Origin of the sequence: Actinomyces sp. oral taxon 169 (assembly GCF_013394715.1) — a bacterium.
GTDB lineage: Bacteria > Actinomycetota > Actinomycetes > Actinomycetales > Actinomycetaceae > Actinomyces.
Map to the genome: position 1 here is coordinate 1613752 of NZ_CP058259.1, position 115343 is coordinate 1729094.

The 115343-nt window shown below is 65.5% G+C and carries 98 protein-coding genes, 6 tRNA genes and 1 other RNA gene (2 of these 105 only partly in view); 53 read left to right on the top strand and 52 right to left on the bottom strand.

Translation table 11 applies throughout. The annotated features are described in order from the left end of the window. The 11 genes from HW274_RS06905 to HW274_RS06955 form a co-directional block, all read right to left on the bottom strand. Positions 1–457, bottom strand: partial view of a PrsW family intramembrane metalloprotease gene (locus HW274_RS06905; protein WP_185988453.1) — the 5' end (the start) only. Its footprint begins 845 nt before the window's first position; 457 of the gene's 1302 nt are visible here — the first part of the coding sequence; its start codon is at positions 455–457; the stop codon falls past the left edge of the window. A 4-nt stretch (positions 458–461) separates the two neighbouring features. Further along, positions 462–1229, bottom strand: a complete 768-nt coding sequence (locus HW274_RS06910; RefSeq protein WP_185988454.1) for a hypothetical protein — start codon at positions 1227–1229, stop codon at positions 462–464. Between the two features lie 32 nt (positions 1230–1261). Continuing rightward, a complete protein-coding gene (locus HW274_RS06915) occupies positions 1262–2443 on the bottom strand; it encodes a glycosyltransferase family 4 protein (RefSeq protein WP_185988455.1) in 1182 nt (393 codons plus the stop codon). Beyond that, complete coding sequence (locus HW274_RS06920) at positions 2440–3438, bottom strand: phosphatidylinositol mannoside acyltransferase (protein ID WP_185988456.1); 999 nt, start codon at positions 3436–3438, stop codon at positions 2440–2442. The genes HW274_RS06915 and HW274_RS06920 overlap by 4 nt, the downstream gene beginning before the upstream one ends. Then, positions 3435–4067, bottom strand: coding sequence for a phosphatidylinositol phosphate synthase (pgsA, locus tag HW274_RS06925; protein WP_185988457.1), 633 nt, complete (start codon positions 4065–4067; stop codon positions 3435–3437). Before pgsA ends, HW274_RS06920 begins: the two co-directional genes overlap by 4 nt. 117 nt (positions 4068–4184) lie before the next feature. Continuing rightward, the gene (locus HW274_RS06930) at positions 4185–4799 is read right to left on the bottom strand and encodes an HIT domain-containing protein (RefSeq protein WP_185988458.1); all 615 of its coding nucleotides are present in this window, start codon (positions 4797–4799) and stop codon (positions 4185–4187) included. Further along, positions 4792–6843, bottom strand: coding sequence for a threonine--tRNA ligase (thrS, locus tag HW274_RS06935; RefSeq protein WP_144020814.1), 2052 nt, complete (start codon positions 6841–6843; stop codon positions 4792–4794). Before thrS ends, HW274_RS06930 begins: the two co-directional genes overlap by 8 nt. Before the next feature lie 87 nt (positions 6844–6930). Then, positions 6931–8265, bottom strand: a complete 1335-nt coding sequence (locus HW274_RS06940) for a peptidoglycan bridge formation glycyltransferase FemA/FemB family protein (protein WP_185988459.1) — start codon at positions 8263–8265, stop codon at positions 6931–6933. Further along, complete coding sequence (locus HW274_RS06945; RefSeq protein ID WP_185988460.1) at positions 8266–9507, bottom strand: carboxylate--amine ligase; 1242 nt, start codon at positions 9505–9507, stop codon at positions 8266–8268. It lies immediately after the preceding gene. A 286-nt stretch (positions 9508–9793) separates the two neighbouring features. Further along, positions 9794–9868: transfer RNA gene (locus tag HW274_RS06950), tRNA-Val, on the bottom strand. Between the two features lies 1 nt (position 9869). After that, positions 9870–9942, bottom strand: a tRNA-Gly gene (locus tag HW274_RS06955). Between the two features lie 215 nt (positions 9943–10157). Between HW274_RS06955 and glgX the strand changes: the two genes are divergently transcribed. The 5 genes from glgX (at position 10158) to HW274_RS06980 (ending at position 19023) form a co-directional block, all read left to right on the top strand. After that, positions 10158–12365 carry a glycogen debranching protein GlgX gene (gene glgX / locus HW274_RS06960; protein ID WP_185988461.1) on the top strand — a complete coding sequence of 736 codons (2208 nt, stop codon included), beginning with the start codon at positions 10158–10160 and terminating at the stop codon, positions 12363–12365. A 93-nt stretch (positions 12366–12458) separates the two neighbouring features. Next, positions 12459–15092 carry a malto-oligosyltrehalose synthase gene (treY, locus tag HW274_RS06965; RefSeq protein ID WP_185988462.1) on the top strand — a complete coding sequence of 878 codons (2634 nt, stop codon included), beginning with the start codon at positions 12459–12461 and terminating at the stop codon, positions 15090–15092. Then, positions 15089–16888: a malto-oligosyltrehalose trehalohydrolase gene (gene treZ / locus HW274_RS06970; RefSeq protein ID WP_185988463.1), complete on the top strand. Its 1800-nt coding sequence runs from the start codon at positions 15089–15091 to the stop codon at positions 16886–16888. The genes treY and treZ overlap by 4 nt, the downstream gene beginning before the upstream one ends. A gap of 156 nt (positions 16889–17044) precedes the next feature. Beyond that, positions 17045–17650 (top strand): DUF3000 domain-containing protein, encoded by a 606-nt coding sequence (locus HW274_RS06975; RefSeq protein WP_075405413.1) that lies wholly within the window; start codon positions 17045–17047, stop codon positions 17648–17650. A 98-nt stretch (positions 17651–17748) separates the two neighbouring features. Further along, a complete protein-coding gene (locus HW274_RS06980; RefSeq protein ID WP_081376224.1) occupies positions 17749–19023 on the top strand; it encodes an HRDC domain-containing protein in 1275 nt (424 codons plus the stop codon). 111 nt (positions 19024–19134) lie between these two features. On the opposite strand, the gene pflA is transcribed toward HW274_RS06980, so the two are convergent. The 4 genes from pflA to dxs all read right to left on the bottom strand — a co-directional run bounded on the left by pflA (position 19135) and on the right by dxs (position 24902). After that, a complete protein-coding gene (gene pflA, locus HW274_RS06985) occupies positions 19135–20010 on the bottom strand; it encodes a pyruvate formate-lyase-activating protein (RefSeq protein ID WP_075254244.1) in 876 nt (291 codons plus the stop codon). A 23-nt stretch (positions 20011–20033) separates the two neighbouring features. Beyond that, positions 20034–20279 carry an autonomous glycyl radical cofactor GrcA2 gene (gene grcA2, locus HW274_RS06990; protein ID WP_009406209.1) on the bottom strand — a complete coding sequence of 82 codons (246 nt, stop codon included), beginning with the start codon at positions 20277–20279 and terminating at the stop codon, positions 20034–20036. Positions 20280–20355: 76 nt separating this feature from the next. Then, the gene (gene pflB, locus HW274_RS06995) at positions 20356–22470 is read right to left on the bottom strand and encodes a formate C-acetyltransferase (protein ID WP_101587458.1); all 2115 of its coding nucleotides are present in this window, start codon (positions 22468–22470) and stop codon (positions 20356–20358) included. 374 nt (positions 22471–22844) lie between these two features. Continuing rightward, entirely contained in the window at positions 22845–24902 is a 2058-nt protein-coding gene (gene dxs / locus HW274_RS07000; RefSeq protein ID WP_185988464.1) for a 1-deoxy-D-xylulose-5-phosphate synthase, read from the bottom strand. A gap of 350 nt (positions 24903–25252) precedes the next feature. Here dxs and HW274_RS07005 point away from each other — a divergent pair, with 350 nt between their 5' ends. Next, positions 25253–27283: a S9 family peptidase gene (locus tag HW274_RS07005; RefSeq protein ID WP_185988465.1), complete on the top strand. Its 2031-nt coding sequence runs from the start codon at positions 25253–25255 to the stop codon at positions 27281–27283. After that, complete coding sequence (locus HW274_RS07010; RefSeq protein ID WP_185988466.1) at positions 27283–29232, top strand: chloride channel protein; 1950 nt, start codon at positions 27283–27285, stop codon at positions 29230–29232. Before HW274_RS07005 ends, HW274_RS07010 begins: the two co-directional genes overlap by 1 nt. 52 nt (positions 29233–29284) lie before the next feature. On the opposite strand, the gene HW274_RS07015 is transcribed toward HW274_RS07010, so the two are convergent. Further along, positions 29285–29839: a hypothetical protein gene (locus HW274_RS07015; RefSeq protein ID WP_070510719.1), complete on the bottom strand. Its 555-nt coding sequence runs from the start codon at positions 29837–29839 to the stop codon at positions 29285–29287. 21 nt (positions 29840–29860) lie between these two features. On the opposite strand from HW274_RS07015, the gene HW274_RS07020 reads away from it, so the two are divergent. The 3 genes from HW274_RS07020 (at position 29861) to sucB (ending at position 35234) form a co-directional block, all read left to right on the top strand. Further along, positions 29861–31879 (top strand): leucyl aminopeptidase, encoded by a 2019-nt coding sequence (locus HW274_RS07020; protein WP_185989584.1) that lies wholly within the window; start codon positions 29861–29863, stop codon positions 31877–31879. A 238-nt stretch (positions 31880–32117) separates the two neighbouring features. Then, positions 32118–33491 carry a dihydrolipoyl dehydrogenase gene (gene lpdA / locus HW274_RS07025; RefSeq protein WP_185988467.1) on the top strand — a complete coding sequence of 458 codons (1374 nt, stop codon included), beginning with the start codon at positions 32118–32120 and terminating at the stop codon, positions 33489–33491. A gap of 30 nt (positions 33492–33521) precedes the next feature. Beyond that, positions 33522–35234: a 2-oxoglutarate dehydrogenase, E2 component, dihydrolipoamide succinyltransferase gene (sucB, locus tag HW274_RS07030; protein WP_185988468.1), complete on the top strand. Its 1713-nt coding sequence runs from the start codon at positions 33522–33524 to the stop codon at positions 35232–35234. 140 nt (positions 35235–35374) lie between these two features. Here sucB and HW274_RS07035 read toward each other — a convergent pair whose 3' ends face one another. From HW274_RS07035 to HW274_RS07045, 3 genes are all read right to left on the bottom strand, one after another. After that, positions 35375–36349, bottom strand: a complete 975-nt coding sequence (locus HW274_RS07035; RefSeq protein WP_185988469.1) for a Clp protease N-terminal domain-containing protein — start codon at positions 36347–36349, stop codon at positions 35375–35377. 2 nt (positions 36350–36351) lie between these two features. Beyond that, positions 36352–36594 (bottom strand): hypothetical protein, encoded by a 243-nt coding sequence (locus HW274_RS07040; protein ID WP_185988470.1) that lies wholly within the window; start codon positions 36592–36594, stop codon positions 36352–36354. Between the two features lie 134 nt (positions 36595–36728). Then, the gene (locus HW274_RS07045) at positions 36729–37349 is read right to left on the bottom strand and encodes a TetR/AcrR family transcriptional regulator (protein WP_185988471.1); all 621 of its coding nucleotides are present in this window, start codon (positions 37347–37349) and stop codon (positions 36729–36731) included. 87 nt (positions 37350–37436) lie between these two features. On the opposite strand from HW274_RS07045, the gene HW274_RS07050 reads away from it, so the two are divergent. Continuing rightward, positions 37437–39704: an FAD-dependent oxidoreductase gene (locus tag HW274_RS07050; protein WP_185988472.1), complete on the top strand. Its 2268-nt coding sequence runs from the start codon at positions 37437–37439 to the stop codon at positions 39702–39704. A gap of 75 nt (positions 39705–39779) precedes the next feature. Here the strand turns inward: HW274_RS07050 and HW274_RS07055 are convergent, their stop codons facing one another. Further along, on the bottom strand, positions 39780–41510 hold the full coding sequence (locus tag HW274_RS07055) for a serine/threonine-protein kinase (protein ID WP_256692511.1): 1731 nt from the start codon (positions 41508–41510) through the stop codon (positions 39780–39782). Between the two features lie 102 nt (positions 41511–41612). Here HW274_RS07055 and lipB point away from each other — a divergent pair, with 102 nt between their 5' ends. From lipB to HW274_RS07090, 7 genes are all read left to right on the top strand, one after another. Next, a complete protein-coding gene (lipB, locus tag HW274_RS07060) occupies positions 41613–42314 on the top strand; it encodes a lipoyl(octanoyl) transferase LipB (protein WP_185988473.1) in 702 nt (233 codons plus the stop codon). A 91-nt stretch (positions 42315–42405) separates the two neighbouring features. Continuing rightward, a complete protein-coding gene (locus tag HW274_RS07065; RefSeq protein WP_004564776.1) occupies positions 42406–43437 on the top strand; it encodes a lipoyl synthase in 1032 nt (343 codons plus the stop codon). Positions 43438–43511: 74 nt separating this feature from the next. Next, positions 43512–44267 (top strand): DUF4191 domain-containing protein, encoded by a 756-nt coding sequence (locus HW274_RS07070; RefSeq protein WP_081376269.1) that lies wholly within the window; start codon positions 43512–43514, stop codon positions 44265–44267. A 191-nt stretch (positions 44268–44458) separates the two neighbouring features. Continuing rightward, positions 44459–45883, top strand: a complete 1425-nt coding sequence (gene glnA, locus HW274_RS07075; RefSeq protein ID WP_075403957.1) for a type I glutamate--ammonia ligase — start codon at positions 44459–44461, stop codon at positions 45881–45883. A gap of 155 nt (positions 45884–46038) precedes the next feature. Continuing rightward, on the top strand, positions 46039–46959 hold the full coding sequence (locus HW274_RS07080) for an ABC transporter substrate-binding protein (RefSeq protein WP_185988474.1): 921 nt from the start codon (positions 46039–46041) through the stop codon (positions 46957–46959). Positions 46960–46962: 3 nt separating this feature from the next. Next, complete coding sequence (locus tag HW274_RS07085; RefSeq protein WP_185988475.1) at positions 46963–47928, top strand: amino acid ABC transporter permease; 966 nt, start codon at positions 46963–46965, stop codon at positions 47926–47928. Beyond that, entirely contained in the window at positions 47925–48725 is an 801-nt protein-coding gene (locus tag HW274_RS07090; RefSeq protein ID WP_075254648.1) for an amino acid ABC transporter ATP-binding protein, read from the top strand. Before HW274_RS07085 ends, HW274_RS07090 begins: the two co-directional genes overlap by 4 nt. Positions 48726–48737: 12 nt before the next feature. Here HW274_RS07090 and HW274_RS07095 read toward each other — a convergent pair whose 3' ends face one another. The 3 genes from HW274_RS07095 to HW274_RS07105 form a co-directional block, all read right to left on the bottom strand. Further along, positions 48738–49391 (bottom strand): histidine phosphatase family protein, encoded by a 654-nt coding sequence (locus HW274_RS07095; RefSeq protein ID WP_075254649.1) that lies wholly within the window; start codon positions 49389–49391, stop codon positions 48738–48740. Positions 49392–49486: 95 nt separating this feature from the next. Beyond that, entirely contained in the window at positions 49487–53086 is a 3600-nt protein-coding gene (locus tag HW274_RS07100; protein WP_185988476.1) for a bifunctional [glutamine synthetase] adenylyltransferase/[glutamine synthetase]-adenylyl-L-tyrosine phosphorylase, read from the bottom strand. An 18-nt stretch (positions 53087–53104) separates the two neighbouring features. Further along, positions 53105–54436, bottom strand: coding sequence for a glutamine synthetase family protein (locus HW274_RS07105; protein WP_075254651.1), 1332 nt, complete (start codon positions 54434–54436; stop codon positions 53105–53107). Positions 54437–54640: 204 nt separating this feature from the next. Between HW274_RS07105 and panB the strand changes: the two genes are divergently transcribed. The 3 genes from panB to HW274_RS07120 all read left to right on the top strand — a co-directional run bounded on the left by panB (position 54641) and on the right by HW274_RS07120 (position 57855). Next, positions 54641–55489, top strand: coding sequence for a 3-methyl-2-oxobutanoate hydroxymethyltransferase (gene panB, locus HW274_RS07110; RefSeq protein WP_185988477.1), 849 nt, complete (start codon positions 54641–54643; stop codon positions 55487–55489). 105 nt (positions 55490–55594) lie between these two features. Continuing rightward, the gene (gene map, locus HW274_RS07115) at positions 55595–56500 is read left to right on the top strand and encodes a type I methionyl aminopeptidase (protein WP_075403970.1); all 906 of its coding nucleotides are present in this window, start codon (positions 55595–55597) and stop codon (positions 56498–56500) included. 161 nt (positions 56501–56661) lie between these two features. After that, a complete protein-coding gene (locus HW274_RS07120) occupies positions 56662–57855 on the top strand; it encodes a hypothetical protein (protein ID WP_075254653.1) in 1194 nt (397 codons plus the stop codon). 88 nt (positions 57856–57943) lie between these two features. Here HW274_RS07120 and rnpB read toward each other — a convergent pair. Continuing rightward, positions 57944–58335, bottom strand: an RNA gene (gene rnpB / locus HW274_RS07125) — RNase P RNA component class A. A gap of 89 nt (positions 58336–58424) precedes the next feature. On the opposite strand from rnpB, the gene HW274_RS07130 reads away from it, so the two are divergent. Then, positions 58425–59240, top strand: a complete 816-nt coding sequence (locus HW274_RS07130; protein ID WP_075254654.1) for a YaaA family protein — start codon at positions 58425–58427, stop codon at positions 59238–59240. Positions 59241–59269: 29 nt separating this feature from the next. On the opposite strand, the gene HW274_RS07135 is transcribed toward HW274_RS07130, so the two are convergent. Both HW274_RS07135 and HW274_RS07140 read right to left on the bottom strand, forming a co-directional pair. After that, positions 59270–60004 carry a zinc ribbon domain-containing protein gene (locus HW274_RS07135; protein ID WP_075254655.1) on the bottom strand — a complete coding sequence of 245 codons (735 nt, stop codon included), beginning with the start codon at positions 60002–60004 and terminating at the stop codon, positions 59270–59272. Between the two features lie 46 nt (positions 60005–60050). Then, positions 60051–60953 carry a Nif3-like dinuclear metal center hexameric protein gene (locus HW274_RS07140; protein WP_185988478.1) on the bottom strand — a complete coding sequence of 301 codons (903 nt, stop codon included), beginning with the start codon at positions 60951–60953 and terminating at the stop codon, positions 60051–60053. A 203-nt stretch (positions 60954–61156) separates the two neighbouring features. Here HW274_RS07140 and HW274_RS07145 point away from each other — a divergent pair. Then, positions 61157–61248, top strand: a tRNA-Ile gene (locus HW274_RS07145). 37 nt (positions 61249–61285) lie between these two features. Then, a tRNA-Leu gene (locus tag HW274_RS07150) sits at positions 61286–61370 on the top strand. Here the strand turns inward: HW274_RS07150 and HW274_RS07155 are convergent. The 4 genes from HW274_RS07155 to HW274_RS07170 form a co-directional block, all read right to left on the bottom strand. After that, the gene (locus HW274_RS07155; RefSeq protein WP_185988479.1) at positions 61333–63285 is read right to left on the bottom strand and encodes a recombinase family protein; all 1953 of its coding nucleotides are present in this window, start codon (positions 63283–63285) and stop codon (positions 61333–61335) included. The genes HW274_RS07150 and HW274_RS07155 overlap by 38 nt on opposite strands. Beyond that, positions 63278–63868 (bottom strand): hypothetical protein, encoded by a 591-nt coding sequence (locus tag HW274_RS07160; protein WP_260679012.1) that lies wholly within the window; start codon positions 63866–63868, stop codon positions 63278–63280. Before HW274_RS07160 ends, HW274_RS07155 begins: the two co-directional genes overlap by 8 nt. A 258-nt stretch (positions 63869–64126) precedes the next feature. After that, entirely contained in the window at positions 64127–64930 is an 804-nt protein-coding gene (locus HW274_RS07165; RefSeq protein WP_260679013.1) for a replication-relaxation family protein, read from the bottom strand. Positions 64931–65216: 286 nt separating this feature from the next. Further along, the gene (locus tag HW274_RS07170) at positions 65217–67502 is read right to left on the bottom strand and encodes a type IV secretory system conjugative DNA transfer family protein (protein ID WP_260679015.1); all 2286 of its coding nucleotides are present in this window, start codon (positions 67500–67502) and stop codon (positions 65217–65219) included. A gap of 165 nt (positions 67503–67667) precedes the next feature. On the opposite strand from HW274_RS07170, the gene HW274_RS07175 reads away from it, so the two are divergent. After that, a complete protein-coding gene (locus HW274_RS07175) occupies positions 67668–67811 on the top strand; it encodes a hypothetical protein (protein WP_185988480.1) in 144 nt (47 codons plus the stop codon). Between the two features lie 213 nt (positions 67812–68024). Here the strand turns inward: HW274_RS07175 and HW274_RS07180 are convergent, their stop codons facing one another. From HW274_RS07180 to HW274_RS07190, 3 genes are all read right to left on the bottom strand, one after another. Continuing rightward, a complete protein-coding gene (locus HW274_RS07180) occupies positions 68025–68216 on the bottom strand; it encodes a hypothetical protein (protein WP_260679016.1) in 192 nt (63 codons plus the stop codon). 54 nt (positions 68217–68270) lie between these two features. After that, positions 68271–68912 carry an MT-A70 family methyltransferase gene (locus HW274_RS07185; protein WP_260679017.1) on the bottom strand — a complete coding sequence of 214 codons (642 nt, stop codon included), beginning with the start codon at positions 68910–68912 and terminating at the stop codon, positions 68271–68273. Positions 68913–70198: 1286 nt separating this feature from the next. Beyond that, a complete protein-coding gene (locus HW274_RS07190) occupies positions 70199–70498 on the bottom strand; it encodes a hypothetical protein (protein WP_009233120.1) in 300 nt (99 codons plus the stop codon). 300 nt (positions 70499–70798) lie between these two features. Here HW274_RS07190 and HW274_RS07195 point away from each other — a divergent pair, with 300 nt between their 5' ends. Both HW274_RS07195 and HW274_RS07200 read left to right on the top strand, forming a co-directional pair. Then, a complete protein-coding gene (locus HW274_RS07195; protein ID WP_185988482.1) occupies positions 70799–71662 on the top strand; it encodes a hypothetical protein in 864 nt (287 codons plus the stop codon). A 224-nt stretch (positions 71663–71886) separates the two neighbouring features. Next, positions 71887–72714: a DUF4839 domain-containing protein gene (locus HW274_RS07200; RefSeq protein ID WP_185988483.1), complete on the top strand. Its 828-nt coding sequence runs from the start codon at positions 71887–71889 to the stop codon at positions 72712–72714. 36 nt (positions 72715–72750) lie between these two features. Here HW274_RS07200 and HW274_RS07205 read toward each other — a convergent pair whose 3' ends face one another. Next, the gene (locus tag HW274_RS07205; protein ID WP_185988484.1) at positions 72751–75087 is read right to left on the bottom strand and encodes a sensor histidine kinase; all 2337 of its coding nucleotides are present in this window, start codon (positions 75085–75087) and stop codon (positions 72751–72753) included. Then, positions 75080–75718: a LuxR C-terminal-related transcriptional regulator gene (locus HW274_RS07210; RefSeq protein WP_260679018.1), complete on the bottom strand. Its 639-nt coding sequence runs from the start codon at positions 75716–75718 to the stop codon at positions 75080–75082. Before HW274_RS07210 ends, HW274_RS07205 begins: the two co-directional genes overlap by 8 nt. Before the next feature lie 621 nt (positions 75719–76339). On the opposite strand from HW274_RS07210, the gene HW274_RS07215 reads away from it, so the two are divergent. The 10 genes from HW274_RS07215 (at position 76340) to HW274_RS07260 (ending at position 85694) form a co-directional block, all read left to right on the top strand. Further along, complete coding sequence (locus tag HW274_RS07215; protein WP_185988486.1) at positions 76340–77704, top strand: hypothetical protein; 1365 nt, start codon at positions 76340–76342, stop codon at positions 77702–77704. Positions 77705–77726: 22 nt separating this feature from the next. Then, a complete protein-coding gene (locus tag HW274_RS07220) occupies positions 77727–80045 on the top strand; it encodes an FtsK/SpoIIIE domain-containing protein (protein ID WP_185988487.1) in 2319 nt (772 codons plus the stop codon). A gap of 69 nt (positions 80046–80114) precedes the next feature. Continuing rightward, positions 80115–80369 (top strand): hypothetical protein, encoded by a 255-nt coding sequence (locus HW274_RS07225; protein ID WP_185988488.1) that lies wholly within the window; start codon positions 80115–80117, stop codon positions 80367–80369. A gap of 22 nt (positions 80370–80391) precedes the next feature. After that, entirely contained in the window at positions 80392–80652 is a 261-nt protein-coding gene (locus HW274_RS07230) for a hypothetical protein (RefSeq protein ID WP_017178227.1), read from the top strand. Between the two features lie 6 nt (positions 80653–80658). Then, a complete protein-coding gene (locus tag HW274_RS07235; protein ID WP_185988489.1) occupies positions 80659–80922 on the top strand; it encodes a hypothetical protein in 264 nt (87 codons plus the stop codon). Positions 80923–80943: 21 nt separating this feature from the next. Next, positions 80944–82029 carry a hypothetical protein gene (locus tag HW274_RS07240; RefSeq protein ID WP_185988490.1) on the top strand — a complete coding sequence of 362 codons (1086 nt, stop codon included), beginning with the start codon at positions 80944–80946 and terminating at the stop codon, positions 82027–82029. 26 nt (positions 82030–82055) lie between these two features. Continuing rightward, positions 82056–82670, top strand: a complete 615-nt coding sequence (locus tag HW274_RS07245; RefSeq protein ID WP_185988491.1) for an Imm5 family immunity protein — start codon at positions 82056–82058, stop codon at positions 82668–82670. A 245-nt stretch (positions 82671–82915) separates the two neighbouring features. Beyond that, the gene (locus tag HW274_RS07250; protein ID WP_185988492.1) at positions 82916–84292 is read left to right on the top strand and encodes a hypothetical protein; all 1377 of its coding nucleotides are present in this window, start codon (positions 82916–82918) and stop codon (positions 84290–84292) included. A gap of 126 nt (positions 84293–84418) precedes the next feature. Continuing rightward, complete coding sequence (locus HW274_RS07255) at positions 84419–84964, top strand: hypothetical protein (RefSeq protein ID WP_185988493.1); 546 nt, start codon at positions 84419–84421, stop codon at positions 84962–84964. A gap of 103 nt (positions 84965–85067) precedes the next feature. Further along, the gene (locus HW274_RS07260; RefSeq protein ID WP_185988494.1) at positions 85068–85694 is read left to right on the top strand and encodes a nucleotidyl transferase AbiEii/AbiGii toxin family protein; all 627 of its coding nucleotides are present in this window, start codon (positions 85068–85070) and stop codon (positions 85692–85694) included. Positions 85695–85752: 58 nt separating this feature from the next. On the opposite strand, the gene HW274_RS07265 is transcribed toward HW274_RS07260, so the two are convergent. Next, positions 85753–86562 (bottom strand): hypothetical protein, encoded by an 810-nt coding sequence (locus tag HW274_RS07265; RefSeq protein ID WP_185988495.1) that lies wholly within the window; start codon positions 86560–86562, stop codon positions 85753–85755. 832 nt (positions 86563–87394) lie between these two features. On the opposite strand from HW274_RS07265, the gene HW274_RS07270 reads away from it, so the two are divergent. Both HW274_RS07270 and HW274_RS07275 read left to right on the top strand, forming a co-directional pair. Then, positions 87395–88177 carry a hypothetical protein gene (locus tag HW274_RS07270; protein WP_185988496.1) on the top strand — a complete coding sequence of 261 codons (783 nt, stop codon included), beginning with the start codon at positions 87395–87397 and terminating at the stop codon, positions 88175–88177. Continuing rightward, the gene (locus HW274_RS07275; RefSeq protein WP_185988497.1) at positions 88174–89175 is read left to right on the top strand and encodes an ImmA/IrrE family metallo-endopeptidase; all 1002 of its coding nucleotides are present in this window, start codon (positions 88174–88176) and stop codon (positions 89173–89175) included. The genes HW274_RS07270 and HW274_RS07275 overlap by 4 nt, the downstream gene beginning before the upstream one ends. 42 nt (positions 89176–89217) lie before the next feature. Here the strand turns inward: HW274_RS07275 and HW274_RS07280 are convergent, their stop codons facing one another. The 4 genes from HW274_RS07280 to HW274_RS12910 form a co-directional block, all read right to left on the bottom strand. Then, a complete protein-coding gene (locus HW274_RS07280) occupies positions 89218–89871 on the bottom strand; it encodes a DUF6037 family protein (protein ID WP_185988498.1) in 654 nt (217 codons plus the stop codon). 129 nt (positions 89872–90000) lie between these two features. Continuing rightward, positions 90001–90216, bottom strand: a complete 216-nt coding sequence (locus tag HW274_RS07285) for a helix-turn-helix domain-containing protein (RefSeq protein ID WP_017178222.1) — start codon at positions 90214–90216, stop codon at positions 90001–90003. Positions 90217–90339: 123 nt separating this feature from the next. After that, complete coding sequence (locus HW274_RS12905) at positions 90340–90927, bottom strand: hypothetical protein (RefSeq protein ID WP_313902151.1); 588 nt, start codon at positions 90925–90927, stop codon at positions 90340–90342. Next, positions 90890–91492, bottom strand: a complete 603-nt coding sequence (locus tag HW274_RS12910) for a hypothetical protein (protein ID WP_313902152.1) — start codon at positions 91490–91492, stop codon at positions 90890–90892. Before HW274_RS12910 ends, HW274_RS12905 begins: the two co-directional genes overlap by 38 nt. Positions 91493–91749: 257 nt before the next feature. Between HW274_RS12910 and HW274_RS07295 the strand changes: the two genes are divergently transcribed. Further along, positions 91750–92190: a hypothetical protein gene (locus HW274_RS07295; RefSeq protein WP_185988499.1), complete on the top strand. Its 441-nt coding sequence runs from the start codon at positions 91750–91752 to the stop codon at positions 92188–92190. A gap of 17 nt (positions 92191–92207) precedes the next feature. Here HW274_RS07295 and HW274_RS07300 read toward each other — a convergent pair whose 3' ends face one another. Together HW274_RS07300 and HW274_RS07305 are read right to left on the bottom strand one after the other, a co-directional pair. Next, on the bottom strand, positions 92208–92549 hold the full coding sequence (locus HW274_RS07300) for a hypothetical protein (RefSeq protein ID WP_185988500.1): 342 nt from the start codon (positions 92547–92549) through the stop codon (positions 92208–92210). Positions 92550–92728: 179 nt separating this feature from the next. Beyond that, complete coding sequence (locus tag HW274_RS07305; protein ID WP_185988501.1) at positions 92729–93241, bottom strand: GNAT family N-acetyltransferase; 513 nt, start codon at positions 93239–93241, stop codon at positions 92729–92731. Positions 93242–93345: 104 nt separating this feature from the next. On the opposite strand from HW274_RS07305, the gene HW274_RS07310 reads away from it, so the two are divergent. The 4 genes from HW274_RS07310 to HW274_RS07325 all read left to right on the top strand — a co-directional run bounded on the left by HW274_RS07310 (position 93346) and on the right by HW274_RS07325 (position 96387). Continuing rightward, positions 93346–93561, top strand: coding sequence for a helix-turn-helix domain-containing protein (locus tag HW274_RS07310; protein WP_017178222.1), 216 nt, complete (start codon positions 93346–93348; stop codon positions 93559–93561). A gap of 248 nt (positions 93562–93809) precedes the next feature. Then, on the top strand, positions 93810–94526 hold the full coding sequence (locus HW274_RS07315) for an HNH endonuclease (RefSeq protein WP_396027394.1): 717 nt from the start codon (positions 93810–93812) through the stop codon (positions 94524–94526). Beyond that, on the top strand, positions 94523–95443 hold the full coding sequence (locus tag HW274_RS07320; RefSeq protein WP_185988502.1) for a hypothetical protein: 921 nt from the start codon (positions 94523–94525) through the stop codon (positions 95441–95443). Before HW274_RS07315 ends, HW274_RS07320 begins: the two co-directional genes overlap by 4 nt. A 65-nt stretch (positions 95444–95508) precedes the next feature. Continuing rightward, positions 95509–96387: a hypothetical protein gene (locus HW274_RS07325; RefSeq protein WP_185988503.1), complete on the top strand. Its 879-nt coding sequence runs from the start codon at positions 95509–95511 to the stop codon at positions 96385–96387. A 443-nt stretch (positions 96388–96830) separates the two neighbouring features. Here the strand turns inward: HW274_RS07325 and HW274_RS07330 are convergent, their stop codons facing one another. The 3 genes from HW274_RS07330 to HW274_RS12805 form a co-directional block, all read right to left on the bottom strand. Then, positions 96831–97625: a hypothetical protein gene (locus HW274_RS07330; RefSeq protein WP_185988504.1), complete on the bottom strand. Its 795-nt coding sequence runs from the start codon at positions 97623–97625 to the stop codon at positions 96831–96833. Further along, the gene (locus HW274_RS07335) at positions 97622–98248 is read right to left on the bottom strand and encodes a CDP-alcohol phosphatidyltransferase family protein (RefSeq protein WP_185988505.1); all 627 of its coding nucleotides are present in this window, start codon (positions 98246–98248) and stop codon (positions 97622–97624) included. The genes HW274_RS07330 and HW274_RS07335 overlap by 4 nt, the downstream gene beginning before the upstream one ends. A gap of 1388 nt (positions 98249–99636) precedes the next feature. Continuing rightward, a complete protein-coding gene (locus HW274_RS12805; RefSeq protein ID WP_260679019.1) occupies positions 99637–100098 on the bottom strand; it encodes a DNA-binding protein in 462 nt (153 codons plus the stop codon). Between the two features lie 110 nt (positions 100099–100208). On the opposite strand from HW274_RS12805, the gene HW274_RS07345 reads away from it, so the two are divergent. Beyond that, on the top strand, positions 100209–101381 hold the full coding sequence (locus HW274_RS07345) for an aminotransferase class I/II-fold pyridoxal phosphate-dependent enzyme (RefSeq protein ID WP_185988506.1): 1173 nt from the start codon (positions 100209–100211) through the stop codon (positions 101379–101381). An 88-nt stretch (positions 101382–101469) separates the two neighbouring features. After that, entirely contained in the window at positions 101470–102510 is a 1041-nt protein-coding gene (locus tag HW274_RS07350; RefSeq protein WP_075254674.1) for a DUF1266 domain-containing protein, read from the top strand. Between the two features lie 98 nt (positions 102511–102608). Here HW274_RS07350 and HW274_RS07355 read toward each other — a convergent pair whose 3' ends face one another. After that, positions 102609–102809, bottom strand: a complete 201-nt coding sequence (locus tag HW274_RS07355; RefSeq protein ID WP_075254675.1) for a YdeI/OmpD-associated family protein — start codon at positions 102807–102809, stop codon at positions 102609–102611. 132 nt (positions 102810–102941) lie between these two features. On the opposite strand from HW274_RS07355, the gene HW274_RS07360 reads away from it, so the two are divergent. Then, positions 102942–103856, top strand: coding sequence for an alpha/beta hydrolase (locus HW274_RS07360; RefSeq protein ID WP_185988507.1), 915 nt, complete (start codon positions 102942–102944; stop codon positions 103854–103856). Positions 103857–103891: 35 nt separating this feature from the next. Here the strand turns inward: HW274_RS07360 and HW274_RS07365 are convergent. Together HW274_RS07365 and HW274_RS07370 are read right to left on the bottom strand one after the other, a co-directional pair. After that, positions 103892–103967, bottom strand: a tRNA-Val gene (locus HW274_RS07365). 174 nt (positions 103968–104141) lie between these two features. After that, on the bottom strand, positions 104142–104546 hold the full coding sequence (locus HW274_RS07370; RefSeq protein ID WP_075254677.1) for a DUF3052 domain-containing protein: 405 nt from the start codon (positions 104544–104546) through the stop codon (positions 104142–104144). Between the two features lie 397 nt (positions 104547–104943). On the opposite strand from HW274_RS07370, the gene aceE reads away from it, so the two are divergent. Continuing rightward, positions 104944–107697, top strand: coding sequence for a pyruvate dehydrogenase (acetyl-transferring), homodimeric type (aceE, locus tag HW274_RS07375; protein WP_075254678.1), 2754 nt, complete (start codon positions 104944–104946; stop codon positions 107695–107697). A gap of 108 nt (positions 107698–107805) precedes the next feature. Then, positions 107806–108447 carry a DUF3060 domain-containing protein gene (locus HW274_RS07380; RefSeq protein ID WP_185988508.1) on the top strand — a complete coding sequence of 214 codons (642 nt, stop codon included), beginning with the start codon at positions 107806–107808 and terminating at the stop codon, positions 108445–108447. Between the two features lie 97 nt (positions 108448–108544). Here HW274_RS07380 and aspA read toward each other — a convergent pair whose 3' ends face one another. Then, the gene (aspA, locus tag HW274_RS07385; protein WP_185988509.1) at positions 108545–110023 is read right to left on the bottom strand and encodes an aspartate ammonia-lyase; all 1479 of its coding nucleotides are present in this window, start codon (positions 110021–110023) and stop codon (positions 108545–108547) included. Positions 110024–110287: 264 nt separating this feature from the next. On the opposite strand from aspA, the gene HW274_RS07390 reads away from it, so the two are divergent. The 4 genes from HW274_RS07390 (at position 110288) to HW274_RS07405 (ending at position 113938) form a co-directional block, all read left to right on the top strand. Then, positions 110288–111487 (top strand): CdaR family transcriptional regulator, encoded by a 1200-nt coding sequence (locus HW274_RS07390; protein ID WP_178385026.1) that lies wholly within the window; start codon positions 110288–110290, stop codon positions 111485–111487. Positions 111488–111749: 262 nt separating this feature from the next. Then, on the top strand, positions 111750–112001 hold the full coding sequence (locus HW274_RS07395; RefSeq protein WP_075254682.1) for an acyl carrier protein: 252 nt from the start codon (positions 111750–111752) through the stop codon (positions 111999–112001). 8 nt (positions 112002–112009) lie between these two features. Beyond that, positions 112010–113263, top strand: a complete 1254-nt coding sequence (locus HW274_RS07400; protein ID WP_075254683.1) for a beta-ketoacyl synthase — start codon at positions 112010–112012, stop codon at positions 113261–113263. A gap of 174 nt (positions 113264–113437) precedes the next feature. Then, a complete protein-coding gene (locus HW274_RS07405; protein ID WP_004564722.1) occupies positions 113438–113938 on the top strand; it encodes a DUF3145 domain-containing protein in 501 nt (166 codons plus the stop codon). 97 nt (positions 113939–114035) lie between these two features. Here HW274_RS07405 and def read toward each other — a convergent pair whose 3' ends face one another. The 3 genes from def to HW274_RS07420 all read right to left on the bottom strand — a co-directional run. Beyond that, positions 114036–114527 carry a peptide deformylase gene (gene def, locus HW274_RS07410; protein WP_004564721.1) on the bottom strand — a complete coding sequence of 164 codons (492 nt, stop codon included), beginning with the start codon at positions 114525–114527 and terminating at the stop codon, positions 114036–114038. A 167-nt stretch (positions 114528–114694) separates the two neighbouring features. Beyond that, positions 114695–114766: transfer RNA gene (locus HW274_RS07415), tRNA-Asn, on the bottom strand. Between the two features lie 90 nt (positions 114767–114856). Then, a protein-coding gene (locus HW274_RS07420; protein ID WP_075254684.1) for a hypothetical protein crosses the window boundary here: on the bottom strand, positions 114857–115343 show its 3' portion. The gene runs 80 nt beyond the window's last position; the window shows 487 of its 567 coding nt (coding positions 81–567); its start codon lies off the right edge, out of view — the gene reads right to left on this strand; it ends in the stop codon at positions 114857–114859.

Consider the following 115343-nt stretch of genomic DNA (forward strand, 5'->3'; position numbering starts at 1 on the left):
CCACCAGGAGCGTGACCACCGTGAACACGCCGGGAGGCCTGGGCTCCCAGCGGACGTACCAGAACACCCCCGCGAGCAGCATCGTGACCACCAGCACCCCGCCCAAGGGGATGAGCGCCAGCAGAAACGACGGAAGCACGACCGGACCGAAATCGTCCCGAAGCCCTGAGAAGAAGTACACGGTGAGCATTGAGAACAGAACGATCGCGGTCAGCATGACGATCGCCCCGACCCTCGCCGGAATACCCGGCGGGATGAGGGAGGCCACCTGCTCGTGCTGCTGCCGGCCATCCTCAGGATCCGTGGCCCGCGACGGAGGCGTGCCCTGAGAGTCACGATGAACCTGATACCGCTGCCCGACTCCGGGGAGGGGGCCGGAGTCGGCTGGGGTCTGCGGCAGGGCGCTGGAGCGCCGGTATCCGGGCCGGGGAGCCCAGGGACTGGGGGGCATGCTCATGGAATCACCTCGGTTGCACCTCGTCGTCGCGCTTGGACGGCGCCTCAGGGGTGGTGTCGTCGTCGGCATCGAAGGTCTGGGGCATGGGCGCGTGCCCAGCCAGGTGGCACATCCGGACGAGCGGCCGTGCCCTGAGGGCCTGGGCCTCGCTGACGTGGGTGTTGTGGAACCTGCGGGCCAGGACCAGGCGGGAGCAGGCCCGGTCCAGGCGGTTGAGCGCGGGCAAGCTCAGCGGGTCGGCGGACAGCTCGCGGCGTGCGGGCTCGCTGACCACCGTTCGCAGGACCCGGCTGAGATCGGACTCGATCAGGGCCCGACTGCGGGCGGTCGGAGTCGGGAGCGCCGCGCCGCTGGAAGCAGGATGGGAGAAGGGGGTGCCCTCAAGAGGCGTGGAGGTGTCCAGGCCGTCATCGACAAGAGGCCCCTCGGCGTCCAGCGCCTCGCGAGCGGCACGGCTGAGCAGCAGTCCGGAAGCCGGATCCAGGGAGGGGACGGTGGCCAGCTCCGCCGCGGCCTCGGCCCGGTGAACGAGCTGGGCCTCAAGCGTGGCCCGAGCGCCCAGCACCTGCCGGTGCAGCCGGTCCACCCGCACTGCCCTGGCGTAGAGCGCCCACCCTGCGGTCACGGCCAACCCGACCAGCAGCACGACGATGCTCCACATCGGCGCCGTCATCACACCGGACCCTGTGGCGGACAGTGCCGGTAGGGCCGTGGCCGCACCGGCCGGGGTATCAACGGCCTGCGTCACGGCCGTCGTCATGCTTGCTGCCATGGTCGGTTCCTCATCACTCCTGAGATCAGCTGCTAGTCGTCCAGGGCATCGCGCAACCGGCCCAGCATGGTGCGCGAACCGGGGGCGGGCTCGACCCGGGTGTGGGCGGTGGACAGAGCCATGTCGTAGACGTCGAGCACCTCGTCGGTGACCGCGGACCAGTCGTAGCGGCCGACCACCTGACTGGCCGCCTGGACGCGGGCCTGGGCGGCTGCGGCGTCCTGCAGGGTGTCGATGATGACTCGGGCCAGGTCGCCGCCGTCCTCGTTGCGGAACAGGGCCCCGTAACGGCCCTCGCCGAGCACGTCGGAGAAGGCCTTGAGGTCGGAGGCAATGACCCGGGTGCCGGCGGCCATGGCCTCCACCAGGACGATGCCGAAGGACTCCCCTCCGGTCTGCGGGGCCACGTAGCAGCTGGCCGAGGCCAGCATGGCGGCCTTGTCCTCGTCGCTGACGCCCCCCAGGAAGACCACGGAGTCACCGAAGCGGGTCAGCTCCTCCCGGATCTCCTGGGCCTGCCCGCGCCCTGCGATGAGGAAACGCGCCCTGGGCACCGACTCCAGCACCGTCGGGATGGCGTCGGCCAGGATCCGCAGCCCCTTACGGGGCTCGTCCAGGCGCCCCAGGAAGGAGATGGTGGGGGCCTCGTCCGTGCCCCGGAACCGGGGGTCGTACTTGGGGGCGTCGGCAAAGGGCCCGACATTGACGCCGTTGGGGATGACGACGGCGTCGCCGCCGTGGTACTGGATGAGGGTGCGGCGGGCCTCCTCGGAGACGGCGATGCGGGCCGAGAGCTTCTCCATGAGCGGCACCGTCGCCGGGCTCAGCAGCTCACGGGCCAGCGAGCGGTCCATGGCGGCGTGGAAGGTGCCCACCACCGGTCCGGTGGCGGCCTGCAGGGCCAGCATCCCGACGCTGGGGGTGATGGGCTCATGGATGTGCAGGATGTCGAAGTCGCCGGCATCCAGCCAGCGTCGGGCCCGTCTGGCCACGAGGGCGCCGAAGTTCAGCCGTGCCACCGAGCCGTTGTAGGGGATGGCGATGGAGTCACCGGCGCTGGTGACCCAGTCGGGCAGCTCGGTGTCCTGGGAGGCCGGCGCGAGGACCTGTACCTCGTGGCCGCGGCGGAAGAGCTCACCGGCCAGGTCCATGACGTGGACCTGAACGCCTCCGTGAGCGTCGAAGGAGTAGGGACAGACGATACCGATCCTCACGCATACTCCTCGTGGGCGCCCTGCTGGTCGCGGGCGTGGCTGCGAGCCAGGCGCTCCTGGTCCAGGTCGGCGTCGAAGACGGGCTGGAGCATGTGCCAGTCCTCGGCGTGCTCGGCGAGCAGGGGCTCCAGCGCAGCGACCCAGGCACGCGTGTGCGCCACGACCTGCTCGCGTCCCTCCATCTGCTGGGGCGCCGGGACCCTGCGGGCGGTCAGCACGATTCCCCAGGGCGATCCGGCCCGACGGCGCCTCTGGCCGGTGAGCGACTCGTAGTGGATCGAGGCGGCGTACAGGGGGCGTCCCAGGCGCTGGGCGATCGCCGCGGGCCCTGCGGCCACCCGTGCGGTGGCGCTGCCCAGCCGCGCGGTGATGCCGGCCGAGGACAGGTCCCGGTCCGCCAGGAGTGCGACGACGTAGTGCCCCTGGCTCGCCGCCTCGAGGAGGCGGTCGAAGACCTTCTCCCCGTGGGACTGGCCGATGATGCGCATGCCCAGTGACTGGCGGAAGGAGACGAACTGCTCGAAGAGGTCCTCGGGCTCCAGGCGTTCGGCGACGGTCAGGACGGTGGCGAGCTCACGGCAGGCCCAGGCTCCGATGAGGTCCCAGTTGCCCATGTGCGGCAGGGCCATGACGACGCTGCCCGCGCGCACGTCCTCGCGCAGCTGGGGATCGATGTCGGTGCGCACGCGCGCCAGGATCTGCTCCGGTGTGATTCCGGGCAAGGCGAAGGCCTCGTAGAAGTAGCGCATGTAGGAACGCATGCCGGCTCGGGTGGCCCGGTGCAGCGCGGGCGCTGGTGTTCCCGCCGGGAGGATGCGTGAGAGGTTGCGCTCGAGCTGTCCTACTCCGGCGGTGGAGCGCCGCAGGCGCTGCCAGGCCCACAGCGCGTCGGCCACGGTGTGCGCCAGGCTGTATCCCACCGGCGCGGGCAGGTGTCGGGTACCGCGCCAGGCCAGGCGGTAGGCGTCGGAGACGGCTGGCAGGCGCATCCTCATTGCTTCTCACCCTCCTGGTGGACCTGCTGATGGACGGCGCGCACACGCTGAATCACGGTGATGAAGGAGGCGACCGCCACGTAGAGGAGCCCGACGGTGAGCACCCACTGGGGTGCCCCGAGCCCCACGAGGAAGGTGGAGCCGAGCGCGACCAGGAGCCGATCGGTGCGCTCGGCGATCCCCACGGAAGCACTGGCGCCGATGGACTCAGCCCGGGCGCGGGCGTAAGGAACAGTGGCCGCCATGACGACGGCGACTAAGGCAGCCGCGACGGTCACGGTGCGCAGCACGCCGACCGGCATGGACAGGGCCGCCCAGGCCGCGAGGGATCCCAGGACGGCGCCGTCGGCAAGACGGTCCATGGTGGAGTCCAGGAATGCCCCGAACACCGAGCTCTTGCCAGTGGCCCGGGCCAGAATGCCGTCGAAGGAGTCGGCCACCAGCACCACGAGCAGGACCAAGGGCCCGGCCATGAAGTGTCCCTTCGGCAGCAGGGTGACCGCCGCCGTCACGGACAGGGCCGTTCCGGTGACGGTAAGCATGTTGGGGGTCACCCCGAGCCGCCCGAGCGCGAGGGCGGGTCGGGTGAACAGGGCCTTGGTCAGGCCGCGGCCGTGGTTGCCGAGCATGAGGTCCTTATCACTGGGGTGGAACTGTCTAGGAGACGGGCCGTGATGGCACGGGACGGACTGGGACGCTGAGGCTGCTCTCAGCCTGCCGGAGCGCGTCGAGCGGGGCCAGGGGGATCAGTCCCCGCTCTGCCCCGTCCCGGAGGGCCAGGCGGCCGCGAGCATGTCCCGCTGCTGGCCGAGCAGCTGGGGGACGGGCTTGGTCCGTCCGATGATGGGCATGAAGTTCGCGTCCCCCTTCCAGCGCGGCACGATGTGCTGGTGGAGGTGGGCGGCGATCCCCGCACCGGCGACCTCGCCCTGGTTCATCCCCAGGTTGAACCCGTGGGGGTGGCTCACCGAGCGCACGACGCTCATGGCCGTGGCGGTCAGCTCACCGATCTCCTGGCGCTCGGCCGCGGTGGCCTCGGTCCAGTCGGAGATATGCCGATAGGGGCACACCAGCAGGTGACCGGTGTTGTACGGGTACAGGTTCATGATGACGTAGCTGGTCTCGCCCCGGTGGACGATGAGGGCCTCCTCGTCACCGCGTTGCGGCCCGGTGCAGAACGGGCACTGTGCGGGGGTGTCATCGGAGGGCTTGTTCTGCCCCCCGATGTAGACCATGCGGTGCGGGGTCCACAGCCGCTGAAAGGCCTGCGGGGCGCCCTCGTGGTAGAAGGGCGCCTCCACCTCGACGCCGTCACCGGCCCCGGGGCCGGTGATCGTCTCTCCGGTCACTTCCTCAGTCACTGTGCAGCTTCTCCCCCGCCGGGTCGTTGATACGGGCGTCGATGACGCTGACGATGTGGGCCACGGCCTCCTTGACGGGCACGCCGTTGGTCTGCTGGCCGTCACGGAACCGGAAGGAGACGGCGCCGGCCTCGGCGTCTTCTCCCCCGGCAATGAGGGTGAAGGGGATCTTGTCCTTGGAGGCGTTGCGGATCTTCTTGCCGAAGCGGTCGTCGGAGTGGTCCACCTCGACGCGAACCCCCTGGGCGCGCAGCTGGGCGGCGACGTCGTCGACGTAGGCGTCGAAGGCCTCCGCCACGGGGATGAGCCGGACCTGCACCGGGGAGAGCCAGGCGGGGAAGGCGCCCGCGTAGTGCTCGGTGAGCACCCCGATGAAGCGCTCCACGCTGCCCAGCTTGGCCGAGTGGATCATGATGGGGCGCTGGTGGGTGCCGTCGGCGGCCGTGTACTCCAGGTCGAAGCGCTCGGGCTGGTTGAAGTCGTACTGGATGGTGGACATCTGCCAGGTCCGGCCGATGGCGTCCTTGACCTGGACCGAGACCTTGGGGCCGTAGAAGGCGGCGCCGCCCGGGTCGGGAACGACTTCCAGCCCGGAGGCGTCGCAGGCGTTCTGGAGGGCCTGTGTGGCGGCTTCCCAGTCAGCGTCGGAGCCGATGAACTTGTCCTTCTTGGCTCCGTCCTCGTCGCGGGTGGACAGCTCGAGGTAGAAGTCGGTCAGTCCGAAGGCCTTGAGGATGGACAGGAAGAAGTCGATCTGGGCACGGATCTCCTCACCGGCCTGTTCCGGGGTGCAGTAGGTGTGGGAGTCGTCCTGGGTGAAGCCGCGCATGCGGGTGAGCCCGTGGACGACGCCGGACTTCTCGTAGCGGTAGTCGTGCCCCATCTCGAAGAAGCGCAGCGGCAGCTCGCGGTAGGAGCGTCCGCGGGAGCGGAAGATGAGGTTGTGCATCGGGCAGTTCATGGCCTTGAGGTAGTACTCCTGGCCGGCCTTGGTGATGTTGCCCTCGGCGTCGCGCTCCTCGTCGGCGAGCATGGGCGGGAACATGGTGTCGGCGTAGTAGGGCAGGTGCCCGGAGGTGTGGAAGAGCCCGCCCTTGGAGATCTCGGGAGTGTGGACGAAGTCGAAGCCGTAGTCCAGGTGGCGGTCGACGACGTACTGCTCGATCTGGTGGCGCAGCATGGCGCCCTTGGGGTGGAAGACCACCAGGCCGGGGCCGATCTCCTCGGGGAAGGAGTAGAGGTCGAGCTCGGCGCCGAGCTTGCGGTGGTCGCGCTTGGCGGCCTCGGCCAGGCGGGTCTGGTAGGCCTTGAGGTCATCCTTGCTGGCCCAGGCGGTGCCGTAGATGCGCTGGAGGGAGTCGCCGGACTGGTCGCCCTTCCAGTAGGCCGACGAGGACTTGGTCAGCGCGAAGCCCTGCCCGATGAGGCGGGTCGAGGGCAGGTGGGGGCCACGGCACAGGTCGGTCCAGGCGACGGTGCCGTCACGTCGAACGTTGTCGTACATGGTCAGCCCGCCGGCGCCGACCTCGACCGAGGCGCCCTCGGCGCCCGCTCCCTTGGTGGTGATGAGCTCGAGCTTGTAGGGCTGGTCGGCCAGCTCCTCACGCCCCTGGTCCTCGGTGATGTCGCGGCGCACGAAGCGCTGCCCCTCCTTGACGATCCGCTTCATGCGCTTCTCGATCTCGCGCAGCATCTCGGGAGTGACGGCGTCGATGGCTCCGAAGTCGTAGTAGAAGCCGTCGGTGATGAAGGGGCCGATGCCGAGGTTGACGTCCGGGAACATCTCCTGGACGGCCTGCGCCATGACGTGGGTGGCGCTGTGGCGCAGGATGTTGAGGCCGTCCTCGCTGGACAGGGTGATGGGCTCGACGACGGCGCCGGCCGGGATCTGGCGCTCCAGGTCCCAGGGCTCGCCGTTGACGCGCATCGCGACGACGCCGTCCTTCTTGACGGCGTCCTGCAGGAGGAGCGCCCCCGTGCTGCCCGCCTCAATGGTGCGGGGCGCGCCGTCGAGGGTGATTTCAATCATGGGCTGGTCTGACACGGGCTCGTCTCCTCTGCTGCATCGGTGCGGGGCGCTGTACTGGTGCACCCCGGTTCGACCGCGAGTCTACGTCGTGGTCGCGCGGGCTCAGTCCTCCCGTGAGCCACGCCGCGCGCGCAGTGCGTCACGCAGGCGCTTGGCCGCGGACATCCCGGAGTAGATGACGCGGGAGACCGGGACGTCCCAGGCCCCGTCCACCTCGGTGACGTGCTGGGCGTAGCGCTTCTTGTACTGGCCCACCGTGTAGAGCGAGGGGACACGGGTGGAGCCGGCGCCCATGAGATCCAGGCCGCGGTAGCCCTCCTGAGCCAGGGTGCAGGCGGCCCACCAGTCCAGGGCCTCGGCCCCACGGAAGGTGCGCGACTCGTTGGAGGAGGCGCCGTAGTAGGCCACGGCGTCCTTGCCTGAGGTGAGGATGAGGTCCCAGGCGTGGGGGACGCCGTCCTTGCGCAGGACGAACAGGCGGGCGTTCTTCTCCCCCAGGGAGGTCAGCATGGTCCAGTAGACCTCGGCGTCGTGGGGCTTGAAGCCGTCGCGCTCGGCGGTCTCGCGCAGGACCTCGTAGACCTGGTCGAACTCCTCGCGGCTCAGGCCGGTCTCGTCGCTGATGGTGCACCCGGCCTCCCGGGCGACGCGCTCGGCGCGCTTGACCGCACGGCGGCCGTCCTTGGGCATGACCGCGGCCATCTTCTCCGGCGTCTTGGGCACCAGGTCGATGACGTAAGTGCGGTCGTAGGTGATGGTGGACAGCAGCTCTCGCAGGTCGGCAGCGCCGTAGCGCGCGTGCATGCGGATGAAGCGCACGGAGCGGTCACGCTCCTTGACCACGGAGCGCAGCAGGCGACGCAGGTGGGCCTCTCGCTCGGGAGACTGCTCCTTGAGCCAGACCGGGCCGTGCTTGGCCCACAGGAAGGTCTGGCCGCCCATCTCGTAGCGGTACAGGGCGATGGCGGCCACGGGCTTGCCCTCGTCCTCATAGAGGTAGCGGCCCCACAGGGGGCGGCCCATGGCCTCCTCGAAGCGCTCCCATGCCTCGGTCTGCTCAACTGGGAAATGGCTGTTGCCCACGGCCAGCCGCATCTCGCGCCCGTCGACCCGACGCAGGGTCTCGGAGCGGTCCGGGGTGGAGTGCACCGGCTCGGGGTGCGTGAGCCGAGGCGCCTTGGGCTTGTCTGCCTTGTCGGCCCTGGCGGGCTGGGCGGGCTTGTCGGTCGGGTCAGCCTTCTGCTCGGACTGCTTGGGCTGCTCAGACTCGCCGCCCTTGCGCCCCTTGTCCTTGGGCGGGTTCGCCTGAGCCTTCTGGGGGGCCGGTGCACCGGCCTCGACCTTGGCCTCAGGGTTGGAGTCAGTCATGGAGTCAGTCGCGGAATCAGTCGTGGCGTCGGGGGTGGTGCTGTCGGGCATGTTCTCGTTCTCGGGCATTCAGCGGGACCTGTCGACTCGTTGCGGATAGTTGCGGGCGAACTTGCGGTAGTGGTTGAGGCGCTGGAGCTCGATCGTCACGCGACGGCGCAGCGAGCGCTCGGCCGGGTCGCGCAGCGGGTCGATGCCCCGCCCCAGGCCCTTGGCCTTGCGGCGCAGCGCCTCATCGGACACGTAGCGTGCGATGACGCCGTCGGGGACCAGGGAGTAGAGGACCTGTCGGGTGACCTCGATGGGCTCGTCACGCTGGTCCAGGACCAGGTCCTTGAGCATGACGGCCATGGGGTTGGCGCCGGCGGCGGTCAGGTAGAAGGAGTTGCGGCCGATGCGGGGGTTGACCTCGAAGAAGAGCTCCCGTCCGTCGCGGGGGTCCACCTTGATGTCGAGGTTGGCGAAGCCGCGGTAGCCGGCATGACGCAGCAGGCGGCCGGTGGCCTCCCACAGGTCGGGGAAGGCCTCGGTAATCATGGCCACCGGGTTGCCGATCATGGTGGGGGCGTGGTCCTGCAGCAGGACACGCGCCGAGCCGATGAGACGCAGCTCGCCGGTGGAGTCCATGTAGGCGGTCACCGAGCGCATGGCGGTGTCGTCACCGGGGATGCACTCCTGAACCAGGAAGGTGGAGCGGTAGCCGGCCTCCTTCAGGCTCCTCCACATGCCTGCCAGCTCGGCGGCGTCGTCGATGAACCAGATCTTGCGCTTTCCGGGGAAGGAGATGCGGTCGTAGTCAGCGCCGATGGCTGCCTTGGCCACGAGCGGGAACCCCATGCCGAGCTCGTCGGCGCTGGTCGGCGGCACACAGTCGGGGTCGGCCAGGTCGACGACGACCTCCCGGGGCGTGAGCACCCCGACCTCTGCGCACAGACGGGAGAAGGAGGCCTTGTCGCTGACGGCGTCGAGCACGTCGATGTTCGGGAAGGGCAGGACATAGGTGGGCTCGAGCTCGCTGCGGTGGGCGGAGATCATGGCGGCCGCGGCGTCGGTGTTGGCCATGAGCACAGCGCTGCGGGGTCCTCTGCCCTGAGCCAGCTTTTGCAGCAGCGCGATGGTCCGCTCCGGCGGGGCCCCAGCCTCCTGGTGGACCACGGTGATGTAGGCCGACTCGGAGATCGCGACGATCGGATCCGAGGCCACGACCGTCACCGAGGTGCCGGTGACCTCATGAAGCTGCCGCGCCAGGGCGTAGGCGCCGATATCACCGCCGAGGACCACGGGCAGCAGGTGCCTGAAGCGTTGCGTCATAACCATCCGTTTCTTGCCGCAGGGGCCAACTCCTCCCCAGATGGTAGAGCACGCCGGGACGCCCCGTTCCCGGCCACTCCAGGAACATCACGATCCGGACACGGTACCGTCCCCGGCCACCACCGCCCCACACCCTCAACCCATTGGAATGTCGGGCGATTGTCCGCACCTCGGAGACGACATCACGGCCTGACGGTGACACATGCCACCCGGCGCGAGGCGACCGTCCCGGAGAACGACAAGAGCCCGGAGCACTGGGCTCCGGGCTCAATTCGACCATCGATTCTGGTGGGCGATACTGGGATCGAACCAGTGACCTCTTCCGTGTCAGGGAAGCGCGCTCCCGCTGCGCCAATCGCCCGAGCGGATGACGGGACTCGAACCCGCGACCCTCACCTTGGCAAGGTGATGCTCTACCAACTGAGCCACATCCGCGTGACACCCTTGTGGGGTGCGGGAAGAAAGTTAGCAGAGGTATCCGTCGGAGGCAAAACGCAGTCGAGCCCGTGTCCTCATGAGGTGTCTCACGCCCCGCCGACCCGCCTCGATCACCGGGCAGCACCCGGGGACTTGCCGGGAGACGCTCCGACGTGACATGTCTTTCTCCCACTCTCCTGCCTTCGCACCTCAGTCGTGGCAGGGTAGTCCCCATGACCACGCCGACAACAACGACGCCTCAGGCCGCACCGGAACCTCAGGAGGGCCCCCAGCGCCAGATCTGGCCGGGCCACCCCTACCCGCTCGGGGCGACCTATGACGGCTCGGGAACGAACTTCGCCCTCTACTCCTCGGCCGCCACCGGTGTCGACCTGTGCCTGTTCGACGACGAGGGCCACGAGGAGCGGGTGGCGCTCAAGGAGGTCGACGGCGACGTCTGGCACGCCTACCTGCCCGGGATCTTTCCGGGTCAGAAGTACGGCTACCGGGTGGCGGGCCCCTACGACCCGGCCTCCGGTCACCGCTGCGACCCCTCCAAGCTGCTGCTGGACCCTTACGCCAAGGCGATCTCCGGCGAGGTGACTCCGTCCCAGACTCTGTACTCCTACTCCTTCGACAACCCGGAGGTGCGCAACGAGGAGGACTCGGCGGGCCACACCATGCGCTCGGTGGTCATCAACCCCTACTTCGACTGGGGTCACGACCGTCCCCCGAACCACGAGTACCACGAGACGATCATCTACGAGGCCCACGTCAAGGGCATGACCAAGCTGCACCCGATGGTTCCCGAGGAACTGCGGGGCACCTACGCCGGTCTGGCTCAGCCCGCCGTCATCGACCACCTCAAGAACCTGGGCGCGACGGCCATCGAGCTCATGCCGGTCCATCAGTTCGTCAACGACACCCACCTGCAGGAAAAGGGCCTGTCGAACTACTGGGGCTACAACACGATCGGTTTCTTCGCCCCGCACAACACCTACGCCGCCTACGGCACCGAGGGTGAGCAGGTCCAGGAGTTCAAGTCCATGGTCAAGGCCTTCCACGAGGCCGACATCGAGGTCATCCTGGACGTGGTCTACAACCACACGGCAGAGGGCAACCACCTGGGCCCCACCCTGTCCTTCCGCGGCATCGACAACAGCTCGTACTACCGCCTCGTCGATGGCTCGGCCAGCCACTACTTCGACACCACCGGCACCGGCAACTCGCTGCTCATGCGCTCACCGGCGGTCCTCCAGCTCATCATGGACTCGCTGCGCTACTGGGTCACCGAGATGCACGTCGACGGGTTCCGCTTCGACCTGGCCTCCACCCTGGCCCGCCAGTTCCATGAGGTGGACAAGCTCAGCGCCTTCTTCGACATCATCCACCAGGACCCGGTGCTCTCCCAGGTCAAGCTCATCGCCGAGCCCTGGGACGTGGGCGACGGCGGCTACAACGTGGGCGGCTTCCCGGCTCTATGGAGCGAGTGGAACGGCAAGTACCGCGACACCGTGCGCGACTTCTGGCGCGGGGAGCCCTCCACCCTGGGCGAGTTCGCCTCCCGTATCACCGGCTCCTCCGACCTCTACCAGCACGCCGGACGCACCCCGGTGGCCAGCATCAACTTCGTCACCGCCCACGACGGCTTCACGCTGCATGACCTGGTCTCCTACAACGAAAAGCACAACGAGGCCAACCTCGAGGGCAACGCCGACGGCGACAACAACAACCGCTCCTGGAACTGCGGCGCCGAGGGACCCACCGACGATCCGGCGATCATCGAGCTGCGTCAGCGCCAGACCCGCAACTTCCTGGCCACTGTCCTGTTCAGTCAGGGCGTGCCCATGATCTGCCACGGCGACGAGATGGGACGAACCCAGGGGGGCAACAACAACGTCTACTGCCAGGACAACGAGATCTCCTGGGTCAACTGGGACCTCAGTGAGCAGGACAACGACCTGCTGGAGTTCACCCGCACCATGATGTGGCTGCGTCGCGACCACCCGGTGCTGCGTCGTCGGCGCTTCTTCACCGGGGACGCCGGCCACGGCGGGGAGAGCGAGCTCGGCGAGATCGAGTGGCTCACTCCGGCCGGTGAGTCCATGACCGACCAGGACTGGACCACCTGGTACGCCCGGGCCATGATGGTCTTCCTCAACGGGGAGGCGATCGCCGAGCCCGATGAGCGGGGCCAGAGGATCGTGGACGACTCCTTCCTCGTGCTCATCAACGCCTCCGACGAGGACATCACCTTCACTCTGCCCGGCGAGGGCTACGCCCCCACCTGGAAGGTCGCGCTGGACACGGCTCCCGCAGTGGACGGGGACTCCGACCCGGTTCTCGCCGCTGACGACACCGTCGTGGTCGAGGCCCGCTCCATGCTCTTCCTCATCGACGCCCCCGAGTCCGCCGCCACCACGGAGCGCCACCAGAGATAGCGACTCTCCGCGGCCTTCCGGCGCCCCGCCGAACACACATCACCCATCAAGCAGCACCACCCGACGCAGACCAGACGAGCTTCAGGAAGTGACATGACCGACGCAGTGGACGCAGCAGTGGATCAGGCCGGTTCGGCGGGTTCTGCGGAGACACCCGCCTACGCGCCGTGGTCGGGGCACGTGCCGGCTCCGGAGCACCGCACGCCGGTGACCACCTACCGTCTCCAGCTCGGTGAGGACCTGACTTTCGCAGACGCCAAGGCCCTGGTCCCCTACCTGGCCGATCTGGGAGTCACCGACCTCTACCTCTCCCCGATCCTCACCGCCGCGCCGGGCTCCACCCACGGCTACGACGTCGTCGATCACCGCCGGGTCTCGGCCGTCATGGGCGGACGGGAGCAGCTCGAGGCCCTGGCCGCTGAGGCCGACGCCCACGGCATGGGCGTCGTGGTGGACATCGTCCCCAACCACATGGCCGTGCCCACCCCCGGCTGGCACAACCTGCCCCTGTGGTCGGTGCTGCGTGAGGGACCGGATTCCCCCTACGCCGCCTGGTTCGACCTCTCCCTGGACGAGCCCATCCTCATGCCGATCCTGGGCAAGCGCATCGGCGCCGTCCTGGCCGATGAGGAGCTCACCCTCGAGCAGATGGTGGTTCCGGGGCAGGAGGATCTGGGCGAGCAGTGGGTCCTGCGCTACTACGACCACGCCTTTCCCGTCGCCCAGGGCACCGAGGCGCTGCCGATGCACGTCCTCGTCGAGCGCCAGCACTACCGCCTGGCCTACTGGAAGGTCGGCGACGAGGAGATCAACTACCGACGGTTCTTCGACGTCGGTACCCTGGCCGCGATCCGCGTCGAGGAGCCCAACGTCTTCGCCGGAAGCCACGGTCTCATCCTCGAGCTCATGAGAGACGGAGTCATCAACGCCCTGCGGGTCGACCACCCCGACGGCCTGGCCGACCCCGGCGGCTACCTCACCCAGCTGGCCGAGGCCACCGACGGTGCGTGGATCGCCGCAGAAAAGATTCTGGCGCCCGACGAGTCCCTGCCCACCTCCTGGCCAGTGGCCGGAACCACCGGCTACGACGCCGCCTGGCGGATCGACCAGCTCCAGGTGGACCCCGCCGGCGCTGCCCATCTGGGCGCGCTCATGCAGGAGATCGCCGGGGACGCTCCCGTGGACTACCACCGCATCGTCGAGGAGGCCAAGCGCGAGGTCATCGCCGGCTCACTGGCCGCGGAGGTCGACCGTCTGGCCCGCATCCTGGACTCCTTGACCTCGCAGGACGTGCGTCTGCGCGACCACACCCTGCGCGACCTGCGGGCCTGCGTCGTCGAGCTGCTCGTGGCCGCGGACCAGTACCGGGTCTACGTCGTTCCGGGTACGCCCCCCGGTCCGGAGACGGCCGCCGTCCTCCAGGCGGACGCCGAACGGGCGCGCCAGCGCCTCGAGCCGGACCAGGGAGAGACCCTCGACCTCGTGGTCGCCATCCTCCTGGGTGAACCGGTCGGCTCCGAGGGCCTGTCGGAGTCCCCCGAGCGCACCGAGGCCATCATCCGCTTCCAGCAGGTGTGCGGGGCTGTCACCGCCAAGGGAGTGGAGGACACGGCCTTCTACCGCTGGACCCACCTGACCAGCCTCACCGAGGTCGGCGGCAACCCGGCCGGCTTCGCGCTGAGTGCCGATGAGGCCCACGCCTGGGCCGACCGGGTTCAGAACACCTGGCCCGACACGATGGTCACCTCCACCACCCACGACACCAAGCGCGGTGAGGACGTGCGCGCCCGCCTGGACGTGCTGGCCTCCTACGCCGAGGAGTGGAGCGAACTCATCCACCGTCTGCGCGCCATGACCGCGCAGGTCCGCCCCCTGGACCTCGACGGGCGCAGCGAGAACCTGCTGTGGCAGACCCTGTGGGGCACCTGGGCGCCCGACAGCGACGACCCCATGACCCCCGAGCGCCTGAGCGCCTACCTCGTCAAAGCCTCCCGGGAGCAGAAGATCTGGACCACCTGGACCGCCCCGGACCTGGCTCGGGAGCAGGCCCTGACCGACTACGCCACCCACCTGCTCACCAGCGAGGAGGTCCGCGCCGAGCTCGAGGCCTTCGCGGCCCTGACGGCCAGGTCCGTGCGCACTGCGATCCTCGCCGGCAAGGCGCTCGCCCTGACCTGGATGGGTGTGAGCGACATCTATCAGGGCAGCGAGACCACCCGCACCTCACTGGTGGACCCCGACAACCGCCGCGCGGTCGACTACACCGGACCCTCAGGTCTCATCAGCACCCTGGAGCGCCTCGACACCGGAGCCGCACCGCGCAACCTGGATGAGGACAAGCTCTTCCTCACCTCCCGCCTGGCGCGCCTGCGCGCCGCCCGCCCCCACACCTTCGTCGGTCCCCGCTCGGGCTACCGCACGATCCCGGTGACCACCTCCTTCGCCTTCGCCTACGCCCGCCTGCTCGATGAGATCCCCGACGTCGTCGTCATCGTCAGACGCCTGTCCCGGCGGCTCGAGCAGCTGGGGGGATGGCGCGAGGAGAGCATCGTCCTGCCGGAGGGGACCTGGGAGCACGTCCTGCGCACCGGCACCGTGGAGGGAGGCACCCAGCCTCTGGCCGAGGTAGTCGGGGACGATGCCGTCGTCGTCCTGGCCAGAGCCGACTCCCCCGACTCCCAGACCGACTCGGACCACGCCGCCCAGGAACAGGAGGCCACCCGATGAGCCCGACGCCCCGGACCTGGCAATCCCCGGCCCTGCCCGTGAGCCCCCGCGTTCCCGTGTGGGCCCCCACGGCGAGGCGGGTCGAGCTGCACCTGCCCGGCGATGAGGGGCTGGATGACCGGCTGGTCGACATGGTCCCGGCCCCCGACGGCTGGTGGACTGCCCCCTTCGACCTGGAGCCGGGCACCGACTACGCCTTCCGGGTCGACGGCTCCCCCGACCGCCCCGACCCCCGCAGCGCCCTGCAGCCCCACGGCGTCCACGGCCCCTCACGAACCGTGGACCCGACCGCCTGGCAGTGGACCGATCAGGACTGGACGGGCAAGGACCTGCTCGGCTCAGTCATCTACGAGCTCCACGTGGGCACCTTCACCCCCGAGGGCACCCTGGACGGCGCCATCTCCCGGCTCGATCACCTGGCCGAGCTGGGCGTCGACATCGTCGAGCTCATGCCCCTGGCCGCCTTCCCCGGCCGAGCCGGGTGGGGCTACGACGGGGTGGGCCTCTGGGCCGTCCACGCGGCCTACGGGGGCCCCGAGGCCCTCATGCGCTTCGTCGACGCCGCCCACCGCGCCGGCATCGGCGTGTGCCTCGACGTCGTCTACAACCACCTGGGCCCGTCGGGCAACTACCTCAGCGTCTTCGGCCCCTACTTCACTCCCGCCCATCACACGCCCTGGGGCGAGGCCGTCAACTACGACCACGACGGCAGTCATCAGGTGCGCGCCTTCGTCATCGACTCGGCCCTGCGCTGGCTGCGCGACTTCCACATCGACGCCCTACGCCTGGACGCCATCCACGAGATCAAGGACGACGCCGCAGCCGCCGACCCTCCACAGGCGCACGTCCTGGCCGAGCTCTCCAACGCCGTGGCCGCGCTGTCCGCCGAGCTGGGCCGCCCCCTGAGCCTGGTGGCCGAGGCAGACCTCAACGACGTCGGAGTCATCACCCCCATCGATCAGGAGCCCCCTGCCGCAACTCCCAGCCTGGGTATGACCGCCCAGTGGGCCGACGACGTCCACCACGCCCTGCACTCACGGATCACCGGGGAGGCGCAGGGCTACTACGCCGACTTCGCCGAGCCCGGGGCATGGACCAAGGCCTACAGCGGCGCCTTCCTCCACAACGGCACCTGGTCCACCTTCCGGGACCGGGTCTGGGGCGCCCCCGTCCCCGAGGACACCGACCCCAGGCGCTTCGTCGTCTTCGGATCCAACCACGACCAGATCGGCAACCGAGCCGTCGGGGACCGTCCCTCGGCCGGTCTCGACGACGCCGCCCTGGCCGCCACTGCCGCCCTGGTGCTCCTGTCGCCCTACACGCCCATGCTCTTCATGGGCGAGGAGTGGGGAACCCGCACCCCCTTCCAGTTCTTCACCGACCACGAGGAGGAGGACCTGGCCCGCAGCGTCAGCCAGGGGCGCGCCCGGGAGTTCGCCGGCTTCGGCTGGGACGCCAACGAGATCCCCGACCCCCAGGACGCCGCGACCGTCGAGACCTCGCGCCTGGACTGGTCCGAGCTTGAGCAGACCGAGCACACCCGCATGCTGGCCTGGTACCGGGCACTGACCGCCCTGCGCCGCGAGCTGGCCTGGTCCCAGCGCACCGCGTGGCCGCAGATCGATGAGGCCGACGACGTTGTCACCGTGACCTACGAGGACATCGTCGTGGTCACCAACCTCTCCGGGAGGCCACGGCCCGCTCCCGAGCTGGGCGAGGTGCTCCTGTCCTGGGCCCCGGTCGGATCCGACCCGTCCTGCCTGCCGGCCGGACAGACGCTCATCGCCCGACGCTGACCAGTCCCGCCAGGCGGCTTCCCCAGCCGGCCGACCAGATACCGGCGAACCGGAGGCGGCCGATGCACATTCGTTCAGAAAGGCAGGCACCTCGTTGACACAATGCAACCCTCCCAGCGGCGTGGCTTCATGTGCCCACTGCGGTAGCGCACTAGCGTGGCATCCGTGACTGTCAACGGTAGGCCGCGTCAGAACGAGGCAGGTGGCATCCCCGAACGATTCGAGGAAGCACTCCTGTCCCTTCGCGACGCGCCCCGCCCCCGAGGGCTCCTCATGGAGGAGGTGCCCGCCCCCAAGAAGCTGGCCCCCTTCTCCGCCGCCCTGAGCGCTGAGACGGTGGAGACAGTAGGAGCCACCCCCGTGGCCACCGGACGCTTCGTCGTCCTCCACGACCCCGACGGCCAAGAGGCCTGGGACGGGGACTTCCGCATCGTGGTGCAGGCGCGCGCCCGCATCGACAACGAGATCGGCATGGACCCCGTCTTCGAGTCCGCCGCCTGGAGCTGGCTCACCGACGGCCTGGAGGACTCCCGTGCCGGATACCACGCACTGGTCGGAACCGTCACCAGGGTCCTGTCCGAGACCTTCGGCGGGCTGATCCTCACCGACTCCTGCGCCCATGCCGAGATCCGGGCGTCCTGGTCCCCCACGACCCCCCAGCTCGGCCCACACCTCACCGCCTGGCACGAGCTGCTGCTGGTCGCCTCCGGCCATGAACCGGCCGCGGTCCACCCCCTCACCCTCGCCGGAGCCGGAAGGTGACGCCCCGCCGCACCGGCGTGCCCCGCCCAGCTGCATCCTCGGCCGTGCCCCGCCCAGCTGCATCCTCGGCCGTGCCCCGCCCAGCCGCATCCTCGGCCGTGCCCCGCCCAGCCGTCCCCCCTGGCACAACAGACCATCCCATCAACCCGCACGACATCGTCGACTACCCCCGCCCCAAGGACGGGCTCCCCGAGATCACCGCCACCCCCACCCAGCTGAACCGAGCCGCTCAGCTCCTGGCGGCCGGTCGAGGCCCCATCGCCGTCGATGCCGAACGCGCCTCCGGCTTCCGCTACGGACAGGACGCCTACCTCATCCAGCTGCGCCGGGACGGCGTCGGCACCCTGCTCATCGATCCGGTCACCACCGGGCCCCTGACCGAGCTGGCTGCAGCCCTCGACGGACCCGAGTGGATCCTCCACGCAGCCGACCAGGACATCCCCTGCCTGACCGCGCGCGGCCTGAAGGCCGCCTCCCTGTTCGACACCGAGCTGGCAGCCCGCCTCCTGGGCCGACAGCACGTCGGGCTCGGCGCCGTCATTGAGGAGACCCTGGGCCTGCGCCTGGCCAAGGACCACGCGGCCGCGGACTGGTCCACCCGTCCCCTGCCCGCCTCCTGGCTCGCCTACGCCGCCCTCGACGTCGAGCTGCTCATCGACCTGCGCGACGCCCTGGCCACCGAGCTCGACGCAGCCGGCAAGGACCAGTGGGCCGCCCAAGAGTTCGAGCACGTGCGCACCAAACCGGCCAGACCGGCCAAGGTCGACCCATGGCGCAAGACCCCCCGAGCAGGAAGCTCCGTGCGCTCCCCCCGCTCACTGGCCATCCTGCGCGAGCTGTGGAACTCGCGCGAGCAGCTGGCCGCAGAGCTGGACCGCACCCCCTCCAAGGTCCTGCCCCACCAAGCACTCGTCGCCGCCGCCGTCGCCCGCCCCCGGTCACGACGCAAGATGAGCGCCCTCAAGGAGTTCTCCTCCCGCCAGGCCCGCCAGAACCAGGAGCGCTGGTGGAGGGCCATCGAACGCGCCCTGGAGCTGCCCGACGACGAGCTTCCCCCCACCCGCGCACCACTGGCGCCCGGCGAGCTCCCCCATCCGCGCTCCTGGCAGCGCCACCACGCCGCGGCCGCCGAGCGGCTCACCGAGGTACGCGCGGCCATCAGGCGGCACGCTGAGGAGATCCGCGTGCCCCAGGAGCTCCTTCTGACCCCGGAGTGCCAACGTCATCTGGCCTGGGACCTCGGCGCGGAGATCGAAGCCGGACGTACCAGCAGGATCACTGCTCAGGAGATCAGTGAGCGCCTCGCCGCCATGGGAGCTAGGCCGTGGCAGATCGAGCAGGCCTCCCCCGCCCTCGCCACAGCACTGGGCTGACACGCCGTCACCGCGCGTACCGCAGTGCGCCGCCCACGGCGACGTGGACGGCGCACAACGTGATTCTCGCCAGAGGAGCTCGGCTCGAGAAACCAGTGACCTTCGCAGGCGTTAGTGAACCTCGAAGCCGTAGGAGCGGAAGATCGCGCGAGTGGACTCCACCAGCTCCGGTTCCGGGGGCCTGGTGTCACGAAGCTGATAGGTCAGTCCCAGGGCGTCCCACTTGTCGGTACCCATCTGGTGGAAGGGCAGCACCTCGACGCGGCTGACCGAGCCCCAGCGCTCAATGATCCGGGCCACGTTGTGGACGTTCTCAGGGTTATCCGTCAGGTCCGGGACCAGCACGAACCGGGCCCAGATCTCGATCCCCTTGGCCGCCAGACGGTCACCGAAGGTGATGGTCGGGGCCAAGGAGCGCCCCGTCACCTTCTTGTAGGTCTCCTCGTCACCGCTCTTGACGTCGAGCAGGACCAGGTCGATGTTGTCGAGCATCTCATCGCTGGCATTGGCACCCAGGAACCCTGAGGTGTCGATGCAGGTGTGGATGCCCATCTTCTTGGCCCCGGCCAAGAGCCTGCCCGCGAAGGCCGGCTGCATGAGGACCTCACCGCCCGACAGCGTGATCCCGCCCTTGGACGCGCGGAACACCCCCCGGTAGCGGCGCATGCGGCGGAGAAGCTCCGAGGCCTCCACCGGTTCCCCGTCCTTCATGAGGAAGGTGTCAGGATTGTGGCAGTACTGGCACCGCAGAGGGCATCCGTTGAGGAAGACCGTCATCCGGGTGCCGGGACCGTCCACCGCGGTCACGAGCTCCCAGGAGTGGATCGAGCCCAGCTCGCCATCGCGCATCCGAGCCAGGCGCTCCGAGCGTTGAAGATCCGTCAGCTCCTCGAGCCCGCCGATACCCGCACCGCGCAAGCGGGCGGCCGGGGCCAGGAAGTCCTGGTCCCGACCGCCATCGCGCACGGTCGTCGTGGTCTGCGTCATGACCGCTCGCCGTGCTCCAGGGCTCAGGCCTGGGAGTGGAAGGTGCGGTGAAGAACGTCAAGCTGCTGCTCACGAGTCAGCTTGACGAAGTTGACGGCGTAGCCGGAGACGCGAACCGTGAGGTTCGGGTAGTTCTCCGGGTGCTCCATCGCGTCCTCGAGGGTGTTGCGGTCCAGGACGTTGATGTTGGCGTGGTACAGGCCCTTGACGCCGCCGTTGTCCTGACGCTGTGCCTTCATGGAGGCGAGGCGCTCTTCGTACGTGGCCATGGTGGCCCCTTTCTGAGGTGATGTGATCGATGTGTGAGAAATTGCTGCGGGGTGATCGGCCGGGTGAGCGGCTCGATCAGATCTCGGCGCAGTCGTCGGGGACGAAGCCGGCGTCGAGAATGCCCACGAGGTTGGCGACGCGCTCGTCAAGAGTGCGGCCCAGCCCCTGCGGGGTGATCGTGTTGGTCAGCGAGATGCCGTCGAGGGCGTCGTTGTAGTCGAGCTTGCCGACACTGAGCATCGAGGCGACCATGCCGTGGGTGTCCATCCCGTTCTCCGGGTTGGCCCCGGGCGAGAAGGGGGTGCCCTTCTGGTGCCCCGAGGGGAAGGAGCCGGTCGCCTTGCCGTAGACCACGTTGGAGGTGATCGTCAGCACCGACTGGGTCGGGATGGCGTCCCGGTAGAAGGGCTGGGCCTTGATCTTGGACATGATCGTGTGGACCACGGTGGCGGCGATGTCGTCGGCGCGGTCGTCGTCATTGCCGTAGATCGGGAAGTCACCCTCGGTGACGTAGTCGACCACCAGGCCGGTCTCGTCGCGAACCGGGGTGACCTTGGCGTACTTGATGGCCGCCAGGGAGTCGGCCACGATCGACAGACCGGCGATACCGCAGCCCATGGTGCGCACGATGTCGGAGTCGTGCAGCGCCATCTCGATGGACTCGTAGGCGTAGCGGTCGTGGCAGTAGTGGATGATGTTGAGGGCCTCGACGTAGGTGGCCACCACCCAGTCGAGCATCTTCTCGTACTTGTCCCAGACCTCGTCGAAGTCGAGGGGGCCGTCGCCCTCGACGCCGGGCAGACCGGTGACGACCTGCTTGCCGGTCATCTCGTCGCGGCCACCGTTGATGGCGTAGAGCAGGGCCTTGGCGGAGTTGACGCGGGCGCCGAAGAACTGCATCTGCTTGCCCACGCGCATCGGGGACACGCAGCAGGCGATCGCGGCGTCATCGCCCCAGTGCTCACGGATCTGCTCGTCGGCCTCGTACTGGATGGAGGAGGTCGTGATCGAGATGAGGGCGCAGAAGTCCTTGTAACCCTGCGGCAGGTTCTCGTCCCAGAAGATCGTGATGTTCGGCTCCGGGGCCGGACCGAGGTTGCGCAGGGTCTGCAGCAGACGGAAGGAGGTCTTGGTGACCAGGGCACGACCGTCCTCACCGAAACCGGCGTCGGACCAGGTGGCCCAGTAGGGGTCGCCGGAGAAGATCTGGTCGTAGTCGATGGTGCGCAGGAAGCGGGTGATGCGCAGCTTCATGACGATGTTGTCGATGAGCTCCTGGGCGCGGGTCTCGTCGATGACCCCGTTGCGCAGGTCCCGCTCGAAGTAGATGTCCAGGAAGGCCGAGAGACGGCCGATGCTCATGGCGGCGCCGTCCTGGGACTTCACGGAGGCCAAGTAGGCGAAGTAGGTCCACTGGACCGCCTCGTGGGCGTTCTTGGCCGGCCCGGAGATGTCGTAACCGTAGGAGGCGGCCATGACCTTGAGCTTCTTGAGCGCCTTGATCTGCTCGGAGTGCTCCTCGCGGTAGCGGGCCCAGTGCTCGGAGAAGGGCTCGTCCGCTACGGCGTCCTTGGCCTTCTGCTTCTGCTCGATGAGGAAGTCGACGCCGTAGAGCGCCACGCGGCGGTAGTCACCGATGATGCGACCACGGCCGTAGGCGTCGGGCAGACCGGTGATGATGTGGCTGGAGCGCGCCGCGCGGATGCGCGGGGTGTAGATGTCGAAGACGGCGTCGTTGTGGGTCTTGCGGTAGCGGGTGAAGATCTTCTTGACCTCGGGGTCGACCTCCTTGCCCGCCTCCTTGATGGCGGTCTCCACCATGCGCCAGCCGCCGTTGGGCATCATGGCGCGACGCAGCGGGGAGTCCGTCTGCAGACCAACGATGACGTCATCGTCCTCGCTGATGTAGCCGGCCGGGAATGCGTCGATGTCGGCGGGGGTATGGGTGTCGACGTCGAGGATGCGGACCTTGCGCTCCTCGGAGAGGTAGTCCTTCTCCAGGGTGTCCCACAGACGCAGGGTCTTGTCCGTGGCGTCGGCGAGGAACGAAGCGTCACCGTCGTAGGGGGTGTAGTTGCGCTGGATGAAGTCGCGGACGTCAATGTCCTCGGTCCACGGTCCGGTAACGAAGCCTTCCCAGGCGTCATTGCCGCTCGCCGTGGTGGCAGATGTTGTGACCTCAGTGGTCATCCGTGCCCTCCTCATGTGGGTGACCGGAGAGCCACCCGGTTGTGATCGCCCTTATGAGGCGAGGCGGCACATCGGCGCGCCGTCGATCTCAGACTAGAACTCAGAGGAAGGCTTGTGGGTCGCTGGTCCCAAGAAGAGCCGGTTAGATGACTCACAGGTCGATCACCGCCGCCGCAATCCAGGACATAAGTCCCTATATCGACTCGTTGGGCGGATATCCGGCATCGGCCGCCACTTCCTCCTAGCCTTCGACAACGAAGACGAATGGGGTCGCGTTCCTAACGCGTCAACCTATCAGAACGATTAGGACAGGTGTCCCAGCGGATTCCGCCTACTGCGCGACGAGCTGGAGCCGAGGCGCCTCCTGCGTTGCCCTACTCGGCCCTAAGGTCCTGGTCGGTGCGGGCGCCTGCGGCGCCGTCGGCCGCCCTGCGGGCCGCCTGAGCGATATCAGCCGCTCGCATGCCGAAGTCCTCCATCAGCTGAGCGCGGGTGGCCGTGTCGACGAACTGGCGCGGCACGCCGATGCGACGGAAGACCGGCGAACACCCGGTAGCGCCGTGGGCGGCCTGGTACTCCTCGACCGCGTCACGCAGCTGGGAACCGATACCGCCGTCGACCAGACCGTCCTCGACCACGACGACGACGTCCACATCAGCCGCGGCAGTCACGAGAGGAGCCGGGGCAGGAATCACCCAGTGCGGATGCACCACGGTGACGGCGTGCCCATCCTGCTCAAGGAGCCTACCGGCCTCGTAGGCCTGGGAGGCCATGGCACCCACGCCTACCAGCAGGATCCGCGCACCACCGGCAGGCGGGCGGCTCTCGAGCAGGACATCGACGACGTCGAAGGCACTCACGTGCGGCGTCTCCTCGTGCACCGACTCCTTGCCTGCCCTCGGTTCCTCCGCTCCCCGGGCGAGGCGTCGCAACGCAGTCAGGGGTTCGGGCAGCGCGCCCTTGGGGTAGCGCACGACCGTGGGGGCATCACCTGTGCTCACGGCCGTGCGCAGGCTCTCGCGCAGCGTCGCCTCATCGCGGGGGGCCGCCAGGTGCAGACCAGGAACGTGCGCCAGCAGCGCCATGTCCCACATGCCGTTGTGGCTGGCCCCGTCAGTTCCCGTGATTCCGGCCCGGTCCAGGACGATCGTCACTCCCGCCCGGTGCAGGGCGACATCCATGAGCACCTGGTCGAAGGCGCGGTTGAGGAAGGTCGCGTAGAGGGCCACCACCGGGTGCATGCCGGCGAAGGCGAGGCCGGCGGAGAAGGTCAGCGCGTGCTGCTCGGCGATGCCGACGTCGATGACCCGAGTAGGCATCTCATCGGCCAGGGGCTGGAGGCCCACCGGGGCCTGCATGGCGGCGGTGACCCCGACGATCCGTTCATCGCCGCGGGCCAGGGAGACGATCTCCTCGGCGAAGACGGCGGTCCAGCCGAAACGCTCGGCCACCACCGGCAAACCGGTCTCGGGATGAATCTGGCCCACCGCGTGGAAGCGGTCGGGGACGTGCTCCTCGGCCGGGGTGTAGCCCCGCCCCTTCTCGGTGATGACGTGGACGATGACCGGTTCGGCGTACTCGCGGGCGCGAGTGAGGGCGAACTCGACGGCCGTGATGTCGTGGCCGTCGACCGGTCCGGTGTACTTGATCCCCAGGTCCTCGAAGAAGGCCGAGGGAACTAGGACGTCCTTGAGCCCCCGTTTGAGTCCGTGCAGGGCGTCGAAGGCGGCCCGACCGGGGGCGCCCTGCGACAGGAGCGTCCGCTTGACCCCGGACAGGACACGCTCGTAACCGGGATTGGTGCGCAGCGCGTCGAGGTGGTGGGCCAGTCCCCCGATGGTGGGGGCGTAGGAGCGGCCGTTGTCGTTGACGACGATGACCAGATGGCGGTCCGAGGAGTCGGCGATGTTGTCCAGAGCCTCCCAGGCCATTCCCCCGGTCATGGCCCCGTCCCCGATGACGGCGACGACGTGGCGCTCGTCGTGACCCTGCAGGTGGTTGGCCCGGGCGATGCCGTCGGCCCAGGACAGGGAGGTCGAGGCGTGGGAGTTCTCCACGACGTCGTGGACGGACTCGGCCCGTGAGGGGTATCCGGACAGGCCGCCGCGCTCGCGCAGATGAGAGAAGTCCTGACGGCCGGTGAGCAGCTTGTGGACGTAGGCCTGGTGGCCGGTGTCGAACACGATGGTGTCCCGCGGTGAGCGGAAGGTGCGGTGCAGCGCGATCGTCAGCTCGACGACCCCGAGGTTGGGGCCGAGGTGGCCGCCGGTGCGCGCCACCGAGGCGACAAGATGCTGGCGGATCTCCGAGGCGAGCGTCACCAGCTGCTCGCTGGTGAGCCGATCGAGGTCGGCGGGCTTGCGCACGCACGGCAGGAGCGCCTTGCCGGTCCGTCCGGCGGGCCCTCCCGGGCGCTCAGCAGCTGCTGGCACGGTGCGCCTCCTTGTCGAAGGTGGTGACGAGTTGTTCGAGTCGCTCAAGAGCGAGCCGCGGCGGGTCGCTGAAGCGGCACTCGGGACAGGGTAGCCGTTGACGCGGCGAAGGGTTCTTCTCAGGAGTCCCCTTCCCGGGCCCGGGGACCCAACGGCTGCCCGGAACGACGCTCCTGAGCGGACCGAGGGTGCTCAGCATAGAGCCGCCCCGACCACTGTACGGCCACGTGTCACGCGGGTCACGGCTGAGCACGTACTGTATGCCTTGGGTGTCGAACCGTCCGCGCCCGCCGGTCAACGGCGTTCCTGATCGCCCGACCGCCCCTCAGGACTGCCCTCCAGGAGGAACCATGAGCACCACAGCCCCTTTCGGTACCTGGCCCTCGCCCATCACCCCGGGCACCATCACGACCCGGACGGTCCTGCTCTCCCAGGTCCGCGTTGACGGCGCAGACACCTACTGGGTGGAGCAGCGCGCCTCACAGGCGGGCCGCAACGTGCTGCTCCGCCGCAACGGTGACGGACAGATCGGTGAGGTGCTTCCGCTGACACCCGCCGACGAGCTGGTCGATGTGCGCACCCGGGTGCACGAGTACGGAGGGAGGGCCTACGCCGTCGACAGCGGGATCATCGTGGTCTCGCACGCCGGGGACGGGCGCCTCTACCGGTACGACGTGGCGCACCGCATGCGGGGCCTGGTCCCGCTCACGATCTACGGGGACGTGCGACACGGCGACCTGGAGATCGACACGGGCCGGGGCTTGGTCTACGCGGTCCGCGAGGACCACCGAGGCGGCGGCGAGGCCGTGAACACCCTGGTCGCCATTCCTTTGGACGGCTCGGCCGCCCGCGATGACTCCCGCGTGCGCACACTGGTGTCGGGCACGGACTTCGTGGTCGCCCCGACGCTGTCCCCCGACGGCGAGCACCTGGCCTGGATCACCTGGAACCACCCGGGGATGCCGTGGGACAACGCCAGCCTGCACGTGGGGGACCTCGGCCCAGACGGGGCACTAGGCGAGCAGACGCTGGTGGACGGCGGCAACGGGCACTCGGTCTCCGAGCCCCGCTGGACCGAGGAGTGCGAGCTGGTGCACGGCTCCAACGCCTCGGGCTTCTGGAACCTCTACCGCACTGAGGGCTTCCCGGTACGCGGCACCAACCGCACCGGCTGGTCGGAGAAGCTGCGCACCCGCCCCCTGCACCCGGCAGAGGCCACCTTCACCAACCCTGCCTCCTGGCAGCTGGGGCCGCACTCCTTCGACGTGCTCGACTCCGAGCACATCATCACCTCCTGGGCCCGCGATGCGGTCTCGCACCTGGGGACCATCAAGCTCGCCAACGGGGAGCTCGAGGAGTGGAACGTGGGGTGGCAGCCGATCGGCAACGTCGCCTCCAACGCCGGTCGCGTCGTCATGCTGGCCTCCAATGAGATGTCGATGCCCAGCATTGTGGAGGTCAAGAACGGAACGGTGAAGGTGCTGCGCGGCTCGGGCGAGTTCGTGCCTGAGGGCACCGGGGTGTCCTTCCCCGAGCCGGTCTCCTGGCCCACCAGCGACGGCGCCGCCGCCCACGGCTTCTACTACCCGCCGACCTCGGCCTCTCACACTGGCCCCGACGACGAGCTGGCGCCGCTGATCGTCAACGTCCACGGCGGACCGACGGCCACGGCGGTCCCCGGCTACGACCTACGCATCCAGTACTGGACCAGCCGGGGCTTCGGCTATCTGGACGTCAACTACCGCGGCTCCATGGGCTACGGAACCGGCTACCGCAAGGCCCTGGAGGGCAAGTGGGGCATCTACGACGTCGACGACTGCGTCAACGGGGCCCAGCACCTGGTCGACGCCGGACTCGTGGACCCGCGCCGTATCGCAATCCGCGGAGGTTCAGCCGGAGGCTTCACGGTGCTGTCGGCCATCACCCGCTCCTCCGTGTTCACGGCGGCCAGCTCCTGCTTCGGGGTGACCGACCTCAAGAGGCTGGTGCACACCACCCACAAGTTCGAGTCGCACTACATCGGCCAGCTCATAGGCACCCAGGACATCGACGACCCGGTGCTCGATGAGCGCAGCCCCATCAACCACATCGAGGACATCAACGTCCCACTGCTGCTCATCCAGGGCTCGGAGGATCCGATCGTCCCGGCAGAGCAGGCCACCGCCATGTACAAGGCCCTCAAGGAGGCCGGCGCCCCGGTGGCCCTGGAGGTCTTCCAGGGTGAGGGCCACGGCTTCCGTCTGGCGGCGAACATCCGGCGGCGTTACGAGGCCGAGCTGAGCTTCTACCGGCAGGTGTGGAGCATCGGCGCAGCCTCCTCCCACGCCGAGGGGCAGGACGAGGAGGAGACCTTCACCGTCAAGGTGGAGAACCTGCACTGATGGATCGCGTCTGGAGGAGGCTGTCCACCCCCCTGTCGCGGCGCGCAGGCAGCCTCTTCCGACATCATCGCTTCGGCCTCTACATCCTGGCGGTGCTGGTAGGGCTCGCCTCGGGCCTGGGGGCGGTGCTGTTCCGGCTGGGAATCGACGCCTGGTCCCAGCTGCTGAGCGGAGCCGACGACTACACCGTGTCGATGGGGCCCTCGGTCGGGCTCCTTGCGCCTCTGGGAACCTGGTTCGTCCTGGTCACCCCGATGCTCTCCGGCCTACTGACAGGACCGTTGATGTCCCGACTGGGCCGGACCCCCACGGGCCACGGGGTGGCCGGCGTCATCTGGTCCACTCGCCACGGCGACGGCACCATGGCGCCCCTGCCGGCTCTGGCCGCGACGACGTCGGCCGCGCTGACGATCGGTGGCGGGGGCTCGGTCGGCCCGGAGGGGCCGATCGCCGAGCTGGGCGCGTCGACGGCGAGCATCATCGGACGGGGGCTGCGGCTGCGCCGGTCCTCGATCCGCCACCTGGCCGCCGCCGGAACGGCCGCCGGCATCGCCTCCGCCTTCAACGCGCCGCTGGCGGGGGCCTTCTTCGCCCTGGAAGTCATCCTCATGGGCTTCAGCGCCGACGCCTTCATCGTCATCGTCCTGGCCTGCGTGTCCTCGACGGTCCTGTCGCACCACCTGCTGGGGACGACGCTGTCGCTGTCACTCCCCTACCTGGACCTGTCCGGTGACGCCCAGCTGGGCTGGGTCGCGCTGCTGGGCGTCGTGGGCGGGGGCATCGGTATCGGCTTCATGCGTCTTCGCTTCGTCATCCTCGACGCCCTGACCCGCGCCTGGCAGCGCTTGGGCGTTCCGATCTGGGCACGGCCGGGCATTGGCGGGCTGGCGGTCGGTGCGACTCTCCTGGTTCTGCCCGAGATGTACGGCGAGTCATCAGCCGCTCTCAACCGGGCGCTGGCGGGACGCTACACGCTGACACTGCTACTGGTGCTGTGCGTGGCCAAGATGCTGGCGACCTCCTTGACCCTGGGAATGGGTTTCGTCGGCGGGGTGTTCGCCCCGTCCCTGTTCATCGGTGGGACGCTCGGTGCCGCCTTCGGCACCCTCGTGGCTCCCAGCTACGCGCCGGCCGCCGGGGTCTTCGGGGTCATCGGCATGGGGGCGGTCTTCGCCGGTGCGGCTCGCGCCCCGATGACGGCGGTCCTGCTCATCATCGAGATGACCGGGCAGCACGCGCTCCTGGTGCCCCTCATGCTGGCGACGGTGCTGGCCACCTTCATCAGCCGGTTCCTGTCACGCGGCACACTGTTCACCGAGGAGCTGCGTCGTCGCGGAGAGGATGTCGAGGATCCGATGGCCACCACGCTCCTGCGACGCACCCGCGCCTCCCGGCTCATGGTGGACCCGCCCGCGGTACTCCAGGCCACGGCATCGCTCAGCCAGGCCGCCTCCGTGATGAGCCGGCGTGGCCTCTCGGCCCTGCCCGTGGTCGCCACCGGACAGGGGGGCACCGGCGAGCTGCTCGGTTGTGTGACGGCCGCGCAGCTCGCCGGGGCGCTCCTGAGCGAGGACTCCGACGACGCCTCTGCCCAGCCGGCGACGGTGGCAGACCTGTCGCTGGTCCGTGACCGTCTGGACGGCAAGGACGAGGCGACTGACGTGCTTCAGGCCCTGACCGATACCCGCCTGGAGGGGCTTCCCGTGGTCGCCCGCGCCGCTGGCTCCGGTGCGGAGGAGCTGGTGGGCTGGGTGTCCCAGAGGATCGTCGTCGAACGGGTCTACGAGGCCCAGGCGCAGGCTCGCACAGCCGCCGCAACCTACACCTCCTGGGGCTCACGGCTTCAGGACAGGTGGCACTCCCGCTCGGTTCCTCGGCGCAGAATCGGAAGAATCAGCCGTATCAGCCGAGTCAGCTCGCGCAGCTCGCGCCGTTCCAGGCGCCGATGAGAGTCCGCCGGGGCTCGACACGCTCCGGCGCCGTAGAACTTGCCGCAGCGCCCTACCGGTCCCGACCACCGCGGGACGTCTTGTGAGCCCGGCCCTCCTGGACCGCCCGGGCCTTCTCGGTAATGCTCTCGGTGAGGGTGTCGGACAGCTCGGTGATGCGCTCGGCGTTGGCCACGATGCGCCGGGGGTCGGACATCCACATCCACGCGGCGGCGACCACCGGGAGGATCGCGGGCAGGTACCACCGGGACCGGCCCCAGTGCGCCCACACCGAGACGCTGAGGTCGGCGGGCGAGGGGGCGGGCAGGGTGAGAACACCGATGAGCACCGCCATGGTGGCCAGCGCCCCCAGGCACATCCAGCCGATATTGCGCATCCGGCGCCCGTTGTGGGCCACGCAGACGGCCAGCAGGAGGTACAGGACGCCCCCCAGGAGGTTGAGCGACCACACCGCGGGCTCCTCGTCGGGGCTTCTCAGCAGCGTCGTCAGCGAGGGGACGAGAACGATCGCCCCGAAGACGGCGAAGACGCCAACCAGGATCCGCCCCCACCCGTATGCGGGACGGCGGGTGTCCTGTACCGGGCGTACCGATGAGCGCTCGTCCATGAGGAACGACCTTTCCGTGTGATGACCTTCGGCACGCGCAGCACAGGTTCAACCTCCAACCAATGCCAGAACGTTACTATTCACAACGTGAGCACCATTAAGTTGACCAAATCCCTGAACGCACGCGCCTCGGCGGACGATGACCGCAAGGATACCGACCTCAGCAGTCAGGCCGAGGTCGACACGGTCGAGGATGCCGAGAGCTCCGAGGCCCCTGAAGCCAGGGAAGGGTCCGGCTCACCAGGTACCGAAGCCGCCGAGCAGGACCTGAAGCAGGACTCCGACGGCGACGAGGAGACCTCCCAGGACCAGGAGGGCGACACCGACAGCGCCACCGTCAAGGGTGACGGGTCTGAGGAGGCATCCGACATCGGGCCCCATGACGCCTCCGGCACCGAGGCCGAGGCCGACGTGCTCGTCCTGGCCGCAGCGCCGGGCCGGGACGGGGCCGAGGCCCCCGAGATCCTCCTGGAGGGACTCGAGCCGCCGTCGAGCACCGCCCTAGAGGGCCTGGACATCAACGCCCTGGTGACCCTGCTGCCGGCCCTGGGCTTCTCAGGCGCCCAGGACTCGGTGGTGCGTCTGCCCTCCTCCGCGGTGACTGCCCAGGGCTACCGGGGACCGGCGACGATCCTCGTGGTCGGCGTCGGAACGGGCTGGGCCGACACCGATCCGCTCGCCGTCACCACCGATGACGAGGCCGCACTGGGCTACGACCAGACCGGTCTCCTGCGCCGGGCGGCCGGACGCGCCACCCGAGCACTGGCCGGGACCGACTCCGCGGTCCTGGCACTGCCCACGCTCTGCGAGGAGCAGCTCGCCGCCGTCGCGCACGGAGCCGCCCTGGGCGCGTACTCCTGGAGCGCGACGAAGAACGAGGACCGCCCCGGGCAGGAGAAGACCTCGAAGAAGACCTCCCCGCTCACGACCATCTCCATCATCTCCCCCCTGGCCGACACCCCCGAGGGGCAGGAGGCGCTGGCGGGAGCCCTGGCGCTTGCCCAGGCCACGGCACTGACCCGGGATCTGGTCAACGAGCCGCCGAACCGGCTGACTCCGGAAGTCTTCGCCGAGAGGGCCCGCGCAGCCGGGCAGGAGGCCGGCATCCGCGTTGAGATCTGGGACGCCCCGGCACTGGTCGAGCAGGGCTTCGGGGGCATCCTCGGGGTGGCTCAGGGCTCGGTGCACCCGGCGCGCCTGGTCCGTCTGGAGTGGTCGCCGGAGCACGCAACCGAGGCCGCTGGCGGGCAGGCGGGCTCACAGGCCGAGGGCGACGGCGCAGCCGGACGCCCCAAGCACGTCGCCCTCATCGGCAAGGGCATCACCTTCGACTCCGGCGGGCTGTCCCTCAAGCCGGCCTCCTCCATGCCGGAGATGAAGTCCGACATGGCAGGGGCCGCCACCGTGCTGGGCGCCATCATCACGGCCGCGCGCCTGGCGCTGCCGATCCGTGTCACCGCGTGGCTGGCGCTGGCCGAGAACATGCCCGGCGCCGACGCCCAGCGGCCCAGCGACGTCATCACGATGTTCGACGGCACCACTGTGGAGGTGACCAACACCGACGCCGAGGGGCGCCTGGTCATGGCCGACGCCCTGGCACGGGCCGTCACGGAGGAGCCCGATGCCGTCCTGGACGTGGCCACCCTCACCGGGGCGCAGATCGTGGCCCTGGGCGACCATGTGGCCGCCGTCATGGGGACACCGGACCTTCGCGAGGAGGTCGTCGCCGCGGCTCAGCGGGCCGGAGAGTCCTTCTGGCCGATGCCGCTGCCGGCGCACCTGCGCGCCACCCTGGACTCGCCCTTCGCCGACCTGCGCAACACCAAGGTCGGCTCGCGCGCCGGCGGGATGCTCTCGGCCGGGCTGTTCCTGCGCGAGTTCGTGGGGCGCCGGCCGTGGGCCCACCTCGACATCGCCGGTCCCGCCTACAATGACTCCTCTCCCTGGGGGCTGACTCCGACCGGCGGGACGGGCATGGGGGTCTCCACCCTGGTGGAGCTGCTCCGTTCGCTGTCCGCCGAGGTCAGCATCCTTACCTGAGCCCACGTCCAGCGCAGACGAGTCGACGACGAGCCGTGCCGGGGCCTCACATGAGCTCCCCGGCACGGCTTGTTGCCGTAACCACCCATGAACGGTGATGCGTCTCACCCCGTTTTCAGGACTCTGGTCCCTAAACAGCAACCCCCGTGGCTCCTGCACTCCCTCTTCAGGTGGAACAATGGCCCCGTGCCGAGCCGCCCCACGAGGGCGACATGACCAACCAACAAGGAGTGAGTTCGTGACAGAGACCGTCTACGACATGGTCATTCTGGGCGCGGGATCAGGGGGCTACGCCGCCGCCCTGCGCGGCGCCCAACTGGGCCTCAAGGTCGCCCTCATCGAGGCGGACAAGCTGGGGGGCACCTGCCTCCACCGCGGCTGCGTGCCCACCAAGGCCCTGCTGCACGCCGCCGAGACCGCCGACGCCGTGCGCGAGGCCGCCACGGTGGGCATCAAGGCCGCCTTCGAGGGCGTGGACATGCCTGGCGTCCAGAAGTACAAGAACAGCATCGTCTCGCGGATGCACAAGGGCCTGGAGGGCCTGGTGTCCTCGCGGGGCATTGACCTGATCCAGGGGTGGGGACGCCTGGTGGCCGCCGACGCCGTCGAGGTTGACGGCCGTCGCATCACCGGCCGCAACGTGGTCCTCGCCTCCGGCTCCTACTCCAAGACCATCGGACAGGAGATCTCCGGAGGCGTCATCACCTCCGAGGAGGCCCTGGAGATGGACCACGTCCCCGCCTCGGCAGTGATTCTGGGCGGCGGTGTCATCGGGGTGGAGTTCGCCTCGGCCTGGGCCTCCATGGGCAGCCAGGTCACCATCATCGAGGGGCTGCCCCACCTGGTGCCCAACGAGGACGAGGCGATCTCCAAGCAGCTCGAGCGCGCCTTCCGCAAGCGCAAGATCACCTTCCGCACCAACACGATGTTCGAGTCGGTCGAGCGCCACGACGGTGGGGTGACCGTGCGCACCCAGGACGGCAAGACCCATGAGGCCGAGGTCCTCCTCATCGCCGTGGGCCGTGGACCGGCGACCGCCAACCTCGGCTACGAGGAGGTCGGGGTCACCATGGACCGCGGTTTCGTCCTGGCCGACGAGTACGGCCGCACCAACGTCCCGGGCGTGTGGGCCGTGGGTGACATCGTCCCCGGCGTCCAGCTCGCCCACCGCGGCTTCGCCCAGGGCATCGTCGTGGCGGAGAAGATCGCGGGCCTGGACCCGACCCCGGTCGACGACGTCCTGGTCCCCAAGGTGACCTTCTGCGAGCCCGAGATCGCCTCGGTGGGGCTGTCGGAGGCCAAGGCCGCTGAGATCCACGGCAAGGAGAACATCACCTCCGCCGAGTTCAACGTGGCCGGCAACGCCAAGAGCCAGATCCTGGGGACCCAGGGCTTCGTCAAGCTCGTCTCCCTCAAGGACGGCCCGATCCTGGGCTTCCACGCCATCGGCGCCCGCATGGGCGAGCAGGTGGGTGAGGGCCAGCTCATGGTGTCCTGGGAGGCCGACGCCGACGACGTCGCCGCCCTGGTCCACGCCCACCCCACCCAGAACGAGACCCTCGGCGAGGCCGCTATGGCCCTCGCCGGCAAGCCGCTGCACAACCACGGCTGATCTAGCTAGACGAGAGTAAGGAAGACAGCAATGTCAGAGTCCGTGAAGATGCCCGCCCTGGGTGAGTCCGTCACCGAGGGGACGGTCTCCTCCTGGCTCAAGGCCGTGGGAGACACCGTCGAGGCCGACGAGCCCCTGCTGGAGGTCGCCACCGACAAGGTCGACACCGAGGTCCCCTCCCCCGCATCCGGCGTCCTGCTGGAGATCCGCGTCCCCGAGGACGAGACCGTCGAGGTCGGCACCGTCCTGGCCATCATCGGCGACCCCTCCGAGGCGGGCTCCGCCCCGGCACCGGCCGCCCCCGCGCCGCAGGCCGCACCCGAGCCCCCGGCTCCGGCTCCCGCCCCGGCCGCTGAGGCCCCGGCACCCGCCGCCCCGCAGGCCGGCGGCTCGGCCGAGGGCACTGAGGTGACGATGCCGGCTCTGGGTGAGTCCGTCACCGAGGGGACGGTCTCCTCCTGGCTCAAGGCCGTGGGAGACACCGTCGAGGCCGACGAGCCCCTGCTGGAGGTCGCCACCGACAAGGTCGACACCGAGGTCCCCTCCCCCGCATCCGGCGTCCTGCTGGAGATCCGCGTCCCCGAGGACGAGACCGTCGAGGTCGGCACCGTCCTGGCCATCATCGGCGACCCCTCCGAGGCGGGCTCCGCCCCGGCACCGGCCGCCCCCGCGCCGCAGGCCGCACCCGAGCCCCCGGCTCCGGCTCCCGCCCCGGCCGCTGAGGCCCCGGCACCCGCTCCTGCTGCGACCGCGGCGCCTGCAGCCGCCGCACCGGTGAGCTCTGGAGCCTCGGGTTCCTACGTCACGCCGATCGTGCGCAAGCTCGCCAAGGACAAGGGTGTGGACCTGTCCACCGTCACCGGTACGGGTGTCGGCGGACGCATCCGCAAGCAGGACGTGGAGGCCGCCGCCAAGGCCGCCGAGGAGGCCCGTGCTGCGACAGCCGCCCCTGCTCCGGCTGCTGAGGCGTCGGCGCCCGCCGCCGCGGCCAAGCCGGCCTCGGCCAAGCCCGAGGTGGACACCACCCTGCGCGGCCGCACGGAGAAGATGAGCCGACTGCGTCAGGTCATCGCCGATCGCATGATCGACTCCCTGCAGACCTCCGCCCAGCTGACCACCGTCGTCGAGGTGGACGTGACTCGCGTGGCCGCTCTGCGGGCGCGCGCGAAGAACGACTTCCTGGCCAAGAACGGCACCAAGCTCACCTTCCTGCCCTTCTTCGTCCAGGCGGCCACGGAGGCCCTCAAGGCACACCCGAAGATCAACGCCTCGATCGAGGGCAAGAACGTCACCTACCACGATGTCGAGCACGTCGGCATCGCGGTGGACACGCCGCGCGGCCTGCTCGTGCCGGTGGTCAAGAACGCCGGGGACCTTAACATCCCCGGGCTGGCCAAGCGCATCAACGACCTGGCCGCCCGTACCCGGGACAACAAGGTCAACCCCGATGAGCTCAGCGGCTCGACCTTCACGATCACCAACACCGGCAGCGGTGGCGCCCTGTTCGACACCCCGATCATCAACCAGCCGGAGGTCGCGATCCTGGGTCTGGGCGCCATCCAGCGCCAGCCGCGCGTCATCAAGGACGCCGACGGCGGCGAGGTCATCGCCATCCGCTCGGTGTGCTACCTGGCCCTGTCCTACGACCACCGACTGGTGGACGGCGCGGACGCGGCCCGCTACCTCATGACGGTCAAGAAGCGCCTCGAGGAGGGCGACTTCGGCGGCGAGCTGGGTCTGTGAGCCTGCGCTCGGCCCGCTAGGCCGTCAACGGGGCCCCGCACCACCACGGTGCGGGGCCCCGTTCGTTGTACCCGGGCTATCGGGTCCCGTACTCGGGCACACGGCAAGCGCCGAGGTCCATTCCCGGCTCGCGGCTCGGCTCAGGAGTACTCCGCCGCAGCCCGGGCGATACCGGCGAGCGTGTTCTCCAGCCCCAGACGAGTCCCGCGCCAGACGATCGGGTAGAGCAGCGCCCCCAGCCGCCCCCATGTGCGATGCGCCAGGACCAGACGGACGCGAGTGCCACCCGGCGCCTCGATCAGGTGCAGATCCTTCACGAAGGCCACCTCACCGTCGTGACGCCCTGAGACGACGGTGCACGACCAGGTAATCGTCGTGTCCACGGCCGTCTCCAGCCGCCATCTCAGGAAGGCGGTTCGACGGCGCCCCTCCGCCCTCTGCACGGCGCCGTCGGAAAGTACTTCAACCAGCTGCTGTCGGGGTATCCCCCACCACGTGAGCCGGTCCGGGTCTTTCAGTAGGGCGGCCAGCTGAGCCGCTGACGCTGAGATGAAGCGTTCCTGCCTCAGGTCCCGATCCAGGCCGTACCCACGGTACTCATCAGTCATCCGGTAGCGTCCCCGGGCCGGTTCCTCGTCGGCTGCTATCTCACTGAGCTCCGTGCGCAGGTAGTCGACGTCGGCTCCGCAGTGGGCAAGAAGCCTGACAACCGGGGGCTGGAGTGAGACGGTGGATGAGGAGATGAGGGCTTGCAGAGCCTGTGCGCTGGTGATTAACGAGGTCCCCTTGTTATCGATGAACTCGGCGGCGGCGTCCGAGAGGGGAATCTCTCCTCCCGCTTTCGCGGTCAGCTCTTCGGCTGAGATCGGCTCAGGTCTGAGGGCGTCGGGAAGGCTAATGCCCACGCGAGCAAGGTCCGCATGGGTCATGTCGTCGACGGCGGCGCGCGCTCGCGACAGAGTCACGCCATTGGCCGCCAAGACGGCCGCAGCTGTCCCGCCTTGGGCGAGGAGGCCGAGGAGCATGTGCTCCGGCTCGACCTCCCGGTGGCGAAGGCGCGCGGCCTCCGTACGCATGGCTTCGAGCCAGGTCAGGTAGTGCGCAACAGCGGCCATCGTCATCTCCTTCGGGTCGGGGCCAAACCGGGCTGAACTCGCTTGGCGTACTTCTTGTGGACTGCCTGACGAGAGACTCCAAGACAGGAGGCGATCTCGCTCCATCCCATGCCTATGCGCAGAGCGGCCTCGACCTGCGCAAGCTCAAGGCTGTCCGTCAGTCGTCGCAGAGCCGCCAGGGCTCGTAGCCCGTCCTCGGGGCGAGTGGTGTCAGCAGCCTCGGTGGCTGCGGTGTGCGCATCCATACGAGCAACATAGGTTGACAGAACCGACTTGTCAACCTATGTTGCTGTTCACCTTCGACAAGGACATTCAGTCCGGAGACCGAACACCTTTCCGCTTCCGTCGCACCCCTGCCACTACGCCGATTCCCGCCCCCTCAGCCCCTGCCAACCTCGGACACCCCAGCAAGACCGACGACGCCGCGAGCGAAGTCGATGCGACCCTCTGTGGAGCTGAACTCGCTCGCCAAGGGGCCGTCGAGGAGCAGTGAGGCCAGGCCGTGCACGCCGGACCAGATGAGCACCTCCGCCTCGACCTGAGCGCCATCACCCATGACGGCCTTCGCCAGGCGGGCCAGCTCCCGACGCGCACGATCGCCGGCCTGCACCACCTCCGGGAAGCGCTCGGGATCGCAGACGTCGGGCCGGAACATCACTCGGAACACCCCGGGATGACGTAATGCGAACTCAACGTAAGCGTTTCCCGAGGCCACCAGGACCGCATGCAGATCTGCATCCCCAAGCCCCTCGTGCGCCACAGCGAGCCTGTCCGCGAGCTCATCGAAGCCCTCACACACCAAGGCCGCCAGGATGGCCTCGCGATTGGCGAAGTAGTGGTACGGCGCCTGGTGCGTACAGCCGGTGCGGCGCGCGACCTCCCGCATGCTCAGAGCACTGGGGCCGGATTCGTCGAGGAGCTCCCTGCTGGTTCGCAGCAGTTCGGAGCGCAGGTCCCGGCCGCCGCGGCGCCCTGAGGCGCCTGTCGTTTCAGAGGTCATGGAAGGAGTCTAGAACCGAACTACTAGACAGTGTCCAGTTGGCTGCTATGCTGACTTGACACTGTCTAGTTACTGGAGGGGTAAGGGATGTCCTACGACGTCATCGTGATCGGTTCGGGCATTGGAGGACTGACGACTGCCGGCCTGCTGGCGCGCGCCGCCGGCAAGCGGGTTCTGGTCCTGGAGCGGCACACGGAACCGGGCGGACTGACGCACACCTTCCGGCGTGACGGCGCCTCCTGGGACGTGGGGGTGCACTACATCGGTCAGCTCGGTCCCGGAAGCCAGGGCCGTGCCTACTTCGACTACCTCTCTGGTGGTGAGCTGGAGTGGAACCGCATGCCCGACGCCTACGACAGGTTCGTCTACCCGGGCGTGGACCTGCGCGTCAGCAGCGATCCGCTTCAGTACGAGCGCGACCTGGTTGCCGTGTTCCCCCAGGAGGCCAGAGCCATTCACCGTTACTTCCAGGATGTTCGCCGGGTGACACGGTGGCTGACGCTGGGCTTCGTCCAGGGGATGATCCCCCGACCTGCGGCCTCGCTGCTCAGGGCCGCCCAACGCCTGGGAGGCCGGAAAGCCACTCAGACGACGAAGGCGTATCTGGATTCCCACTTCCGCTCCCCCAGGCTCAAGGCCGTCCTGGCCAGTCAGTGGGGGGACTACGGCCTGCCGCCGTCCCAATCGGCCTTTGCCGTGCACGCGCTGATTGTCTCCCACTACCTCGAGGGCGCCTGGTTCCCCCGCGGTGGCAGCGCTCGGATCGCCCGCACCTTCGAGAAGGGCATCGAGCAGGCCGGAGGCGCTGTCCGCGTCGCGCAGGAGGTCACCGAGATCCTCACCGAGAACGGGACGGCGGTCGGGGTCCGAGTCATGGACCACCGCGGCGCCCAGGTACGCGAACGCGTCTACCGCGCCCCAGTCATCGTGTCCGCCATCGGCGCCTCCAACACCTTCAACCGTCTGTTGCCCACATTCGGAGAGATCGGGAGACGCACCGGGCCCGCACGCCGCACGCTGGAGCACCTGGGTACGGGCACGTCCGCGGTCACCGTCTTCCTACGCTTGCGTGATGACCCGCGCAGCATCGGCATCGATGGCGGAAACATCTGGGTGAACCGGGACCTCGATCACGAGGGTGCACAACGGTACAGCGATTCGCTGCTCGAGGGGCACCCTCACGATGTCTTCGTCTCCTTCCCCTCTCTGAAGTCCGGCGAGTCCCCGCATACCGCCGAGCTCATCTCCTTCTGTGACGCGCGAGCCTTCCGGCAGTGGGCCGAGCAGCCCCGAGAAAGCCGCGGCCCCGAGTACTTCGCTCTCAAGGAGCGCATCGCCCGAGGCATGCTGGAGCTGGCTGAGAGCGCGGCTCCGGGGCTGACCGAGCTCGTGGACTACGTGGAGACCTCCACTCCTTTGACCTACGAGCACTACACCGCTCATCCCGCCGGGGCCTTCTACGGCCCTCCGGCCACTCCACTGAGGTTCCGGTCCCTCCCCCTGGGACCGCGCACGGCCGTCCCCGGTCTGTTCCTCTCCGGACAGGATGCCGGGAGCGCCGGCATCATGGGAGCCATGATGGGCGGCGTCGCAGCCGCGTGCCAGGTCCTTGGGTCCCGCGGGTATCCCACCATCACCTCCGCCCTGCGCACGCCTCCCGCGCCGCCCGCATCTCGCGCAGTACGCCCACTGCCCGAAGGCAAGCACCGTGCCACCCTGGTCTCCAAACGGCGTCTGACTCCCAGCGTGTGGGAGGCGGAGCTGCAGCTGGACGGCAGGATCGGCCCGTGGGCGCCGGGGCAGTTCGCCCGTCTGCACGTGGGCGATGACGCATGGCGTGACTACTCGATCGCGGGGCTGGAGGAGGATCGTCTTCGTCTGCTCATCTCCACCCGGACAGGCGGCCGAGGGTCCCAGTTCATCGAGAACGCGGACACGGGAGCGCAGACGGTGGTGGAGCTGCCCCTGGGCGGTTTCGGGCTCGTCGACTCAGGCAGGCGCCGCCTGTTCATCGCCACCGGCACGGGGATCGCACCCATGCTGGCCATGTTCGCTCACGCTCCCGGCCTGGAGCACGACATTCTGCTCTTCGGGTGCCGTCACCAGGAGGAGGACCTGACCACCAGGATCAGCTCCCCCATGCCCGGGACCGTTGTGCGCTGCCTGAGCCGCCAGGAGGCTCCGGAGGCGTTCCACGGACGAGTCACCCAGGCCCTCACCGCGCTCGCCCACGACCTCCAGCTCGATCCCGAGTGCACGGACGTCTACCTGTGCGGTTCGGCGGCAATGGTGGCAGACGCACGAGACGTGCTTGAGCGCGAGGGCTACACGTCGGTCCTGACCGAGCCCTACTGAGCCCCACACGGCCCGTATCCACCCCGAGTTCGCTCCGATCGTCGACCACGCCTGGCCTGCGGTGCCCCATAGAGGTCACTCCACGGCTCGAATGTCGGCCACGCGCCACGGCTCCGGGACGACGATGAGCACGACCTGGCGAGGCGCGAGGGCCGGAACCGTCCGCGTTCCCGTAGGCCCCGAACGCGTTGAGGCGCTTTGAGACAGCGTCACCCGGACCGCTCTCGCGCCGGCCCACTGCTCCTCCGCGTCGTCAGGCAGCCTCACCTCAGCGACCTGGCTGACGGAGGTGTGCAGCTCCTTGACCCCTTCGCCGGAGTCGGACAGCTCGGTGAGAACCTCAGTGTCGGCCTGCGCCGCGGGCGACCCCGGTACCGTCGTGGCCGCCAGAGCGACGGCATCGCCGGCCATGAGGGCCCGGTCTCGAGCCGCGGACAGTCCGACGACGACGCCGGCCACGTCGACGCCGCCGCTCCCGCCAGGAGCCTGCGTCGACGCCGTTGCGACTGAGCTCGCGGCGACTACGGGAGACGGGCTACCTGCAGGGAGGGCTCCGGCGCGGGCTGAGGTCAACGGCCGCGCCGATGATGTCGGGCCGGCGGCCGCTCCGAGCGCCCACGCGGGCCTGTGCGCCACCAGGGCCTTGGCCGGTCCCCAGGCGGCCAGGCAGACGGCCACCAGTACCACTGCCGTAAGTCCCCAGGCGCGGGTGCGCGAGCGCCCTGATCCTCTCCTTCTCCCCCAGCGTATGGCCGCGGGCCCTCGCCCGGTGCGGCCGGCACTGCCGTGGTTCTTCCATGGCTCGTTCCTCCTCCTCGGCCGGCGGCTCGGTCGCGCTGTGGGCCTGAGCCTGGAGCCGACCGTGCGGGTCGGGGTGCGGGCTGCTGCTCGCAGGGAGCCGGCAGCCAGGCGGGCGCCGTCAGGCAGCTCGATGGGTGAGGCCTGCCCCAGCTGAGGCGCCCGGGCCGCCAGGTCCCGGGCGGTGGGGCGGTCTGCGGGATCCTCGGCCAGGGCATCAGTCAGGATTCCCGCCAGGCGCCGGGAGGCGGTACCACCCTGTCCCGAGCACTCGGTCAGCAGGCGGGCCAGGGCGTAGACGTCACCGGCCGCGGAAGGCGGGGCACCGGCGAGACGTTCCGGTGCGGCATACTCCTGCGTGCCCGTCTCCATGACGGAGCCCAGCAGGTCGACGAGGACCGGGTGTCCATCGGCGGTCACCAGGACGTTGCCGCTCGACACGTCCCCGTGGGTCACTCCGTGCTCGTGCAGGTAGGCCAGTGCCGAGCCCAGAACGTCCAGGAGCGTGGCCAGCCAGGAGACGTTCAGCCGTCCTCGCGCCCCCAGGACCACGTCGAGTCCCGCTCCGTCGACGAGGTCCATGATGACGCCCGCCCGGTGCTCGGGCAGCGAGACCACTTCCCGCACGGTGACCAGGCCGGGGTGGCGCAGGACGCGCAGATCGGCCAAGCGCCGCAGGACCAAGGCTCCAGCGCGCCCGCGGGGCAGGTCGACGACCCGGATGACCACATGGCGTCCCTGCGCATCCAGGCCACGGCGAGGGGCGCTGGGGGCAGTGGAGCGCCCCATGACCTCACCGACGGTGTAGCCCTGCTGCGACAGGGCGCCAAGCGCCGAATCGGGAATGCTCGGCTCCGCGTCTGAGGGAGGCAGTGAGCCGGCGTGAGGGGCACCCGCGCGGAGCGGCCGGAGTCGCCGGCGAGGTACGGGACGGCGTCGGGGCCGGGTACGGTGGGAGGCTGCATCGCCGGGGCGGTCGGCGGGGTGGGGGCACGTCGTCGGGCTCATGCACTCCATGGTCATCACGGCGCACTGTGATGACCAGCCCTTTCGACCGGCCTGTGGATAACTCGGGTCCGGGTGCCGGTTGTGGTCACGTAGACTGCGCCCGTGCTGCGTGAGGACATGGAGCTCGGTTCCCGGCTCATCCCCTTCCATGAGGGATGGCAGTGGCAGATGGATGTTCACGGCGAGGTCGCCGAGGGACGACGCCCCTCCACCCTGCTGCTCGTGGAGCACGAACCGGTCTACACCGTCGGCAGGAGGGCCCACTCCTGGGAGCGGCCCAGCGCCGACGTCGTCGAGCCCGGTCACGTACCGGTGGTCGACGTGGACCGTGGCGGCAAGACCACCTGGCACGGGCCTGGACAGCTGACCATGTACCCGATCCTGCGCCTGGCCCAGCCCATTGACGTCATCCGCTACGTACGGGCCTTGGAAGCCGCCGTGATCGACCTGTGCGGCCTCTACGGTCTGGAGACGATCCGCGTCGAGGGGCGCTCCGGGGTCTGGCTGCCGGCCGATCCTGACACCGCGGGCCGGGAGGATCGGCTTGCGCGCCCCGAGCGCAAGATCTGCGCCCTGGGGGTGAGGATCGCCCGCGGCGTGACCATGCACGGGATCGGCCTGAACGTCGATCCCGACCTGGAGGCCTTCTCCCTGGATCGCATCATTCCCTGCGGAATCGACGACGCCGGAGTGACCTCACTGGCCGCGGAGACCGGCCAGCACCTGGCGACCGGCGCTCCTGCGGACGCGTTGGTATCCGCCCTGGAGAGCCACCTGGCCCCCTTGGTGGCGGATGCCACGTGACAACAGGCCTCACTCCTAGGCCGGAGGTCCTATAACGCTCGGGAGAGTACTAGACTCCCCGTGGAACCGTCGTCGGCGAGGAGAGGTAGACGTGAGCACCACCGTGGCCCCTGAGGGACGTAAGCTCTTGCGGGTTGAGGCACGCAATGCCCAGACCCCCATTGAGTCCAAGCCCGACTGGCTGCGCACCCGCGCCGTCGTCTCCGACACCTACCAGGAGGTCCGTGGCCTGGTGCGGGAGAAGAGCCTGCACACAGTGTGTGCCGAGGCGAACTGCCCCAACATCTACGAGTGCTGGAATGACCGCGAGGCCACCTTCCTGGTGGGCGGCGAGATGTGCACCCGACGCTGCGACTTCTGCGACATCGCCACCGGCCGCCCCACCGAGTACGACGTCGATGAGCCCCGGCGCGTGGCTGTCTCGATCAAGGAGATGGACCTGCGCTACGCCACCGTGACCGGGGTGGCCCGCGACGACCGGCCCGACGGCGGCGCCTGGCTCTACGCCGAGACCGCCCGCCAGGTGCACGAGCTCTCGCCGGGCACCGGCGTCGAGCTGCTCATCCCCGACTTCAAGGGAAACCCCGACGCGCTTGAGGACGTCTTCTCCTCGCGCCCCGAGGTTCTCGGCCACAACCTGGAGACGGTTCCGCGCATCTTCAAGCGGATCCGGCCGGCCTTCTCCTACCAGGGCAGTCTCGACGTCATCACAGCCGCCGCCGAGGCAGGGCTGGTCACCAAGTCCAATCTCATCCTGGGCATGGGCGAGACCCGCGACGAGATCGAGGCGGCCATGGCCGCCCTGGTGGAGGCGCGCTGCGACATCCTCACCATCACCCAGTACCTGCGCCCCTCCAAGCTGCACCACCCCGTTGACCGCTGGGTCAAGCCTCAGGAGTTCGTGGACCTCAGCCGCCTGGCCGAGGAGATCGGGTTCGCCGCCGTCATGAGCGGCCCCATGGTGCGTTCCTCCTACCGTGCCGGCATGCTGTGGGGGCGGGCCATGGTCAAGCGCGGTCGCCCCATCCCCGAGCACCTCTCGCAGCTCGCCGAGCCGGCCACCGCCCGCCAGGAGGCGTCGGCCCTGCTGGGAGCCCACCCTCACCTCGCCGCCGCCTGCTGAAGGCGGGGCGCGGTCCCACGCAGCCGACCGGGGTCCCGGTGCGTACCGGCCGACCACGCTGACGGCGAGACCATGTGTGCCGGCGCACCAACGTCGTCTATGGTGTGCCCGTGAGTAGTGCCCAGTCCCCCCAGCCGAAGAAGAAGCGCCGGCTGGCTCAGTACCTTCAGAACATCAAGGACTCCTACACGATCTCGCGGCGAAGCTACCCGTGGATCGGGTGGACGATGCTGGCGGTGCTCGCCACGTGCGTCGCGCTGGGAACCGCTGTCTCCTTCGGTTACGGACTGTCCCTGTGGTACTGGCTGATGGTGGGCATCCTCATGGCGCTCATGATCGACATGGTCATCCTGTCGGTCACGGTCCGCCGCGCCTCCTACACCCAGCTCGAAGGTCGACCGGGGGCCGCCAAGGTCGTCCTCGATCAGATCGGTCGAGGCTGGTACGTGGAGTCCGAGCCCGTGGCCTTCACCAAGGACCAGGACCTCGTGTGGCGGCTGGTGGGACGCCCCGGCGTCGTCCTCATCGCTGAGGGCCCCAGCACCCGAACCCGCCGCATGCTGGCCGAGGAGGAGCGCAAGGTCCATCGGCTGCTGTCGACCGTCCCCATCCACACCCTTCAGGTGGGCACCGACGCCGGACAGGTGCGTCTGACCGACCTGACCAAGACGCTGCGCCAGCTTCCGACCAAGCCCACGTCACTGACTGACAGCGAGATCACTCAGGTCTCCAAGCGTCTGACGTCGATGGCGGGCAAGAACCTGCCGATCCCCAAGCACATTGACCCCAATCGGGTCCGCCCCGACCGTCGCGCCATGCGCGGACGCTGAATCTCCACCCCCGCTCGCCCCTTCTCCCATGTCACAGGGCACTGCCGACTCTAGGGGCCCGGCGGTCAATGGGCGAAACACTCAGGCAACACTGACGCTATTCCTTTGTCACGGTAACGCCAATATAGTGACCGCCGTCAGCCACAGTGCATACGCGTGAAGTATGTGCGCCGTTCCCACATGGAGGAGATATGTTCAAGGACGCATCCGAGGCACTGACGTTCATCGAGAAGGAGAATGTCGCGCTGGTCGATGTGCGGTTCTGCGACCTACCCGGCGTCATGCAGCACTTCACCATTCCTGTGGCCGCTTTCAAGGACGAGGCCCTCACTGACGGCCTGATGTTCGACGGCTCATCAATCCGAGGCTTCACGGCGATCCACGAGTCGGACATGAAGCTGGTTCCCGATGTGACCACCGCCTTCCTGGACCCGTTCCGCGAGGAGAAGACCCTGGTCGTCAACTTCTCGATCGTCGACCCCTTCACGGACGAGGTCTACTCGCGCGACCCCCGCTCGATCGCCGCCAAGGCCGAGGACTACCTGCGCTCCACCGGAATCGCCGACACCTGCTATATCGGGGCCGAGGCCGAGTTCTACCTCTTCGACTCGGTGCGCTACGAGGCCTCTCCGGCCGAGTCCTTCTACGCCATTGACTCCTGCGAGGCGGCCTGGAACACCGGCCGCGAGGAGGATGGCGGCAACAAGGGGTACAAGACCGCTTTCAAGGGCGGCTACTTCCCCGTCTCCCCCAACGATCAGATGGCCGATATCCGCGATCGTATGGTCCGCACCTGCCTCGCCTCCGGACTGGAGATCGAACGGGCCCATCACGAGGTCGGCACCGCCGGACAGCAGGAGATCAACTACCGTTTCAGCTCTCTGCTCGCCGCGGGCGACGACATGATGAAGTTCAAGTACATCATCAAGAATGAGGCCTGGCGCAACGGTAAGACGGCCACCTTCATGCCCAAGCCGATCTTCGGCGACAACGGCTCGGGCATGCACACCCACCACTCGCTGTGGAAGGACGGCAAGCCGCTGTTCTTCGACGAGCGGGGCTACGGCCAGCTCTCGGACCTCGCCCGCTGGTACATCGGTGGGATCCTGGCCCACGCCCCGGCGCTGCTGGCCTTCACCAACCCGTCGGTGAACTCCTTCCACCGCCTGGTCCCCGGCTTCGAGGCGCCGGTCAACCTGGTCTACTCGGCCCGCAACCGCTCAGCCTGCATCCGCATCCCGGTCACGGGCTCCTCCCCCAAGGCCAAGCGGGTGGAGTACCGGGTGCCGGACCCCTCATCCAACCCCTACCTGTGCTTCGCCGCCGTCCTCATGGCCGGAATTGACGGCATCCGCAACCGCATCGAGCCCCGCGAGCCCATCGACAAGGACCTCTACGAGCTGGCTCCCGAAGAGTACTTCGACATCGACAAGCTCCCCGACAGCCTGGACGAGGCGCTGGAGGCCCTGGAGGACGACCACGACTTCCTCACCGAGGGAGACGTCTTCACCCCCGACCTCATCGAGACCTGGATCGAGTACAAGCGCACCAATGAGATCGAGCCGCTGCGGCTGCGCCCCCACCCCTACGAGTTCCAGCTCTACTACGACCTGTGAGCCGGTGACCCGGCTCAGACGGCGGCCCTGAGCCTCTTACGCACGAGGCTCAGGGCCGCCGTCGTGCTGTACGCCACCCTCCCAGCTTGCATATCTATGCTGCATTGCGGATATTCTTTCTCTGTCTTGATCCACTCCGAAGAGGAGATCCCACGATGAGGATCCGCCATCACGCCTCCCTCGGGCTGGCAGCCACAGCCTGTCTGGTCCTCAGCGGATGCACCAACGCCGCTGACTGGAACGCGAACCGGAGCTCGCAGATCCATTCCTTCGACACCTCGTCGATCCAGGCGCAGCCCGACATCATCGCCAAGCTCCCTCAGGGCGCCCTTGAGGACGGTGTCCTCGACGTGGCCGCCTCCACGGACTACGCGCCGGCCGAGTTCCTCGACCCTTCGGGCACGGCCGTGGGCTACGACGTCGACCTGACCAACGCGATCGCCGCCGTCCTGGGCGTCAAGGGCAAGGTGCACACCGCCGAGTTCGACTCGATCATCGCCTCGATCGGCTCGAAGTACGACGCCGGCATCTCCTCCTTCACCGTCACCCCCGAACGGACCGCGGAGGTCGACATGACCGCCTACATCAACGTGGGTTCGCGATTCAACGTCCAGGCCGGCAACCCCAAGGACGTCGAGACCTCCGACCACCTCAAGCTGTGCGGACGGACCATCGGCGTCCAGGTGGGAACCGCCCAGGAGACCACCATGCGCGACGCCGCCGACAAGTGCGCCCAGGCGGGCAAGCCGGTGCTGTCCGTGCGCTCCTACTCCAAGCAGTCCGAGGCCACCACCGGCCTGGTGGGTGGCACCATCGACGCCACCTACTCGGACTCCACCGTGGCCGGCTACGCCGTCGAGCTGACCGATGGTCAGATCGTCACCCTCGGCGAGATCGAGGACGCCGCCCCTCAGGGGGTGGTGACCGCCAAGGCCGATCCGCAGTTCACCGCCGCGATCCAGGCCGCCGTCCAGTACCTCATGGACCACGGCATCTGGCAGAAGATCCTGGACAACTGGGGCGTGAAGGACGCCGCCCTGACCACCGCAGAACTCAATCCCGCAGTGAAGGAGTGAGCAGTGACCGCCTCACCCGCCTCTGAGGACGACAAGGTCGTCCTCAACAACCCCAAGCCCGTCCCCCGCCCGGGGACGTGGATCAGTGCCGCGATCGTCACGGTCCTGGGGGCCATGCTCATCCACGGGCTGGTCACCAATGAGAAGTTCCACTGGTCCACGGTCTGGTTCTTCCTGCGTGAGGTCCACGTGGTCAAGGCCGTCGGATGGACGCTGCTGTTGACCTTCATGGCCATGGCCATCGGCATCGTGCTGGCGGTCACCACGGCGATCCTGCGCCAGTCCTCCAACCCGGTCCTGCGCTGGGTGGCGCTGGCCTACCTGTGGTTCTTCCGTGGCACCCCGATCTACACCCAGCTGGTCTTCTGGGGTGCGCTGTCCGCGCTCTACCAGAAGCTGAGTCTGGGCATCCCCTTCGGCCCCGAGCTGCTGACCTTCAAGACGACGGCGGTCTTCACCCCCTTTGTCGCGGCGGTCCTGGGGCTGGGCATCAACGAGGGCGCCTATCTCTCCGAGATTGTCCGCTCGGGCCTGAACTCAGTGGACAAGGGTCAGAGTGAGGCCGCCGGTGCTCTGGGCATGAGCCGAGGCCAGATCCTGCGCAGGATCGTCCTGCCCCAGGCGATGAGGGTCATCGTCCCGCCCACCGGGAACGAGACGATCTCCATGCTCAAGACGACCTCCTTGGTGCTGGCGGTCCCCTTCACCCTGGATCTGACCTTCGTCACCAACTCCTACGCTTCGCTGACCTACCAGATCATTCCGCTGCTTCTGGTCGCGGCCATCTGGTACATCATCATCACCTCGATCCTCATGGTGGGACAGCACTACATCGAGCGCTACTACGGCAAGGGCTTCGACTCTGACAAGTCCTCCGGCCCCTCGGGCCGGGGCCTGTCGGCCCGCCAGCAGGCCATCCTCGATGCGCACACCACCAAGGACGATCCCTTCCTGGAGGTCACCCCATGAGCACATCCGCCCAGGCAGCAGCCGCCACGCCCAAGGTCGAGATCAGCGACCTGCACAAGTTCTTCGGTGAGCTGCACGTGCTGCGGGGCATCGACCTCGTCGTCCCGCCCGGCTCAGTGACGGTCCTCATCGGCCCGTCGGGCTCGGGTAAGTCGACGCTGCTGCGCTGCATCAACGAACTGGAGTCCATCGACGCCGGCCGGATCAAGGTCGACGGCGACCTCATCGGGATGCGTGAGGTCGAGCGCAGGGGACGCATCGAGCTGCACGCCCTGTCGGACAAGGCCCGTGCCGCTCAGCGCGCCAAGATCGGTATGGTCTTCCAGCGTTTCAACCTGTTCCCCCACATGACGGCTCTGCAGAACGTCATGGAGGCACCGGTCCTGGTCAAGAAGACTCCGAAGGCCAAGGCCCGTGAGCGCGGCATCGAGCTGCTGGAGCGGGTGGGGCTGGGGGATCGCCTCGACCACTACCCCTCCCAGCTCTCCGGCGGCCAGCAGCAGCGGGTGGCGATCGCCCGGGCCCTGGCGATGGACCCCGAGCTCATGCTCTTCGACGAGCCGACCTCGGCCCTGGACCCCGAGCTGGTCGGTGAGGTGCTGCAGGTGATGCAGGATCTCGCCGCCTCCGGCATGACGATGGTCGTGGTCACCCACGAGATGGGCTTCGCCCGGGAGGTCGGCGACCAGCTGATCTTCATGGACGGCGGTGTCATCTGCGAGTCCGGTGACCCCGTGGAGGTCCTCGACAACCCGCAGGCCGAACGCACCCGGTCCTTCCTCTCCTCGGTCCTGTAGGGGCGGGCCGGTTCAGGAAGGGGCCTGATCCCAGGCCCCGTCATCCCAGGAGGTCAGGCTCCACCCACTACCGGGATCGCCGTCGACGACGGTGATCCCGGTGTTGTGCATGGGTCGGTCAGCGACCCACAGCGGGTCCACGCCACCTCCGGCCGCGGCCCTCAGGGAGGTCCACAGACGCAGCGCGGTGCCGTGGGAGACGAGCAGGGCCGCTGAGTCTCCCGCCCGTGCGGCCTGCTCGCAGATGCGGTCGATGGCCTCGTCGAAGCGCTGAAGCGTGTCGTGCCCGTCCTCCGGGGAGCCGGGGATGCGGCAGGCGGGTCGCCCCGCCATCCAAGCCCGGGTGGTGTCCACGTAGCAGGCCACCGAGCGCGCGTCGGTGTTCATCTCCAAGTCTGCGGCCAGAACCTCACGCAGTCCCGAGTCGACGGTGGCGCTCAGGCCGGTGGCGGCCTCGATAGGGGCAATGGTCTGCCTGGCGCGCAGGATCGGGGAGACCCACAGTGATCCCAGTCCCTGGAGCAGGCCGGCCTTGTCCAGACGGCCCGGCAATCCGTCGGCCTGCCCCAGTCCCACCTCATCCAGGGGATTTCCGGGGAAGGCGGTGTCGAGTGCCTGCATGACATTGGCCTCGGTGCGACCGTGGCGTACAAGAATGAGCCTCACGGCGGCAAGTCTGCCAGGTTCGTAGCGCGGGGGCCCACGACGACGGTGCGATCCTCATCGCCCAAAGACCTGCGTCCGGTACCGTCTGCACCCGGTCAGCTCCAGGGGTAGGGTCCCTCCGGTCGCCTTCTCGTGGCGCGGAGACGGCCGGCCCGCTTGGAGCCCTTGGAGGCTGCCGCCCCAGTATCTCGGCGGGACTGTGCGCGAGAGCGCCGCGCCGAGCCTGCTGAACGTGGCGGCGATGACTCCGGGATGTGCGGCTCAGCCGCTGACACGCTGCTCGCCGGCGCTGAAGCGGTGGAGCCGTGGACGGCGGCGTCGGTGAAGACGATGCGCTCGGCGACTGCGCGCGCGTGGCGGGCGCTGCGGCGGTAGAGGTCCTCGAGCTCTCGCTCCCTGCCCGCACTGAGGCCGACGAGGCGCCCCACCAGGCGGATCTCCCGGATCTGGATGGGGAGGACCTGGGAGCGCGGCCCCGAGGCGCGCCCGGTTCCCAGGACGATCGCCGAGCGCAAGCGGCTGGCCAGGATCCAGGCCGCGACCAGTTCTCCCCCACCGTCCGCGCTCAGTACCCCGGCCTGGACCGCGGCCTGGAGGGCGGCGACGGTCGAGGTGGTCCGCAGCTGGGGTATCTGTCCGGCATGGGCGAGTTGAAGCACCTGGGCGCTCCACTCCACGTCACTGAGCCCACCGGGGCCGAGCTTGAGGTGGCGGGCCGGGTCAATGCCCCGTGGCAGGCGCTCGGCCTCCACCCGCGCCTTGATCCTGCGGATCTCCCGCAGGTCCTGGGGCGCCAGGCCCTCCTGCGCCCAGCGCAGCGGGTTGATGAGCTCCTCGAAACGCCGGCCCAGGTCTCGGTCTCCGGCACAGGGTCGGGCGCGCAGCAGCGCCTGGCGCTCCCACAGGGCGGACCAGCGGCCGTAGTACTCGCGGTAGGCGTCCAGCGAGCGGCTCATGACGCCGTTGCGTCCCTCGGGCCGCAGGTCGCAGTCCACCTCAAGGGGGTGCGGGAGCGCTGCGGCCAGCAGTCCCATGACCTGTTTGGCGACGGCCTCGGCCTCCTGGGAGGCATCCTCTTCACCCACCCCGTCGCGGGCCTGGTGGACGAAGAGGACGTCCGCGTCCGAGGCGTACCCGATCTCGCGGCCTCCCAGGCGTCCCATGGCGATGATGGCGTGGCGGGCGCGGGCGGCCTGCCAGCACCCGCTGGCGTCGGGCCCAGCGGAGACTGCCTCCACCCCGTCGCGTTGGGCGATGACCAGCCCGGTCGCCACGGTCAGCGCCCCGGCCAGGACCGCGTCGGTGGCGTCGGAGAGGATGGAGGCGGTGCGTGCGGGGTCGATACCGTCCAGGCAGTCCGCCAGTGAGGCCCGCACCTCCTCACGGGCGCGCACTCTCAGGACCGCCTGAACCGCCTCGAGCGCCTGCTGGGCAAGGGCCGCGTCATCGGAGCCGGTCAGGCTGCGACGGCGCAGGACGGCAGCGACCTCCTCCGCCAGGGCGCCGGATCGGCGGGGGGCGAGTTCGTCGTCGTCGTCGAGCCAGGCGATGGACTCGGGGAACTCCGCGAGGCGCTCGGTGGCCCAGTGGGCGCCGGAGAGGACCTGACACAGCCTGCGCGCCGCCACCGGCGAGTCTCGCAGCATGGCCAGGTACCAGTGCGAGCCTCCGATGGCCTCGGACAGTCTCCGGAAGGAGAGCAGACCGAAATCGGGGTCGGCTCCCCCACCGATCCAGCCGATGATGACCGGCAGCAGCTGGCGCTGGATCGCGGCGCGACGGCTGACCCCCTCGGTGAGGGCCTGGATGTGGCGCAGGGCCCCGTCAGGATCCGCGTAGCCGACTGCGGAAAGGCGCTCACGCGCCGCCTGAGGACTCAGAGCCATCTCATCGGCGCTGAGGGCGGCCGCGAAGGCCAGCAGGGGACGGTAGTAGATCTCCTGGTGGAGGGCCCGTACCCGCCGGCGCAGGTCCTTGAAGTCCTCCCACAGACTGTCTCCGTGGCCCAGGCAGTCGCTGATGCCCCGCTCGACGCGGCGCAGGTCCTCCTCCTTCTCAGGAAGGTTGTGGGTGCGGCGCAGCCTGAAGAGCTGGCTGCGGTGCTCCAGCAGCCGCAGGGCCTTGTAGCAGCCGCTCAAGGCCGCGGCGTCGGTGCGGCTGACGTATCCGCCCGCGCTGAGAGCGTCGAGGGCCTCCAAGGTGGCACGCACGCGCAGGCTCTCGTCGGAGCGGCCGTGGACGAGCTGGAGGAGCTGGACGGTGAACTCGACGTCCCGCAGTCCCCCGGGGCCCAGCTTGATACGCCGGTCCACTCCACCGCGCGGCACGGACTCCTTCTCCACCCGGCGCCGCATGGCACGGGCGTCCTCAACGAAGTTCTCCCGCCTGCTGGCCTCCCACACGTAGGGCGCCACGCCCTGCTCGTAGCGGGCCCCGAGCTCGGCGTCGCCGGCGCAGGCCCTGGCCTTGAGCAGGGCCTGGAACTCCCAGGAGGCGGCCCACCTGCGGTAGTAGGCCAGGTGGGAGTCAAGCGTGCGCACGAGCGCACCGTCCTTGCCCTCGGGACGCAGCGCCGTGTCCAGTGGCCACAGGGGAGGCTCGGGCGCGGTGGCGGAGACGACGTGAGCGAGCTCAGTGGCCAGGTGCGTGCCGACCTCCACGAGGCGCTCCTCGCTGATCGGCTCCTGAGCCCCCTGAGGCTCGCGGGCGGGGCCGACGACGTAGACGACGTCGACGTCCGAGATGTAGTTGAGCTCGCGGGCCCCGGTCTTTCCCATGGCGATCACTGCGAGGGCCACGTCGTCGGCCTGCGGTCCGACGGCGGCGCGGGCGACGAGCAGGGCCGCGTCCAGGGCAGCGTCGGCAAGCTCGGTCATGCGGCGGCACACGGTGGGGACGTGCTCGATCGGGTTGGCGCTGGTGAGGTCATCGGCGACGATCGCCGTGAGCCGGTCCCGGTAGGCACGTCGCAGCGCCGCGGTCGCCTGGCAGACGGCAGCGTCTCCCGGGTGTGGGGGTCTCTCACCTCCATGAGAGGGGGACGCATCCGCGGGGTCGGCCTGCCCCAGCGCGTCGCGGACCGCCCGCTGCAGCGCCTCACCGGCGCCGGGCTCCTGCGGGGCGTCCCACGCCCTGTCAGGTGCGAGCGCGGTGAGGTGCTCGGGGTGAGCCACGAGGAAGTCGCCCAGGGCCTGCGAGGCACCCAGGACCGCGAGCAGGCGGCGCCTGTGCTCACGCGGCCCTGTGGCGGGGTCGCTCATGACGCTGCGCAGAAGTGCTGCTGGCGTCGTCGTCCCCCCGGGCTCGACACCGCCCACCGATGCCCGGTGAGCTGATTCGGCGGCGGTGGCGGCCTCAGCGAGCCGGACGAGGCTGAGCAGAGCCATGTCGGGATCGGCGGTGAGCGCTAAAGTATCAATGAGCTCCTCACGCTCAGGCCCCAGCCGTATCTCAGCAGGTCGGCCGTCCGGCCGCCTGGAGCGGTCCGCTGAGCCGCGTCCTTCCTGGTCACCCGCCTCGCCGACGTCGTCGGCCTGAGTGTCGTCCAGCAGGAAGGCCAGCAGCGCCGGGTCGCCCAGGAGCTTTCCGGCACGGGCGGCGTCGTTGAATCCGGCCCGCAGCAGCAGGGTCCTGGGCGAGGAGCTGTGCCGGGAGGGGGACCCGATCGGCGCTCGCTTCTCGCTGCGGTCTCTCACAGCTGTCTCCTGCTCCGCTCAGGCGCGCGGGAAGAACTGGCTGATCTCGAAGTCGGTGACCTGGGCGTCGTAGGCCCGGTACTCGCGGCGCTTGTTGCGCAGGAAGAACTCGAAGGTGTCCTCGCCGAAGGTGTCCGCCACCAGGTCGGAGCGCTCCATGGCGGCGACCGCGCTCTTGAGCGAGGTGGGCAGGGCGTGGATGCCCAGCGCCTTGCGCTCCATCTCCGACAGGGCCCAAACATCGTCCTCAGCCTCGGGGGGAAGCTCGTAGCCCTCCTCGATGCCCTTGAGGCCGGCGGCAAGAATGACCGCGTAGGCCAGGTAGGGGTTGGCCGAGGAGTCGATGCCGCGGAACTCCACCCGCGCGGACTGGGCCTTGCCGGGCTTGTGCATGGGGACGCGCACCAGGGCGGAGCGGTTGTTGTGGCCCCAGCACACGTAGCTGGGGGCCTCGTCCCCTCCCCACAGGCGCTTGTAGGAGTTGACGTGCTGGTTGGTGACGGCCGTGATCTCCGAGGCGTGGTGCAGCAGTCCGGCGATGAAGGAGCGACCGATGGCGGAGAGCTGGTACTGGCCGGCGGGGTCGAAGAAGGCGTTGCGGTCACCCTCGAACAGGGAGAAGTGCGTGTGCATGCCCGAGCCGAACTCGTCGGGGAAGGGCTTGGGCATGAAGGTCGCCAGGCAGCCCTCCTTGAGTGCCACCTCCTCGACGACGGCGCGGAAGGTCATGATGTTGTCCGCCATGGACAGGGCGTCGGCGAAGCGCAGGTCGATCTCGTTCTGGCCCGGGCCACCCTCATGGTGGGAGAACTGCACCGAGATCCCCATCTGTTCAAGCATGAGGATGGCCTGGCGGCGGAAGTCGTGGGCAGTGCCCCCGGGCACGTGGTCGAAGTAGCCGGCGTCGTCAGTGGGGCGGATGCGCCCGTCGGCGTCGCGGTTGACCAGGTAGAACTCGATCTCTGGGTGGATGTAGCAGGTGAAGCCGGCCTCGGCGACCCGGGCGAGCTGACGCTCAAGCACCGAGCGCGGGTCGGTGCGGGCAGGCTCGCCGTCGGGCGTGAGGACGTCGCAGAACATGCGGGCCACGCCGTTGTCCCCGTCCCGCCACGGCAGCATCTGGAATGTGGAGGGGTCAGGGGCCAGGAGCATGTCGGACTCGAAGACGCGCGTGAGTCCCTCGATCGCCGATCCGTCGAAGCCGATGCCCTCCTCGAAGGCGCTCTCGACCTCGGCCGGGGCGATGGCCACGGACTTGAGCTGCCCGGAGACGTCAGTGAACCACAGGCGGATGAAGCTGATGTCGCGTTCCTCGATGGCTCGGAGCACGTACTCCTGCTGCTTGTCCATGGTGCCTCCTCAGCGTGGGGTGCGGCAGCGGGCCGACGGCGTAGCCGGCGTTCTTGCGCCTGAGACGTTCTGCTTGGTCCAGCCTAGTGCGCGGGTGCGTCAGGCAGGTTTCGTGCACCACCGTCTGTGGGACAAGCCGGCCGCGAACTCGGCGGACGACTCAGCCCGCCAAGGAGGCCCGGCGACCTCCGGTAGCCTCGGATCATGGCTACACCCGAGTCCCCTTACGGATCTTCATCCGCCCCCGTCGTCGCAGGCGGCAAGCCCGTGCGCGTTCATCACCTGGCGGCTGCCAAGAAGGACGGCACCAAGCTGGTCATGCTCACCGCCTACGACGCCGTGACCGCCCGGATCCTGGATGCGGCGGGAATCGACCTGCTGCTGGTGGGCGACTCCATCGGCAACGTCATGCTAGGGCACGACTCCACACTGCCGGTGGAGCTCGATGAGATGGTGGTGGCCACCCGCTCAGTGGCCAGGGCGACCAAGCGCGCCCTGGTTGTGGCCGACCTTCCCTTCGGCACGTACGAGGCCGGTCCGGAGCAGGCACTGGCCAGTGCGGTGCGTCTCATGAAGGCGGGGGCCAACGCCGTCAAGCTCGAGGGCGGCACCCCCCGGGCAGCCAGCGTGAGGGCACTGGCCCAGGCCGGCATCCCGGTGGTGGGGCATCTGGGGTTCACCCCGCAGAGCGTCAACATGCTAGGCGGCTTCCGGGTTCAGGGCCGTGGCGAGGCCGCTGACGTGCTGCTGGCCGACGCGCAGGCACTGGCCGAGGCGGGGGCGGTCGCTCTGGTCCTGGAGATGGTGCCCGAGCCCCTGGCCGCGCGCGTCACCGAGTCGCTCACGATCCCCACGATCGGTATCGGCGCAGGCGCGCGCTGCGACGGTCAGGTCCTGGTCTGGACGGACATGGCCGGGATGACGGACTGGTCTCCGCGCTTCGCCCACCAGTTCGGACAGGTCGGCGAGGCCCTGAGGCAGGCGGCCGCCGACTACGGGGCCGCGGTGCGTGAGGAGTCCTTCCCCGCGGAGAAGCACTGGTTCAGCTCCTGACGGCTCCTGACAGTGATAAGACCCACAGCGCCATGGTGGAGGCCCTGAACCACTGGATGGAGGGAAGGTCCCGCGAACCGGATGCCTCCTTCTATGCTTACGACCATGACTTCTTCGGCTTCCCCTGCGTCCTCGGCCTCACTGGCCGACCGCGCGCCGCGTGGCACGCTGACTCCCGGGACGCTCAGTCCTGAGCGTCATGTGCCTGCGTCCATCGCACGACCCGAATACATGTTCCACGACGGCCCCGAGCGCGTCACCGCCTCGGAGATCAAGGACGCCGAGACGATCGAGCGGATCAGGGTCGCGGGGCGGCTGGCCGCCCGCGCCCTGGCCGAGGCCGCCAAGGCGATCGCCCCGGGGGTGAGCACCGATGAGCTGGACCGGATCGCCCACGAGTACCTGTGCGACCACGGCGCCTACCCCTCGTGCCTGGGCTACATGGGTTTCCCCAAGTCGATCTGCACCTCGATCAATGAGGTCATCTGCCACGGCATCCCGGACTCGACCCGCTTGAACGAGGGCGACCTCATCAATCTTGACGTCACCGCCTACATCGGCGGGGTCCACGGAGACACCAACGCCACCTACGCCGTCGGCGAGGTCGACCGCGAGACGGAGCTGCTCATCGAACGCACCCGCACCGCGATGGAACGGGGCATCAAGGCCGTCAAGCCGGGGCGCGAGGTCAACGTCATCGGCCGCGTCATCGAGGCCTACGCCAAGCGCTTCGACTACGGGGTGGTGCGCGACTACACCGGACACGGCGTCGGGGAGGCGTTCCACTCCGGCCTCATCATCCCCCACTACGACGCCGCCCCCCTGCACGACGACGTCATCGAGACGGGCATGGTGTTCACCATCGAGCCGATGCTCACACTCGGTGGCATCGAGTGGGAGCAGTGGGACGACGGCTGGACGGTGGTCACCAAGGACCGTTCCCGTACTGCGCAGTTCGAGCACACGCTCGTGGTGACCGAGGACGGCGCCGAGGTGCTCACCCTGCCTTGAGGCAGTGGGTATCGCTACCCATCCACATCCAGGACGATCGAGCGCCGTCACGTTGCCTCACGATAAGGTGACGACGTAGGGTCCTTGAGTAGCGGACATCTCTATTCTGCCCAGGAAGCCCATGCGGGTTTCTCCCTGTTTATTTCCTCCCGGAGGTTCTCATGGCTTTGCGTTTCAATCCACCGCCGAACTGGCCCGCGCCACCCGAGGGCTTCGAACCGCCTGCAGGCTGGCAGCCCGACCCGGCCTGGGGACCGGCTCCAGAGGGCTGGCAGATCTGGGTCGACGACTCCGCCGCCTCCGCCGCTTCGGCCGCAGGTGCCGCCACCGAGGCCGACCCGGCGTGGGCTCCGACCCAGGCGGTGTCGACCGCCCCGACGGCGTCGTTGAGCACCGCCTCACCGGTTGCCGACCCGACGGGCATGTCGGCCTCCGCCCCCTCCGGGGACTACGCCGGCGCTCCCGCAGCTGGGGGCAGCCCTTACGCGGCGAACATGGACTACGCCCAGTCGCCCACGCCCTACCAGCCCCAGGGGGCTGCCGGAGGCATGCAGCCTCCCGCTGGCGGGTGGCAGCCCAACGCCGCCGCTCCGGCCGGCCCTGGCAACGGCTCAAAGCCGCTGACCCAGCAGTGGTGGTTCTGGACCGGTATCGCTGCAGTCGTCGTGGTCGCCCTGGTCATCGGTAGCATCTTCATGTTCAAGGGCGATTCCAGCGAGTCGGATGACAAGGCGGACAGCACGTCGACCTCGGAGCCGAAGAGCCAGAAGAAGGCTGACTCTGACTCTGACTCCAAGAAGAAGGCCAGCGACTCTGACGAGACTGGCAGCTCGGATCAGAAGAAGACCACCAAGACCAGCAAGCCGGGCAGCAACGACCCCGGCTCCAGCGAGAAGAACCCCCTCGACCCGAAGGCCGGGCCGATCACGCTGCATGCCGGTAAGTACGACGACGACCCGAACGCCTCGGTTGACGTCACCATCGGCGATGTCGAGTGGAACGCCAACGAGTCGGTGAAGGCCGCCACGAGCCAGTACAGCTATAAGGAGCCTCCTGCCGGCAAGGTGTACATTCGCGTCCCCGTTGAGATCACCTACCACGGAGAGGGACAGTTCCAGGAGTTCAGGCTCCAAGTGGGGTTCACCCACGAGGGCAACACCTCGGAGGCTGAGCTGTCTATCGGCGGGCAGTCGCTCTTCATCCGCCAGAGCATGCCTCGAGATGGAGGTAAGGCGAAGGGTGATTTCGTCTTCCTCGTTGACGAGTCCGCCGCCAATGAGAAGAAGGGCGCCTTCGCAGTGAGCGCTTTCTCTCAGGTCGACAACAAGAATGAGGTCTACGTGGCCGCGAAGTAAACGCGCTACTCGTCTCTGACCACGTGTCGGCTGTGGCCCGCCAGGATCATCCTGGCGGGCCACAGCCGTTTCAACAGGTTCTATGGGGCGGACGAGCCGACCTGTACGCCGGGTTCTGTTGCCGCCCACCGTTGCCGGCCTGGGCGGTGGCGACCATTCATCTTGGACCGCTGTTGCCAGCGGCCTCATGCGACCTACCCGCTGACTTGGGCGAGCAGCCTTCAAGCGTCAGCTGTGCGGTCTTGCTCCGGGCGGGGTTTACCGAGCCGCGACGGTCACCCGCCGCGCTGGTGGGCTCTTACCCCACCCTTTCACCCTTACCCATCGGTATTCGATGGGCGGTCTACTCTCTGTGGCACTGTCCCGCGGGTCACCCCGGGTGGCCGTTAGCCACCGCCCTGCTCTGTGGAGCCCGGACGTTCCTCAGCCCGCCACCGCCCTGAAGGCGGTGGCCGGTACCGCGGCCGCCCGGTCGGCTCGTCCGCACGGGTCAGTGTAGCGCCGTGGGGAATCAGCGCGGAGAGTCTCGCCCGCCGTCGACCCCCGACCTTCTGGGAGCCGCCTATCATGTGCGGGTGCTGATCCTGCTGCCTCCCTCTGAGGGAAAGACCGCTCCTACCAGTGGACCGTCACTGGATCTTGACTCGCTCCTGGACGCGGACAGGCTCACCGCTGCGCGTCGCGAGGTGATGTCCGCGCTGGCTGAGGTGAGCCGGAGCGATGAGGGGGCCTCCGTCCTGGGGCTGGGGCCGCGCAGCGCCGAGCAAGTATCAACGAACCTGACGCTGGAGACCTCGCCCTGCGTCCCCGCCCATCAGCTGTTCACCGGGGTCCTGTACGAGGCCGCCCGGCTCGACTCGATCGCCGAGGAAGCGGCCGGCCGGGCTGCTCTGGAGCGCCACTGCGTTGTTCTTTCGGGACTGTGGGGCATCTTGTCCCCCACTGACCTGGTGCCCGATCACCGCCTGTCGATGGGCACGTCCCTGCCAGGACCGGGGCGACTGCCGGCATTCTGGAAACAGCACCTGGCGCCGTCGCTCACTGATATGGCTGCACAGGGACTGATAGTGGACTGCCGGTCGGCGGACTATGCGGCCGCGTGGAAGCCGTCCGCGCGCGACGGCATTGAGGTCGTCAGCGTGCGCGTGGTGCGCACCGCCGACGACGGTTCGCGCAAGGTGGTCTCCCACATGGCCAAGCATGCACGCGGACTACTCACCGGAGAGCTCCTGAGGGCCGTCGCCACCGGATCCGTGCCTGAGCACGTCCAAGTAGACGATATTGCAACCATCGCCGGGTATCTGGAGGGCATCGACGACGTCGAGGTCAGTGAACCGGACCGGCAGGGGCGTCGGGCTCTCACCCTGGTGACCCGCCGAAGCTAGTGGCGGCCAGCTTCAGGCGGGCCGCGCCGTCAGATGTCCATCCGTACGACGATGACGTCGTTCTCCTCGGCGTGGATAACATCCTCGGCTGGGGCGGCCACGATGCGGGCCAGCTCCTGGGGGCTGATCTCGACGGCGCCGCCCTCAACGGTGCGTCCTCTCAGGGCCACTGCGCCGAGCCCGCCTGTGGAGCTGCGCACGGCCTCGTAGTCCGCCAGGAGGGGCGCCTCGATGGTTCCGGCCAGGTCTGCCCGCTGGTTCTCCAGGGACTCGATCTCCTCATCAAGTCGGGCGAACTCGGCGTCGCGCTTGGCGGTGAGATCCCGGCCGGCCGCCCGGATCTCGGCCTCCTCCCGGCTGAGGCGCTCGGCCTCCTGCCGGGCGGAGTCGAGGGCCTCCATGGCGACGATCTGCGCCTCCTCCAAGGCTGACTGGCGTTGGCCGAGCTGGTCGATCTCCCCCTGGATGGCGGACAGGTCGCGGGCCGCACTGGTGCCTGAGTGGAGGCGCTCGCGCAGCACCTCGGCGCGGCGTGCCACCTGCCCGACCTCGTCCTCACTGCGAGTGGCCTGCTTCTTGGCCTCGTCGAGGGCCGCCTCGGCCTGGATGGCCGCGCGCTTGTTGGCTTTGAGGCGCTCGATGACCGCCTCGATGCGGGTGAGGACCGGAAGGTGCTTGCGCTCGTGACGCAGCCGTGCCAGGTGGGAGTCGAGGTCCTGGAGATCGATGAGAAGGCGCTGCTGGGCGATGGGGGCGCTGGTCACGGCGTGTGCTCCTTCAGGTGCGTACAAGTTGTTGCTGCGAATCCTCTCATGCCCGGTCTGCTCCGGTCGGCAGGCGCAGCGCCCAGGGATCCGTGACAATGCGGGAGACCCGGACAGCCAGAGATGCTCCACGGGAGTGGGCGTCCTCTGTGAGCCTGCGGCCCAGGGGCTCCAGGCCGACCCACTCGGTGGCCCAGTGGGTTCCGCACAGGAGATAAGGGCGGCCGTCCTCCAGGTGCTCGGAGGCCGGGTGGTGGCGCAGGTCGGCGGTGAGGAACACGTCGGCTCCGGCCTGCCGGGCCCGTTGCAGGAGAGAGTCGCCCGCCCCACCTGAGACGGCGATGCGTTCGACGACGGCGTCCAGGTCCCCGCCCACGAGGAGGCCGGGGGCGGAGTCGGGCAGGGCTGAGGCGACATCCTCAGCGAGCCGGCGCAGGGTGACGGGCTGTGGGAGCGTGCCGATCCGTCCGATGCCCTGATCCGGGGAGGCAGGGTCGGGCTCGAGCGGGACGGTGGAGACGAGACCGACGCACTCGGCCAGAGCGTCGGCCACTCCCCCGTGGGCGGCGTCGAGGCTTGTGTGGGCGTTGAGCAGTGCGATGCCGGCGCGGATGAGACGGTGGACGGTGCGGCCCTTGGGGTCGGTGGCCGCGACGTGCTCGGTTCCGCGCAGATAAAGGGGATGGTGGGTGATGACCATATCGACGCCGGCGTCGATGGCCTCGTCGACGACGGCTGACACCGGGTCGACGGCCAGCAGGATGCTGCGCACCGACTCGGCAGGATCTCCGCAGATGAGCCCGTTGGAGTCCCAGGAAGCGGCCAGGCCGGAAGGTGCGGCGGCCTCTACGAGGGCGACGACATCACCGACGGTCAGGTGGCCTTCCGACGTGCTGCGTGCTGGTCCGTGTCCGGCATCAGGGGATGCGGGTGCAGAAGTGTGACTCATGCGACCAGGCTAGCGGTAGGGCGGGCAGTTCCTGAGACGTCAAAGGGTGACGGAGCGTGGCGCCTGCGTGTGGGCGTACCTGACGGAACACAGTGAGGAAAACGACCGACACGGCCGCTGTCTGGGGTAACCTACTTCCGCGCTGCCGCCCCCTCCGGTGCCGGCAGCGTCGGCCTCCTCGACGCCGTCGATGTCGTGGCCGCGCCCCCATAGCTCAGCGGTTAGAGCAGCGAGCTTATACCTCGTATCGTGCCTGATAAGCACAAGGTCCTGGGTTCGAATCCCAGTGGGGGTACTGACGCCCCTTTTATTCATATATTGGGGCGCGTCTCGCCTCCGTGGTGGAATCGGTAGACACCGCGACCTTAAAAGTCGCTGCCTACGGGCGTGCGGGTTCGAGTCCCGCCGGAGGCACCACAGCATCGCTATACAAACCCTCACCCTGAGAAACAGCCCCTGTGGCCGTCTCAGCCGAGGACCGTCGCCCACCTCCCGTTGAGGTGGGCGATTTTCGTAGGGCAGCAATCCGTGCCACAGCCCGGAGTCGTGCGCTGGCCAGCTGGTCGAACGGCCGGTTGAGCCGTGCTTCCAGGCAGACATCGCTACCGGTATCCGCCACGCGGACAGAGCAGGGTGCCTCATCGGCTCGCCCCGTTGGCTCGTCACCACCATCGTCTACCTCACACTCACCGGGCTCCTGCTCATCACGGCCACGCTGTCCACCAGCCTCATCACCAGCGCCCCTCACACCATCGTCCACATCCTGCAACTCTCCGCCAGCCCCGTCATCACCACCTTCGCCAGGCAGGATGACCCGTCCATCCTCATCCACCACCGGATTGACCAGCACCCGCTCAAAGAACACCTGGTTCAGCTGCTTCCTCAAGTGATCCGGCGCCGCCATATACAGCCGGTAGCAGTCCTCCAGCAGATCCAGCGCCTGCTCCACATGCGCCCGCACCAGCGTGGCATCTGCCTGGTAGGCATCAAGCTGACGCTGAATCCCGGCCAGCTCTCGCCCCAGCCGCTCCTGCTCCTCCTTGAGCAGCTCCAGCGGCACCGCCCCCGCATAGTGCGCCTGCAGCAGCCTGCGCCGCTCATCCTCCAGGTTCGTCCGCCGCACCGTCAGCGACCGAACGCTTCGATCCTTCTCCCCCTCAATCCGTGCCAGCTCCGCCAGCAGATACCGCTCAATCTCCTGCCGATCCGTCTCACTGACGTACAGCCGCCGGTACACCTCCTGCATCTGCGCCTCCACTACCTCGATGAGCACCGCCTTGAAGGAGCAGTCGTGCACCCGGTGCCGCCTGGCGCAGATGAAGTAGGGGTACAGCACCCCCTTGCCATTCTTCGTGTTCTGCACCAGCAGCCGACTGCCACACTGCCCACACACCACCGTGCTCTTCAGGAAGTGGTTATGCATCCGCTCCCGCTCGCCACTGCGATGGGAACCCAGCACAGCCTGGACCGTCTGCCACGTCTCCTCATCCACCAGCGGCTCGTGCTTGCCCGCATACTCCACACCCTGGAACTGCACCACACCCTTGTAGTACGGGTGCCGCAGCAAGGTATGCAGCCGCCCCTTGGTAATAGGCCGAGCCGGCTTACTCGGCGTGGCTGGCACATCCAGCCCCAGCCCTGCCAAGTGCTTGGCTAGTTGACTGACCGTCCAGTTGCCAGTGGCGTACTCGGAGAAGGCGAGGCGAAGAAGGGGAGCGCGCTGCTGGTCGAGCTCGACCGTCCGGATCTCTCTCCCATGCTCATCCCGCCCCCGCACATTCACATACCCCAGCGGCGCCTTCCCCAGCGTCCCGCCATTCCTGGCTTTCTCTCCCATCCCCTTGATGACCTCATTGGCGAGATTCCGGCTGTAGAACTCAGCAATACTGCTCATGATGCCGTGCAGCAGCATGCCGCCGGGGGTCTGGTCGATATTCTCCGACGTCGACACCAGGCGCACACCGGCCTCCTCGAAGGCCCGGTTAATCTCCACATCGTCCGCTCGGTTGCGGGCTAGGCGGTCGAGCTTGTGGACGATGACGTAGTCGATGCCGCCGTCTTCTTTGAGGTAGGCCAGCATCTTCTGCAGCTCAGGCCGGTTCGCACTACGAGCCGACTCGCCCCGGTCGGCGAACTCCTTGACCACCAGCGCCCCCATGGACTGGGCCTTGCGCTTATTCGCTTCACGTTGAGCTGGGAGGGAGAACCCTTCCTCCGACCCACCACGCTGGGCCTGCTCCCGGGTGGAGACGCGGATGTATGAGACGGCCCGCTTGGGAGTGAGCTGAGCGGCCATAGCGGTGAAGGGATCGGGAGCGAGTGCGTCAGGCATGGTGCACCTCCTTGCTGGGTTCGGTGTGTTCACTGGCGTTGCCGGTTCGACTGGCCTGGTTGACCTGGCTGTCCGCACCGGATTCACTGGTCTGCTCGCGCTGCTGGCGTTCTTGTTCTCTCAGCTCATCGAGCTGGCGCATCCACGCGCCTTCCTCGTCGTTCCACCAGGCAGGCGGCTCACCGTCGCCGGGGCGCCAGGTATTGAGGCAGACCAGGTGGGTGCCGCTGGCTGCGAGCTGCTCGGTTACCGCATCCGCTTCGGTGGTGGTGAGGTTGGGGGTAGGCCAGCCCGCCGTGATGACATACTCCACGCCACCGCGCTGGCAGGCATCGAGCAGCATGCTCAGGCCGTGCTGGCGCTGCTGTCGGTCGTGGAACTCGGTGACCAGGTTGAGACCGGCCGCGTCGGCGTAGTCCTCTACCAGCTCCCGTTGCCGGGCCAGCTCGAAGGGGTAGCGGGCTGCGCCGTAGAAGATGGCAATCGGCCCGGTACCCGTCTGGCCGTCCAGCGCGGTGACTGGCACGGCGGAGCGCACCGCCTGGTGCTCATCTCGTGCGTTCGTTCTGGTTTGTGTTGCCATCGGTGTCCTCCTCTCGTCATATTTTGCTATTTCACTGTTTTGTGTTTCTCCTCTTTCTATTGACGCTCAGATGGACGGAAAAGTCCAGTCCGGTTTTCGCTTGACCCCTGGCGGCAATCCGCGAGTTTCCGCACGAGCTACGGTTTGGTGGTTGGCTGCTGTAAGCAGTATTCATCTCACCCCCCTCCATATTTCCCCTCATCAGATGGGATGCTGCCGCGTTTATCCTTTCTCGGAGGGATATGCCTCTTTGGTTTGTCAGCCCACCTGGTTGCTGGCCTGTGGGGTGGGGATGGCGGCGGGGCCACCGTGGACCAGGGCAGGCAGCTGGTCGAGGCGGATGACGCGGAAGAGGTCGCGCAGCAGGCCGGTGCTGTGGCCGATGGCTCGCTCCAGGCGGTGGCGCCTGCGGTCGGTGGGGACCAGCCAGACCACCAGAGGGAAGACGTCGCCGTCGCTGGCCTGAGCTTGGTGTTCCTGGTAGCGCCAGCAGGTGGCGATGACGCGGCCGGGGTTCTCGGTAGCCCGGTCGACCTCGACGAGGTAGCGGTCCTCATAGCTCGGGCTGGTGATGGTCACGGCCAGGTCGGGGCGCAGCACCTGCACCTGGCCGCTGGGGCCAAGGCGCGTTAGCCAGCAGTCCGGCTCCAAGGCCACCGCCGCCTCGGTATCCGCCTCCTGGCGGACGGCCTCCTCAATGCTGGTGCGCACCTCCGTTATCGCGAGGAGGTGGTCCAGGAAGGTGGTCGACACCTCACGGGGCCGCTGCCGCCGCGGCACCCCCTCCCCCTCATCTGCAGCCACAAGCCGGTGGCCCCGAGTCGTGGCAGCCCAGATGGTCACGGCTGAGCCGCCCTGCCAGCCACCAACCCGCCGCTCCAGGCTCGTCAGCAGGCGCTGCTGGGCCAGGCTGGCCAGGTGGCGCTGGGTCTGGCGCAGGGCCGAGGCCGGCGAGGCGTACTCCGGTGCGGTCAGCCGGGCGAGCTGCGTGGTGGTGGCGAAGCGATGGGCGGCCACCAGGGCGAGCAGGCGCGCCTGCATCGGATGGATCGGCGCAGGCACCAGCGATGAGAACCGGGCCGCTGTAAGGGTGGGTGACCGGTTCATCGCTGGCCGCCTCCGCCGGGCCAGACGTGACCACACCAGGTGGGGTCAGTCACCGCCACTAATCGCCGAGAAAGGCCGAGCTGCCGCCGCTTGCCGCGAGCCGTGAGTGCAGCGGTACGTCGACCGACACGTCCACCGAGACGACGCCCCCGCCCAGTGGTTCGCAGGCCAGCCGCGCTGCCATCACGGTACGTACGTCGCCTACAGCAGCACCAGGTCGTGTGCTCATGTACCAGTGATGTCATGGTCGCCTCCTGCGGCCAATCGCGGGACGGGACCGACCAGGCTCAGGCTCAACCCCACTCGTGGATCCATCAGCCTCAGCCTCAGTTCCGTTGCTGGTACCGTCCGGGCCAGCCTCATCCGGCACTCCAGGCATTGACTCAGCTGCCTCGTCACCAGGCTCGTTACCAGTGCCGTCTGCGGCAGCAGCAGTGGCGACAGTAGTCGTGTCCGGCAACACCGTCGTCGGGTTGCGTTGCTCATTCGCGTCGACGGCGCTGGGCGCGCTGGTACTGGTCAGGGCGATGAGCTCGGCTTCGGTCAGCTCGGCTGGGATGCCGTAGCGGGCGTGGCTGGCGGCGTAGAGCAGGGCTGGGTCGCGCACGGCTGGTGGGGCGGGCCGGGTGGCCAGGGAGAACCAGCCCGAGCGGCGTCCCTGGTGCATGACGGTGGCGTAGGCCTGGTACTGGGCCAGCAGCTGGAAGTCTGCCGCCTCCAGCTCCGGAGCCAACCGAGCTGCCGCAGCCGCGTCGGTCGCCGACAAGGCGAAGTACACCTTACTGCGCGTGTTGGTCTCCACCGCCTGCATCATCTCGGTGCTCAGCTGGCCCCGGTACTGGTGCGCCAGGTGGAAGGCCGCCCCCAGTGACCGGGCCTGGGCCAGGGCGTCGGCCAGGCTGCCCGGCAACCCCGCCAGGAAGGCCTGGACCTCATCGATATACACGCTCACGATCTGTCGCCGCTGGGGCGGCTCTGCCTGGCGTGCCAGCAGGTGCTGCCACAGCTGAGCCACCAGCAGTGTCCCCAGCAAGCGGGCCGCTCCGGCTCCGAGCAGGCCCTGGTTGAGGTTGACCACCACGATGCGTCGGCGCTCCAGCAAATCCGTCAGCCCGAAGCGGGGCTGGGCCTGGCCCAGCATCGCCCGCAGGCCTGGGCGCAGCATCAGCTGGCGCAGCTTGTTGAGCACCGGGGCGACCTCCACCGCCTGAGTCCGCGCCGGCTTGGCCTCATAGCCCTGCCAAAAAACATCCGTCCCCAAAGGATCAGGTGGAGCCAGTGCCAGCACCCGGTGTCGGAAGGCCGGATTGGTCAGCAGCGGCACCAGCCACACCAGCGTCGCCTGCGGGATACGCGCCAACGTCAGCAGCGCAGCGGAGAGCACATCGGCGGTGCGGATGCCCCAGCTGTCGCGAAACAGCTCGGCCAGCACCCCCAGCACCGCCTCCGCCGTCACCACCGCCAGCTCCGGCGGCCCCGCCAGCGGGTTGAACCCCACCGGGCAGGGATTGGTCGGATCCAGCACCACCACATCCGCAGCCCGCTCCTGAGGCAGGCGCGCCAGAAAGTCCGTCGCCAAGTCGCCCTTGGGATCCAGCAGGAGCAGGCCCCTCCCCTCAGCCGCATCAGCCAGCGCCAAGGACAGCAGCACCGTCGACTTACCCACACCAGTCGGCCCCAGCAGATGCGTGTGGTAGACAGCGTCGGTAATCGGCAGGCGCACCAGCCCGGTCTCTCCTGGCACCGCACTCGCGCCGACGACGCGCTGCGACGACCCAGAGCCGACCTGCGGCGGCGGGGCCACCAGGCGCGGGTGCCCACTGCCCAGCAGCGGCAAGGGCAGCTCACCAATAGGCCAGCCCGCCATCGCCACAATCTCTCCTGCACCAAGCTCCAACCCCGCCCGCCACGGCCGCCGCATCCCATCAAGCTTGGCGGGGTGCTCCGTGCGGGCGCGTAGCCGCACCCCCGGGCCTTCCAGCAGGCGCAGCGCCCCCAGCAGCCCCTGCAGCAGCACCCGCTGGCGCAGCGGCGAGGCCGCCCGCACCCCCAGACGCAGACAGACTGCTGCCCGATGCCGCCCCACCTGTGCCCGCATCCGCCGACCCTGCTCACCACTAAGAGACGGAATCGGCACGAGCCCGAGTAGCTCCAGCCAGCCCTGCGGCTCCACCCGCCCCAGCACCTGCGGCGAGAAGCGCCGCCCCAGCTGCAGCTGAACCACCAGCTCCTCACCCTCAGCCGTCACCGCCAGTGCGGCCAGGACAGCTCGCACCACCGCCACCAGCCGCTCCGTCGCCAGTCCCACCCCGACCGGCCGGGCCGACACCACCACCGCCTGATCCACCGCCCGCCGCGAGAACCCACGCGACACCCGGCAGCCCGGCACCAGCTCACGCACCACCGAGACCAACCGCTCACCAGCCCGCGAGCCCACCGCCCACGTCGCCTGACCGCTTGAAGCGCGCAGCTCCAGCACCACCCGCCCCAGCGAACCATCCGCCAGGAGCCGCTCCACCAACCCCACCGCCGCGTCCTGAGCAAGCGGCAAAGCAAACCGCAGCTGATGCCACACCAAGGGCTGAGTGGGACGGGCCATCACGGGGTGCCTCCCGGCGTGGAGAACGGAGCAGCGGCCTCGTGAGGTGAGTGGTGAGCGCCGTCATGACGACAGTGCGGGAGACGTTCTGTCATGCAGTGCCGTGCCGACATTGAGCTGGCCGCTCGCATCGCACCAGGTCGCCGAGAGCTCGTCTGCTCAGTTGACGGCTCCACGGCCTCATCCGCCGCCATCTGCCGCGCCAGTGCCAGCACGATCCGCGCCACCGCCCGGTGATTCATGCCGCTTTGCCGCACCGGCACCAAGCGCACCCGCCGCGACGAACCAGGCCGACCACCGGCGTAGCGGGCCATCATGGCTGCCTCCTTGGGGTATAAGGCCGCCGACGAGTCCGCTGCGCCTTGTCGTCAACTGAACAACTCGGGCACTGCTCAGCCTGTCCCACCTGACGACGCTTATCCGTCTGCCGCTCGCTTCTGCTCGGCTCCCTCACCACTCCCGTCGGCTCTGCCACCAGCGCACTGCCAGCCAGGCGGCGGCGCTCACGGCGAGCAGCCCGACGAGCCAGGGCCAGCTGCTTTGCACGATGACGACGATCCACCTCAGCCCCATCGCGATCAGGAGCAGGCCGACGCCGCATCGCAGCAGGCTGCCGGGCAAAGAACGCCTCGAATCGCTCATCATCACCATCTCCTCGAAGACTGCGCAGGGGGTACTTGTCTTGCCACGGCCGACTCATCGCAGGGCCTCCTCGTTCTCGTGTGCCCGCTTGCAGTACCGCGGCACGGCAAAGCCGGGGATGCGGATGTCGCTCGCTACTTGGTCTCCCCACACCGCCCAGGGCTGGTTCGACTCTGGCCGCCGGCGGGCAAACAGCTCCAGGTACGGCCCAGGGCTGACCCGCTCGATAATGGCGAACTGCTCGGCCGGCTTGCGTGAGTGCTCCGTAACGGGCGCGTTGAACCAGGTCGGCTGGGAGCGCGAGCCCAGCGGGGCTCTCCCCCGGGTGCAGAACAGCAGCTGCTCGGTGGCATTACGCAGCTGGTAGCGACCACCCAGGCCAAGACGGAACTTCACCCAGGTCAGCGGGCTGCGCACCGTAAAGCCCCAGGCCTCAGCCACCTCATACGCCCTCGGCAGCAAGGCATTCGTCGTCCACAGCCACAGGTGAGCATCACGGGCCGCCAGCGACCCCACCGGCAGCGCCTTGATCCGCGCCAGGCTCATCGTCCGGTAGTGCTTCTCACCGCTCTGCAGTGGCCAGGGCGGATCGACCAGGATGGTGGCAAAGCCACCAGGCGGCAGGCCGGGGATGGTGGGCGATGAGCCAGTGCCCTCGGAACTGCTCCGACCGGCCGAACCAGGCCCGTCGCTCATAGCGCCGCCTGGTCGCGGCACGCCAGCACCTGGTCTCACTGCTGCGCCAGCCCGTCTGGCCACCGCACCTGGCCGTGGTGCGGCTCCCCCAGCACATCGCTGGGCTGCTTGTTTCGTCTGCTGCATGTCGTCCCTCCTTTTTTGTTCATACGTGCTATTTGCTCCAGGCAATCCCACTGCCAGCTATTTCGCGCATCGGCAGCAAGTTGCCCTTATCCCATACATTCCACGAACACTTGTTTGTTGCAAGGCCTCCGGATTCACTATTGCCAAGCGACGCGACACGCACTGCTTTTGAGCCGTTTCTGTGGTGCCACCCCAGGAAACAAAATGGACACACGCGCCACTTAGTAGCCACGAAAGTCGGTGCTGTAGTTTTTGCAACAAGCAGGCGAAAACGACGCAGCACGTGGGTGAGGATTGCTGACGATTGCGACGGCATCCGAACGGTCAGCGGGTCGTCGACGCAGCGCCATGCTGGGATGCAGACGCTCACGGCTGCCGCTCGTCCGACCGAGCCGGTCGCTGCTGCGTGCACCGCCTGGGACGCGGCCGCGGCGGGCGACGCGAGGGCGCGTGAGCCGGCCAGGTGGGGTGGGATGTACCCTCTGCCGTGCCGTTGCTGTCCACTCCATCCGGCACCGTGCCAGAAGACGCACCGCTACTACTGGCGCTGTTGCCGCTGGTCTCGTCAGCGACACCGCCACCGCTACTGGCACCGCTTTCGCCATTACTCGTGTCGCGTCTTCCTCCGGCAGCCTCAGCCGCCGCCTCCCGCACTGCCTGTTCGTTGTCCTGCAGCACCTGGGCCATTGCTGCTTGCATGGCTCGGCCTGCTTCTTGGCGCTGCTGGCTCAGCTCACTGCCTAGGGCCAGGGCGGCTGCCCAGGAGGAGCTGGCCGGTACGCCCGGTCCAGCTGCTCTGGCCGCCTGGTGTGCGGAGCGCCAGCTGGCTGCGACCTCACCGGCCAGCTGGCCGGCCTGGTAGCTGCTCGGCAACGTGGTGGAGAGCGAGAGCGGCGGTGCGCCTACGGGCACCGGCTGGCTCATTCCGCCCGGCGGTGCTTCCCGCCAGGCTGCCAGGCCATCGCGCACCCCGTGAACGAACGCCCAGCCGATTGCGCCCACTACCGCCAGACCGATGAGGGCCAGAATCCCGATTACGACCGTCATGATGAAACCTCCGAAGATGAGAAGAGAGAAGACGAGAAGGAACGTGAGAAGAAGGAACGAAGGCACGAGACTGGGACTCGCCACCGGGCTGACAAAGCCGCAGGACAGCAGCCCTACAGCTGCCCGATCCGCTGCCCAGCGCCCAGCGCATACCCCGTGATGATCGCTTCGTAGAACTGAGCGCCACCGGGGGCGATGCGGGTCTGGGCTTCGGCCTGGGTGACCAGCGTGGCGATGTTGGTCAGGACCTGGGAGGTCAGGAAGGCCCGGGCTTGCTCGGCCTGGGCCGCCACTTCTGCCTGGGCGGCGACCTGCTCGATCTCCCGCCGGGTCACCCGGGCCTGGCCATTGCCCAGCACCACCCCCATCCGGGTGCGCTGGGGCGAGAAGAGACTGAGATTGGTAGAAGCCATGAGAGAAGTCCTTTCGAGAAGAGAGGAAGGAAGAAGAGAGAGGAGAAGACGACAGCCGGGGCAGTCGCTCACCCTGGAGCGGGTTCCGCTGCCACCGCCTGGGATGACACATGCGGCCCTGTGGCCGCCCAGATCACGCCATCTGCCTGCCGCACCGCCCAAAGGCAGTTGCCGCGCTGGCGTCCGGTTGACCTGGCACATCTAGGAGAACCCGCCGCCATTGGCGGTGTCGTGACAGAAAAGTGCACCGCACTGCATCTGCGCAGCACGGTGCCAAACCAGTCGGTGAGAATAGGGGCCATGAGCACGCCCCCGGAGCCAGTCACCCCGCTACCACATGGCGTCTTCCCCATAGGCGACACCACGGATGAGGCCGAGCAGCGCGCCGCACTGGAGCAGCAGGTGCTGACCGAGCTGCTGGCCCTGCGCAAGGCCTACGGGCAGCTGACGGTGCAGAAGTTCAGCACCTTCGCCACCTTGCGGCAGGTCTGCGGCGGTGACGACCTGCTGGACGCCTTCTTGCTGTTTCAGCGCGAGCTGGCCCGCTACCAGCACAGCGGCCGCAACGAGGCAGCCGCCGCCCTTTCTCTGTCCGCTCCGGCCGACACCGTCCTTGACCGCCTCCAGCTCACCGCCGAAGCACTCTCACCCCAGGACTGGCGCGACCAACGCACCGCCCGCCGATGGAGCGACGCCGGCATGCCGATCCTCGCCCGCGACCTGGTCTACTTCGCCCAGGTCGCCGGACGGCTCGGCACCGAGACGCTCAGCATCCAGCTCGGCGGCAGCGGCACCAGCCTGATGGTCATCATCGACCAGATGACCAACAGCGACCTGCCCGCCAAAGCACCCCTCATCCAGGTCTGGCACTACCCCTCCAGCAACAGCCCACGAGAGCTCACGCTCGACCTGGAGCAGATCGCCAGCCCCCAGGTCTCACGTGACGGGCTGACCATGCGCCGCCACCGCCTCGCTCTCGACCTGCCCGACGCCCAGGCCGTCGAACCAGACGACGCCGTCCTGGCCATATCCATTACCGGCCAAGACGCACCCATGCGCACCGTCTTCTACCAAGACCACAGCCACCTCACCCCCGGCCTCCACACCCGCATGACCACCTACCGCACCATCGTGATGGTGGAGGTAGCTAGGGATGAGGAGTGAAACCACGAAGCAGGATGCGCGATGCGTCTAAAACACCTGCATGAAGGCAGTAAAATTTAACGACAAAGGTGGAAATATCAGAGTTGCTCCTCCCGCAAGAGCAGTGGCATCATTATCTCACAAGAAGTCGGCCCCAAAAAGCTATACGAACTGATGGCTAAATTTGCCGACCGGCAACAAAATTGACGTCGACTCCCCGCCGACGTCACTCCCTGAGGACTACCATGAGAAAAATTGTTGCTTTGATGGCCGCATGCATCTTGGCCGCATCCCTTGCAGCTTACGATGGTGCCAACAAGAAGATCAACGCCCCAGTCGAGTCTTCCGAGGTGAGCAGCAGCAACTACCAGGACATGGTGTCTCAGTTCAAAGGGGCAGGGTTCACCAACGTCTCGACACGAGAGATTGACGACCTGATCCTCGGATGGCTCACAGAGGACGGCCAGGTCGAGGAGGTGTCCATCGGCGGCAAAACATCCTTCTCCACAAGCGACACCTTCGCGGTGGACGCTCCAGTGGTTGTCAGCTACCACACCTTCCCCAAGAAGAACAAGGGGGGCACCGAATCAACACCCACTCCCGACCAACCGTCCAGCTCCCCGGCACCTCAGAGCCCCGAGCCTTCACAAGCCCCTGAACCCTCTCCGTCTCCCACGGCAAGCAACGAGAACATCACGGTCGAGAACAACGAGGAGTTCCGAGCCCTCCTCGAAAACCCACAGCCGGACGCCGCCACCGTCGAACAGTTCGTGGCGAAGCACAAGGGACGCACCATCGAGTTTGACGGAAACGTCGCCAATGTAGCTCGTCACAACGACTACAAGACGCGGTTTGACTTTCTCATCCATGCAGGGGACTACAGCACGGATTCTGCATATGGCCCGAACTTCCAGTTTGCAAACTGCGCATATTACAACCTCCACCTCACCGGCGACAATATTCCAAACAGCATCAGCGCCGGCCAGAACTTGCACATCATCGCCAAGATCGTCGACTTCAACAGTACCCAGCAACTACTTCACCTGGAACCAATCGCCACATCGGCGCGATAGCTTTCATTCAGCCAGATTCAGACAGTTTCGCCCGGCTCAGTTGACCTGGCCGCCCGCGCTTTCGGCTATCAGCTCTCCTTGTCTGTCAAGTCGGTATCGGGTGTCGTCGGTGACGATGGTCAGGAGTGTGGGGCGCCTGGGTGGGTTGAGGCGGATGACGACGCGGTTGCTCTGGGTGACGTTAAGGAACTTGGTGACGTAGTTGACCGCGTTAGTCCGTACCTGGTCGTCGATGGTGGTGTTGTCGCCGGAGTCGTCCAGGAGGATGACTTCGGTGCCGCGTCGGCGGGCAGCCTGGGCGCTTGTCACGATGCTGGTGCCGGTGAAGAACGGCGCACGGATCTCGTCGCGCAGCTCAGCCTCGAGCAGGTAAGCCTGGCTGCGCAGCTTCGGCGTTGGTGCTTTGCCGTCGGCGATCTGGGTCAGGAGGGGTGTGACGCGTTGGCGGACGGAGGCCATGCGGCTGGTCATGATGCGGTCGGCTTCCTCGTGGGCGTGCTGCTGCGCCTGGAGCCGGGCGGTTTCTCGCTGGGTGGCGGCGATCTGTGTGGTGGCTCGGGTGGACAGGTGGGCGACGCCGTGCCAGCTGACGAGGGTGAAGTAGTGGCCGAGCATGTAGGTGAAGATCATGAGTAGTGGCCGCCCGGTGGAGATGACCCAGTAGGCGGTGGCCAGTGTCGTGGCTGCGCTGCCTGCCCAGGCATACACGGGGCGGCCGCGCATCAGCAGGCCACGGCTCAGATCGCTACCAGCGCCGGTGCACCAGGACGCGTAGCCGGGCCAGCCGGTGGTGATGATCTGTGGGAGCACGAGAAAGTTGACCGCAGCGATGACGACGACAGTTAGCTGCGCCACCCAGCGCGGAAGCAGGGCGTCCGGCCATGCCTTGAGCAGAAGGACAGCAGGCGGCAGCAGTGCGATGAAGCTCAGTGCGGCTGGAGGCCAGTGCCAATAGCTGTGCACGGCGCATTCGTAGACAAGCAGGATGAAATGCACCAGGGCGAGTCCTGCGGCGATGGCACGGGCACCAACGGACTCCATGGAGGCAGACAACGACCGCTCCCAGCTGGCTGCCTCGCTCTGGGCGGCATCGCGCTCGGGTCGCTGTTGATCGGCCGAATCCAGGTTAGGTCGCCATCGCAAGGTGACACAGGCGCCTTCCCCGGGCACTGAGTCAACGGTCGCACGGCCGCCGACGTCTTGCATACGAGCGATGATCGAGCCAGACACGCCGTGCCTGCCACGCCCAGCCACGGCAGGGTCGAAGCCGCATCCATTGTCACTCACCTCGATGGAGATACCGCAGGCGTCGCTGGTAAGAGTCACCCTGCGCGTCACCGGGGCGTCGTCGCTACCGGCGTGGCGCAGTGAGTTGCGCACGGCCTCCAGCGTGGCCTCGGTGATCGCCTGTGCTACCTCGGGCGGTATCTCGTGCTCGCGGGTGAGAACGACGTCGGTGCGGATCTCGCCAGCCATGACGCCAACCCGTCCGGCAACGTCGTTCAGCAGTGTCCTGGTGGCAACCGGGCTGGCCACTGCTGTCTCTGCGCTGAGTGAGTCGAGCGCCTGGCGGGCGCTATCGCGGAGGGCGGCCCGGTCGGGCAGGCCGTTGGCGACGGCGATCAAGGCAGAGAGGATGTGATCGTGGATGAAGCTGTTGGCCTCATGCTGGGCTCGAGTGCTGGCCTGCCGGGCAGCCAGCTCCACAGCCTGTGCACGCTGCTGGGCACCGCTGGCATCCGAGGTCTCCGCCAGTCGGAGGAGCCAAGTCAGTGCACCGATGGTGGCCAGGTTAGTTGCCATATCGAGCATGACGTCTTCTACCGAGACGAACTGCAGCTCACCGATCGCCGTGGCATTGACCATGAGCAGCAGCGGCGCCAGCGCCACCACGAATATGAAGCGCCACCGCCGCGTCAGTACCACAGCACCTGCCGCAGCGATGACGAAGTACCACCCCAGCATCGGGTGCATCCGCGCCAGCGCGTCGCCCGGCGCCGCAATCGGCAGTAGCCGGGTCGCAGCAAGAACACACGCAACGGCAACATAGACACCAAGAAGTGCTGCGAGCAGGCCGGCGAGCAACCGATCGGCTCTACGCAGCAAGTCTCGCCGAGGCCTCCCACAGCGGCGCAAATAGATCGCGCCCGCCGACACGCCGGCTATCACCACCGCAAGCACCACTATCGGCGCCAGAAGCATGGCGGCCGCAATCGGCTTCACACCCTCGGTGAAGTAGACCGTTGGGCCCGACAAAATGCCAATCTCCAGCACGCCAAGGCCGGCGAACAACGCCACCAGACGGCGCACATGCAGCCGGTACTCACCAGGGGAACTGACTCGCTCAGCGTCCCCGCCGAGGCGGTCAGTCATAGTAGCTCACCAGCCCATCCTCAGCCGCTCGGCGGAAGAGGTCGACGCGGGTGTCCGCCGGGCGCCCAGCAGCGCGGTACTTGTCTCGGATGCGTGCCACGTAGGTGTTGACGGTGTTCTTCGACAGGCTCAGGATGTGAGCCACCGTCTCAGACTTCTCACCCTCCGCGTAGTGCGCCAGGACGTCGGCCTCGATTGGTGCCAGGTAGTCGACGACGAAGTCCTCGTCGGCATCCAGCGCCGCTGCCCAGTCCAGGCCGGCACTCGGCCTGCCGTCCAACGCATCCTGGATCGCTCGCACCAGGTCGCTCGACGGCCCGGACTTGCGCACGATCGCCAGCACTCCCCCGGCAATCGCCTCACGCACCAAGATCGGGCTCTCCGCCGACGTATAGGCAATGACAGGCAGGCCGCGCTGCTCAATCTCGTGCAGGTTCTGCGTCGGAGTCGAGCCATCCTCCAACCGCAGATCCAGGATCACCAGCGCCCGGCCATCGGGCCACTCCACATCATGCAGGCTGGCGTACCAGCGCACTGACCACGGCAGTCCGGCATCCTCAAACACCAAGCGGCAGCCCTTGGCAATGATGTCGTGGTCGTCAACCACAATGATCGAGCACGCCTGATCCACATTGATCTCCTCATCACGACGCATGATTCAACAACGAAGCCAGCCGACACAGCCGGCCAGCACCAGCAGACAGATTAGTTACGGCACGAAGACGTCAACACCCCCACCAGGCGAATCAGCAAACTTTCGCCAACCTTCCAGGCACACCAGGCGAGACCTCGCCTAAGAATGAAGCCAAATTCTCCCAGGAACACACTTCAATCATTGACGACTCAACACCCCCACTTTGATACAGATCAATTTCTACCACTTCATCGATTGTCCACATTATGAGACGAAGCGCCATGCCAACACCCTTAGGTACACACACCAGCCTGTAGACGACAGCTATGTCGCACTGAGATTTTCTACTATCTCGGTAGGCACTACTTGTGACACCCTCCAATAACCGCACTTGCCCTCCACAACGCACACGCGCTACCACACACCAGCACCCCTCGGTAGGTCTTACTTCTCAGTCTTAACACTCATACTGGTCTATTACGCCACGGTCTCACTACTCTCGGTTTCGCCAAGCGAATGCGAGCCAGGACAGCACCGGCGCATGTGCGCAACGATGCGTCTACCACTCGCTTTGCTTTCCTCTCCGAATCCCGAATCGTTGAGTTAGGAACCCCTGAGATGGCACATGAGCAGACGAACGCCGTGGTCGACTACTACGAAGAGTTCGCACTCCACAGAGAAGATTCAACCCAAAAAATTCTTAAGGATCTCAAGAAGGTTCAGCGCCAGTGGCGAACGCTCGGAGTACGCAGTGGGCGAGAAGGCGAGGAAGCGAACGAGAAGCTTAGGCTCATCGAGAAGGCGCTTCAAGCATTTCAGAGCGACGAGTCGCGGCGCACCTACGATGAGTCGTTAAAGCAGGTTCCGAAAGTTATCAAGTCCGAAAAGAAGACTGACTGGATCAACGAGTCATGGAAGTACTACTTCGTTGGCGACAATGGTCCCGCCAAGATTGCAGCCACGAAAGCCCGCACCGCAGAGAACGACAACCCACAATGCTACGTCGTGTCGGCGTGGGTAGAGCTTGCCGAGGCATGGGGTAGTGACGCAGAGAAGCGGCAAACGTACCGGCAGGCCAAGGTGTACGCCGACGAATCGTACGTCCTCGATCTGGAGAAGGAGTACGTTGCCGACGTCAACTTCGCCCGCGGAGTCTGTTTCGCGGCAATCAGTCAGCACACCAATGCCATCGAATGCTTCCTTCGTGCTCTCCAAGAAGCCAACCCATTTACATTCTGCGACATTGCATGGAGAGCGGCAATATCATACACAATACTCAAAGAGTACGACAAGGCAGTCGACATCTGCCTGATTGCCCTGAAAGTCGGAGCAGAAATCGAAGACGATATACTCCTACACAAGGTCTACCAGTCATGTTATGCAGCCCTAGAAGCAAAGTGCCTACACTTCCACTTCAGCGTCGATGAAATTACTCGCGCTTACGAAGGGAAGCGACTCAAAGAGAGTGACGTTGTCAACTCCTTGAACGACTTCCGCAGCATGCGCAACCACATCGTCAACCAGAATATTCGGTCACACCTACTGTCGAAGCTATCGAGCTTCATTGAGGCGCACATCGGCCGCCTCGAGCTCATCGAACAGCGCATCACTGCAATCAAGAACGCGCCGAGCGACGAGTTGGCTGACACTGACCACCTGAAGCCTGGCGAGCCTCCAAGCGTCAACATTCTACTCTGGTCTCTCGGCATTGCAGCCGTTATTGGCATCGTCGCATACTCATCTGGAGAAAGCACTCTTTACACGGGGCTCGTATTCCCATTGATCGGGGTATTGGGATACTTCACAGTCCTGCAGAACCACGATCAGGATACAGCTAAGTACGAGAAGGCCTGCCGCGAAGCTCGCGCCGCGCAGAAGGAGGCTCGGGCCGCTCAGGGGCGCGCGCGGTCACTTGGTGCCGTCGAGATCAAGGTATTTGAGGATCAGTTGCGCGAGATGAAAGCAGACATGGAATCTAACTAAGCAGTATTAAGGAATTACCACCATGGATACACGTGTTGCTGACCAGTTGCGACTCCGAGGCGGCCACCTGGACTTTATTGGTCGTAGTCACATCTGGATCGACGATTATGACCGGGCCGACTCGGCGCAGTTTGCCCAGTTCGCCCTCGCCAATGCGCTGGCTCACACAGCGCCAGGCCAGTTAGAGGTGCTCGTCTTCGATGATGCACTCAGGGGTATCGCGGCGCCGTTCCAGGAGGTCAACAGTGGCGGGGAGAAGATCCTGCGCCACATCAACGACCTTCAGGAGCTGAACGAGACCATCAAGTACCTGCACGAGCATGTGCGCTCAGTGCTCAACGTCATCCAGGGCCGCACGGAGAGTCTGCTGGACTTCCGCCAGCAACTCTCACCCAAGGTAGAGGGCTTCAAGTTGGTGGTCCTCTCGACGATCTACCACCTGCTAAGCGACGAGATCAGAGACAAGCTCACCGTTCTGCTCAAGGCTGGCCCGGCTGCTGGCGTCACTTTTCTCATCCACTCCATGAAGCTCAAAGTCAACGAGGAGATTCTCGACCTGACGCAGCTGTGCGATGTTGATGAGCGTACGGTCTATGGCAATGACGGGGCAGTACGGGGGCAGTTCGACCCACAAAGTACCGATGACCTCATCTCAGTTAGCCGACACGTCGCCTCGGCGGTTGCCAACGCACAGGTGGAGCCAGTGGCCTTCAGTGAGGTGCAGCCGCTGGATGCTCTCTGGTCGCAGTCCAGTCGAGATGGCATCAGCTTCGCGGTGGGCACCTACGGGATGTCCACTATCGAGGTCACCCTCGGCGACGAGCTCAACCAGCGCCACAATGCCCTGATCACCGGCGCGGTCGGGCAGGGCAAGTCCAACCTCATCTCGGTGGTGGTGCACTCCCTGTGCCAGCGCTACTCCCCTAGCGAGGTGGAATTCTACATGCTCGACTTCAAGGAAGGCGTCACCCTCCAGGCATTCGCCCCAGACCCGATCACTGGCTCGTTCCTGCCGCACGCTCGCGTGCTGGGGCTGGACGCCGATCGGGAGTACGGCGTCAATGTCCTGCGCCATCTCTTCGCCATCTACCGCCAGCGCATGGCCACCTTCAAGGCCGCCGGCGTGCAGAACATCCGCCAGTACCGCCTGGCGGATCCCGAGGCCGTCATGCCCCGCATCGTGGTGGTCATCGACGAGTTCCAGATGCTCTTCGCCGACCAAGATACCGTCGCCACGACCGCCAGCGATCTCATCATCAAAGGTGCCCGGTTGTTTCGCGCCTGCGGTATCCACTTCATCCTGGCCTCCCAGACCATTGGCAGTGGCGGCATGCTCGGGGGCACCACTGGTCAGGCGCTGTTCGCTCAGATCCCAGTGCGGCTGGCTCTAAAGAACTCCTTGGCGGAGTCTCACGCCACGCTCGGTCTCAAGAATGATGCTGCCAGCCACATCAGGTCTCGGGAGGCCATCGTCAACCTCGACTACGGCGAGCTGTCCTCCAACCGCAAAACCACCATCGCCTATGCCGACGACGCCATCCTGGCCGAGCTGCGCACCGCCTGGTGGCAGCAGGCCCAAGGCACCGTCACCCCACCAGAGGTCTTCGAAGGCGAACACCGCCTCAGCCTGCACGACGACGAACGCTTCCTGACGAACCTGCCGAACAGGCACGCCATGCTCGGCCGCCGTATCACCGTCGGTGTCGCGCCACTGGCAGCGGACTTCTCCACCGACATCGGCCGCAACCTGGCCCTGTTCGGCACTGGCCCAGGCCACACCATCTTGCTCAATGCTGCGCTCTCCCTCCTGCACAGCACGCTGGCCGCCGAGATCATCGTCCTCGATCTCACCAGCAACTGGCACTCACCAGAGCACGACAACGTGCGCATCCACTTCGAGCGCCAACTCACCAGGCTCGGCAGCACTTACCGCGTTGTCAACAAGCACCAGGCAGATGCTCTCGTCGACGAACTGGTCGAGCGAGCCGCATTCGCAGCCGACAACGCCAGTGCACCACCGGTCTACATCATCGGCTTCGGCCTGGAACGGTGGCGCAGCGACACCACCAAGATCAAGACGCTCTTCGCCAACGGTCCGCTGGCTGGCATCCATCTCCTGGGCTGGTGGAACAAGTACTCCTCCTTCAAAGCCATGGTCGGGCTCGGCGGTGACAACAACTTCGACATCCGCATTGCTATGCACCTCGACCATTCCTCAGCCCGCGAGGCCTTCAAGCAGCCCATCCTGCGCTGGACGCCGCAGGACAACCGCGCCCTCGTCTGGGACAGCGCCACCATGAGCAACCCACAGCTTGTCATCCCCTACAGCCGCATCAGCTGACGGAACCCACCGCTCCATCAGGCTCAGCATCTTTCTCTCTCCACCGCCGCGTCGAAAGGTACCCACACTATGTCTCTCGCCGACGTCCTTGCCACCGTCGAGTCCATCAAACAGCAGATCGAAGACCAGCTCTCGCAGATCGCCAGCTTCAAGAGCAAGACCGAGGACTCCATCACCCTCGTCACGTCCGAGCTGCACGGCGACAACGCCGGCCACGAGCAGCGCATGCTCGCCGCTCTCAGCCAGGCGCTCGACAGCCTCGGCGGGGCCGAGAGCGCGCTCAACGCCTCCGCAGACGGCTGCCAGCAAGTCATCAACCTCTAAGACACGAAACAGGAGCACCGCTATGCCCGCCCTCGCCAACGTCGTCGCTGCTGCCCAGCAGATCGGCAGCAACGCCACCCAGCTCAGCACCGGCACCAGCGCCACCGCCCAGTCCTTGTCTCAGAAGGCAGATGAGCTCCAATCCGTCACCGCTCCCTCGCAAACGGGCGAGAGCGCCGCCCAGCAAGTCCGCACCGCCAGCCAAGCTCTCGAAAGCTGCGCCGCCGCCATGAGCCAGCTCAGCTCCGCCGTCGACGACTTCGTCCAGCACGCACAGCAGTAGCCCCTCATGCCAGAAACCATTAGCGAAGGGGCGCGTGACAACCTGATCGCCACGCTTGAATCTGCGCTCCAGATCGCGGCATCCGCCAAAACCAGCATAAACGATGCAGCCGCAATAACGCATAGCGCCGCCGACGGTCACCAGCTAACTGAAGTGATGCTGCAGCAAATGCACGCAGCAGAAGGACATATGGACAACTGTCGAGCAAGCATCGACAACGCAATAGCCGCAATAGAAAATATTCCACACGATCCACCACCAGACGATTAGTAACTCAAAGGACTGCGACTGATGACACACAACCTTCAGGAAGTGATAGATGGCCTCCACGACAGTCGAAACATTGTTGCATTCTCACCAACCGGAACACAGCGACTACTCGAACGCCTTGAAGACACAATAGCAACTGTCCGGGCCAAGCTGCTGACATACGATAATGATCATGCACAAGCAGCACAAGAATATCTCGAAAGAGCACAAAACTCAATACGTGAAATAACAGGCAACTGTATTGTAACACATAACAACGCAAGCGAGGACTTGATCAGCAGAATTAAAGGCTCAACCGGATATGCCAGTTTCGCTAACACAGAAGGAAAACACCAAAGCGACGACCAGTCGAAACAAGTACCCCCAGCCGCCCCAACGGACAACGACACCCTCGAGATCAAAGCAGACGCGAAACTCGGCTCACCGAATAACTCAACACCCCAGAACAGAGCGCCAAACTCTCAGGATCCCAGCAGCAAAAGCATCAGCGAAAAGCGAGCCTTCACCACACGAATCAGCGAACTGTTTAAAATTATAAGCATCTCTGATCAACTAGGAGTAAATAGCGCTATTTCGATGCGACTATTACTGCAAAAGCTCGCAGAGATTGAAGAAAACTGCGTCACAGAATCTACAATAGCCTACAAAAATGCGGCAGCTCGCGCCCAGAAAGTCAATTCGATCAAGCAGTACAAAAGTAAAACCATTTCGTCTGATCACAATCAGACGTTAAGCGGTTGGTCCACTAGGCGCCCCAAAGGATTCCATACCCCAAACGACAATGACGTGCTCAGAGTTACCGAAATTATCTCACATCCCCGCAGATCATCCGGATGTAGAGATCACGGAATCACAGGAAGAGCTTTTGCCTCCCATTGCGAACGGCAACAAGCTATCATAGCAAAAGAATCACTAATTGGCGTATCTCGACCACTATGCCGAGATTGCCCCGGCTGGTTCCGTAAATACGCCAAACATAATGAAAGGATCTGGTACGTCACAGAACCAAATGGCACCTGGGTATTTTGGCACGATGGTGCAGTAACAATGCCGGGTGGAAACGAAGTTAAACCCGACGACCCGATTCCAGGTAAGTACTGGAATTGACATTCTACCTAAAAGGAGTATAGTAAATGATTGATATGAACAGCCTCAACCAACAACTACAACAAGCCCGCGAAGAACTCGCCGCAAACGACAAAGCAATCCTCTCACTACAGCGCCGTATTGCAATTTGGCGGGCAATGATCGACGAGAACGATGCCGACCTCTCATACCAAATCCGCCTTCGACTCAATACGATGTGTGTTCGGCACGTACAAAATGTTTGGTATCGTGCGTTCCCTGATGACTCTGGAGTTGAAGACCTTCTCACGCTCGCACAGAATGTCGCAGACAGACAGGTTGATCCAGCAGAAGCAGAAGAGCAAGCGCGCAGTTACTTTGAGGATCTTCTTTTCGACACGGAACTCGACAGCATTACTGAGCCAGCAACCTTTGTGGCCGATGCCGCAGCGAGCGCTGTGATGTCAGCCTGCCACCGAGATCTGTACTACGAAGTTGATATGGACAGCGATCTCGAGGATGATGATTTACTGCCAGATTCCCTCGACTTGAGCTACGCCTGCTCGGCTGCTGCTGCTCGCGGGTTGAATTGGCAGGCTGCAGAAGATGTTGATGTTAACGCTCGTCGCGCATTTTGGACATGGTACCTTGATGAGGCGATTCCTGCAGCAATGAACGACTAGCATAACCGTGCATCTATCAGTTAAGATCGTCAAGGTCAGTTCTTAAAACAGAATCATTAGCAGTATGCAGCCAGTTATTCCTACACCGAATCAGTAAGGCTTATTTACAGCATGCATCGAAAGTGCTGTGAACTGCGCAGATGCCAGCGTCGGTTAGTTTTACGAATTAACCTCACTATATACCTTCTCAGACAGAGTCACCATTATCGCATATGAGCCCCTCATACAATGGAGATGAGAGTAGAATGTCCGATCTGCAACAGGAAACCACCATAGACTACTACCAAGAATTCGGCTTCAAACGGAAAGAATCAACAGATCAACTACGCCAAGATATTGAGCGCGTTCGGCGTCAATGGCGACAGCTAGCTGTTCTCAGTGGAAACAAAGGTGCTGAGGCAAGCGAGAAACTCCGCCTCCTGGCAGACGCTGCTCTCGTCTTCCGAGACGATGCGTCACGCGAGGCTTACGATCAAACGCTTCTGTCGCAGCCAGTTGACGATAGCGCACCCATTGACTGGATCGCCGAGGCACGCAAGTACTACTTCGTCGACGATGACGACGCCGCCCGAGCCGCTGCCAGCAAGGCTAGAGCGGTACACGGCAATGACCCGCAAAGCTATGTCATCTCAGCCTGGATCGAGCTTCGCGAAGGCTCACGAGCGAATGGCAAGAAAGAACAGCGCAATCACTACAAACGCGCACGAGACCACGCCAGCAATGCCTATATCCTCGATACTCGCGAAGAGAATGTAGCTGACGTGAACTACGTCCGCGGCGAAGCATTCCGGCTGCTCGGCAAGCACAAGAAGGCGGTGGAGAACTACGAGCGCGCTTTTGAAGCCGTCGAAGCCGGCGTTCCTTCCGAGATGGCGTGGCGGGCAGCCTATTCGTACATCGGCATCGGCGACTGCGATGCTGCCATCGAGCTCTGCTTAGAAGCACTTCGCCATAACGAAGACTTGGATGCCGAGACGATGGAGGATCTCCAACATGCGTATTACTACGCAATTGAGCATGCGTGCTTTTCGTTCGCCAATGAAGTAGACGAAGACGACTACATTCAAGATGTGTACCAGTTTCAAGAATATCGCCCTTTTGAGGATAGTTCCACTGCGCCACTGCAGGAGTTCCGGAAGGAACTATCTCGCCTCGATTCGAAAGAAATACCCGAGAAGCACTCCAACGAAGTTCGTGAGTTCCTCCAGCTGAATATTCAGAGACTGGAGTTCATGAAAAAACGCATCGACATGCTCGATACGGTGCCGACCGTAGACGACAAGGACCGCGAACTACCGAAGGTAAAAGCGCAGCCAAATCCCATAATTCTTGTTATCGCGGTAGTTCTGACAATAGCGTCCATATTTGCCAGCTACGTTACGCCAAGCGATCTCAGGGACGGTAGTGAGGTACCTATAATGACCACAATAATTGCCGGCTTGGTCATAATCTACATGATTTGGCTAGCAATCTATCTCCAGAGCAAGGATGAGCGAAAACAGGCTGAAGTGCAACTGAAAGAAAAGACTAAGCAAGCCGATGAGGCTCACAAATATGCGGATAACTATGGGCTTGGTCAGGTCGGGGCCATAACGGAGAAACTGCGGGGGATGAAGGGTTAAGTAGTTTGCGCGGGCGCACTTAAGGTAAAAGTTTAAGAGGACAGATGGTGCAATATTTACATCCTCCCGCCCGTTATGTTATCCTCAATAGTATAATGCGTTTAACAGGCAAAGGAGGTACTCATCATGCCGTCTGCCTATTCTCAAGCTGAATACCTTGCGTCTCTTCCACGGCAGGTTGAGATTCCTCCCACGACGCCAGAGCACTACATCACTGGCCTCTATGCCTTGAACTTGGCCGCGCCAGAAGGCACCAGCGGGGACTGGCATGACGTCTTCCACTGGCAGGACGGCGCTGAGCAGCCACGCCAGGTCACCCTGGCCGGCATGGGAGACATCGACACCACGTCGATCTACGGTGACCTGGGCATCTACGAGGGCAGAGACCGCCTGGCAGCTCAGGGGTTGGACATCCCTGCCAGCATGCAGCGGGTCTACATCGCCAACCACTCACGCGCCATCTTGGACTTGCTCTACCGTTCCCTCCACCGGTGGGGACGCGTCCTTAACCTGACTGGTGCCACTACTGACTGGCTTGACACCAAAGAGCAGGGCGAGCGGCTCCTCGAGCAGGCTACCTTGCTTGAGTCGGCCTTCCACCCAGCTGCCCAGGACGAGCTACGTCGCTGGATTGCTGATGAGGCACGTGCGTTGAGGGCGGTGTATGGGTGATGAACCACCGATACCACCACACCAGCACACGCCAGAAGCCCACTCACCAGGGCCGTTTGAGCACCACCCGTTCACGCCAGAGCAGGCACGCCACGTCGCCTTGATGCGGGCCATTGCCCAGGAGCTGACGAGCCGCACCGGTGACGCCTTCGTCCTCAAGGGCGGCACCGCCTTGCTCCTGGCCTACGACCTGCCACGTTTCTCGATTGATCTCGACTTCGATGGCCGTAGTCCCTCCATCGATCTGACCGAGTCCATCCAAGCCGGTGCCGCGGCCGCCCAGCTGCCCGTCCACAGCCTGCGCGATGCCAAGCACACGCCCACAGTGCACCGCCAGATGCTGCACTACCGCGACGACGTCATGCGCCCGCTCAAGATCGAGGTCTCCTACCGCCAGGCCCAGCAGATCGACGAAGACGACGTCACCACCATCAACGGCATCCGCACCTATCGTCTGGAGAAGCTGGCCTCGCTCAAGATCGACGCTCTGGTCAACCGCACCAAGGCCCGCGATATCTTCGACACCAGCTTCCTGCTCCATCGCTACCCTGAGGCCATCAGCGACGACGACCTGACCCGCATCGACCAGCTCATCGACCTCATCGGCCTCAACGACCTGGAAGTCATCATGCAGGACGACGACATCCTCAACCGCTTCGACCTCACCCACATCGCCGTCAGCCTCGTCGAGAACGTGCTAAGGATGAGACGGGAGCGAGGAGGGGGATAGACCAACATGGGACGGCGAGTACTCACAGTTCTAGTCGCTGGAGTGACGTTGTTGTCCGTCATGGCGCCGTTACCTGTGCACGACTTAGACTAGCCTCGATCTGCTCTATCCGCTTCAAAAGCGACTTAAGAAATACCTCCCAATCTTTGGGGAGCTGATCTTTAATAGGCTCCTTCAGGCATTCTTCAACCAGGGGTTTTAGGCAGTATTTCATAACTTCGAAATGTTTTTCAGGATCAGGGCAAGTTAAGACTCCAATGATGCGTAACGCCAACTTATTGCCCCACGGAAGCGGAATAGCAATCTCCCTCATTTTGGTGGTCAGAGTTTTAAATATTTTCTTAAGAGCGCGCTCGAGTAATTTCTTAACCACAGTCTTAACGAACTCTTCTATTCGGATCTTTTTTTCTTTTTCAATCGTTTCAACTACCGAATCGACTATATTGCTTGCTAGAGTTTTAGCCATCTCGTCAGTTAGCTCATCAATCTTCTGATAGAACTCCAGCAATGCCGCACAGATCGCACATACCAGATGACCGTACCGTAATACTAAAGTAACCTGCTGGTTTGCAGCTTTTCTATCAGCTTCAGCTTTGAAAGTCTTGTTAATTACTCCGGAAGCAATTCTCTGGGCAATTTGACCCCTCAGGTCGTCTACAATTTCCTGACGGACGGACTCCAGTATGTCAGAAAATTCATTCCACTTAGGTAGGTCGTTTTCTTGAGACTTGGATTCAAATATATTTTGTGCCGAGACATATCCAGCAGACTGGACAAGCTCTACCGTTATTTTAGGGTTAACAAACTCATATTTTTCGAATTTTTCGATTGTTTTGCGCATCCAATTTGTTGACTTGCCTCCTTCCATAGGATGTTTCTGACCAGGAGGCACGAGATGCTTGAAATTATTTGTGCCATGACTCCATCCGTTACATTCACAGCTACAATCTTCGCGTTGCGAATTACTGCAAGCAGTGGTATGTGGCATCTGACTCATCTACCTTTCCGAAGATAGGGAAGCGTTCATACTCGATGCATTTTACCAACACATATAACCTTCCGACACTGATCAATCACAGCATCGAAACAAGGGTCTCCAGTTATATGAGATACTGGTAGCAAGTTCTCATCGACCATATGTGTCGGAACTATAACTTGGAACACGTGCATGAAGCTGCCAGATCACATTATGTTATCAACCGATCTCTGCATTACGTTGCAGCGACTAGCAAACTCTCAGACTTTTCTCTACAATACTGCCCGTGCCTGACAACAGAGCAGTCATAGGTGACGTCTATTGGGTTGACGCGCAAGCAACGCCTCACCCACCCAGGGTCGGTAAGCCAGCTCGTCCTATGGGCTGCGTGGCGGAGAGACCTCGTGACCCTATGGTCTGGACAGCGGTCCCTCGTCTCTCTAGCGACATCTCGCCGCGAGATGACGTGGCATCACGGGCAATGCCCGAGATCTCATCGAATCGATTGGAGCGTGAGGGAGCCTGGTCGGTACGCTGGATACACTCGGTCTACAAGTCGGATACGGGCAAGCGAGGTCTGTGCGAGTACCTGGGCGCACTGCCCGCCGACGAGAAGCAGAAGATGATGGATCTGTATCGGAACCGTCCCAAGCCTCGTTACTGACACTGTAGAACGTTCACCCATCCCCCTCCCTATGTGAGACCTAGGAGCGCACCCATCATCATGACCACAGTCACCCCCGGTGACGTCTGGACTCTCCGCTGGGATGGCACTGACCTCGCGACCGCGATGGTGGTGCAGGCTCATGACTCCTTCGCGGTGGTCTGGCCAGTCACCAGTACCTCCCATAGCTCTCCACCAGCGCTTGCCATCAACGACGAGCACCGAGCTCTGGGAGCTGCGCTGTGGCCGACTCGCCCGACGGGCATCGGCAACCACCTTCTTGGTACCCGCCTTGGCACGCTCCTTAGCCAGGATGCCATCGACATCATCAGCGATGAGATGGAGGATCCAGAAGCAGAGCTGACAGTCCTCCCGCTTGCCACAGGCGCGTACGACGCAGATGCTGACCGAGCCTTCATTGATGAATGGAACGGCTACTGCTTCCATACCGGGAAGCCAGCTGGCCAGCACTGGCTACGTACCGACAAGCTCACAAGCTCCAGGGCTCTGGCCAATGCCCTCAACCTCGACGTCGTGCAGACGCGTCCCTACTGGGACGGTGTCGCGCCACTAACAGATGAGCAACTGACAGCATTGATGCGGGTCACCGGCCTGAGCAGCGACGACTTGACGGGCCCAGACCCGTACGCCACCGCAGAAGCGCACCTCAGCTCGCCAGCCTTCAAGGAAGCCGTTGAAGCGCGAGTTGCGGAGACTGGCTTGAGTGAGGAGCAGGTCAGAACGGCTACGCGAGAAGAGTTCGCTCTGGCAGCTCGGGACGACTCCGCAAACCGCATCGATGAAAAGCTCAAAGACGCGCTTTCCAGGGTCGATGCTCCGTGAGCACCTGGGATGGTCTTGCCGCCAGTCACGACACAACAGCCATCGCCCACCAGCTCATCGAAGAGTGCACGCAACTGGACATTGCAGCTCTGCGAGACGACCCGATTGACGCTATCGATCGATACCCTGGTATCAAGCTGGTCTGTGCGCCCCATGCCGACGTCGGATGCGGCAGCGGCTATTATCGCCCGGATCCGCCAACCATCTATCTACATTCCTCCTCATATCGACGCAACGCGTTCACCGTACTGCACGAACTCGCACATCATCTCCAACGCCACCACATCGAGTGGGGTTTCCACTTGATGGATATTCGAGATACCAACCACAGGTTGCGCATCGAAGAGATGGTTTGCGATCGGTTCGCCGCCGAAGTGCTCCTTCCAGCTGAACGGAATTCAGACGATGCTCTGTGTCACCCCGCAGACGCCATGGCCGGTCTGTATATTAACTCCAACTTGTCACACTCCGCCGTCATACAAAACGTCGCGACGAGTATGCTACCGCATGCTCGCTGGCTCCTCTGCGTTGTTGACCCCTGCGGCGTTGTCACAACATCGCAAACCAGTTACAGCCAGCATCCGCCGCCCAAAGGTGTGAAGCACTCAGAACTAGCTGCCATCGCAGAAGAAGCCGCAGACCGCCCCGTCCGAAGGGCGCTACCAAACGCATTCACGTACTTAACTGGCGCAACCTTGACAGATATGTGGGCAGAGGCCTGTCGCGACCACGAAAATCGCTACACCTTCATCGCCATGCGGCCAGCTAAGCGATTCGGCATCAGTGAAGTTGTTGATGAGCGATTTGTCTGCAACAACATGTCTTGCGACAAGGAACTCGATTCTACAAGGAATCTAAGGCAATGCCCGCGCTGCAAAGAGCCAAAGTGTCCTGAATGCAACACCTGCGGATGTGAGACCGCAACGACCGAGAGAAAGTGTCCGGACTGTTGCGAACTGTTTACTCCATACGAAGTTATTTATGGGCATGAATGCTAGAAAATAGCCACTACAGTTCTAGCCGTTGGCCAGGAGTGCGCTTCATTTTCGGCGAAGCTGAGTAGATTCTCTCGCAGCAACACTCGCAATGATCTGCCTATCGGTCTTCTCCGCCGATGGGTCAACCGAATAGCAGAAACTCAAGTTCAAGTCATCTTTAAACTTGGCATAGAGTTCTGGGCGCAAGAACTCGCTCTTTTGAGAGTTGAAGGGCGAACGCTTTTTCAAGCTGCCATCACTCTTCTTGCCGCTTCGCCTCACATCTATGCAGTAGATCTTGTCGGGATCGTCGCTAGCATCCGAGATGCCTAGTTGTCGCACAACGGCTTTCTTTTGTCCCTCGCTCAGATCCTTGATTTCGACAGGAATCCACTTACCAAACTGCTCGGTAAACTGACGTAGGAGGTTACCTACGTTATTTGCCCACTCAATGCCAAAGAACTCTCTTAGCGTTTGCGGTCCTACCATAATCCCGTTCCGATTTGCTGGCACCGAGAGTGAGTCTGCGATATCCGACTTCCTCATGAAGCACAGATGAACGAGCGCATAGTCATCCGGCTTTGGGCTGTTGATGTAGTCGGTGACTGTGACGTAGTACCCCTGCTTTTTGTAGGTAAAGTCAAAGCACGTCACCACCCATCCTTGCGTCCGCATGGCGTCTCGCAGTGCCTTCAGATTGCGTAGCGGCAAGAACATAACAACCCCTTCGTTGCACCAGCCGATGACGTACCCGACACTACCGAACAATCAGCAGAAATACAGGTTACTGCCATCTACGCTGACGAACGTCAGTGGCCCCGCTCTCCCAACCCCTTCAACCCTGCACTACTTCTGCAAGAGTGTCAGAGCCTCCACCCCAATCTGCTCCGCCATCTTCTCCAGGCTCTTGAGGGTGAGGTTGCGTTCACCGCGTTCCACTCCGCCCATGTAGGTGCGGTGGACGCCAAGAACGTCTGCGAAGGCTTCTTGGCTCAGGCCTCTCTCCAGCCGGTAGGCACGCAGGTTCCTGCCCACCGTTTTCTGGAGATCACCAACAGCCACATCTCTCAGCCTGGCCACCTGCTACTTGAAGGTCTACAGACTGATGAGTAGCATCAAGGTCGCGATGCCAGCCGAACGGTGGGGAGGTGAGAGCGATGAGCGGTGGCGACTGACTGCGATCCGTCAGGCTGCCTCACGGTGCTTGGCGTCGTGGGGCAGCTCTGATTCGAGCGTCCAAGTCACTGCAAAGCCAGCCTTGGCCAGCAGCCAGCCAGGCATGTCGAGCGATACGATGCGGCTGCTGACAGCCTTCGGCGAACGATGCACCCGCGCTACCTGCGTCGCCGCAACCGTGTCGGTGATCATCATCTCGGCGATGGCTGTATCGGTGTAGTCAACACGGAGTGAGAGCCCACGCGCAGGCTGAGGCAGCTCAACGAAGAGCCGGTGGCCCCACGATGGGGTGACAACACGGAGTAGCTGCCGGATCCTCACCGGCTTACCGCTCTGCGCAGCGTCGTCCAGCTGGACGCGGTAGGTCTGGCCAGTCGCCTGGACGGTGCGGCGGATCGGCTGTGGCCGGCCATCGACGGTTAGCTCGAGCAACTCGTATGACTCCTGGCTGCGTGCGTCCATGCCAGGGCGTGGTGCCATGAACCAGGTGGAGGTAGCAGGGATGTCGCCGCGCAGCGCGTTGTATGCCGCCCGATCGGATACGCAGGCAAAGCGGCGCTCACTTCCACTGGGCACGGTGGTGTACTCCCACTCCACCGTGACGTCCAGCAGAGGAGTAAGGAGTACCTGCGGTACTCCTCTCTACTGCAGTAGAGAGCCGAACGCGCGCCTCGACGTCGTACCACCGCTCGGCAGCGCGGATGGCTTGGTCGCGGATGTCGGCATAGATCTCGCGCGCGAACTGCTCGTCGCCCAGGCGCTGCGCCATGATGGCTGCCGCCGCATCGTCGAGCCGTTCGGGCGTGGTCAGGCGAGACAGCTCTGCGGGGTGGTGGGCAAGGCCCTCGCATAGGACGCTCCACAGCTTGGCCGGCGACAGGTCAATGATGGCCTGCTGAGTGCGCTGAATGGCGACGTCCTCTTGGTCACGCCGGTAGGAGTAGTCCAGGATGGTGGAGACCAGGCCGGCCCCAAGCAGTGGGCCACCGACCTCATCCAGCGGCAGATGATGCAGCCAGCTCCAGTCGCCCAGGCTCAGCGTCGCCAGCCAGGCGTTGAGCATGATGAGCAGAATACCGATCAAGGTGAAGGAGACGGTCAGCAACGCTGCTTTTGTTTTGAGCAACCGACGATACAACGGTAGTACATCTTTGCTGGCCATGAATAGATATAGTATAGCAAAATGCAGACACAAAGAGCAAACACGACCAGCATTATCAGAGTATTACAAGTGGTGCGCAGATAAGTCGGCTAGCAGGGCGAGACGCCGCAGACAATCCGCCCGCAAAGGATGCCGGCAGAAGGGTGCCCCACATACAACAGATCCTTGCATTTGCACAGGTCAGCACCGGTTTTGAATGCGACACAAATAAGCGTCTCGACATTGTTTACCCGCCCGCTTTGTGTTTAAATAGAAGTATGACAAATGAAGAACTATCGCAGCAAATCACAGCACTCGCAGCAACCGTAACCGAGAAATTCAACGAGATCGATGGACGTCTCGACAAACTGCAGGCGGGACAGGATGACCTGCGCACCAAGTACAGCGAGATGAACGAGAAGCAGGGTCACATCGTCAATGCACAGAAGACCATCGCCAAGATGCAGGCTGACCTGCAGCACACTGTGGAGGAGCACGGTGCCAAACTGGAGGAAGACTTTACCGACATGAAGGCAACGCAGGCGAGCATCCAGCACGACATTTCACGGATCAACCGCAAGATGATTATCGAAGCCGGCGTGCGCGACACGATGCACGAGAGCGTCTTCACCACCCAAGACAGCCACTACCGCGAACTCGACCGTCGTCTCCGCGTCCTGGAAGCCCACTTTCCCGAACTAGGGCAGCAGGGAGCGTAGGTACCGCTGGCACTAACTCAACGACGCGCGGATTTGGCCTCCATCAGCCGGCCAATCGCCCACCTCAGCCGCCGCGCCGTCTCGGGGCTGATATCCAGCCCGTGGTACCCGTCGCCGAGGTAGAGCCACTCGTCCGCCTCGCCGGCGTACTGGTAGCGCACCAGGTAGAGCTCGGTTGGCACAGCCAGTCGCTCGGGCCCACCGTCACTGCCGTGCCCGCGCTGGGGGACGACGCCCGCTACGGGGAGATGAGCACTCTCGTGGACGATGCCATCAAACTCATCGCTCGCCACATCATGGTTGACGACGCACCACGCAGGGCAGCGCTTCGCTTCACCTGCTGGCTGCTCAGGCCGCATGCTGCCTCCTCTCCCCCATAAGCTCCGTCTGCCTGCACGACCACAGCCAACCGCAGCACGAGGTGCGAAAGCTAGACAAGCGGCAGCAGCCGACTGAGAACAGCGATGGGGAGGATGAGAAGTAGAGAACAGGGAGCAGCTGGCCACCGCCGACCATCCACTCCCCCGCGTCCATCTCCTTACACCCCAGTGATACGTGCCAGCACCAGCATGTCCATGTACTGGCCATCCATCAGGTATCGCTGCGTCAGCCAGCCTTCTTCGACAAAGCCGAGACTGCGGAAGAGGCTAAGCGAGGCACTGTTGCCCGCCAGGATCCATGCTTCCAGGCGATGCAGCCCCAAGTGGCCAACCGCCCAGTCGATGACAGCCCGGCTACCCGCCGCACCATAGCCTTTGCCCCAATCGCTTGGCCGCCAGATGCAGATGCCCACCTGGGCGACACGGCTGCGCCAGTCGACGGCATGGATCGAGGCTTCACCGACCAGCCGACCATCGCTATCTGCTAGGACGAAGCTGTAGGCCGTGGCCGGTTGCGGGCCCGCTGTATCAGCGATCTTGCGGCGCAGCTCTGCACTGCTTCTCGGCCGCCAGTACGGTGGGCCATACTGCGCCAGCTCCGGCCAGTCCGCACACGCCTCGAGGATGATGGGGATGTGTGCCTCGGCCAGCGCCTGGAGAGTGATGGCCATGGCGTTCCTCCCCTCTGCTACCGCACATCGTCTGCCGCTTGCACCATTTGATGCTACTCATCAGTCTGTAGACCTTCAAGTAGCAGGTGGCCAGGCTGAGAGATGTGGCTGTTGGTGATCTCCAGAAAACGGTGGGCAGGAACCTGCGTGCCTACCGGCTGGAGAGAGGCCTGAGCCAAGAAGCCTTCGCAGACGTTCTTGGCGTCCACCGCACCTACATGGGCGGAGTGGAACGCGGTGAACGCAACCTCACCCTCAAGAGCCTGGAGAAGATGGCGGAGCAGATTGGGGTGGAGGCTCTGACACTCCTGCAGAAGTAGTGCAGGGTTGAAGGAGTTGCGAGAGCGGGGTTGTGGCGGATGGGGGCGAGTTTCGCTCCTGGAGGGCGCTACTGTCGCAGTCGATACAGTGCAACGCTACCGTGACCCTCCGCCCACTGCTGCCAGCACCCCTCGATGGGATACTGACAAAGTTATTGCGCTGATGCTGCGGTCGCACACAGTCGTGCTGGCTGCTCACAGCAGAGGTGCTTGGTTCGGTTGCATGGAAGAAGGCGTGCCCTGTGCCCATGGAGCAGGAGTGGAGGGTTGGGGTGTGCGCCAGCTGCCTTGAGCCGCTCGACCCGACCGAGGTTGGAAAGAAACACGTCGGCTTCTGCTCGGAGCACTGCCGCAAGCAGGCCGAGAAGATTCGCTACGTGCGGCAGGCGATACGCGATGGCCGCAGCACAGACCCGATGACTGCACTGGTCATCTCCAGCAACATGATCACCTTCCTTGCCTTTGACCTGGCCTACACCAGGCCGCGACTGAGCGACGAGCTCCGCCAAGAGGTATTGGCACAGAACGACGGCCGCTGCGTTAGCTGCAACAAGCAGCCGGCGACCGAGGTCGACCATATCGACGGCGGATCGGTCGAGCTGAGCAACCTTCGCGGGCTCTGCCGGAGGTGCCACGTCCTCAAAGCACGCGGCGAGATACCCGACGATCTCACCCGAGACGGCGCGGGCACGATCGACACCAGTGAGCAGTCTCAGGAACTGCGGCAGCTCTGGCGATTGGCACTGCGTAGTCGCCAACCGCTCGACGAAGCGCCGGAGTGGCGCAACCTGCGCGAACGCGCCGCCGAGTACGCCGACACCAGGTTCGGCTGGATCACCCAGCAGATCCTGTGCGACCAGCCGGTCTGCCCCGCCCACGATGGCGTCCACTGGCGAACGGAATGGCCCCGATATAGGCGAGTGTGTCGGGAGTGGGCGAGGGAGACTGCTGCGGCTGGTTTATGACCGACAACCACAACCATCCACATACTCAAGGATACAAAGAGGCAGAAATGACAGATATCGAGAATCGCGATCAGAGCAAACAAGCGCCATTCGCAAACATCGTGACCGACACGAACCTTGTCCAGATTGCCAAACTTAGTGCAGCCGCCCTGGATTCATCTATCGCAAGCATCAATAGACTCACGATACCACGAGAGACTCAAGAATCACTATTTCAAGCAGTATCGGCAATTGCAGAGGCTCGCCAGAAAATACAACAGGACTGGGTTGCCAACTTGAGCAAAATTCAGATTCAACTTCCACCAATTATCTTTACACCCGAAACACGACGCAACTTAACGTCAATCACCTCAACATTGAGTGAAACAATCCTTCCGCAGATCCGACAAACTTCGCTTGCATTCTCAAACAACTCTGAGCTGATCAGTTCACTCACTCAGACAATGAGCAAGTTGCATCTTCTCAACGAAGACTTGAACAAGCGACTGGCAAAGTCAATTGCCGCCATTGACTTTTCGCCAATTTTGAAAGAATACGATGCTACGATCAAAACTTCCGACACGTTCACAGTCCCGCCCGGTCTAGATCTTGAGCAATTAATTAACTCTCAGACGCTGCCTATTGATGCAACAGCAGGACCTGAGGCTTACGCAATCATCAGCAAGGATGCGCCGGAGCTAGCAGCATCGATTGACGTAGCAGCAGACAAAGCGAATACAGGACTCTTGTCGAAGACAATAGTGCGATATTCGCTTGCCTGCAGCGTGTTGCTCATTATCGCGATGGCAATACTTGTGGGCAACAACAACATAAAAATCCTTCCTCCAGAATGGGCCGCCTGGATTCGATCAATAACACAGATTGGACTAGAAGGCATCCCATTTGCGTTCATGATAGGAAAAGGCGATTCAAAATGACACATATCCACACAACTCGCATCACATAGAACACCTCATCCTCTAATATCGCAGGAATTGACAACATGACAGTTAACCCATGGATGCCACTTTCAGTAAGAAGAAATCAACAATCTGAGTTCAGCTTGGTCGACAATGTGCCTCAGTTTATGAGACATGGTATTAAAGGGTGGATCCAGCAGGCGATAAATGGAGACGATCGACTCGTAGCTCAGATGGCACTTGAACTGCGCATCGATGAACTCAGCGACAACATTGACAATTTCTATCCAGATGACGCAGTTATCGCTTGCATCCAAAGAAGCGGCCCTTGGGATATGTACGATGAGTCATTGGCTCTCGACGTCATGGATTGGCTCCTTGGTCACGGTTGCGGCCACGCACAATCACTTGAACACATCTTAAAGTCTGCTGGCCACGTTCTCCGCGTATCGCCCGACGGCAACCGTCTAGTGGAGCGGATTGATCCCGCGCTCTGGGACGAATATGAGTGGGCAACCCAGCCCGACGACCAGGCATCGCAGTACATGCAAGAAGCATGGTCCCTTGCTTTCGGACGCGAACCAAATTTGAGTGACGCCTGGGGTAGGGCTATCAAGGCCATCGAGACGCTGCTCAAACCGATCGTCTCACCCAAGAACGACAAAGCAACCATTGGGAGTATGGCCAGCGCGCTCCGTCAAGCACCAGACAAGTGGAAGTGCAAACTGCCAGATCGAGAATATAAAGCCAATGGTAAGACAAGGGTCAAGCCTGGCATCGAAGTCTTTATTGACGTAATAGCTACTATCGGTTACCAGCCTGATCGACACGGCGGTGATCAGCAGCAAGACGTCGACGAAAACACTGCGCGCAGCGTTCTGTTATTGGCTACAACTGTTGTTGGTTGGTTGCGAGACGGAGCGCTTGTGCTTGCGGACGAGCCGCTAACGAGTGACAAGTAGACACAATAGTCAATGAGCCATCCGAGAATATAACGCTCCGTGTTGTGTTTTGCGTATGATAAGGAAAGTACCCATTCCAACGACAATCGCGGCTCTCACAGAATGTGACTCAACATGAAAAATAATTGTCAGAATTAGGCGAAAATAATTGACTCACACTCGACAATAGTTTTATACTGAGAGTGTTGCACTCTCCGGTTAGGAGAATAGCATGCGTATTAAGTTTACAAAAGTTCGCACAGCTGAAATAGTTCCCTTGGTGGCGCTCTTTTTTGGAGTCCTGTTTTGCGCTCTATGTATTGGAGTCGACAAAGGAGACCCTAACTTTTGGAGAGCGTTGCTGGCGGCGGTTTGCTGCACGGCAATCGGCGCTACAGTAGTAGCCGGTCTACGCTCCTAGTTAAGAACTTCATCGGAACCAGGTAGGAGAGTGCAACATCTCCTCACGAAAGGTGCATACTCTCCTCTCTTGGGGAATTTTCAATTTCTTCACGTTCATATTTTCTGTTGGCTGCAGCTATTAAGCCCGACATGGCTATCACAATCACCGATACGATAATATACCACCAAAAGCTCTGCGTTGTGTGACCGACTACATAATAGTGTTTGATCGTCTCAAACATCACCATCCAAAAAATCGCACCAAAATACACCGCCAGGAGTGATTTAGGGTTCCTTGCAACGTTGGTTGCAAAAAGTGGATATGCAATGATCACTTGCGAATATGCGCTTTGGAACGGGCCACCCGAGTAAAGAGTGAACCAACATGAAAAAATTATTGAGGTCGTCACCAAAAGAAATACTCGTATTGCGACACCTTTAGGGTAATGGAATTCATTAGTGTGCTGTTCTATCCGAGGAGGTCGCCATTTTTTTATTGGATATCGTTTCCTCGACTCCTTGCCGTTAATGGTTCTACTGAATTCGTCTATGCCGCTATTCCATTTGTTAAATGCAACAGGAATGTACTCAACATACATCGACCCCCAGAATAGCAAATATAAAGCGATCCAAATTACGTAGAACTTGATCGGTGGCATATGATACTTGTCGCCTACAATTAAAAGGAAGGCAGAATACGATAAGATTGTCCCTATAGTGTACCAGCCGACAAGATCCGCCTGCGTTAGAGGGTGTGTCGTTGGGTATTTTAACCCTTTCCCTTTGTCCTCTTCAGAGAAAATGCTTCCGATAACAGCAACTATGGCGTCACACACCCGAGTGATAATCGAACTCATGCGCGAACCAACTTCAAGCAGCGCGCGACATAATCCACCCCCGTGGCGTACACAATGGCGGCAGTGCACACGGTCAGCGCCTGAGACACGGATCCCGTCATGACGTAGGCACACTCCCAGATGAGGATGGCGATGCCGTACGACATGTGCCAGTAGGCCCCGATGATGATGACGCGGTACTTGGCTAGCAGGTAGGAGGAGAAGCCACCCTGTAGCAGGTCGCGCAGGAGCAGCACGCTCCAGGCAGCCCATCCCCCACCGTAGTACAGGCAGGTCAGGAGGATGACGGTGTGGATAGAGACGCGGTCGAGCAGTACATCGCCCAGCCGGCGTGAGGCGGTGTCTTCACCTACCTTGCGGGCGGCCACGCCATCGAAGTAGTCCAGCAGCGCGAAGGCGACGAATGACGTGCAGGCCATGAGCTGCCAGCCCATGTTCAAAGCAGCAATGCCGAAGAGAATGATGGGGATGCGGACGAGCGTGACGGAGAGTGCCGCCATGCGCGCCAGCTGACTTGGCGCAACTTGCTCGGGCGCGATAGTGCTGGCGTATAGGCCCTGGCTGGGCCTGCGCAAGCTGGCCACACTGAAGCGATTGTCGAGAGATGCGAAGATAGCAGACATGATGATCCAATCTCTAGAACTGCTGTGACGACGTCGTGACATGCAGCAACATCGTGCAAAGCGCGGGCGGAAGTGTCTAGCCCCACAATTAATAGGCAACACCCATAAGAAAAGCGACATTGGCGAAGCGGCGCGCGTCAATGGGTGACTTGCTGGATGAAACGCTGAGCGGTGTTGCCGCGCACGCTGAGCGATCGCGCAGATGTGCGCAGCGTCGTATCAATCCACGAAACTGCTTGCTGGTCCATCGAGGATGAGCACAAGCGGCGCTCATGCGGAACTACTGCGGTAGCCGGCAGCCGTAAGAAAAGCGCGCTAGGACGGGCTGGTTGGCGATGTCCGGGGCGACGACGGTGAGGGCGATTCCTGCCTTCTGCCTGGGTAGCGTGCGGGGAAAGCCGCCGCTGTCAGCGAGTGCCTGCTGTTGACGAAGTGCAGGTTGCTCGTGGACCGGCTCCGGCCGCCGACTGCGTGCATCGTTACCAGAGTGCGATGCCGAAGATACGCGGGAGCCCAGAGCTGGCGCGGCTGGGCGGCCTACGATGATGAAGCGCTGCACGAGACCAGACGACAGCGACACCTCATGCAGGCCACCAGTGCCACCGCTGGTCTGCACTCCCCCAAGCGGACAGGATGGTCATGCTGAATACAGCCGCTAACTGGGCCACTATCTTCAGCGCTGTCCCCGTCGCGATCGCAGCCTTGGTCTTTCTCTTTCGGACAGTCCCCAAGGCCGTCAATCAACCCAAGGGGCTCCGGCTTGGCCTTGAGCCGGCTATCGGCAACCCAGGCTGCTGCGTCCACATCACTAACTACGGCCCTATCGAGCACCGCATCAGTCGAGTCGGAGCCATGCCCGCACACCTGCGGCCACGCTGGTCTGTCTGCACCAAACGCATCAATCCCAAGGGCGATCTCCGAAAGTCGCTTGCCGTCTTCACTGTGTGGGCGACAATCGACCAAACTATCGAGCCGGGCCGTCACCTGGCACTGCACGTGCCGCAGCCACTTCCGCTCGATAGAGAACTCCCTGACTATGAACTTGAGAGTCGGCGAGGTATCACCAGGAGGTACTACGAGTGGCTCAAGCAAGAGCAGCCAGGCGGACCACTCCCCCTGGTTCCGTACGTCCTCCTTGGTGACGGCAGCGTTGTGCTTGGCAAGAAGACACGAGTCCAGCCGCCACCACAGTGCCTCGCCCAAGTACCACTGTGCACCTGCGGGCATGCCATCACGCAGCATGCCCTGCGCCAGCGCACGCGACTCGCACCGAGCATGACGATGTATGAGCGGTGTGGGGAGTGCGGGTGCAGAAGATATGCCGCGCGTGAATAGACCGGCTGGACGTTGGAGGTGTTGCACCAACATCGTCGTGCCGTTCTGGATACTCACATCTGCGTCGCCAGATGCTTCTTGACCGTGTCCCGCCCGAAGCCGAGCTCCATCCCGATCTCGATGTAGGTACGCCCCTGAGCGTGGAGCTGCTGAGCACGCTGGAGGTCATCGCTGGTGAAGCGTCGCCTGCGGCGGGGCGGCTGCGTAGCCTGGCGGCAGGTGGCACGGACAGTGGTCTCTGCGACGCCGACCTCCGCAGCGATCTGGCTGACAGCTATGCCCGTGCGGGCCAGATCGACGATCTGCTGCTTCTTGGCTGCGCTGATCGGACGGCAGGTCATGTTACGGATGCCGCGGGCCGTCGGGGTCTCGCTGGCCTGCGCGGTAGGCGCTACGCTAGCCGTGCTCGATTCCTGAACCACCTCACCCGCGATGAGACGCTTGCGGAAGGCGAGTAGGGGCTTCCAGTTGTTTGTGTCAAGCTTGCTGAAGCGCACCACAGCATCGCTATACAAACCCTCACCTCCGGTTCTCGAAACATCGCTGTTCCCTCACGGAACCTTTGCCCTCCCGCTACGGGAAGGGGGACACTGTCCCTGTCCTACCCCCGCGTCAAGGAGACGTCATGAAGATCGCCGCCCGGGCCTCAGCCGCTCAGCCCTTCTATGCGATGAGCATCGGCGAACGCGCTGGAATCCTCCAGGCGGAGGGCCACTCGATCGCCAAGCTCAGTCTGGGCGAGCCCGACTTCGGCGCCCCTCCCGCGGTCCGTGAGGAGATGTGCCGCGTTATGGACGGCCGGCCCCTGCCCTACTCCCCCGCCCTGGGCCTGCTCGCACTGCGTGAGGCCATCGCGGGCTTCTACCGGGACAGGCACGGCGTCGAGGTCGATCCTGCCCGGATCGTCGTCACCACCGGCGCGTCCTCGGCGCTCCTGCTGGTGGCCGCTGCTACCACCCAGTCCGGTGACGACGTCGTCATCGCCGATCCGTCCTACCCCTGCAACCGGCAGCTGGTGGAGACCTACGGCGGTCGGATCGTTCTGGCGCCCACCAGTCCTGCCAGCCGCTACCAGATGGACCGGGCCGCAGCCGAGGCGGCGTGGACTCCTCAGACGAGCGCGGTCATGCTGGCGACCCCCTCCAACCCCACGGGCACGTCGATCCCCTTCGAGGAGCTGGAGTCGATCTGTGCACTGGCACGCGAACGCAGCGCCTGGCGGATCGTCGACGAGATCTATCTGGGCCTGGCCGATCCGGGCGAGGACGGCGCACCCGCCCGCACCGTCCTGGAGACCGACTCCGAGGCCATCGTCATCAACTCCTTCTCCAAGTACTTCGGGATGACGGGATGGCGACTGGGCTGGACGATTCTTCCCGAGCAGCTGGTGGCCTCCGTCGAGAACCTGGCGGTCAACTACTTCCTGTGCGCTTCGACGCCCATTCAGCAGGCCGCGCTGGCGGTCTTCTCCCCCGAATCCATCTCCGTGTGCGAGCAGCGCCGCCACGAGCTCCTCGCCCGCAGGAGCATCGTGCTCGATGGGCTGGAACACATCGGCCTTCCAGTCCCAGTCCTGCCCGACGGCGCCTTCTATGTCTACTTCGACGTCTCCTCCACAGGGCTCGACGCCCAGACCTTCTGTCACCGTGCACTTGAGGAGGCGCATGTGGCCCTCACTCCAGGGCAGGACTTCTCCACGACCACGGCCCACTCCCACGTGCGACTGTCCTATGCCGCCTCCCGCGACGAGCTGCACGAGGGAATGAAACGCCTCGAAACTTTCATCAACAACCTGTAAATAAACAGGCATTCAACTCAATAATCCGATGTCGAGCCATGTGCATCAATGTGGCACTCACCTGTTCACATGTTGCACAATTCTCGTCATGTCCGTGCAGACCCTGCTTCTCTCCGCCGCTTTGGCGGTTTTTGGAGTGATCGCCACCATCGAGATCTCCAAAACAATCCATCAAAAAATGCGCTTGCGCCGCGATAAGGCCGCCTCGGCCCCGCACCGGGGTGAGGAGTCCACATGGAATGAGCTCACTGAGCACCATCGGCCTGTCAGGGTCTCCGCGCCCGATGAGTTCACCGCCGGCCCACATGAACGACTACTGGCGATCTGCGCGCCGTACTCCCTGTGCCGCCGGGACCCGTGGGACCGTCTCACCTGCTCTGATCTTGACGGTACGCGCACCATGCTCTCCCTCGACTGGGGAGTGTGCTCCCGCGCCGACCTCCTCTCCCGGGTTCACTGGCTCATCACCTCCGGCCACCGCTCTGGCTTCGAAGCGGAGCGCGCCCGCTGGGTCGACACCTCGCTGGCGGAGGCTGAACGCCACGAGCTGCGAGAGTCTGCCGAGTCATCCTCAGACGCAGCCGAGACACTGTGGCGCCTTGAGCGCATGCTCAACAACGATCGGGACATCCGCAACGTGGACTTCTCCGCCTGGGACCTGGTCCGTGCCGCCATGCTGACGCGCTGCGGACTCGCGCTGGGCTGGCTGACCGAGGAGGAGACCTGGGACACGCTCTCTATCCTGGATCGCGGCCTGCGGGAGCGTTATCGGAGCTGGACGCAGGTGTCGGAGTCGTTCCGGCTGGCACGCTGGTACTGGAACTCCACGAGCGGCAAGGACGAGCACTTCAACGACCTGCACGACCTCAACCGCTCGCTGGTTCTCCTCAGCCCCGACGGGCCATGGGGGCTTATCGACTGGAACGTTGAGACTCCCGAGCCCTCGTTCCTGATCCTCGACGACCTCCTCGACGCCGGCGTGGCCGCACCACTGAGTGCGGGTGATCGGAAGCGCGCAACGCACTGGGAGCGCTGGATTGACGATCAGGTCATTGCCCGCGGACAGCACCGCCCCCAGCACTTCGGCACCCACGCCGACCAGCACCACCGCTTCGCCAAGCGCGCCTGAGGAATCGCGTCAACGGCGGCACTGCACCGAGACGCCGGACTGTGCCCGCCTATCACCATGACGACGGCTCGGCGCGGGCAGCCAGGTCCGGGCTGGGACTATCCGTGCTTGTCCACCATCATCTCTGCTGCTTTGACGGCCCGGCGACGACGTGTCTCGGCGCGCTTCGCCTCACCGATCCATCGCAGGTACTCGTTACGGTGCGATGGGGGTAGAGCCTCGAATATCCTCTCCGCCGCCTCATTCTCCGACAGCGCCTCGGACAGCTCCGCCGGCATGCCCGTCTGCTCGTCACTCATTGCCTCTCCTCTGGCCGATTGACAGAACTATCGCACGGATAAGGGGTCAGCTAGGGAGCTTGCAGTAGGCATCTTTACCTCCGTCGTAGACGCAAGCGCAGGCGCCGCGGCTCGCGCAACTAGCATCGACGTATGCAGGCCAATCCGTACGTGCCCTTCCTACCGCGCCACCACCAGCACGCGGCCTCGCTGGCGCCTCAGTCGACGTGGTGGCGGTGGCACGGCCATCGTGTGCACATTGCGCGCGCTCCCGAACCGGGGGCGCCAGCCCGGGTGCTGCTCGTCCACGGGGCGGGCGGGCACAGCGGGGCGCTGTGGCCCATCGCCGCGCTGGTGGCCTCACGCGGCATTGACATCAGTGCCGTCGACCTGCCTCTGTACGGACGCACGAGGTCACCGGATCCTGCAGCCGTGCGTTACGACACCTGGGTCGATCTCCTCATCGACCTCGTTGAGGCCGAGCGCGACCACCGCCCCCTGGTGATTCTGGGCGCTAGCATCGGTGGCCTTCTCGCCTATGAGGTGGCTGCCCGTTCGCCGCATGTTGCGGCGGTGGCGGCCACGTGTCTGCTCGACCCGGGCAACTGGCGCGCCCGAGCGCATATGACGCGTGCAGGAGCACTAGGCGTCCTGGGCGGGCCATTGTCGGTGCTCGCCCGAAGAGGGCTGGCACGCACCATGGTCTCGATGAGCGCTGTGGCGAATCTGCGGAGGATGAGCCGCGATCGCGCACTGTCTCGTCTGTGCTCTATCGATCCGCGTGGGGGCGCCGCCAGAGTCCCCTTGGGGTTTCTCGCCTCCTACCTGCGGTTCACACACACCCCGCCCGAGCGCAACCGCACGCCGGTGACGCTGCTGCACCCAGGTCGGGACGCGTGGACACCAGTCGAGCTCAGCACCCGAGTTCTGTCGCGAGCAGCGGGTCCGGCCGACCTGGTGATCCTGCGCGAGTGCGGCCACTTCCCCGTCGAGGACCCGGGAATCACGGAACTCGTCGACGCCGTCGCCGGCCTGGCTCGACGCCTCGGCTCGCAGAGTGAAGCCTGAGGTAGTGCGGGCACGCCGGCGCCCAGCCACACGCATGGTGGACCCGGCCGGACTCGAACCGACGACCGACGCGGTGTAAACGCGTTGCTCTACCAACTGAGCTACAGGTCCAGGTGCAGTGGCGGCCGGGAGCACGTTGCCCGAGCTCCCAGTGCCTGCACACACAACGGACGACGGAAGCCGCCTCCGCCGGAGACTCTACCGCCCTCACCGGACGGGCCACCACTCGTCCCGGCTCATCTCAGCCGCTGAGTGCGCAGCATGCCGCGATGCGATCGGGTCGCCTCAGCGTCCTCGGCTGGAGACCCTGATGCCACTCCAGTGCTGTCCCATGGAAGCGGCGGAGGTCGCATGCATGCCTGCCGTCTGGGCAGCTTCCTCCACCTCAGCGGCCGGGACGGCGCCGGTGGTGCGCGCCTTGGGCGTCAGCACCCAGATGAGTCCTGCACCGTCAAGGTTGGCCTGAGCGTCCACGAGGAGATCGGTGAGGTCGTCGACGTCGCCGTCCTCGTCGCGCCACCACACGATGGCCGAGTCGGCCACGTCCTCATAGTCCTCGTCCACCAGAGTGGTTCCGGTCTCGGCCTCGACGGCCTGCCGCAAGGTCTCGTCGACGTCGTCGTCGTAGCCGAACTCCTGAATGATGAGACCGGAGGCGAAGCCGAAAGCCCCACCCGCTGTACTCGCCACGTCTTTACACCGTCCTTCTGGGCCCAGCCCGTCTACCGCCCGCCCGTTGCTGGGCGATGGGTACTAGCCCACCGCACCCGGCACCAGCCGCGCAAGTGAACACGCACGTCAGGTTACCTTGGACTTTCCTTTGAAGGTCGGTTCCGGTGCGGTCGCGATCTCGAGGCTCCGCTCCCTCTGCCCCAGGAACTGAAATCAACCCATCATTATGTGAGCCACATCATACGTGAGGTAGGACTTTCCTCCCGTTGGGTGCAGCGTTCGCGCCGTTGCAGGTCGTAGATTAGGGCCGTCATCCACAGTGGCCTGACTTCAGGCGCACGCCGACGCCGCCTTCGGCGCCACGGCACGCAATGAGGCTCAGGCCGACCGCACAGACGCGAGGAAAGAGGATTCCGTGAGCCCCACCAGTGACTCCACGCCGCTCATTGACGGCCTCCTGACGAAGGTGACCGACAACGACCCAGAGGAGACCAAGGAGTGGCACGAGTCCCTCGATGCCCTCATCGCGGACAAGGGCGCCAAGCGTGCGCGCTACATCCTGCTGAGCATGCTGGCTCAGGCCCGACAGAAGAACGTCACGGTCCCCACCGAGACGACGACGCCGTACATCAACACCATCGACGTCGCCAACGAGCCCTACTTCCCCGGCGACGAGAGCGCCGAGCGCACCTACCGGCGCTGGCTGCGCTGGAACGCCGCCGTCATGGTCACCCGCGCCCAGCGCCCCGGGGTCGGGGTCGGCGGACACATCTCCTCCTACGCCTCGACCGCGACCCTCTACGAGGTCGGCTTCAACCACTTCTTCCGCGGCAAGGACCACCCGGGCGGCGGCGACCACATCTTCTTCCAGGGCCACGCCTCACCGGGAAACTACGCCCGCGCCTTCATCGAGGGCCGTCTGACTGAGGCCGACCTGGACGGCTTCCGCCAGGAGGAGTCGCGCCCGGCCGGTGGCCGCGGTCTGCCCTCCTACCCCCACCCGCGCCGCATGGAGGACTTCTGGGAGTACCCCACCGTCTCCATGGGTCTTGGCCCGTCCGAGGCGATCTACCAGGCCTGGTTCGACAAGTACCTCCAGGGCGCCGGCATCAAGGACACCTCTCAGCAGCACACCTGGGCCTTCCTGGGTGACGGTGAGATGGACGAGCCCGAGTCGCGCGGCATGCTGCAGCTGGCCGCCAACCAGCAACTGGACAACCTCACCTTCGTCATCAACTGCAACCTGCAGCGCCTCGACGGCCCGGTGCGCGGAAACGGCAAGATCATCCAGGAGCTCGAGGCCTTCTTCAAGGGCGCGGGCTGGAACGTCATCAAGGTGATCTGGGGCCGTGGCTGGGACCAGCTCCTCGCCGCGGACAAGGACCACGCCCTCGAGCACCTCATGATGGAGACCCTCGACGGCGACTACCAGACCTTCAAGGCCAACGACGGCGCCTACATCCGTGAGCACTTCTTCGGCCGCGACCCGCGCACCGCCGAGCTCGTCAAGGACTGGACCGACGACGAGATCTGGGCCCTGCAGCGCGGCGGCAACGACTACCGCAAGATGTACGCCGCCTACAAGGCGGCCACGGAGCACAAGGGCCAGCCCACTGTCATCCTGGCGCACACGGTCAAGGGCTACCTCTTGGGCGGCCACTTCGCAGGCCGTAACGCCACTCACCAGATGAAGAAGCTGACGCTGGACGACCTCAAGGCCCTGCGCGACCGGCTCCACATCCCGATCACCGACGAGCAGCTCGAGGCCAACCCGAAGATGCCGCCGTACTACCGGCCGGCCGCAGACGACCCCTCGCTGCTCTACATGCTGGACCGGCGCCGCCAGCTCGGCGGCTTCATCCCCGAGCGCCGCGATGCCGGTGTCGAGCTCGAGCTGCCCGGTGACAAGACCTACGACATCCTCAAGGGCGGCTCGGGCAAGCAGGAGGTCGCCTCCACGATGGCCTTCGTACGTCTGCTCAAGGAGCTCATCAAGGACAAGGGCATCGGCCGTCGCATCGTCCCGATCGTTCCGGACGAGTCGCGCACCTTCGGGCTGGAGTCACTCTTCCCCACGAAGAAGATCTTCAACACCCAGGGTCAGAACTACACACCGGTCGACGCCGACATGATGCTGTCCTACCGGGAGTCCGCCTCCGGTCAGCTCATGCACACGGGCATCAACGAAGCCGGTTCGACCTCCCTGTTCCAGGTGGCCGGTACGAGCTACGCCACCCACGGCGAGCCCATGATCCCGGTCTACATCTTCTACTCGATGTTCGGCTTCCAGCGCACCGGCGACCAGTTCTGGGCTGCCGGCGACCAGCTGACCCGCGGCTTCATCATTGGGGCCACCGCCGGGCGCACCACCCTGACCGGTGAGGGCACCCAGCACATGGACGGTCACTCCCCTGTCATCGCAGCCACCAACGACGCCGTCGTCAGCTACGACCCGGCCTATGCCTACGAGATCCGACACATCGTGCGCGACGCCCTGGAGCGCTGGTACGGCCCGGACTCGGGTCGCAACCGCGACGTCATGTACTACTTGACCGTCTACAACGAGCCGATTCACCAGCCCGCTGAGCCCGAAGGCGTCGACGTCGAGGGAATCCTGCGTGGTATTCACCGCATCAGCACGGCTCCTGACGGCGAGGGCCCTGAGGTCCAGCTCCTGGCCTCCGGCGTCGGAGTGCCCTGGATCGAGGAGGCTCGCCGCATCCTGGCCGAGGACTGGGGCGTGCGCGCCGCCACCTGGTCCGTCACCAGCTGGAACGAGCTGCGGCGCCAGGCCCTGGAGGTGGAGAAGGCCAACTTCCTGGCCCCCGACGCCGAGCAGCAGGTCCCCTACCTGACGCAGAAGCTCTCCGAGGCCACTGGTCCCTTCATCGCCACCAGCGACTACGACCACCTGGTCCCCGACCAGATCCGCGCCTGGGTGCCCGGTGACTACTACACCCTGGGCGCTGACGGCTTCGGATTCTCCGACACCCGGGCCGCCGCCAGACGCCACTACCTCATTGACGCCCAGTCGGTGGTGGTGCGTGCCCTCCAGGCTCTGGTGGAGCAGGGGCGCCTCGACCGCTCCGTCCTGGCCCAGGCCGTTGCCCGCTATGACTTGACCAACGTCAACGCAGGCACCTCCGGGTCCCAGGGAGGGGAGTCCTGATCCGCTCCGTGCGGCTATAGTTGGACGCACTGACCAATTGTGGTGCCGGTGGAGCGCGGTCTTCCGTGTTCCACCGGCACCACCATGTCTGCCGAATGAGGTCCTCCCGTGTCCCGCTCCCAGCTCCTGCGCTCGACCGCCTTCATGGCCGCGTGCCTGCTGACCCTGTCCGGTTGCTCAGTCGGCTGGACCGGCGCCAGGGGGACGTCGTCGGCACCTCCGGACCAGGCTCAGGACGCCGCCCCGGAGGGCGCGGAGGAGCCCACCGGGAAGCTGGAGGACCCCAGCCCCATGGATCCGTTGGAGTACGGCAACTGCACGTCCTCTGACATCCAGGAGTACGACGACGAGCTGATCAACAACGACGCGGAGGACACCCGCGCCCAGGCGGAGGCCCAGGTCACCAAGGTCATACCGGCCTCCGAGCAGGTCAGCGTCACCGCTAACGAGCTCTCCACCGATCAGGTGGTCAAGGTCTCGGCAGGTGCTCGAGACGTAACAATCACCGCACAAAGTCTTGTGGTCGTCATCGAAGGGGAGATCGAGTCACTGACCGTCAACGGCTTCGACAACACGGTCTGGATCGGAGCCTCCAATAAAGTCACGTTCGGCTCGAACGACGGCGACAGCCAGAATTACGTCTTCTGGCACTCCAGGCCTCCCCAGGCGAAGGTGGATCCGCAAGGTCTCAACATCATCGGCAAGGATGTTCACGCCCCTGTCGTCCGTTCCTGCCGATCCTTCTCATGATGCCTTGGGAGACAGAGCCGGAAGCAGCCCTCCGATGTCGGTGAGGCAGTGCGACAAGCCGCCGACTGCCCGCCGACCTTCGGAAGGCCGATTCCCCTTACTCCTCCGCGCCAGGCGCCGCGGACACAACCGGCGGAGTTGACGGATCGGATCCTGAGTAGACGTTCAAGTCGCGGAAATGGGGACGCAGAAGGTTCTCGGGGCTGAGAATCTCATCAAGAACAGACTCATCGAGCAGCCCCATCTCCAGAACCACCTCGCGCACGCTGCGTCCCGAACGGGCGCATTCACGGCCCACCAGGTCGCCGTTGTGATGACCGATCACCGGGTTGAGGTAGGTAACGATTCCAATCGAGTCCAGCACATTGCGGCGACACACCTCCTCGTTGGCCTCAATCCCCACGACGCACAGCTCCCGCAGGGTCGACATCCCGCGGGTGAGCAGATTGATCGACTCGAAAATCGCCTGGGCGATCACCGGTTCCATGACGTTGAGCTGGAGCTGTCCCGCCTCAGCGGCGAAGGTCAGCGCCACATCGTTCCCCATGACCTTGAAGCAGACCTGGTTGACCACCTCGGGGATCACCGGATTGACCTTGGCCGGCATGATGGAGGAACCGGCCTGGCGTTCAGGCAACCTGATCTCCCCCAGCCCCGCACGAGGCCCGGAGGACAGCAGGCGCAAGTCGTTGCAGATCTTGGACAGCTTCACCGCCAGGCGCTTGATCGCCGCATGCATCGAGACGTAGGCACCCGTGTCACTCGTGGCTTCCAGCAGGTCATGCGCTCCTCGAATGTCCAGACCGGTGATCTCCCGCAGACGCCCGACAACAGTGCGCTGATAGTCCGGAGGCGTGTTGAGCCCCGTGCCGATCGCCGTGGCCCCAAGGTTCACCTCCAGAAGCAGGGCGGCATTGTTGTGAAGCCGACTGACCTCCTCCTCCAGCAGAACGGCGAAGGCCTCGAACTCCTGCCCCAGGCTCATCGGAACAGCATCCTGAAGCTGAGTGCGCCCCATCTTCAGAACATGGACGAGCTCGGCCCCCTTGGCTCGCATCGCGGCAATGAGTCGCTCGAGCTCCTCGATGAGCGAACCGACAAGGGTGAACAGCCCCAAGCGGAATCCGGTCGGGTAAGCGTCGTTCGTCGACTGGGACTTGTTGACATGATCGTTGGGGTTGATGATGTCATAACGGCCCTTGGCATATCCCAGGTACTCCAGCGCGAGGTTGGCGATCACCTCGTTGGTATTCATATTGACGCTGGTCCCAGCACCCCCCTGGAACTGGTCGACCGGGAACTGATCGAGGCAACGCTCGGCGACCAGCACCTGGTCACACGCCCACACAATCGCACCAGCGACCTCCGGGTCAAGAGCCCCCAGATCACTGTTCGCTAACGCTGACGCCTTCTTCACCTGCACCATGCCGCGAACAAAGGCCTCTTCGTCACCAACCACCGATCCAGAGATCTGGAAGTTCTCCATCGCACGTAGCGTATGGATTCCCCAATAGGCTTCCAATGGAACTTCCCGTGCACCAAGAAGATCTTCCTCTGCGCGGGTTGCCTTCGTCATCCTGAGCCTCCGAGTTATCTAGCTAGGCACCTGCTTGCGCGCATCCATGCTGACATACGACACGCACGTTCAGGTCATTGCAGATTCACATACCATGGCTTCCACAATGGTTACGCTATTGTAACCTGCCTAATCCGCTCCGCCTCGACGACACACCACCCTCAGTTATCCCCGTATTTTCAAGACAAACTCGTGTTGGATCACACGCCGCGCCAATCGAGAACCTACTGTCCTCAGGATATTCCAGTCGGTAGCATCCACAGCATGGATGAGTTGAGCGCTCCGGGAGTGTCTGCACTGCGACAGGCGCAGGACACAATTATTGAACACTCACTGGACCGCATCAGTTCGGCCCACGATTTCTACCGAACCCTACCGGAAGGATCGCGCGACCAGATCGCGGCGGTCGCCCGCCTGGGCGTCACCATGTTCGTCGACTCGGCGGAGAACCCCTCGACCCCGCTGACCCCCTCACAGATCTTCTCCGTGGCGCCTGCGGCCCTGACCGGCGTCATCACGCTGGAGCAGACCTTGGCTCTGGTGCGCACCGTCCTCGACGTCGTTGTTGACGAGGCTCCTCGAGCCGTGCCCGAGGAGGACCATGACACCGTCCGCATCCTCGTCCTGACCTTCGGGCGTGACGTCGGCTTCGCCGCGGCCGAGGTGTACGCCCGGGCGGCCGAGGCCCGCGGCGCCTGGGACGCACGGTTGGAGTCCGTGGCGGTCGATGCGATGCTTCACGACGCCCCCGAGGACGCCGCGACCCGAGCCGGAACCGCCGGCTGGAACGGGACCGGGCCGGTGGCGGCCATCGCCGCCAAGACCACTCTCGATGCGCTCGGCGTCTCCAGGCTGCGCCACGAGTGCCGCAACCTGGCCAGCGACTGTCTGGTATCGGTACGCGGCGACTCCGTCCTCATCGTCCTGGGTGACAGCCAGGCGGCTCACGCTCCGACATCCAAGCACTCCGGTCGGGAGGCCACCCCTGAGCAGCTGGTGGACCAGGCGGCCATGCAGGTGGCCGGCGGCCTGGGCGGGTCGGCCGTCGTCGGCCCGGTGGTTCCAGGGATCTCGCACGCGGGTCGTTCGCTGCGCTCGGCCCTGGCCGGGCTACGAGCCCTGCCCGGCTGGGCCGAGGCTCCCAACCCGGTCCACGCCGACGACCTCCTTCCTGAGCGCCTTCTGGCCGGCGATGAGCTCGCCTGCGAGCAGATCCTCAACCTGGTGCACGCCCCTCTGCACGAGATGGGCGACCCCTTCGAGAGCACGGTGGCAACCTACCTGGCCCTGGGCGGCAGCCTGGAGGCCACCGCCCGGAACCTGTTCGTGCACGCCAACACCGTGCGATACCGCCTGGGCCGGGTCAGCGAGCAGGTCGGCTGGGACGCGACGAACGCCCGTGACGGCCTCATGCTGCACATGGCGATCATCGTGGGCCGACTCGCTGTCAGCCGAGAGGCCTGACGTACCGCGCGCCTGCTACGCACCCACATCCACTCCTGCACGACCGGCCCCGTCCATCACCTTCGGACGGGGCCGGTCGTGGCGCTTTGACCGCGCCCCGTCCGCAGGCCGACGCCGGCGGCGCACCGATTCAGGAACACCCCTTCTCATCTGGGACAATGGTCTGACCTGCGGCGCAGCCGCCGGCGAAGCACAACCATCATCGAGTCACAGCGCCGCTACGGAACCTGAATGCTCCGTCGCGGCACCAGAAGGAGCCACCATGGCTGAGCAGAGCAAGGACGACGTCCTGTCCGTCATCACTCAGATCGTCAGCGAGGAGTCCGGCGTCGCCGCCAAGGACATCACTCGGGAGACCACCTTCGCTCAGGACCTCGACGTCGACTCACTGGGTCTGCTGACCATCGCCACCCAGGTCGAGGAGCGTTTCGGCGTGGCCCTGGACGACTCCCTCATCCCGACCCTGCCCACTGTTGGAGCGCTGGTCGACCTGGTGATCTCCAAGAAGGCCTGACGACACGCATGAGCCCGGAAGCCGAGTGCCGCCCTGACGACGTCGTCGTCACCGGACTGGGGACCGTCAACCCTCTGGGAGCAGACGTCGAGTCCACCTGGAGCGCCCTGAACGAGGGCACCTGCGCGGTTCGCGCCTTCGAGCACGAGTGGGTCAAGAGCCATGACCTGCCCGTGCGGATCGGCGCCCCCCTGGCGGTCGATCCCGCCGAGACGCTCCCGCCGCGCCAGCTGCGCCGTCTCGACCGTGCCAGTCAGTGCGCGCTGCTGGCCGCCCGCCAGGCCTGGGAGCAGGCGGGGGCCCCGCAGGTCACCTCCCAGCGTCTGGCGGTGTCCGTCTCCCCGGGCATGGGGCCGGTCCTGTCGGTCATGGAAGCGTGGGACACCCTGAGGGAGAAGGGGCCCCGGCGGGTTCTGCCGACGGCGGTCCCGGCGCTCATGCCCAATGCCCCGGCGGCCGCCGTCGGGATCGAGCTGGGGGCCCACGGCGGCATCCATGCTCCTGTCTCGGCCTGCGCGTCGGGGGCAGAGGCCATCGCCTACGGTGCGGATCTCATCAGTCTGGGGCGGGCTGACGTCGTGGTGGCCGGGGGGACCGATGCGGCCCTCCACCCGATGACCGTGGCAGCCTTCGGCGCCATGCGGGCCCTGTCGACGCGCAACGCCGACCCGCAGACCGCCTCACGCCCCTTCGCCCCGGACCGCGACGGCTTCGTCCTGGGCGAGGGCGCCGGGCTCCTCGTTCTGGAGCGCGCCGCGCATGCCAAGGCCCGAGGAGCTCGGATCCTGGCCGTGCTGGCGGGCTCCGGTATCACTGCCGACGCCTACGACGTCGCACGCCCCGAACCATCGGGCGCGCAGCAGGAGCGAGCCCTGCGGCTGGCTCTGGAGCGCGCGGGGCTTGCCCCCGGCGCTGTCGGGCACGTCAACGCTCACGCCACCTCGACACCGGCCGGCGACGTCGTCGAGGCCGGTGTCCTGGCCAAGACGGTTCCGAACGCGGCCGTCAGTGCCACGAAGTCCGCCACCGGTCACCTCCTGGGCGGGGCCGGGGGGCTGGAGGCGGTGCTGACCGTCATGGCGCTGCAGTCGCGCTGTGCCCCGCCCACGCTGCTGCCGGCCGGGGTGGATCCGGAGCTGGCCCAGCTCGGGCTGGACGTTGTTGGACCGCAGGGCCGGGACCTGCCCCAGCTGACGACGGCGGCCAGCACCTCCTTCGGCTTCGGAGGACACAACGTCGCCCTGGTCTTCACCCGCCAGTAGCCGTGCTCGTGCAGGAGCCGCCGTGAGACCTCGCCTGTGACCCACGGCGCTGGACCCGGCCGGTGCGGTCAGGCACAATAGCCGTGCATGCCGCGTACGTCATGACATGAGCCCGGTTGTGGGTCGAGACCGTTGGGGAAGGCGAATCTCGAAACCAACCAGGAGGCGATACTCATGATCGGTGCCTACACCCGCGGTGTACTTTTCGTGCACTCAGCACCTCGGGCGCTCTGCCCCCACATCGAGTGGGCAGCGGCCGAGGTGCTAGGTTCGCGTGTCCACCTCGACTGGACCGAGCAGCCTGCGGCCCAGGGCATGATGCGGGCCGAGACCAGTTGGGTGGGGCCCGCTGGAACAGGAGCCAGCCTTGCCTCCGCCCTGCGCGGCTGGGCGAACCTGCGCTATGAGGTGACCGAGGAGGCGAGTGTCGGCACCGACGGCGGCCGCTGGTCCCATACCCCGGACCTGGGCATCTTCCATGCCCAGACGGATGTTCACGGCAACGTCGTCGTGCCCGAGGACCGGATCCGTGCCGCGCTCGTCTACGCTGCTGATCCTGACAGGATGCGCCGCGAGCTCGACCTGGCGCTGGGACAGGCCTGGGACGACGAGCTCGAGCCCTTCCGCTACGCCGGAGCCGGCGCGCCCGTGCGCTGGCTGCACCGCGTCGGCTAGGAATGCCGAGCACAAAACGCCTCATCGCCTGCTGAAAACCGGGTGGGGCAACAGGTCTCGCAACCTGTTGCCCCACCCGGTTTGCGTCCTGGGGACGTTACAGTCCCTGCGCTCGTAGCTCCTTCATCGCCTTGGCCCGGTTCTTGCGGTCGAGACGGTCGAGGTAGAGGTGGCCCTCCAGGTGGTCGCACTCGTGCTGGATGCAACGAGCCATGAGCTCCTCCCCCTCGACGACGACCTCCTTGCCGTCCAGGTCCACTCCCTCGGCACGGGCGTACCAGGCCCGCTCTGTGGGGAACCACAGACCCGGTACTGACAGGCAGCCCTCGTCCCCGTCCTGGTACTCGTCCTTGGAGACCTCGACGATCTTGGGGTTGAGGATGTAGCCGATCTCCCCGTCGATGTTCCAAGAGAAGGCGCGCAGACCGATCCCGATCTGATTGGCGGCCAGGCCGGCCCGGCCGTCCTCATCGACTGTCTCGAGCAGGTCCTCAACGAGGGCCTTGACGGAGTCGTCGATGTCAGTGATCCAGTCGCACTCGGTGCGCAGGATCGGGTCGCCGATGATGCGAATGTCGCGGTATGCCATGGCGGCATCCTCCCATGACCGGAGCGACGCGGTCATGTTCGACCCATCTCGTGATCTGCTGCTCGCCATCACACCAGCGCCATCCAGAACAGGCCACCTGACCCCGGGACCGAATACATGGAAAAGGAAGAGTCCCCGGCCTGATCGACCGAGGACTCCCCTGGTTGCTCCTGCGGCTGGACTCGAACCAGCAACCGTCCGATTAACAGTCGGATGCTCTGCCATTGAGCTACGCAGGAATGCGTTTGACGCGCAGTGAACTTTAGCAACATCCCGCGGCGACGTCGAATCCAGCGAAGCACAAGAAACGCTGATATTCCAACGACATCCTACCGTGTGGGCAGGCCCACACCCTCACGGACGCGGTTTTCCAGCTCTTGAATCGCGCGGCGATCCTCCGCCTCATCGACCTGTGAGATCAGGGGCCGGGTGACGGAGTAGAGCTCGCCGTCACTGCCCCGACGCACGCTGGCCGTGGCCGTGGCGCCACTGGGGAGCGTTGCCACGGCGCTGTGGATGATGGCGGCCTCGACCCGTTGGCGCAGGGCCTTGGCGAAGGGGGCCACGTCCGCTGAGGCGTAGGCATCGCCGTTGCGGACTCCGGCCGGGACCTTCAAAGTCAGGTCCTCGCGGTCCTGCTGCGTCCACCTCAGGGTGAAGACGCGGTCCTGGCCGTCCCAGCTCCCCTGCTCCACCTCGTCCCAGGGGTGGGTCTCGGGTCTGCTGCGCCCGTTGAAGACCACCAGGGCGCCTGCCGTGGCCACCGCCCACGCCGAGCCGTCCGCGTCCAGGGGAACGGCCCCCAGGTCGGGCTCG

Bases quoted from the DNA above. Each gene is read 5' to 3' on its own strand.
- HW274_RS06910 (WP_185988454.1), bottom strand. From the start codon at position 1,229: ATGGCAGCAAGCATGACGACGGCCGTGACGCAGGCCGTTGATACCCCG.
- HW274_RS06920 (WP_185988456.1), bottom strand. From the start codon at position 3,438: ATGAGGATGCGCCTGCCAGCCGTCTCCGACGCCTACCGCCTGGCCTGG.
- pgsA (WP_185988457.1), bottom strand. From the start codon at position 4,067: ATGCTCGGCAACCACGGCCGCGGCCTGACCAAGGCCCTGTTCACCCGA.
- HW274_RS06940 (WP_185988459.1), bottom strand. From the start codon at position 8,265: ATGCCCGAGAACGAGAACATGCCCGACAGCACCACCCCCGACGCCACG.
- HW274_RS06945 (WP_185988460.1), bottom strand. From the start codon at position 9,507: ATGACGCAACGCTTCAGGCACCTGCTGCCCGTGGTCCTCGGCGGTGAT.
- glgX (WP_185988461.1), top strand. From the start codon at position 10,158: ATGACCACGCCGACAACAACGACGCCTCAGGCCGCACCGGAACCTCAG.
- treY (WP_185988462.1), top strand. From the start codon at position 12,459: ATGACCGACGCAGTGGACGCAGCAGTGGATCAGGCCGGTTCGGCGGGT.
- treZ (WP_185988463.1), top strand. From the start codon at position 15,089: ATGAGCCCGACGCCCCGGACCTGGCAATCCCCGGCCCTGCCCGTGAGC.
- pflA (WP_075254244.1), bottom strand. From the start codon at position 20,010: ATGACGCAGACCACGACGACCGTGCGCGATGGCGGTCGGGACCAGGAC.
- grcA2 (WP_009406209.1), bottom strand. From the start codon at position 20,279: ATGGCCACGTACGAAGAGCGCCTCGCCTCCATGAAGGCACAGCGTCAG.
- pflB (WP_101587458.1), bottom strand. From the start codon at position 22,470: ATGACCACTGAGGTCACAACATCTGCCACCACGGCGAGCGGCAATGAC.
- HW274_RS07005 (WP_185988465.1), top strand. From the start codon at position 25,253: ATGAGCACCACAGCCCCTTTCGGTACCTGGCCCTCGCCCATCACCCCG.
- HW274_RS07010 (WP_185988466.1), top strand. From the start codon at position 27,283: ATGGATCGCGTCTGGAGGAGGCTGTCCACCCCCCTGTCGCGGCGCGCA.
- HW274_RS07015 (WP_070510719.1), bottom strand. From the start codon at position 29,839: ATGGACGAGCGCTCATCGGTACGCCCGGTACAGGACACCCGCCGTCCC.
- HW274_RS07020 (WP_185989584.1), top strand. From the start codon at position 29,861: ATGACCTTCGGCACGCGCAGCACAGGTTCAACCTCCAACCAATGCCAG.
- sucB (WP_185988468.1), top strand. From the start codon at position 33,522: ATGTCAGAGTCCGTGAAGATGCCCGCCCTGGGTGAGTCCGTCACCGAG.
- HW274_RS07035 (WP_185988469.1), bottom strand. From the start codon at position 36,349: ATGGCCGCTGTTGCGCACTACCTGACCTGGCTCGAAGCCATGCGTACG.
- HW274_RS07040 (WP_185988470.1), bottom strand. From the start codon at position 36,594: ATGGATGCGCACACCGCAGCCACCGAGGCTGCTGACACCACTCGCCCC.
- HW274_RS07045 (WP_185988471.1), bottom strand. From the start codon at position 37,349: ATGACCTCTGAAACGACAGGCGCCTCAGGGCGCCGCGGCGGCCGGGAC.
- HW274_RS07050 (WP_185988472.1), top strand. From the start codon at position 37,437: ATGTCCTACGACGTCATCGTGATCGGTTCGGGCATTGGAGGACTGACG.
- HW274_RS07055 (WP_256692511.1), bottom strand. From the start codon at position 41,510: ATGAGCCCGACGACGTGCCCCCACCCCGCCGACCGCCCCGGCGATGCA.
- glnA (WP_075403957.1), top strand. From the start codon at position 44,459: ATGTTCAAGGACGCATCCGAGGCACTGACGTTCATCGAGAAGGAGAAT.
- HW274_RS07080 (WP_185988474.1), top strand. From the start codon at position 46,039: ATGAGGATCCGCCATCACGCCTCCCTCGGGCTGGCAGCCACAGCCTGT.
- HW274_RS07090 (WP_075254648.1), top strand. From the start codon at position 47,925: ATGAGCACATCCGCCCAGGCAGCAGCCGCCACGCCCAAGGTCGAGATC.
- HW274_RS07105 (WP_075254651.1), bottom strand. From the start codon at position 54,436: ATGGACAAGCAGCAGGAGTACGTGCTCCGAGCCATCGAGGAACGCGAC.
- panB (WP_185988477.1), top strand. From the start codon at position 54,641: ATGGCTACACCCGAGTCCCCTTACGGATCTTCATCCGCCCCCGTCGTC.
- map (WP_075403970.1), top strand. From the start codon at position 55,595: ATGACTTCTTCGGCTTCCCCTGCGTCCTCGGCCTCACTGGCCGACCGC.
- HW274_RS07120 (WP_075254653.1), top strand. From the start codon at position 56,662: ATGGCTTTGCGTTTCAATCCACCGCCGAACTGGCCCGCGCCACCCGAG.
- HW274_RS07140 (WP_185988478.1), bottom strand. From the start codon at position 60,953: ATGAGTCACACTTCTGCACCCGCATCCCCTGATGCCGGACACGGACCA.
- HW274_RS07155 (WP_185988479.1), bottom strand. From the start codon at position 63,285: ATGCCTGACGCACTCGCTCCCGATCCCTTCACCGCTATGGCCGCTCAG.
- HW274_RS07160 (WP_260679012.1), bottom strand. From the start codon at position 63,868: ATGGCAACACAAACCAGAACGAACGCACGAGATGAGCACCAGGCGGTG.
- HW274_RS07175 (WP_185988480.1), top strand. From the start codon at position 67,668: ATGCAGTGCCGTGCCGACATTGAGCTGGCCGCTCGCATCGCACCAGGT.
- HW274_RS07180 (WP_260679016.1), bottom strand. From the start codon at position 68,216: ATGAGCGATTCGAGGCGTTCTTTGCCCGGCAGCCTGCTGCGATGCGGC.
- HW274_RS07185 (WP_260679017.1), bottom strand. From the start codon at position 68,912: ATGAGCGACGGGCCTGGTTCGGCCGGTCGGAGCAGTTCCGAGGGCACT.
- HW274_RS07190 (WP_009233120.1), bottom strand. From the start codon at position 70,498: ATGGCTTCTACCAATCTCAGTCTCTTCTCGCCCCAGCGCACCCGGATG.
- HW274_RS07195 (WP_185988482.1), top strand. From the start codon at position 70,799: ATGAGCACGCCCCCGGAGCCAGTCACCCCGCTACCACATGGCGTCTTC.
- HW274_RS07200 (WP_185988483.1), top strand. From the start codon at position 71,887: ATGAGAAAAATTGTTGCTTTGATGGCCGCATGCATCTTGGCCGCATCC.
- HW274_RS07205 (WP_185988484.1), bottom strand. From the start codon at position 75,087: ATGACTGACCGCCTCGGCGGGGACGCTGAGCGAGTCAGTTCCCCTGGT.
- HW274_RS07215 (WP_185988486.1), top strand. From the start codon at position 76,340: ATGGCACATGAGCAGACGAACGCCGTGGTCGACTACTACGAAGAGTTC.
- HW274_RS07220 (WP_185988487.1), top strand. From the start codon at position 77,727: ATGGATACACGTGTTGCTGACCAGTTGCGACTCCGAGGCGGCCACCTG.
- HW274_RS07225 (WP_185988488.1), top strand. From the start codon at position 80,115: ATGTCTCTCGCCGACGTCCTTGCCACCGTCGAGTCCATCAAACAGCAG.
- HW274_RS07230 (WP_017178227.1), top strand. From the start codon at position 80,392: ATGCCCGCCCTCGCCAACGTCGTCGCTGCTGCCCAGCAGATCGGCAGC.
- HW274_RS07235 (WP_185988489.1), top strand. From the start codon at position 80,659: ATGCCAGAAACCATTAGCGAAGGGGCGCGTGACAACCTGATCGCCACG.
- HW274_RS07240 (WP_185988490.1), top strand. From the start codon at position 80,944: ATGACACACAACCTTCAGGAAGTGATAGATGGCCTCCACGACAGTCGA.
- HW274_RS07245 (WP_185988491.1), top strand. From the start codon at position 82,056: ATGATTGATATGAACAGCCTCAACCAACAACTACAACAAGCCCGCGAA.
- HW274_RS07250 (WP_185988492.1), top strand. From the start codon at position 82,916: ATGTCCGATCTGCAACAGGAAACCACCATAGACTACTACCAAGAATTC.
- HW274_RS07255 (WP_185988493.1), top strand. From the start codon at position 84,419: ATGCCGTCTGCCTATTCTCAAGCTGAATACCTTGCGTCTCTTCCACGG.
- HW274_RS07260 (WP_185988494.1), top strand. From the start codon at position 85,068: ATGCGGGCCATTGCCCAGGAGCTGACGAGCCGCACCGGTGACGCCTTC.
- HW274_RS07265 (WP_185988495.1), bottom strand. From the start codon at position 86,562: ATGGAAGGAGGCAAGTCAACAAATTGGATGCGCAAAACAATCGAAAAA.
- HW274_RS07270 (WP_185988496.1), top strand. From the start codon at position 87,395: ATGACCACAGTCACCCCCGGTGACGTCTGGACTCTCCGCTGGGATGGC.
- HW274_RS07280 (WP_185988498.1), bottom strand. From the start codon at position 89,871: ATGTTCTTGCCGCTACGCAATCTGAAGGCACTGCGAGACGCCATGCGG.
- HW274_RS12910 (WP_313902152.1), bottom strand. From the start codon at position 91,492: ATGGCCAGCAAAGATGTACTACCGTTGTATCGTCGGTTGCTCAAAACA.
- HW274_RS07295 (WP_185988499.1), top strand. From the start codon at position 91,750: ATGACAAATGAAGAACTATCGCAGCAAATCACAGCACTCGCAGCAACC.
- HW274_RS07300 (WP_185988500.1), bottom strand. From the start codon at position 92,549: ATGCGGCCTGAGCAGCCAGCAGGTGAAGCGAAGCGCTGCCCTGCGTGG.
- HW274_RS07305 (WP_185988501.1), bottom strand. From the start codon at position 93,241: ATGGCCATCACTCTCCAGGCGCTGGCCGAGGCACACATCCCCATCATC.
- HW274_RS07315 (WP_396027394.1), top strand. From the start codon at position 93,810: ATGGAGCAGGAGTGGAGGGTTGGGGTGTGCGCCAGCTGCCTTGAGCCG.
- HW274_RS07320 (WP_185988502.1), top strand. From the start codon at position 94,523: ATGACCGACAACCACAACCATCCACATACTCAAGGATACAAAGAGGCA.
- HW274_RS07325 (WP_185988503.1), top strand. From the start codon at position 95,509: ATGACAGTTAACCCATGGATGCCACTTTCAGTAAGAAGAAATCAACAA.
- HW274_RS07330 (WP_185988504.1), bottom strand. From the start codon at position 97,625: ATGAGTTCGATTATCACTCGGGTGTGTGACGCCATAGTTGCTGTTATC.
- HW274_RS07335 (WP_185988505.1), bottom strand. From the start codon at position 98,248: ATGTCTGCTATCTTCGCATCTCTCGACAATCGCTTCAGTGTGGCCAGC.
- HW274_RS07345 (WP_185988506.1), top strand. From the start codon at position 100,209: ATGAAGATCGCCGCCCGGGCCTCAGCCGCTCAGCCCTTCTATGCGATG.
- HW274_RS07350 (WP_075254674.1), top strand. From the start codon at position 101,470: ATGTCCGTGCAGACCCTGCTTCTCTCCGCCGCTTTGGCGGTTTTTGGA.
- HW274_RS07355 (WP_075254675.1), bottom strand. From the start codon at position 102,809: ATGAGTGACGAGCAGACGGGCATGCCGGCGGAGCTGTCCGAGGCGCTG.
- HW274_RS07360 (WP_185988507.1), top strand. From the start codon at position 102,942: ATGCAGGCCAATCCGTACGTGCCCTTCCTACCGCGCCACCACCAGCAC.
- aspA (WP_185988509.1), bottom strand. From the start codon at position 110,023: ATGACGAAGGCAACCCGCGCAGAGGAAGATCTTCTTGGTGCACGGGAA.
- HW274_RS07390 (WP_178385026.1), top strand. From the start codon at position 110,288: ATGGATGAGTTGAGCGCTCCGGGAGTGTCTGCACTGCGACAGGCGCAG.
- HW274_RS07395 (WP_075254682.1), top strand. From the start codon at position 111,750: ATGGCTGAGCAGAGCAAGGACGACGTCCTGTCCGTCATCACTCAGATC.
- HW274_RS07400 (WP_075254683.1), top strand. From the start codon at position 112,010: ATGAGCCCGGAAGCCGAGTGCCGCCCTGACGACGTCGTCGTCACCGGA.
- HW274_RS07405 (WP_004564722.1), top strand. From the start codon at position 113,438: ATGATCGGTGCCTACACCCGCGGTGTACTTTTCGTGCACTCAGCACCT.
- def (WP_004564721.1), bottom strand. From the start codon at position 114,527: ATGGCATACCGCGACATTCGCATCATCGGCGACCCGATCCTGCGCACC.